Origin of the sequence: Nocardioides imazamoxiresistens, from assembly GCF_032378595.1 — a bacterium.
In the GTDB taxonomy this organism is placed as follows: Bacteria; Actinomycetota; Actinomycetes; order Propionibacteriales; family Nocardioidaceae; genus Nocardioides; species Nocardioides imazamoxiresistens.
Window position 1 is genome coordinate 259,677 of the sequence record NZ_JAVYII010000004.1, and the last position, 111,578, is coordinate 371,254.

The 111,578-nt window shown below is 72.5% G+C and carries 120 protein-coding genes and 1 tRNA gene (2 of these 121 cut by a window edge); 76 read left to right on the forward strand and 45 right to left on the reverse strand.

Features of this window, described 5'->3' with window-relative positions; all coding sequences use genetic code 11:
- Both RDV89_RS10435 and RDV89_RS10440 read right to left on the reverse strand, forming a co-directional pair.
- Positions 1–155, reverse strand: partial view of a YflT domain-containing protein gene (locus tag RDV89_RS10435; protein WP_315732979.1) — the 5' end (the start) only. The gene continues 349 nt to the left of window position 1, outside the view; only the first 155 of its 504 coding nucleotides appear in the window; it begins with the start codon at positions 153–155; its stop codon lies beyond the left edge, outside the window.
- Between the two features lie 56 nt (positions 156–211).
- Positions 212–2,203: an acyltransferase family protein gene (locus RDV89_RS10440; RefSeq protein WP_315732980.1), complete on the reverse strand. Its 1,992-nt coding sequence runs from the start codon at positions 2,201–2,203 to the stop codon at positions 212–214.
- Positions 2,204–2,366: 163 nt separating this feature from the next.
- On the opposite strand from RDV89_RS10440, the gene RDV89_RS10445 reads away from it, so the two are divergent.
- The 7 genes from RDV89_RS10445 to RDV89_RS10475 all read left to right on the forward strand — a co-directional run bounded on the left by RDV89_RS10445 (position 2,367) and on the right by RDV89_RS10475 (position 6,155).
- A complete protein-coding gene (locus RDV89_RS10445) occupies positions 2,367–3,029 on the forward strand; it encodes a hypothetical protein (RefSeq protein ID WP_315732981.1) in 663 nt (220 codons plus the stop codon).
- The gene (locus RDV89_RS10450; protein ID WP_315732982.1) at positions 3,026–3,703 is read left to right on the forward strand and encodes a hypothetical protein; all 678 of its coding nucleotides are present in this window, start codon (positions 3,026–3,028) and stop codon (positions 3,701–3,703) included. Before RDV89_RS10445 ends, RDV89_RS10450 begins: the two co-directional genes overlap by 4 nt.
- A 38-nt stretch (positions 3,704–3,741) precedes the next feature.
- The gene (gene purS, locus RDV89_RS10455; protein WP_315732983.1) at positions 3,742–3,999 is read left to right on the forward strand and encodes a phosphoribosylformylglycinamidine synthase subunit PurS; all 258 of its coding nucleotides are present in this window, start codon (positions 3,742–3,744) and stop codon (positions 3,997–3,999) included.
- Positions 3,996–4,664: a phosphoribosylformylglycinamidine synthase subunit PurQ gene (purQ, locus tag RDV89_RS10460; RefSeq protein WP_315732984.1), complete on the forward strand. Its 669-nt coding sequence runs from the start codon at positions 3,996–3,998 to the stop codon at positions 4,662–4,664. Before purS ends, purQ begins: the two co-directional genes overlap by 4 nt.
- 145 nt (positions 4,665–4,809) lie before the next feature.
- The gene (locus tag RDV89_RS10465) at positions 4,810–5,259 is read left to right on the forward strand and encodes a DUF3817 domain-containing protein (RefSeq protein ID WP_315732985.1); all 450 of its coding nucleotides are present in this window, start codon (positions 4,810–4,812) and stop codon (positions 5,257–5,259) included.
- Positions 5,260–5,340: 81 nt separating this feature from the next.
- Positions 5,341–5,547, forward strand: a complete 207-nt coding sequence (locus tag RDV89_RS10470; RefSeq protein WP_315732986.1) for a hypothetical protein — start codon at positions 5,341–5,343, stop codon at positions 5,545–5,547.
- A 29-nt stretch (positions 5,548–5,576) separates the two neighbouring features.
- Entirely contained in the window at positions 5,577–6,155 is a 579-nt protein-coding gene (locus tag RDV89_RS10475) for a DinB family protein (protein WP_315732987.1), read from the forward strand.
- Positions 6,156–6,160: 5 nt separating this feature from the next.
- On the opposite strand, the gene RDV89_RS10480 is transcribed toward RDV89_RS10475, so the two are convergent.
- Positions 6,161–7,114 carry a helix-turn-helix transcriptional regulator gene (locus tag RDV89_RS10480; protein WP_315732988.1) on the reverse strand — a complete coding sequence of 318 codons (954 nt, stop codon included), beginning with the start codon at positions 7,112–7,114 and terminating at the stop codon, positions 6,161–6,163.
- Positions 7,115–7,212: 98 nt separating this feature from the next.
- Between RDV89_RS10480 and RDV89_RS10485 the strand changes: the two genes are divergently transcribed.
- A complete protein-coding gene (locus RDV89_RS10485) occupies positions 7,213–7,650 on the forward strand; it encodes a VOC family protein (protein WP_315732989.1) in 438 nt (145 codons plus the stop codon).
- 3 nt (positions 7,651–7,653) lie between these two features.
- Here the strand turns inward: RDV89_RS10485 and RDV89_RS10490 are convergent, their stop codons facing one another.
- Together RDV89_RS10490 and RDV89_RS10495 are read right to left on the reverse strand one after the other, a co-directional pair.
- Positions 7,654–8,940, reverse strand: a complete 1,287-nt coding sequence (locus RDV89_RS10490) for a lyase family protein (protein WP_315732990.1) — start codon at positions 8,938–8,940, stop codon at positions 7,654–7,656.
- 135 nt (positions 8,941–9,075) lie between these two features.
- Positions 9,076–10,974: a DUF7937 domain-containing protein gene (locus tag RDV89_RS10495; protein ID WP_315732991.1), complete on the reverse strand. Its 1,899-nt coding sequence runs from the start codon at positions 10,972–10,974 to the stop codon at positions 9,076–9,078.
- A gap of 261 nt (positions 10,975–11,235) precedes the next feature.
- Between RDV89_RS10495 and purL the strand changes: the two genes are divergently transcribed.
- Positions 11,236–13,527, forward strand: a complete 2,292-nt coding sequence (gene purL, locus RDV89_RS10500) for a phosphoribosylformylglycinamidine synthase subunit PurL (protein WP_315732992.1) — start codon at positions 11,236–11,238, stop codon at positions 13,525–13,527.
- A 165-nt stretch (positions 13,528–13,692) separates the two neighbouring features.
- Here the strand turns inward: purL and pcaDC are convergent, their stop codons facing one another.
- From pcaDC to RDV89_RS10545, 9 genes are all read right to left on the reverse strand, one after another.
- Positions 13,693–14,949 carry a bifunctional 3-oxoadipate enol-lactonase/4-carboxymuconolactone decarboxylase PcaDC gene (gene pcaDC / locus RDV89_RS10505; protein ID WP_315732993.1) on the reverse strand — a complete coding sequence of 419 codons (1,257 nt, stop codon included), beginning with the start codon at positions 14,947–14,949 and terminating at the stop codon, positions 13,693–13,695.
- 124 nt (positions 14,950–15,073) lie between these two features.
- Entirely contained in the window at positions 15,074–16,069 is a 996-nt protein-coding gene (locus tag RDV89_RS10510; protein WP_315732994.1) for a YihY/virulence factor BrkB family protein, read from the reverse strand.
- Between the two features lie 17 nt (positions 16,070–16,086).
- On the reverse strand, positions 16,087–16,671 hold the full coding sequence (locus RDV89_RS10515; RefSeq protein ID WP_315732995.1) for a hypothetical protein: 585 nt from the start codon (positions 16,669–16,671) through the stop codon (positions 16,087–16,089).
- Positions 16,668–17,252: a DUF6286 domain-containing protein gene (locus RDV89_RS10520; protein WP_315732996.1), complete on the reverse strand. Its 585-nt coding sequence runs from the start codon at positions 17,250–17,252 to the stop codon at positions 16,668–16,670. The genes RDV89_RS10515 and RDV89_RS10520 overlap by 4 nt, the downstream gene beginning before the upstream one ends.
- Positions 17,249–17,725, reverse strand: coding sequence for an Asp23/Gls24 family envelope stress response protein (locus RDV89_RS10525; protein ID WP_315732997.1), 477 nt, complete (start codon positions 17,723–17,725; stop codon positions 17,249–17,251). The genes RDV89_RS10520 and RDV89_RS10525 overlap by 4 nt, the downstream gene beginning before the upstream one ends.
- Positions 17,718–17,894 carry a DUF2273 domain-containing protein gene (locus tag RDV89_RS10530; protein ID WP_315732998.1) on the reverse strand — a complete coding sequence of 59 codons (177 nt, stop codon included), beginning with the start codon at positions 17,892–17,894 and terminating at the stop codon, positions 17,718–17,720. Before RDV89_RS10530 ends, RDV89_RS10525 begins: the two co-directional genes overlap by 8 nt.
- Before the next feature lie 53 nt (positions 17,895–17,947).
- Positions 17,948–18,268: a hypothetical protein gene (locus RDV89_RS10535; protein ID WP_315732999.1), complete on the reverse strand. Its 321-nt coding sequence runs from the start codon at positions 18,266–18,268 to the stop codon at positions 17,948–17,950.
- A complete protein-coding gene (locus RDV89_RS10540) occupies positions 18,265–18,540 on the reverse strand; it encodes an Asp23/Gls24 family envelope stress response protein (protein ID WP_315733000.1) in 276 nt (91 codons plus the stop codon). The genes RDV89_RS10535 and RDV89_RS10540 overlap by 4 nt, the downstream gene beginning before the upstream one ends.
- A gap of 5 nt (positions 18,541–18,545) precedes the next feature.
- Positions 18,546–19,001, reverse strand: coding sequence for an Asp23/Gls24 family envelope stress response protein (locus tag RDV89_RS10545; protein WP_315733001.1), 456 nt, complete (start codon positions 18,999–19,001; stop codon positions 18,546–18,548).
- A 180-nt stretch (positions 19,002–19,181) separates the two neighbouring features.
- Between RDV89_RS10545 and RDV89_RS10550 the strand changes: the two genes are divergently transcribed.
- Positions 19,182–19,751 carry an RNA polymerase sigma factor gene (locus RDV89_RS10550; protein WP_315733002.1) on the forward strand — a complete coding sequence of 190 codons (570 nt, stop codon included), beginning with the start codon at positions 19,182–19,184 and terminating at the stop codon, positions 19,749–19,751.
- Positions 19,742–20,227: a hypothetical protein gene (locus RDV89_RS10555; RefSeq protein ID WP_315733003.1), complete on the forward strand. Its 486-nt coding sequence runs from the start codon at positions 19,742–19,744 to the stop codon at positions 20,225–20,227. The genes RDV89_RS10550 and RDV89_RS10555 overlap by 10 nt, the downstream gene beginning before the upstream one ends.
- On the opposite strand, the gene RDV89_RS10560 is transcribed toward RDV89_RS10555, so the two are convergent.
- Entirely contained in the window at positions 20,220–21,527 is a 1,308-nt protein-coding gene (locus RDV89_RS10560; protein WP_315733004.1) for an MFS transporter, read from the reverse strand. The genes RDV89_RS10555 and RDV89_RS10560 overlap by 8 nt on opposite strands.
- Positions 21,528–21,609: 82 nt before the next feature.
- Here RDV89_RS10560 and RDV89_RS10565 point away from each other — a divergent pair, with 82 nt between their 5' ends.
- The 5 genes from RDV89_RS10565 (at position 21,610) to RDV89_RS10585 (ending at position 25,207) form a co-directional block, all read left to right on the forward strand.
- Entirely contained in the window at positions 21,610–22,224 is a 615-nt protein-coding gene (locus tag RDV89_RS10565; RefSeq protein ID WP_315733005.1) for a helix-turn-helix domain-containing protein, read from the forward strand.
- Entirely contained in the window at positions 22,224–22,577 is a 354-nt protein-coding gene (locus RDV89_RS10570) for a sterol carrier family protein (RefSeq protein WP_315733006.1), read from the forward strand. Before RDV89_RS10565 ends, RDV89_RS10570 begins: the two co-directional genes overlap by 1 nt.
- A gap of 7 nt (positions 22,578–22,584) precedes the next feature.
- Positions 22,585–23,016, forward strand: coding sequence for an alternative ribosome rescue aminoacyl-tRNA hydrolase ArfB (arfB, locus tag RDV89_RS10575; RefSeq protein ID WP_315733007.1), 432 nt, complete (start codon positions 22,585–22,587; stop codon positions 23,014–23,016).
- 155 nt (positions 23,017–23,171) lie between these two features.
- Positions 23,172–24,092 (forward strand): alpha/beta hydrolase family protein, encoded by a 921-nt coding sequence (locus RDV89_RS10580; protein WP_315733008.1) that lies wholly within the window; start codon positions 23,172–23,174, stop codon positions 24,090–24,092.
- 173 nt (positions 24,093–24,265) lie between these two features.
- Complete coding sequence (locus tag RDV89_RS10585; RefSeq protein ID WP_315733009.1) at positions 24,266–25,207, forward strand: TauD/TfdA dioxygenase family protein; 942 nt, start codon at positions 24,266–24,268, stop codon at positions 25,205–25,207.
- A 120-nt stretch (positions 25,208–25,327) separates the two neighbouring features.
- Here the strand turns inward: RDV89_RS10585 and RDV89_RS10590 are convergent, their stop codons facing one another.
- The 5 genes from RDV89_RS10590 to RDV89_RS10610 form a co-directional block, all read right to left on the reverse strand.
- Entirely contained in the window at positions 25,328–26,149 is an 822-nt protein-coding gene (locus RDV89_RS10590; RefSeq protein WP_315733010.1) for an ABC transporter permease, read from the reverse strand.
- A 32-nt stretch (positions 26,150–26,181) separates the two neighbouring features.
- Positions 26,182–27,198 carry an ATP-binding cassette domain-containing protein gene (locus tag RDV89_RS10595; RefSeq protein WP_315733011.1) on the reverse strand — a complete coding sequence of 339 codons (1,017 nt, stop codon included), beginning with the start codon at positions 27,196–27,198 and terminating at the stop codon, positions 26,182–26,184.
- 163 nt (positions 27,199–27,361) lie between these two features.
- Positions 27,362–28,009 (reverse strand): response regulator, encoded by a 648-nt coding sequence (locus RDV89_RS10600; protein ID WP_438823268.1) that lies wholly within the window; start codon positions 28,007–28,009, stop codon positions 27,362–27,364.
- Positions 28,006–29,361: a sensor histidine kinase gene (locus RDV89_RS10605; protein WP_315733012.1), complete on the reverse strand. Its 1,356-nt coding sequence runs from the start codon at positions 29,359–29,361 to the stop codon at positions 28,006–28,008. The genes RDV89_RS10600 and RDV89_RS10605 overlap by 4 nt, the downstream gene beginning before the upstream one ends.
- A gap of 174 nt (positions 29,362–29,535) precedes the next feature.
- Positions 29,536–30,207, reverse strand: a complete 672-nt coding sequence (locus RDV89_RS10610) for a methyltransferase domain-containing protein (RefSeq protein ID WP_315733013.1) — start codon at positions 30,205–30,207, stop codon at positions 29,536–29,538.
- Between the two features lie 67 nt (positions 30,208–30,274).
- Here RDV89_RS10610 and RDV89_RS10615 point away from each other — a divergent pair, with 67 nt between their 5' ends.
- The 9 genes from RDV89_RS10615 (at position 30,275) to RDV89_RS10655 (ending at position 41,495) form a co-directional block, all read left to right on the forward strand.
- Positions 30,275–30,853 carry a helix-turn-helix domain-containing protein gene (locus RDV89_RS10615; RefSeq protein ID WP_315733014.1) on the forward strand — a complete coding sequence of 193 codons (579 nt, stop codon included), beginning with the start codon at positions 30,275–30,277 and terminating at the stop codon, positions 30,851–30,853.
- Between the two features lie 25 nt (positions 30,854–30,878).
- Entirely contained in the window at positions 30,879–31,871 is a 993-nt protein-coding gene (locus RDV89_RS10620; RefSeq protein ID WP_315733015.1) for a helix-turn-helix transcriptional regulator, read from the forward strand.
- A 9-nt stretch (positions 31,872–31,880) separates the two neighbouring features.
- Entirely contained in the window at positions 31,881–33,236 is a 1,356-nt protein-coding gene (locus RDV89_RS10625) for a dipeptidase (RefSeq protein ID WP_315733016.1), read from the forward strand.
- Between the two features lie 44 nt (positions 33,237–33,280).
- Positions 33,281–34,498, forward strand: coding sequence for a PucR family transcriptional regulator (locus RDV89_RS10630; protein WP_315733017.1), 1,218 nt, complete (start codon positions 33,281–33,283; stop codon positions 34,496–34,498).
- Between the two features lie 154 nt (positions 34,499–34,652).
- A complete protein-coding gene (locus RDV89_RS10635; protein WP_315733018.1) occupies positions 34,653–37,013 on the forward strand; it encodes a molybdopterin cofactor-binding domain-containing protein in 2,361 nt (786 codons plus the stop codon).
- Positions 37,014–37,040: 27 nt separating this feature from the next.
- Positions 37,041–37,526 (forward strand): (2Fe-2S)-binding protein, encoded by a 486-nt coding sequence (locus RDV89_RS10640; RefSeq protein WP_315733019.1) that lies wholly within the window; start codon positions 37,041–37,043, stop codon positions 37,524–37,526.
- Positions 37,527–37,585: 59 nt separating this feature from the next.
- Complete coding sequence (purF, locus tag RDV89_RS10645) at positions 37,586–39,172, forward strand: amidophosphoribosyltransferase (protein ID WP_438823269.1); 1,587 nt, start codon at positions 37,586–37,588, stop codon at positions 39,170–39,172.
- A 44-nt stretch (positions 39,173–39,216) separates the two neighbouring features.
- The gene (gene purM / locus RDV89_RS10650) at positions 39,217–40,299 is read left to right on the forward strand and encodes a phosphoribosylformylglycinamidine cyclo-ligase (protein WP_315733021.1); all 1,083 of its coding nucleotides are present in this window, start codon (positions 39,217–39,219) and stop codon (positions 40,297–40,299) included.
- Between the two features lie 212 nt (positions 40,300–40,511).
- Positions 40,512–41,495: a hypothetical protein gene (locus RDV89_RS10655; protein ID WP_315733022.1), complete on the forward strand. Its 984-nt coding sequence runs from the start codon at positions 40,512–40,514 to the stop codon at positions 41,493–41,495.
- 87 nt (positions 41,496–41,582) lie between these two features.
- Here RDV89_RS10655 and disA read toward each other — a convergent pair whose 3' ends face one another.
- On the reverse strand, positions 41,583–42,659 hold the full coding sequence (gene disA, locus RDV89_RS10660; protein WP_315733023.1) for a DNA integrity scanning diadenylate cyclase DisA: 1,077 nt from the start codon (positions 42,657–42,659) through the stop codon (positions 41,583–41,585).
- Positions 42,660–42,901: 242 nt separating this feature from the next.
- On the opposite strand from disA, the gene RDV89_RS10665 reads away from it, so the two are divergent.
- The 6 genes from RDV89_RS10665 to RDV89_RS10690 all read left to right on the forward strand — a co-directional run bounded on the left by RDV89_RS10665 (position 42,902) and on the right by RDV89_RS10690 (position 46,479).
- A complete protein-coding gene (locus RDV89_RS10665; RefSeq protein WP_315733024.1) occupies positions 42,902–43,564 on the forward strand; it encodes an FHA domain-containing protein in 663 nt (220 codons plus the stop codon).
- Positions 43,565–43,816: 252 nt separating this feature from the next.
- A complete protein-coding gene (locus RDV89_RS10670) occupies positions 43,817–44,275 on the forward strand; it encodes a DUF4395 domain-containing protein (protein WP_315733025.1) in 459 nt (152 codons plus the stop codon).
- Between the two features lie 72 nt (positions 44,276–44,347).
- Positions 44,348–45,196: a sulfurtransferase gene (locus tag RDV89_RS10675; protein ID WP_315733026.1), complete on the forward strand. Its 849-nt coding sequence runs from the start codon at positions 44,348–44,350 to the stop codon at positions 45,194–45,196.
- A 1-nt stretch (position 45,197) separates the two neighbouring features.
- On the forward strand, positions 45,198–45,494 hold the full coding sequence (locus RDV89_RS10680) for a DUF1416 domain-containing protein (RefSeq protein ID WP_315733027.1): 297 nt from the start codon (positions 45,198–45,200) through the stop codon (positions 45,492–45,494).
- 233 nt (positions 45,495–45,727) lie between these two features.
- The gene (locus RDV89_RS10685; RefSeq protein ID WP_315733028.1) at positions 45,728–46,006 is read left to right on the forward strand and encodes a hypothetical protein; all 279 of its coding nucleotides are present in this window, start codon (positions 45,728–45,730) and stop codon (positions 46,004–46,006) included.
- A gap of 242 nt (positions 46,007–46,248) precedes the next feature.
- Positions 46,249–46,479 (forward strand): hypothetical protein, encoded by a 231-nt coding sequence (locus RDV89_RS10690; protein WP_315733029.1) that lies wholly within the window; start codon positions 46,249–46,251, stop codon positions 46,477–46,479.
- Between the two features lie 68 nt (positions 46,480–46,547).
- On the opposite strand, the gene RDV89_RS10695 is transcribed toward RDV89_RS10690, so the two are convergent.
- Positions 46,548–48,752: an acyltransferase family protein gene (locus RDV89_RS10695; protein ID WP_315733030.1), complete on the reverse strand. Its 2,205-nt coding sequence runs from the start codon at positions 48,750–48,752 to the stop codon at positions 46,548–46,550.
- Between the two features lie 146 nt (positions 48,753–48,898).
- Positions 48,899–49,105: a hypothetical protein gene (locus RDV89_RS10700; RefSeq protein ID WP_315733031.1), complete on the reverse strand. Its 207-nt coding sequence runs from the start codon at positions 49,103–49,105 to the stop codon at positions 48,899–48,901.
- Between RDV89_RS10700 and RDV89_RS10705 the strand changes: the two genes are divergently transcribed.
- The 6 genes from RDV89_RS10705 (at position 49,104) to RDV89_RS10730 (ending at position 54,068) form a co-directional block, all read left to right on the forward strand.
- Positions 49,104–49,541, forward strand: coding sequence for a hypothetical protein (locus tag RDV89_RS10705; RefSeq protein ID WP_315733032.1), 438 nt, complete (start codon positions 49,104–49,106; stop codon positions 49,539–49,541). The genes RDV89_RS10700 and RDV89_RS10705 overlap by 2 nt on opposite strands.
- 86 nt (positions 49,542–49,627) lie before the next feature.
- Positions 49,628–50,224 carry a hypothetical protein gene (locus RDV89_RS10710; protein WP_315733033.1) on the forward strand — a complete coding sequence of 199 codons (597 nt, stop codon included), beginning with the start codon at positions 49,628–49,630 and terminating at the stop codon, positions 50,222–50,224.
- Between the two features lie 112 nt (positions 50,225–50,336).
- On the forward strand, positions 50,337–50,840 hold the full coding sequence (locus RDV89_RS10715) for a heme-binding beta-barrel domain-containing protein (protein WP_315733034.1): 504 nt from the start codon (positions 50,337–50,339) through the stop codon (positions 50,838–50,840).
- A gap of 7 nt (positions 50,841–50,847) precedes the next feature.
- Positions 50,848–51,282 (forward strand): Fur family transcriptional regulator, encoded by a 435-nt coding sequence (locus RDV89_RS10720; protein WP_315733035.1) that lies wholly within the window; start codon positions 50,848–50,850, stop codon positions 51,280–51,282.
- Positions 51,283–51,323: 41 nt separating this feature from the next.
- Complete coding sequence (gene ygfZ / locus RDV89_RS10725) at positions 51,324–52,295, forward strand: CAF17-like 4Fe-4S cluster assembly/insertion protein YgfZ (RefSeq protein ID WP_315733036.1); 972 nt, start codon at positions 51,324–51,326, stop codon at positions 52,293–52,295.
- 21 nt (positions 52,296–52,316) lie between these two features.
- A complete protein-coding gene (locus RDV89_RS10730) occupies positions 52,317–54,068 on the forward strand; it encodes a DUF4012 domain-containing protein (protein WP_315733037.1) in 1,752 nt (583 codons plus the stop codon).
- 79 nt (positions 54,069–54,147) lie between these two features.
- On the opposite strand, the gene RDV89_RS10735 is transcribed toward RDV89_RS10730, so the two are convergent.
- On the reverse strand, positions 54,148–55,611 hold the full coding sequence (locus RDV89_RS10735; protein ID WP_315733038.1) for a tyrosine-protein kinase domain-containing protein: 1,464 nt from the start codon (positions 55,609–55,611) through the stop codon (positions 54,148–54,150).
- An 84-nt stretch (positions 55,612–55,695) separates the two neighbouring features.
- Positions 55,696–56,388, reverse strand: a complete 693-nt coding sequence (locus RDV89_RS10740; protein ID WP_315733039.1) for a TetR/AcrR family transcriptional regulator — start codon at positions 56,386–56,388, stop codon at positions 55,696–55,698.
- 59 nt (positions 56,389–56,447) lie between these two features.
- On the opposite strand from RDV89_RS10740, the gene RDV89_RS10745 reads away from it, so the two are divergent.
- Both RDV89_RS10745 and RDV89_RS10750 read left to right on the forward strand, forming a co-directional pair.
- Positions 56,448–57,854 (forward strand): glycosyltransferase, encoded by a 1,407-nt coding sequence (locus tag RDV89_RS10745; protein ID WP_315733040.1) that lies wholly within the window; start codon positions 56,448–56,450, stop codon positions 57,852–57,854.
- Entirely contained in the window at positions 57,851–59,323 is a 1,473-nt protein-coding gene (locus tag RDV89_RS10750; RefSeq protein WP_315733041.1) for a sugar transferase, read from the forward strand. Before RDV89_RS10745 ends, RDV89_RS10750 begins: the two co-directional genes overlap by 4 nt.
- Here the strand turns inward: RDV89_RS10750 and rfbA are convergent.
- The gene (gene rfbA, locus RDV89_RS10755) at positions 59,301–60,206 is read right to left on the reverse strand and encodes a glucose-1-phosphate thymidylyltransferase RfbA (RefSeq protein WP_315733042.1); all 906 of its coding nucleotides are present in this window, start codon (positions 60,204–60,206) and stop codon (positions 59,301–59,303) included. The two genes, RDV89_RS10750 and rfbA, sit on opposite strands and share 23 nt — an antisense overlap.
- 120 nt (positions 60,207–60,326) lie before the next feature.
- Between rfbA and rfbB the strand changes: the two genes are divergently transcribed.
- On the forward strand, positions 60,327–61,325 hold the full coding sequence (rfbB, locus tag RDV89_RS10760; protein WP_315733043.1) for a dTDP-glucose 4,6-dehydratase: 999 nt from the start codon (positions 60,327–60,329) through the stop codon (positions 61,323–61,325).
- Between the two features lie 5 nt (positions 61,326–61,330).
- Entirely contained in the window at positions 61,331–62,770 is a 1,440-nt protein-coding gene (locus RDV89_RS10765; RefSeq protein WP_315733044.1) for a sugar nucleotide-binding protein, read from the forward strand.
- Here the strand turns inward: RDV89_RS10765 and RDV89_RS10770 are convergent.
- The 4 genes from RDV89_RS10770 to RDV89_RS10785 all read right to left on the reverse strand — a co-directional run bounded on the left by RDV89_RS10770 (position 62,745) and on the right by RDV89_RS10785 (position 65,626).
- Positions 62,745–63,047, reverse strand: a complete 303-nt coding sequence (locus RDV89_RS10770; protein WP_315733045.1) for a DUF2516 family protein — start codon at positions 63,045–63,047, stop codon at positions 62,745–62,747. The two genes, RDV89_RS10765 and RDV89_RS10770, sit on opposite strands and share 26 nt — an antisense overlap.
- A 68-nt stretch (positions 63,048–63,115) precedes the next feature.
- Positions 63,116–63,901, reverse strand: coding sequence for a hypothetical protein (locus RDV89_RS10775; protein WP_315733046.1), 786 nt, complete (start codon positions 63,899–63,901; stop codon positions 63,116–63,118).
- Between the two features lie 43 nt (positions 63,902–63,944).
- A complete protein-coding gene (locus RDV89_RS10780) occupies positions 63,945–64,313 on the reverse strand; it encodes a helix-turn-helix domain-containing protein (protein ID WP_315733047.1) in 369 nt (122 codons plus the stop codon).
- A 320-nt stretch (positions 64,314–64,633) separates the two neighbouring features.
- Positions 64,634–65,626, reverse strand: coding sequence for an asparaginase (locus RDV89_RS10785; protein WP_315733048.1), 993 nt, complete (start codon positions 65,624–65,626; stop codon positions 64,634–64,636).
- Between the two features lie 42 nt (positions 65,627–65,668).
- Here RDV89_RS10785 and cysC point away from each other — a divergent pair, with 42 nt between their 5' ends.
- The 8 genes from cysC (at position 65,669) to RDV89_RS10825 (ending at position 75,899) form a co-directional block, all read left to right on the forward strand.
- The gene (gene cysC, locus RDV89_RS10790) at positions 65,669–67,414 is read left to right on the forward strand and encodes an adenylyl-sulfate kinase (protein ID WP_315733049.1); all 1,746 of its coding nucleotides are present in this window, start codon (positions 65,669–65,671) and stop codon (positions 67,412–67,414) included.
- A 555-nt stretch (positions 67,415–67,969) separates the two neighbouring features.
- On the forward strand, positions 67,970–69,106 hold the full coding sequence (locus tag RDV89_RS10795; protein ID WP_315733050.1) for an acyltransferase family protein: 1,137 nt from the start codon (positions 67,970–67,972) through the stop codon (positions 69,104–69,106).
- A gap of 207 nt (positions 69,107–69,313) precedes the next feature.
- On the forward strand, positions 69,314–70,480 hold the full coding sequence (locus RDV89_RS10800; RefSeq protein WP_315733051.1) for a nucleotide sugar dehydrogenase: 1,167 nt from the start codon (positions 69,314–69,316) through the stop codon (positions 70,478–70,480).
- Between the two features lie 73 nt (positions 70,481–70,553).
- The gene (gene cysD, locus RDV89_RS10805; RefSeq protein ID WP_315733052.1) at positions 70,554–71,468 is read left to right on the forward strand and encodes a sulfate adenylyltransferase subunit CysD; all 915 of its coding nucleotides are present in this window, start codon (positions 70,554–70,556) and stop codon (positions 71,466–71,468) included.
- Positions 71,468–72,712, forward strand: a complete 1,245-nt coding sequence (locus RDV89_RS10810; protein WP_315733053.1) for a sulfate adenylyltransferase subunit 1 — start codon at positions 71,468–71,470, stop codon at positions 72,710–72,712. The genes cysD and RDV89_RS10810 overlap by 1 nt, the downstream gene beginning before the upstream one ends.
- A gap of 144 nt (positions 72,713–72,856) precedes the next feature.
- A complete protein-coding gene (locus RDV89_RS10815) occupies positions 72,857–73,795 on the forward strand; it encodes a glycosyltransferase (RefSeq protein ID WP_315733054.1) in 939 nt (312 codons plus the stop codon).
- Positions 73,792–74,850: a polysaccharide pyruvyl transferase family protein gene (locus tag RDV89_RS10820; RefSeq protein WP_315733055.1), complete on the forward strand. Its 1,059-nt coding sequence runs from the start codon at positions 73,792–73,794 to the stop codon at positions 74,848–74,850. Before RDV89_RS10815 ends, RDV89_RS10820 begins: the two co-directional genes overlap by 4 nt.
- 65 nt (positions 74,851–74,915) lie before the next feature.
- Complete coding sequence (locus RDV89_RS10825; RefSeq protein WP_315733056.1) at positions 74,916–75,899, forward strand: glycosyltransferase family 4 protein; 984 nt, start codon at positions 74,916–74,918, stop codon at positions 75,897–75,899.
- A 15-nt stretch (positions 75,900–75,914) separates the two neighbouring features.
- Here RDV89_RS10825 and RDV89_RS10830 read toward each other — a convergent pair whose 3' ends face one another.
- The 11 genes from RDV89_RS10830 to RDV89_RS10880 form a co-directional block, all read right to left on the reverse strand.
- The gene (locus RDV89_RS10830) at positions 75,915–76,901 is read right to left on the reverse strand and encodes a glycosyltransferase family 2 protein (protein ID WP_315733057.1); all 987 of its coding nucleotides are present in this window, start codon (positions 76,899–76,901) and stop codon (positions 75,915–75,917) included.
- Complete coding sequence (locus RDV89_RS10835) at positions 76,894–77,928, reverse strand: polysaccharide pyruvyl transferase family protein (RefSeq protein ID WP_315733058.1); 1,035 nt, start codon at positions 77,926–77,928, stop codon at positions 76,894–76,896. Before RDV89_RS10835 ends, RDV89_RS10830 begins: the two co-directional genes overlap by 8 nt.
- Before the next feature lie 41 nt (positions 77,929–77,969).
- Positions 77,970–79,523, reverse strand: a complete 1,554-nt coding sequence (locus tag RDV89_RS10840; RefSeq protein ID WP_315733059.1) for a lipopolysaccharide biosynthesis protein — start codon at positions 79,521–79,523, stop codon at positions 77,970–77,972.
- Positions 79,420–80,508 carry a glycosyltransferase gene (locus RDV89_RS10845; protein WP_315733060.1) on the reverse strand — a complete coding sequence of 363 codons (1,089 nt, stop codon included), beginning with the start codon at positions 80,506–80,508 and terminating at the stop codon, positions 79,420–79,422. Before RDV89_RS10845 ends, RDV89_RS10840 begins: the two co-directional genes overlap by 104 nt.
- The gene (locus RDV89_RS10850) at positions 80,505–81,704 is read right to left on the reverse strand and encodes an O-antigen ligase family protein (protein WP_315733061.1); all 1,200 of its coding nucleotides are present in this window, start codon (positions 81,702–81,704) and stop codon (positions 80,505–80,507) included. Before RDV89_RS10850 ends, RDV89_RS10845 begins: the two co-directional genes overlap by 4 nt.
- Positions 81,705–82,056: 352 nt before the next feature.
- Entirely contained in the window at positions 82,057–83,031 is a 975-nt protein-coding gene (locus tag RDV89_RS10855) for a GDP-mannose 4,6-dehydratase (protein ID WP_315733062.1), read from the reverse strand.
- A 43-nt stretch (positions 83,032–83,074) separates the two neighbouring features.
- A complete protein-coding gene (locus RDV89_RS10860) occupies positions 83,075–83,431 on the reverse strand; it encodes an MscL family protein (RefSeq protein WP_315733063.1) in 357 nt (118 codons plus the stop codon).
- Positions 83,432–83,482: 51 nt separating this feature from the next.
- On the reverse strand, positions 83,483–84,115 hold the full coding sequence (locus tag RDV89_RS10865) for an SAF domain-containing protein (RefSeq protein ID WP_315733064.1): 633 nt from the start codon (positions 84,113–84,115) through the stop codon (positions 83,483–83,485).
- A gap of 73 nt (positions 84,116–84,188) precedes the next feature.
- Positions 84,189–84,443: a hypothetical protein gene (locus RDV89_RS10870; RefSeq protein WP_315733065.1), complete on the reverse strand. Its 255-nt coding sequence runs from the start codon at positions 84,441–84,443 to the stop codon at positions 84,189–84,191.
- 140 nt (positions 84,444–84,583) lie between these two features.
- Positions 84,584–84,898: an FmdB family zinc ribbon protein gene (locus tag RDV89_RS10875; RefSeq protein WP_315733066.1), complete on the reverse strand. Its 315-nt coding sequence runs from the start codon at positions 84,896–84,898 to the stop codon at positions 84,584–84,586.
- Positions 84,899–85,001: 103 nt separating this feature from the next.
- On the reverse strand, positions 85,002–85,526 hold the full coding sequence (locus RDV89_RS10880) for an acyltransferase (RefSeq protein ID WP_315733067.1): 525 nt from the start codon (positions 85,524–85,526) through the stop codon (positions 85,002–85,004).
- Between the two features lie 150 nt (positions 85,527–85,676).
- Here RDV89_RS10880 and RDV89_RS10885 point away from each other — a divergent pair, with 150 nt between their 5' ends.
- From RDV89_RS10885 to RDV89_RS10905, 5 genes are all read left to right on the forward strand, one after another.
- On the forward strand, positions 85,677–86,780 hold the full coding sequence (locus tag RDV89_RS10885) for a mannose-1-phosphate guanylyltransferase (protein ID WP_315733068.1): 1,104 nt from the start codon (positions 85,677–85,679) through the stop codon (positions 86,778–86,780).
- 420 nt (positions 86,781–87,200) lie between these two features.
- Positions 87,201–87,470, forward strand: a complete 270-nt coding sequence (locus tag RDV89_RS10890; protein WP_315733069.1) for a hypothetical protein — start codon at positions 87,201–87,203, stop codon at positions 87,468–87,470.
- 52 nt (positions 87,471–87,522) lie between these two features.
- On the forward strand, positions 87,523–87,723 hold the full coding sequence (locus RDV89_RS10895; RefSeq protein ID WP_315733070.1) for a hypothetical protein: 201 nt from the start codon (positions 87,523–87,525) through the stop codon (positions 87,721–87,723).
- Entirely contained in the window at positions 87,720–88,193 is a 474-nt protein-coding gene (locus RDV89_RS10900) for a DUF192 domain-containing protein (protein WP_315733071.1), read from the forward strand. The genes RDV89_RS10895 and RDV89_RS10900 overlap by 4 nt, the downstream gene beginning before the upstream one ends.
- Positions 88,194–88,286: 93 nt before the next feature.
- The gene (locus RDV89_RS10905) at positions 88,287–88,919 is read left to right on the forward strand and encodes a hypothetical protein (protein ID WP_315733072.1); all 633 of its coding nucleotides are present in this window, start codon (positions 88,287–88,289) and stop codon (positions 88,917–88,919) included.
- A 31-nt stretch (positions 88,920–88,950) separates the two neighbouring features.
- On the opposite strand, the gene RDV89_RS10910 is transcribed toward RDV89_RS10905, so the two are convergent.
- The 4 genes from RDV89_RS10910 to RDV89_RS10925 all read right to left on the reverse strand — a co-directional run bounded on the left by RDV89_RS10910 (position 88,951) and on the right by RDV89_RS10925 (position 90,428).
- A complete protein-coding gene (locus RDV89_RS10910) occupies positions 88,951–89,100 on the reverse strand; it encodes a hypothetical protein (RefSeq protein ID WP_315733073.1) in 150 nt (49 codons plus the stop codon).
- 74 nt (positions 89,101–89,174) lie between these two features.
- Positions 89,175–89,417 (reverse strand): superinfection immunity protein, encoded by a 243-nt coding sequence (locus tag RDV89_RS10915; protein WP_315733074.1) that lies wholly within the window; start codon positions 89,415–89,417, stop codon positions 89,175–89,177.
- Between the two features lie 46 nt (positions 89,418–89,463).
- Positions 89,464–89,697, reverse strand: coding sequence for a hypothetical protein (locus tag RDV89_RS10920; protein WP_315733075.1), 234 nt, complete (start codon positions 89,695–89,697; stop codon positions 89,464–89,466).
- 107 nt (positions 89,698–89,804) lie between these two features.
- Positions 89,805–90,428 (reverse strand): 5-formyltetrahydrofolate cyclo-ligase, encoded by a 624-nt coding sequence (locus RDV89_RS10925; protein WP_315733076.1) that lies wholly within the window; start codon positions 90,426–90,428, stop codon positions 89,805–89,807.
- A 23-nt stretch (positions 90,429–90,451) separates the two neighbouring features.
- Between RDV89_RS10925 and RDV89_RS10930 the strand changes: the two genes are divergently transcribed.
- The 22 genes from RDV89_RS10930 to RDV89_RS11035 all read left to right on the forward strand — a co-directional run.
- Positions 90,452–91,831, forward strand: coding sequence for a UTP--glucose-1-phosphate uridylyltransferase (locus tag RDV89_RS10930; RefSeq protein WP_315733077.1), 1,380 nt, complete (start codon positions 90,452–90,454; stop codon positions 91,829–91,831).
- 55 nt (positions 91,832–91,886) lie between these two features.
- On the forward strand, positions 91,887–93,143 hold the full coding sequence (gene glp, locus RDV89_RS10935) for a molybdotransferase-like divisome protein Glp (RefSeq protein WP_315733078.1): 1,257 nt from the start codon (positions 91,887–91,889) through the stop codon (positions 93,141–93,143).
- The gene (gene moaC / locus RDV89_RS10940; RefSeq protein WP_315733079.1) at positions 93,143–93,631 is read left to right on the forward strand and encodes a cyclic pyranopterin monophosphate synthase MoaC; all 489 of its coding nucleotides are present in this window, start codon (positions 93,143–93,145) and stop codon (positions 93,629–93,631) included. Before glp ends, moaC begins: the two co-directional genes overlap by 1 nt.
- Entirely contained in the window at positions 93,628–94,140 is a 513-nt protein-coding gene (locus tag RDV89_RS10945) for a MogA/MoaB family molybdenum cofactor biosynthesis protein (protein ID WP_315733080.1), read from the forward strand. The genes moaC and RDV89_RS10945 overlap by 4 nt, the downstream gene beginning before the upstream one ends.
- Positions 94,141–94,150: 10 nt before the next feature.
- A complete protein-coding gene (locus RDV89_RS10950; RefSeq protein ID WP_315733081.1) occupies positions 94,151–94,780 on the forward strand; it encodes a GNAT family N-acetyltransferase in 630 nt (209 codons plus the stop codon).
- Between the two features lie 354 nt (positions 94,781–95,134).
- Positions 95,135–96,025 (forward strand): divisome protein SepX/GlpR, encoded by an 891-nt coding sequence (gene sepX, locus RDV89_RS10955; RefSeq protein ID WP_315733082.1) that lies wholly within the window; start codon positions 95,135–95,137, stop codon positions 96,023–96,025.
- Between the two features lie 82 nt (positions 96,026–96,107).
- Positions 96,108–96,183 (forward strand) — tRNA-Ala (locus tag RDV89_RS10960).
- A gap of 522 nt (positions 96,184–96,705) precedes the next feature.
- Positions 96,706–98,724, forward strand: coding sequence for an oxidoreductase (locus RDV89_RS10965; protein ID WP_315733083.1), 2,019 nt, complete (start codon positions 96,706–96,708; stop codon positions 98,722–98,724).
- Positions 98,725–98,782: 58 nt separating this feature from the next.
- Positions 98,783–99,853: a class I SAM-dependent methyltransferase gene (locus RDV89_RS10970; RefSeq protein WP_315733084.1), complete on the forward strand. Its 1,071-nt coding sequence runs from the start codon at positions 98,783–98,785 to the stop codon at positions 99,851–99,853.
- Positions 99,853–100,167, forward strand: coding sequence for a hypothetical protein (locus tag RDV89_RS10975; protein WP_315733085.1), 315 nt, complete (start codon positions 99,853–99,855; stop codon positions 100,165–100,167). The genes RDV89_RS10970 and RDV89_RS10975 overlap by 1 nt, the downstream gene beginning before the upstream one ends.
- The gene (locus RDV89_RS10980) at positions 100,164–100,550 is read left to right on the forward strand and encodes a nuclear transport factor 2 family protein (protein WP_315733086.1); all 387 of its coding nucleotides are present in this window, start codon (positions 100,164–100,166) and stop codon (positions 100,548–100,550) included. Before RDV89_RS10975 ends, RDV89_RS10980 begins: the two co-directional genes overlap by 4 nt.
- Positions 100,551–100,608: 58 nt before the next feature.
- Positions 100,609–101,706: an ABC transporter substrate-binding protein gene (locus RDV89_RS10985; protein ID WP_315733087.1), complete on the forward strand. Its 1,098-nt coding sequence runs from the start codon at positions 100,609–100,611 to the stop codon at positions 101,704–101,706.
- Positions 101,707–101,752: 46 nt separating this feature from the next.
- Complete coding sequence (locus tag RDV89_RS10990; protein ID WP_315733088.1) at positions 101,753–102,592, forward strand: ABC transporter ATP-binding protein; 840 nt, start codon at positions 101,753–101,755, stop codon at positions 102,590–102,592.
- Between the two features lie 7 nt (positions 102,593–102,599).
- Entirely contained in the window at positions 102,600–103,475 is an 876-nt protein-coding gene (locus tag RDV89_RS10995; RefSeq protein WP_315733089.1) for an ABC transporter permease, read from the forward strand.
- Positions 103,472–104,224: an SDR family NAD(P)-dependent oxidoreductase gene (locus tag RDV89_RS11000; protein WP_315733090.1), complete on the forward strand. Its 753-nt coding sequence runs from the start codon at positions 103,472–103,474 to the stop codon at positions 104,222–104,224. Before RDV89_RS10995 ends, RDV89_RS11000 begins: the two co-directional genes overlap by 4 nt.
- A gap of 41 nt (positions 104,225–104,265) precedes the next feature.
- Positions 104,266–105,630: a M20/M25/M40 family metallo-hydrolase gene (locus tag RDV89_RS11005; protein ID WP_315733091.1), complete on the forward strand. Its 1,365-nt coding sequence runs from the start codon at positions 104,266–104,268 to the stop codon at positions 105,628–105,630.
- Positions 105,627–106,892 carry an Ohr family peroxiredoxin gene (locus RDV89_RS11010; protein WP_315733092.1) on the forward strand — a complete coding sequence of 422 codons (1,266 nt, stop codon included), beginning with the start codon at positions 105,627–105,629 and terminating at the stop codon, positions 106,890–106,892. The genes RDV89_RS11005 and RDV89_RS11010 overlap by 4 nt, the downstream gene beginning before the upstream one ends.
- Positions 106,893–106,957: 65 nt before the next feature.
- Positions 106,958–107,752, forward strand: a complete 795-nt coding sequence (locus RDV89_RS11015; RefSeq protein WP_315733093.1) for an IclR family transcriptional regulator — start codon at positions 106,958–106,960, stop codon at positions 107,750–107,752.
- Complete coding sequence (locus RDV89_RS11020) at positions 107,749–108,972, forward strand: CaiB/BaiF CoA transferase family protein (RefSeq protein WP_315733094.1); 1,224 nt, start codon at positions 107,749–107,751, stop codon at positions 108,970–108,972. The genes RDV89_RS11015 and RDV89_RS11020 overlap by 4 nt, the downstream gene beginning before the upstream one ends.
- A 67-nt stretch (positions 108,973–109,039) precedes the next feature.
- Positions 109,040–109,885, forward strand: coding sequence for a cyclase family protein (locus tag RDV89_RS11025; protein ID WP_315733095.1), 846 nt, complete (start codon positions 109,040–109,042; stop codon positions 109,883–109,885).
- Entirely contained in the window at positions 109,878–111,314 is a 1,437-nt protein-coding gene (locus RDV89_RS11030) for an MmgE/PrpD family protein (RefSeq protein WP_315733096.1), read from the forward strand. Before RDV89_RS11025 ends, RDV89_RS11030 begins: the two co-directional genes overlap by 8 nt.
- A gap of 32 nt (positions 111,315–111,346) precedes the next feature.
- A protein-coding gene (locus RDV89_RS11035) for a dihydroorotase (RefSeq protein ID WP_315733097.1) crosses the window boundary here: on the forward strand, positions 111,347–111,578 show its start. The gene runs 1,232 nt beyond the window's last position; 232 of the gene's 1,464 nt are visible here — the first part of the coding sequence; it begins with the start codon at positions 111,347–111,349; the stop codon falls past the right edge of the window.

The window sequence follows — 111,578 nt, forward strand, 5'->3', positions numbered from 1 at the left end:
GTGCCGACGATCATGCAGTTCTCGACCGGGAACTCGCGGTCGGAGAGGTGGTCGACCGTGCGCTGCGCGGCCGCGTAGTCGTCGTAGGTCGCCAGGGACTGCGGGAACTCGAGCTGCAGGAGGCCCGCGCCGGCGGGAGGCACGCGTGAGGACATGGCGCCAGTGTGCGCCCGCCGGTGAAACGCGAGCAGGTCAGCGCAGGTCAGCGAGGTCAGCGCAGGGTGCGCAGGGCGTCGACGACGGTACGCGCGAACACGCCGCCGCCCTGCTCGCCCGGGTGGATGCCGTCGGCGGCGAAGTCGGTCACCTCGGCGGACGCCTGGTCCCAGCGGGCCAGCCCCACCTCGGGGTGGGCCTCGACGAAGGCCAGCAGCTTCTCGTTCACCGCCGGCATCCACTCGCGGTCGCCGTGGGCGGTGACGAGCACGAGCCGGCGCTTCTCGCCGATCACGTCGAGCAGCGCCGCGAGGTCACGGGTGCTGATGTCGCCGTTGGTGCCGAGGGCGACGACCACGTAGGTGCGCAGCCGCCCGGAGTCGCGCAGCGCGGTCAGCAGGTCCGCCGCCTCGCTGAGCTGGCGGCCCACCACGGCGTCGACGCCGACGCCGGGCAGCTCCGCGATCAGGGCGGGGGCCGCGGCCAGGGCGACCGAGTCGCCGACCACGACCGTCTGGGCGCCGATCTCGTCGGCGGTCGCGTCCGCGAGCAGCGGCGGCGGGGGCTCGGCGGGGGTCTCGTCGGCGGAGGGCGCCTCGCCGTCCTCGCCGGCCCCGGAGGTCAGGCTGGCGCCGGCGGCCGCGATCGCGTCCTGACCGGCGTGGACCATCCCCTCGACCTCGCCCTGGCTGGGGGCGGCGCGCAGGCTCCACGTCGCGCCGACGGCGAGCACGGACAGGGTCGCGACCAGCACGGGACCGCGCACGGGCACGTCGCGTCGCACGGCACGCAGCACGCGGCGGGTCGCGCCGCGGTAGCCGTGGCGCAGGACGGGCTGCTCGACGCAGCGCCAGCTGGCGGCGGCGAGCAGGAGGGTGAGGTACGCCGTCAGCGCGGCCACCACGCCCGTCGACGCGGTCGGGAACGCGGCGCCCAGCAGCAGCATCACCGGCCAGTGCCACAGGTAGATGCCGTAGCTGCGCTCGCCCAGCCAGACCAGCGGCCCGGTGGCCAGCACGGCCCGCACCGGACCGCCGGGGCGCACGGCGAGGCCGAGCAGCAGCAGCGCCGTGAGCGCGGCGACCAGCGCGATGCCGCCGCGGTAGGCCGCCGCGGAGCCGCCGGACAGCTGCGCGAACGCGAGGAGGACGACGAGGGCCGCGCCCACCACGACGAGCGGGTCGGTGGCGACGCGGCGCACGAGGCGTACGCCCCGCCCGCTGCCCGGCGCGCAGCCCTCGGCCTGCAGCAGCGGCAGGGCCAGCGCGGCGGCGGCGCCGAGCAGGAGGCCGAAGCCGTGGGTGTCGGTGCCGAAGTAGAGCCGGCTGGGGTCCTCGCCGGGGGTGTACGCCCAGGCCATCGCGCCCGCGCTCGCCGCCGCGGCGGCCAGCACCACCAGCACGCGGGTGCGGGCCCGCCGCACCACGGCGAGCAGACCGAGCAGCAGCAGCGGCCAGGCGAGGTAGAACTGCTCCTCGACCGCCAGCGACCACAGGTGCTGCAGCAGCGGGGGCTCGGCGGCGTCGAAGTAGGGCACGCCGACGCTCGCCTGGTACCAGTTCCCCGTGAACGTCAGCGCGGCCAGCAGCTGCTCGCGCAGGCGCCCCGCGACCGGCGCGCCGACCAGCGCGACGCACGCCGTGACGACGAGCAGCATGGCGGCCAGGGCCGGCAGGAGGCGCTGCGCGCGGCGTACCCAGAAGCGCAGCAGGCGCGGACGGCCGTGGGTGCGGCGCTGGTGCACGAGGCTGAGGGTGATCACGAACCCCGAGATGACGAAGAAGACGTCGACGCCGAGGTAGCCGCCGGGCACGACCGTCGGGAACAGGTGGTACGCCACCACCGCGGTCACCGCGACGCCCCGCAGGCCGTCGATCGCGCGCACCCGGCGGGGGGCCGGGGCGTGCGGCGGCAGGGGCCCGGTGTGGGGGTCGGTCGTGGGTTCCGGGGTCGCGTCCGGGGTCGCAGGTCCCTCCGGCGGCGCGGCGGCCGCGGAGGGCGCCGGCGTCGCGGAGGAAGCGGGGGAGGAGACGGTCCGAGGTGTCATGGGGAGGGGGGTCGGAGGTGCGTGAACCGGCCCGAGTGTTCCACAGGACCTCCCTCGCGGACACGTCGTCGAGCGTGTCGGGAGGCACCGGGCGGGGTACGCCCTGGCGCGGCCCCGCGTCCGTGCGGGAGGCTGGAGGTGGGAGCCGGACGAAGGAGCGCACGTGCACGGGAATCGACGTCGTCGGCTGCGGCTGGCGTGCCTGGCGCTGGCCCTCGTGCCGCTCGCGGCCGTGGCCCTGCCGCTCGTCGTGGGCGGGCCGACGCAGGGCTCCAGCAGCCCCGAGGTGCTCGTCGACGACCTCGCCGTCGCGGTCAACGAGCGCGACGTCGCCGGGCTCGCCGCGCTCCTCGACCGCGAGTCGGCCCGCGACCTCGACAACGCCGCGTCGTCGCTGTCCGCCAGCCTCGAGCAGCTCTTCTGGCGCAGCGACGTCGAGTTCGCCGTCGAGACCGCCCGGCTGGTCGCGTCGCTGCCCGACGCCGACACCGACGAGACCCTGGCGGTGCTCAACGCCACCGACCTGCGCCTGCGGTTCGCCGACGGCGACACCGACGTGGTCGAGGAGGGCGGCCGGGCCGAGATCCGCATCCTGGGCGGCGAGGCGGCGGTCGACATCGACGCCGGGCGCATCTCCGAGGAGCGTCGCAGCGCCCTGCGCGGCGCCTCGGGCGCGTCCACCGACCTCGACCTGGGCGACGTCCGGCTGGGCGACCTGACCGGGCGGCAGGTCGTGCTCACCCTCGTCGCCCTGGAGCGCGACGGTCGGTGGTACCTCTCCCTGCCCCAGACCGCGGAGCTGCTGGCGCAGGAGCTGTCGTCGTGAGCCGCGACCCGGGTGCCGGCGACCCGCGCCCGCGGGACGTGCGGGCCCGCGACCTCGTCGCCGTCGGCCTGTGGCTGCTGGTCGCGCTGGGCTGGGTGCTGGCGACGGTGCTGCCCTGGTACACCCAGGGCATCCTGCGGGCCACGTCACTGCTCGAGGTGGGCCAGGTCGTGCGCTCCGGCGCGCTGCCGGTGCCGACGATCGCCGGCTACGGCGTGCTCGTGCTGCCGCTGCTCGCGGCCGTGCTGGTCGCCGTGGCCGCCGGGCGGGGCGTGACGGCGCTGCTGGTGCGGATGGTCGCGCTGCTGGCCGGCAGCGCCGCGGTGATCACGCTGCTGGTGCTGCTCGCCGACGTCGGCGCCGGGTCGTGGGGCGTCGGCCTGTGGGCCGGCGTGCTGGCCTGCGGCGTCGGCGTCGTCGCGCTGTGCCTGTCGACCGTGCGCACCGGCACCGAGGTGAGGGCCTCGCCGCAGGGCGTCCTCGCCGGGCCGCTGGTCGGCGCGACCGGGCCCTACCGGCCGCCCGCGCCACGGGCGTACCCGCCGTCGGGGCCGTCGTGGGGGTCGTCGGCGCCGCCGAGCGGGCCACCCGTGCCGCTGCCGCCGCCCCCGGCGTACCGGCCCTCCGGTCCACCCCCGCCGCCCCCGGCCCCACCACTGCCGCCGCGGGCCTAGAATCTCCCCGGTCCCACCCCTGAACCGAGGAGCACCCAGTGGCCCGTGTGGTCGTCGACGTCATGCCCAAGCCCGAGATCCTCGACCCCCAGGGCAAGGCGGTCGCCGGAGCGCTGCCGCGTCTCGGGTTCGCCGGCATCGGGGACGTGCGTCAGGGCAAGCGCTTCGAGCTCGAGGTCGCCGAGGTGACCGAGGCGGTCCTCGCCGACGTCCACCGCGCCGCCGAGACGCTGCTGTCCAACCCCGTCATCGAGAACTACACGGTGCGGGTCGAGGACGCGGGGGCCGACGCGTGAAGGTCGGCGTCGTCACCTTCCCCGGCTCGCTGGACGACGTCGACGCGCAGCGTGCGGTGCGGATCGGCGGCAACGAGGCGGTGCCGCTGTGGCACGGCGACGCGACGCTCGCCGGCGTCGACGCGGTCGTGCTGCCGGGCGGCTTCTCGTACGGCGACTACCTGCGCTGCGGCGCCATCTCGCGCTTCGCGCCCGTGATGACCCCGATCGTCGAGGCCGCCGCCAAGGGCATGCCCGTGCTCGGCATCTGCAACGGCTTCCAGATCCTGTGCGAGTCCCACCTGCTGCCCGGCGCCCTGATCCGCAACGAGCGGATGAAGTTCGTCTGCCGCGACCAGCGCCTGCGCATCGAGAACGCCTCGACCGCCTGGACCTCCGCGTTCACCGACGGCCAGGAGATCACCGTCGTGCTGAAGAACGGCGAGGGCTCGTTCGTCGCCGACGAGGCCACCCTCGACCGGCTCGAGGGCGAGGGCCGCGTCGTGGCGCGCTACCTCGGCCCCAACCCGAACGGCTCGCAGCGCGACATCGCCGGCATCACCAACGAGGCCGGCAACGTCGTCGGCCTCATGCCGCACCCCGAGCACGCCGTCGAGGACCTCACCGGCCCCGGCACCGACGGGCTCGGGTTCTTCACCTCGCTCGCCGAGCGCGTCTTCGCCTGACGGCTCTGGATTACCCGGTGAACCGGGTAACGCTCGACCTGGGCCCTGTTTGAACGGGTCCCAGGTCGAGCGTTCCGGCACGAGGTCGCCGCGACCTCCGACTCCCGACGGGCGATCTACGACGCGCTGTCGTAGACTCCGGCGCATGTCGCCGCGCCGCCTGTTCCGCATCGTCGCCGTCGCCGAGGCCATCACCTGGGCCCTGCTGCTCGGAGGCATGTTCCTCAAGTACGTCACCGAGACCACCGAGGTCGGTGTCAGCATCGGCGGGATGCTCCACGGCGTCGTGTTCATCGCGTACGTGCTGACGGTGCTCGTCGTCGCCGTCGACGCGCGGTGGTCGAAGGGCCGCACGGTGCTCGGCGTCCTCTCGGCGATCCCGCCGTTCTTCACCATCTGGTTCGACCTCGCGGTCGAGAAGCGCGGCGGCCTCGGCGAGCGCTGGCGCCTGCGCGAGGAGCAGCCGACCGGCGGTGTCGACAAGGCCGTCGGCTGGCTGGTCCGCAAGCCGCTCCAGGGCGCCGCCACCGGCGTCGTCGCGGTCGCCGTGCTGACCGGCGTCGCGCTCCTGGTGGGCCCGCCCGTCGGCAGCTGATCCTCAGCGGCAGGCGACCCACACCGTCCGCCCGCCCGGGTCTCACGCCCCTCTCAGCCTCCCGCGGCACCATCGGGAGGCATGAGCCAGCCCGCCGGTCCCCGTCGTCGTCGCACGGTCCTCGTCAGCTCCCGCTGGGCGGCCTCGGCCGCCGTCGTCGCGGCCATGACGATCGGCGCCGGCGCCCTGGCGGCCGACCCCAGCGACCCGGCGGACCCGGCGGACCGCGCGACGGCCGCTGCCAGGCCGGGCGAGACCCTCGACGCGGGGCCCGACAGCGGACCGTAGTGGTCCGCATCGCGTGCCACGCTGGGCCCATGGACCTCTCCTGGAACGAGCAGCTGCGCGACCAGTTCGACTTCCACTGGGGGATCGTGCGCCCGCGGCTGGGGCGGATGAGCGACGAGGCGTACTTCTTCGAGCCCGTCGGTGGCTGCTGGAGCGTGCGGCCCCGCGGCACCAGCACGGCCCCCGTGGCGGTCGGTCAGGGGGCCATGACCATCGACTACGCCTTCCCCGAGCCGAGCCCGCCGCCGGTCACCACGATCGCCTGGCGCCTCGCCCACATCACGATCGGCGTGCTCGCCGAGCGCAACGCCTCGCACTTCGGTCGGGCGGCGGTGAGCTACGAGACGTGGGAGTACGCGCCGACCGCGGCCGGGGCGATCGCCCAGCTGGACGCCGAGGTCGCGACCTGGAGCGCCGGCGTCGCGGCGCTCGGCGAGGAGGGTCTGGCGCGGCCCTGCGGCCCGGCGGAGGGGCCGTACGCCGACCACCCCCTGGCCACGCTCGTGCTCCACATCAACCGCGAGCTGCTCCACCACCTCTCCGAGGTCGCGCTGATGCTCGACCTGCACACCCACGCCCCCGAGGGGCTGCGCCCGACCGGCGCCTGAGGGCCTCACGCCATCCGCTGCAGCCGTCCGGCGAGCCGGGCGGTGACCTCGCGCATCGCCGCGACGGGCTCGAGGATCTCCACCGGCGCGTCGATCGTGGCCAGCCGGACGGCGACCCAGTCGAGGTGGTCGGCGCCGGCGGTGAGCACCGACCACCCGGGCTCGGCGTCGTCGAGCACGGTCGCCGTCTGCGGCGAGACCAGCGCCCGCAGCTCGTCGGCCGGCATCCGGACCCGGGCGCGGACGGTGTGCCGGTAGGGCGCGACGGTGACGGCCTCCTGCGCGTACGCCCCCGGGTCGGGGTGCGCGGGCCGCGTGCAGCGCCAGGTGGTGACGACCAGGTCGCGCACCCGGTCGACGCGGAACGTGCGCCAGTCGTCGCGGTCGGTGTCCCAGGCGACGAGGTACCACCGCCGCCCCGTCGCCACCAGCCCCGACGGCTCGACGTCGCGCTCGCTCGCGGTGCCGTCGGCACGGGCGTACGCGAACCGCACCCGCACCCGGTCCCGCGTGGCGCCCGCGAGGGCCATCAGCGCCGCGCCGTCGACCTGCAGCCCGCCGCGCTCCAGCGTCGCGGTGGTCTCGACCATGGCCCGCACCTGCGGGCGCAGGCGCGGGGGGAGCACCTGGTCGAGCTTCGCGAGCGTACGCAGGGTCGCGTCGCCCGCCCCGGCGACCGTCCCGTCGGCGGCCAGCAGGAGCGAGGCCGTCGTCGCGATCGCCTCGTCGGCGTCGAGCAGCAGGGGTGGCAGGGCGGTGCCGGCGCCCAGGCGGTAGCCGCCGCCGAGACCCTGGGACGCCTCGACCGGGTAGCCGAGGCCGCGCAGCCGCGTGACGTCACGGCGTACGCACCGGGTGGTCACCCCGAGGCGGTCGGCGAGCTCGGGGCCCGTCCACGTGCGGCGCTCCTGCAGGAGCCCGAGCAGGCGGAGGACGCGTTCCGTGGTGCCGTCGGCCATGGGCCCATGCTGGCAGAGATAGCGGACCGGAACGGTCCGCTCGAGGTGGCAGCCTGGGCGGGCCGGCAACAACCGACCGCACCCACCAGGAGACGACCGTGGCCAGCACCATCCAGCTCACCTTCGACGCCGCCGACCCGGGAGCGCTCAGCGCGTTCTGGATCGAGGTCCTCGGCTACCGCCTCGACGCCCCGCCGCCCGGGTTCGACACGTGGGAGGAGGCGCTCGACGCGTTCGGCGTGCCCCCGGAGCGGCGCAACGACGCGTCCGCCTGCGTCGACCCCGACGGCGTCGGTCCGCGGCTGTTCTTCCAGAAGGTGCCGGAACCCAAGACGGCGAAGAACCGGCTGCACATCGACGTGCGCACGGCCGTCGACCTGCGCGGCGACGAGCGGATGGCCGCGCTCGAGACGGAGTGCGAGCGCCTCGTCGCCCTCGGCGCCACCCGCCTGCAGCGCCACGAGCCCTCCCCGCCGACCAGCCACGGCTTCATCGTGATGGCCGACCCGGAGGGCAACGAGTTCTGCCTCGACTGAGGCTCAGCCGCGGCGGGCGCCGCTCGGCGTGACGTTGGCGGCGACGTGCGAGGCCACGCCCAGGAACTCGGACGCCTCGCCCGGCGCCGGCGGGGCGGGCTCGGGGGCGGCGGCGTCCTCGACCCCGTCGAGACCGTCCGCCACCAGCGCCCGCGCCGCGTCCCGCTCGGCGAGCAGCTCGCCGTCGCCCTCGAGGTGGCTGCGCATCGCGACGACGTCGACCCGCAGGCCCTCCAGCAGCCGCGTCGCGTGCGCCGCGGCCACCACCGTGCGGCAGGCCAGGTCCCGCAACGTGGCGCCCTCGGCGTGCCAGGCGCCCGAGAGGAGGTCGGTGTCCGCCGTGCCGGCGAGCGTGTGCAGGGTCGCCGCCGTGCCGGGGGTCGTCAGTGCCGCACGTCGCACCAGCGTCGCGAGGGCCCGCTGGGCCCCGGGGGTGGGGGCTGCCGTGCGCGGCGCCGCGGGCTCGCCGAGGCTGCCGACCGCCGGTCGGGTCAGGTCGAGCACGTCCCCGGCGATCCGGCCCATCGCGCCCGCCGCGGCCGCGAAGGCGTCGCCCGCCCGGGTCAGCGGGTGACGCGTCGTGTGCCACGCGGGCGCGGGCGCCAGCCCCAGGCCGGTCGCCACGTCGCGGGCCACCGCGGTGGCCACCTGCTCGGGGTTGCGCAGGCCGCGCAGGCGCGCGACCTCGACGGTGTGCGCGAGCGTCCCGGCCTCGCCGCCGACCTGGGCGGGCAGGGCGCCGTGCGCGAAGACGACCGACGCGCGGGCGTCCTCGATCGCCGTGTGCCACTCCCGCGCCCGCAGGCCGAAGGTGGTCGGCGCGGCGGGCCCGGCGTGCACCCGGTCGCGCATGGCCGTGCCCCGGTGCGCGTGCGCAAGGGCGTCGAGGGCGGTGGCCTGGGCGTCCAGCTCGAGCTCGAGGCGTCGCAGCGCGGTCGCCGTGCACAGCATCAGCGCCGTGTCCACGACGTCGCGCGACGACAGGCCCTGGTGCAGCCACGCGGCGGCGTCGGTGCGACCGTCGGCCTGCAGGTGGTTGCGCAGCGTCGAGACCAGCGGCGTCACCACGTCGCCGGTCGTCTCGGCGTCCAGCCCGATCCGACCGAGGTCCGCGCCGCTGAGCATGCCGAGCAGGCGGTCGCCCTCGACGACGGCGGTCGCCGGCGCCAGCCCGTGCGCGACGAGGGCGTCGGACCACCCGGCCTCCAGGTCGAGCATCCCCTCGAGGATCGCGCTGTCGGTGAAGAGGGCGCCAGCCCGCTCCGCTCCCGGCCACAGAAGGTCGCCCATGCCCTCAGCCTGCCCGGCGGCCCCAAGGTCGCGACCTGGCGGCCCGCACCCGCCCGGGACGCCGACGGCCCCCGTCTCCGGCGAGGAGACGGGGGCCGCGGGTGCTGGTCGCAGCGCCTCACCGAGGCGCGGGACTCACTGCTGGGGCGGGTCCTGCGGACGCTGGTACTGCGACGGGTCCTGCGACGCGGGGCGCACGATCGTCTGCTCCGACGCGTCGTCGCCCTGCGGCGGCTGCGGCTGGCCGTACGCCTGGCCCTGCGGCTGGTCGTAGCCACCGGGCTGGCCGGGCTGGCCGTACTGCTGGGGCTGGCCGTACTGCTGACCGCCCTGCGGCTGGCCGTACTGCTGCTGGCCGGGCTGGCCGTACTGCTGGCCCGGCTGCCCGTACTGCTGCGGCTGGCCGTACTGCTGACCACCCTGCTGGCCCGGCTGGCCGTACTGCTGCGGCTGGCCGTGCTGGCCGTGCTGGCCGTACGCCGGCTGCTGCTGCGACTGCGGCAGCACCGAGCCGAGGATGTTCCGGATCGAGGCCGGCGCCGTGAGCGCCGCGATCGCGAGACCGGTCAGGCCCAGCCAGGCGCCGGTCTGGTAGAGACCGAGCGCGCCCAGCGGGTTGTAGAACCCGAGGTCGTCCGCGCCGTTGAGGACCGCGACGAACACGATGCCGAGCACGAATGCGCCGGCCACGAGACCCAGCACCACGAGGCGGCCGGTGCGCGGGTCGGCGAGCATCGTCGTCGGCACGACGACCAGCGCCACGGCGACGACACCGAGGATGAGCGAGACGATCGTCGCGCCGCCGAACGCGTCGGCCTCGATGATGACGAACAGCGCGGCCAGGACCGTGACCGCGATGACCGCGGCGGCGGTGTAGAGCGCGAGCTTGGCGGTGTTGACCCACGCCCAGAAGGGCTCCTGCGGCGCGGTCGTGCGGATCACCGGGCGGGACACGAGCAGGCCGGCGAGGACGCCGACCAGCAGCAGCGTCGAGCCGGGGACGTTCCAGCCCTCGACCTGGAGGCGGAAGATCGAGTCACCCGAGTCGCCCGCGAACATCGTGGTCACCAGGCCGACGAGCAGCACGGTGGCGAGCACCAGCCGCGACTCCTCCGAGCGCTTCTGCAGGCCCAGCAGGCCCCACACCAGCACCACGAGCGGGATGACGACGAACGTCAGCAGGAGGAACAGGAAGAGCAGGAACGGGTCGAAGAGGTCGACGTCCTCGACGAGGCCGTAGACGATCCACAGCAGGGTGGTGAGCACGGCGAGACCCGCGGTGGCGTAGCCGACGTAGAGGGTGACCTTCCACCACAGGGCGTCGTTCGTGGGGCCGTTGGCCTCCTCGGCGTGACGGGGGGTCAGCGCCAGGGTGGCGCCGGCCAGCGCGAGCGCGACACCCGCGCCGATCCCGCCGTCGACGGCGCTGCCGCCGGAGATCAGCTCGCCGATCAGCGCGGTGAGCACGCTGCCGGCGTACGGCACGAGGAGCGCGGCCTTGGCGAGGAACGCCTGCTGCGGCGGCAGGGGGAGCACGTTCGAGCGCACCAGGTAGGGCACCGTCACGGCGAAGATGCCGATGAGCGCGGAGACCCACACCCACCAGCGGTCGGAGCCGAAGCCGTTGGCGTCCCACGCCGTCCACAGCGGGGCGAGCAGGAACAGCAGCGCGGCGCCGTCACGGACGTAGTCGCTGATAGGCACGCCCTGGAACGGGTTCACCTTGGGCACGACGGGGCGCTGCGGCTGGCCGTACTGCTGGCCCGGCTGCCCGTACTGCTGCGGGTAGCCCTGCTGACCGGGCTGGCCCTGCGGCTGGCCGTACTGCTGGGGCTGCTGCGGGTAGCCGGGCTGGCCCTGCGGGGCGCCGTAGCCGGGCTGCGGCTGCTGCTGCGGGTAGCCGCCCTGCTGGGGGTAGCCGCCCTGCTGGCCGGGCTGACCGGGCTGGCCCTGGGGAGCGCCGTACCCGGGCTGACCCGGAGGCTGCTGGGGGTACCCGCCCTGCTGGGGGTGCGGGTCGGACGGGTTCGACATGCGAGGGCTCCTCGTAGTGGACTGCGCGGCAACGTAGCACTCGGCCGGGGCCCGACGACCCTCCCACGAGCGGCGGACGTGCACGTCCGCCAGGGACGTCGCGGCCCTGACCGGCGGACGGTCCTTCCCCGGTGCGGCGCGGGTTATGCGTGGCGAGCGCCACGACTTGCCGGACCCGCGGGCGTACGCCGGTGGTCGTCGCCGTCTCCCACCACCGGCCGGAGGGCGGGAGCACCCGTCGGCGGCGATACGATGCCGCCCGTGACGGACGCCCCCGACCCCGAGCAGACCCCCGCTCCCGCGAGCCTCGACACCGTCGAGCGCGCCGCCGGGGACCCCGACCGCGAGCAGCCGTGGGCCGACCTCGGTCTCAAGGCGGACGAGTACGACCGCATCCGCTCGATCCTCGGGCGGCGCCCGACGTCCAGCGAGCTGGCGATGTACTCGGTGATGTGGAGCGAGCACTGCTCCTACAAGAGCTCCAAGGTGCACCTGCGCCAGTTCTCCGAGATCCCCCAGGAGACCCGCGCCGGGCGGATGCTCGCGGGCATCGGCGAGAACGCCGGCGTCATCGACATCGGCCAGGGCTACGCCGTCACGTTCAAGGTGGAGAGCCACAACCACCCCAGCTACGTCGAGCCCCACCAGGGCGCCGCGACCGGCATCGGCGGCATCGTGCGCGACATCCTCGCCATGGGCGCGCGTCCCGTCGCGGTGATGGACCCGCTGCGGTTCGGCCCCCTCGACGCCGAGGACACCTCCCGCGTGCTGCCCGGGATCGTCGAGGGCGTCGGCCACTACGGCAACTGCCTGGGCCTGCCCAACATCGGTGGCGAGGCGGTCTTCGACCCCACGTACCTCGGCAACCCCCTCGTCAACGCCCTGTGCGTCGGCGTCCTGCGCCACGAGGACCTGCACCTGGCCAAGGCGAGCGGCGCGGGCAACCAGGTGATCCTGTACGGCGCGCGCACCGGCGGCGACGGCATCGGCGGCGTCTCCGTGCTGGCCTCCGAGACCTTCGACGCCGACGGCCCCGCGAAGCGGCCGAGCGTGCAGGTCGGCGACCCGTTCATGGAGAAGCTGCTCATCGAGTGCACGCTCGAGCTCTTCGCCGCCGGCGTGGTCGCCGGCATCCAGGACCTCGGCGGCGCCGGGCTGTCCTGCGCCACCTCCGAGCTGGCCAGCGCCGGCGACGGCGGCATGCGGGTCGACCTCGACAAGGTGCTGCTGCGCGACTCGACGCTCGCTCCCGAGGAGATCCTCATGAGCGAGAGCCAGGAGCGGATGATGGCCGTCGTCGAGCCCGACGACGTCGCCGGGTTCCTCGCGATCTGCGAGAAGTGGGACGTCGAGGCCGTCGTGATCGGTGAGGTCACCGAGACCGGTCGCCTCGAGATCGACTGGCACGGCGCCCGCGTCGTCGACGTCCCGCCGCGCACCGTCGCGCACGACGGCCCCGTCTACGAGCGCCCGTACGCCCGCCCCGACTGGCAGGACGGCCTGCAGGCCGACGCCGCCGAGGCCCTGCCCCGCCCGGGCAGCGACGAGGAGCTGAAGGAGACGCTGCTGCGCCTCGTCGCCTCGCCGAACCTGGCCGACAAGTCGTGGATCACGGACCAGTACGACCGGTACGTGCGCGGCAACACCGTGCTCGCGCAGCCCTCCGACTCGGGCATGGTGCGCGTCGACGAGTCCTCGAACCTCGGCGTCGCGGTCTCCACGGACTGCAACGGGCGCTACGCGAAGCTGGACCCGTACGCCGGCGCGCAGCTCGCGCTCGCCGAGGCGTACCGCAACGTCGCCACCGGCGGCGCCACCCCGCTGGCCGTCTCCGACTGCCTCAACTTCGGCTCCCCGGAGGACCCGGCGGTGATGTGGCAGTTCGCCGAGGCCTGCCGCGGACTCAAGGACGCCTGCCTCGCGCTGGGCGTGCCGGTCACCGGCGGCAACGTCAGCCTCTACAACCAGACCGGCGAGACCGCCATCCTGCCGACGCCCGTCGTCGCGGTGCTCGGCGTGATCGACGACGTCACGCGGCGTACGCCCAGCGGGTTCCGCGCCGCGGACGAGGCCGTCGTGCTGCTCGGCGAGACGCGCGAGGAGCTGTCGGGCTCGGAGTGGGCGCACGTCGTGCACGGCCACCTCGGCGGCCGCCCGCCGGCCGTCGACCTCGCCGGCGAGCAGGCCCTGGCCGGGCTCCTCGGCGACCTCGTCGGCGTCGTCACCTCGGCGCACGACCTCTCCGACGGCGGCCTGGCGCAGACGCTGGCCGAGTCGTCGTTCCGCCACGGCATGGGCGTCGAGGTGCGCCTCGAGGAGGTGCACGCCGACCCCTTCGTCGCGCTCTTCGCCGAGTCGACCGGCCGCGTGCTGGTGACCGTGCCCGAGGAGGGCATGAACGAGCTGCTGGCGCGGGCGACCGCGGCGGGCGTACCGGCGGCCCGCATCGGCCGCACCGGCGGCGACCAGATCGTGGTCGACGGACGCTTCGCCGTCGGCGTGGCCGAGGCGCGCGACGCCTGGTCGGCGACGCTGCCCGCCGTGCTGGGCTGAGGCACGCCGCGGGAAGAGCTCCTCGGAAGAAAACGCGGACCGAGCACGGGAAAACGCGGACGGAGGTTGCCCCGGAGGCGGGCGGCGTCCGCGTTCTCTGCGGCATGGTCCGCGTTTTCTCGCCCCGGGTGGACGACGGTCGACGGGCTGTCGGGCGGGTCCGGCTCAGGCCAGGTCGACGCCCAGATCGACCCCCAGATCGACGCCCAGATCGACCCCCAGGTCCGCCAGCGCCGTGCGGGCGACGCGGATCGCGGCGCCGGCGGCGGGCACGCCGCAGTAGACCGCCGCGTGCAGGAACAGCTCCTCGAGCTCGGCGACGGTGAGCCCGTCGACGACGGCGGCACGCACGTGCTCGGCCAGGTCCTCGTGGTGCCCGCCTGCGACCAGCGCCGTGAGGGTGATCAGGGTGCGGGAGCGGCGGTCGAGGCCGGGGCGGGTCCAGGCGCCGCCCCAGGCGTACTGGGTGACGAGGTCCTCGAAGCCACGACCGAACCCGGTGGTGGCGGCGGCGCGGTCGGCGTGCTCGTCGCCGAGGACGGCGCGGCGCACCGCCGCGCCGGCCGCCCGCTGCTCCTCGACGGTCGCCGAGGACGGCACGCCCTGCGGGTCGACGACCGGCCCGGCGGCGTCGCGGTGCGCGCCGAGGAACGGCGCGAGGAGGGCGACGACCCGGTCGGGCGCCTCGGCCGGGGCGAGGTGGGCGACCGCGGCGAGCACCTCGCCGCGCCCGGCGCGGACACCGTCGGCGATCGCCGCGAGCTCGGCGGGCGGGGTGGGCTGGTCGACGGCGCCGGCGACGGTGAGCACCGGCGTCTCGATCTCGGCGAGCCGACCGCGCACGTCGAAGGCACCGAGCGCGGAGCACGTGTGGGCGTAGCCGGCGGGGTCGGTGCCGGCGAGCGCGTCCAGGAGCAGCCGTACGCGCTGCGGGTCGCGGTCGACGAACCCGGGCGCGAACCAGCGCTGCCGCGCGCCCTCGACCATGGTGGAGGTGCCGAACGCCTTGACGGTGGCGGCGCGCTCCTGCCAGCCGGCGGGGTCGCCGAACCAGGCGGCGGTGCACAACAGGGCGGCGGCGCCGACGCGCTCGGGCGCGTCGAGCAGGAGCTGCAGGCCCACGGCGCCGCCGACGGACACGCCGGCGTACAGGACCCGCTCGCCGACGCGGCCCTCTGCGGCGAGCGCCGCGTCCAGCGCCTCCAGCACGCCGGCGGCCAGCTCGTCCATGCGGAACGGGGCGGTCGGGGCCGGGCTGGCGCCGTGCCCCGGGAGGTCCCAGCCGAGCACGCGGTGGTCGGCCGTCAGCTCGGTGGCCGCGAGCTCCCACAGCGTGGCCGCCGAGGTGCCGAGCGCGGGGCCGAGCAGCAGGACGGGTCCGTCGCCGCCGAGGTCGACGGTCCGGATCTCGGGGACGCTCACGTGGCATCGCTCCTGGTCTGACGCTGCGACGTGCGGCCCGCTCGGCCGCCCGGCGGAATGATCGCGCCTGCCGGCCCCCGGACGGGCGCCGGGGCACGTGTGTCGCGCTGTGGCGACCGTCTCGTCAGGGGACCGGCTGGTCCCGGTGGCGCTCCGGCTCGTGCTCCGGCTCGGTCTCGTTCTCCGGCTCGAAGCTGACCTCGATCTGCTGGAAGCCCTTGAGCTTCTGCGCCTTGGCGATCTCCTCGTACGAGTGCTCGTCGGCCTCGGTCAGCACGACGTCGTCGGTGAACGGGGTCAGCAGCGAGCGGGGGTAGAGGTTCTCGGCGAGCACCACGTTGAGCTCGATGCTGAGCACGATCGCGACGCTGGTGAGGTAGAGGAACGCCAGCAGGCCGAGCACGACGGCGAAGACGCCGTTGGTCGACGGGCTGGAGGCGACGTAGCGCCCGACGAAGGCGACGCCGCCGTACTGCAGCGCGATCCACGCGACCGACGCCAGCACCGCGCCGGGCAGCACCCGGCGCCACGGCGGCCCGCTCGCGGCGGAGAGCCGCAGCACCACGGCGAAGGTCGCCAGGTGCACGCCGAAGGTGACGGCGAACGCGAGGACGCTGGTCGCCGGGCCCAGGAAGTCCGCGCGGCCGACGACGCCCGCCGCGGCGGTCGTGGCGATCACGTTGCTGCCGATGACGGCGGCGAGGCCGGCGCTGCGCAGGCGACCGGTGAACGGGTTGGGGCGCAGGTGCCGCGGCACGTTCCAGGCGGTGTTCGACGCGTTCTGCACGGCCTGCCCGACGCCGAGCGCGCCGTAGATCGCGCCCGCGCCACCGATCAGGATGCCCAGGACGCCGCCGCCGAGCTGCTCGGGCCGGGCGAGGTCGGCCCCCACGACGGGGATCTGCGACATCGCGCTGTCGAGGATGCGCTGCTGCAGCTCGGGATCACCCTCGAGCACGATGCCCAGCACGGTCGAGCCGAGCAGCAGCAGGGGGAACAGCGAGACGAAGCCGTAGTAGGTGACCAGGGCGGCCAGGTGGCCGCCGCCGTCGTCGCCGTACTTGTAGACGACGGCGACGGGGAGCCCGATGGCCGGGTGGTCACGCTGGTACGCATCCACCCGGCCGACCGGCCGGCTCACCGCACGCGGACCCGGTCGGTGCGCCGACCCAGGCGGCGCCGGCGGGGCGCGTCGAGGAGCACGCGCAGGCGTACGTCATCGTCCGGGAAGGCGCCCGCGACCTCGGCGGCGCAGGTCTCCGCGGCCTCGACGAGGGTGGAGGGGGCGGCGGCCGGGTCGACGTGGCCGTGCACGACGAGAACGGAGTGGCGGCCGCGGCGCTCGGTGGTGCCGCGGGCCCCGGTGACCGGGGCGAGGGTCGCGAACCGCGACGCGGTGGCGGACGCGACGGAGCCGAGGTCGGCGGTGAGCCGACCGGTCGGGTCGCTCGCGTCGAGGCGCTGGTCGGACGGACCGGGGCGGCGCAGGTGCGCGAGCAGCCAGACCAGGCCGAGCAGGCCGAGGACGACGGTGCCGGCGGCCAGGGCCCACGGCCACCAGGTGGTGCCGAGCACGCTGTCGGCCGACGACGTCGTCAGCGAGTCGGCGTAGGAGCCGACGACGCCGAAGCGCCAGTCGAGGACGAGGAGGGCGAGGGCGACCAGGGCCGCGCCGAGCAGCGCGGTGAGCAGACGGTCGACGACGCGCACGCGGGGGGTCATCGGGGCAGCTCCTTCGTGGAGATCTGGACGCGGGTGCGGGTCAGCCGGCCGACGGTCTCGGCGACACCGGTCTCGACGGCCCCGCGCACGGCGGCGGCGTCGCGGTTGGTGGTCACGGCGACCCGGACGCGGCGGCGCGAGACGCGGGTGGTCTCGGCGGCGATCACGCCGGACGTACGGTCGGCGACGGTCTGCGCCAGGGCGGCGACGGCCTCGGGGGCCAGCCACAGGTCCGCCTCGGTGCCGTTCGCGCGCAGGTGCGAGGAACGGGCCGGCGCGAGGGCGACGACGATCATCCACACGCCGAGGATCCCCAGCAGGACGCCCACGCCGACGAGCCACGGCTCGGGGCCGAGGCCGTCGAGCGCGTCGACGACCGGGGGCACCCACGGGGAGTCCTGCGACCAACCGCGGTCCGCGGCCAGGTCGTGGACGCCGACGACGGCGGCGCCGATCGCCAGCAGCGCGAGCAGCAGGGCGACGCCGGCGGCGGGCGGGAAGGCCCGCGGCGCGGCACGCAGGGGGCGGGGCAGGGGCGCCCGCGGGGTGTCGCGGGGGCTGGTCGGGGTCGTGGCGCTCATTCCACCCTCCTCGAGGAGTCGTCGACGTCGTCGGGCGAGACGACGCGCACGGTCACGTCGACGGAGCTGATGTGCACGCCGGAGAGCCGCGCCGCCGTGGCGCGGACGTGACGGCGGACCTCCTCGGCCAGGGCGGCGACCTCGCACGGCCAGACGCAGGCGACCTGCGCGCTGACCCGGGCGCTGCGCCCGTGCATCTCGACGCCGGCCTTCGACGAGGACAGCCCGGGCAGCTTGGACAGGCCGCTGTCGTGGGAGACGGTGCCCGGCACCTCGAGCACGGCCCGCTCGACCAGCGTGCGCAGGACGCGGGTGCGGACCTCGAGCGAGCCGCGGTTGCCGGCCTCGTCATCTGGGTCGTCGCCGCGGTGACGCGGCTCGACCTGGGCGTCGGGCCGGTCGGTCGAGCCGTCGACCGGGTCGGTCGCCACGGCTCCCTCCGGCGGGTCGTGGGGGGAGCGGAGGTCAGCCACGACGACCCCGGCTCAGGGAGCGCAGGTCGAACTCACCGTCGACGTGGCCGCCGACGAGGTAGCCGACACCGCCGAGCAGCAGCGCCAGCACCAGGCCGACGAAGCCGCCGGTGGTGATCGCGAGGGTGAGCAGGAGCCCGGCCAGCAGGCCGAGGGTGGAGGTGGTCATGTCGTCACTCCTGGGACGGGGCGCCGGCGGTGGGCCGGCGCGGGGGCGGGGGGTCAGAGGTCGTAGTAGCGGCGCGACCCGGGCGCCGAGCGCGGGAGGCGCCGTCGCACGAGGGCGACGGCGTCGCGTCCGCGGCGCCGGGTGCGGGTCAGCACGCGCCGCCACCGTGGGGTGGCGGTCGCGTCGACCCGCACCGCGGCGGGCGGCTCCGCCGGGTCCGGGGTGCCCGGCGGGGCGTGCGGGTCGAGCGCCGCCATGACGCGCACGAACGCGTCGACGTCGCCGCCCCGGTCGGGGTGGTGCAGCATGGCCGCCGCGCGTCGCGCACGCCGCAGCTCGCGCTGACGATCGGGGTCCGTGCCGCCGGGGGTCATGACGGCGGTGCCACGTCCTCGACCGTGACGTCCACGGCGCCGCCCACGAGGGGACGGACCGCGGCCCGCACGGCGTCGGTCGTGTCGCGGACGTGGGCCTGCCAGGTCAGCACGACGTGGACGTCGCACCGCTCGTCGCGCAGGCGTACGCCCGTGACGCGGCGGCCGGGGAGGTACGTGGCGACCTCGCCGTACGCCCCGGGGTGCAGGTCGTGCACCCCGGGGACGGCGCGGACGGCGGCCGCCACCAGGTCGGCGTCGTCGTGGTCCACGAGGGTCACTCCACGCGGGGGGCGGAGGGCTCCTCGTCGGCGTCGCCCTCGAGGTAGATGTCGTGGACGGTGATGTTGACCTCGGTCACCTCGAGGCCGCTCATCCGCTCGACGGACGCGATCACGTTGCGCCGGATGGCCGCGGCGAGGTCGGCGATGGAGACGCCGTACTCCGCGACGATGTCGAGGTCGATCGCCGCCTGGCGCTCGCCCACCTCGACCGCGACGCCCTGGGAGAGGTTGGTGCGCGAGCCGGGGATCCGCTCGCGGAGCGAACCGACGACGCGGGCGGCGCCGCCACCCAGGTCGTGGACGCCGTTGATCTCGCGGGCGGCGATGCCGGCGATCTTCGAGACGACGGTGTCCGCGATGGAGGTGCGGCCGTTCTCGGAGACGAGGGTGCCGGTGGTGCGGGTCTCGACAGCGGTGCTGGGGGCCTTGGGGGCCTGCTTCTCGGTCATCGGAACTCCTTCGTGAGTAGGTGGGACGGTGATTGGTCGTGCGGTGTTCGGAGTTCGTCACGCAACGGCGGGGTGGCGTGCGTCACATCATGGTGACGCGGGGGTCCTGAGGTGGTCCGCGGGTACCCGGAGCGGGCGGGCCCGGGAGCGGGCTTGGAGGCGGGGAGCACCATCCACCTCGTGAGCACCGAGGGCCCGCAGCGAGGCGGGGCGTCCGACGACGCGCTGCTGCGCGCCGCGCGCCTGGGTGACGAGGAGGCCTTCGCCGTGATCGTCGACCGCTACGGCCCGGGGATGTACCACTACGCCCTGCGGCTCGTGGGCGGCAGCGCCGCGGACGCGGGCGAGGTCACCCAGGAGGCGCTGATCTCCGCGTGGCGCAGCCTCGACTCCTTCGCGGGTCGCTCGAGCCTGCGGACCTGGCTGTTCCGGCTCGTGCACCGCCGGGCGGCCGACCTGCACCGGCACCGCCGTCCGACGCCGATCGACGACGAGCTCCTGTCGACCGTGGTGCGCCCGGCGACCGAGAACCCGCTGCAGCGCGTCATGGAGGCGGAGCTGGTCGCCGCCTTGCAGCAGGCGCTGGACGAACTACCGTGGCACCAGCGTGCGGCCTGGCTCCTCCGCGAGATCGAGGGCATGTCCTACGAGGAGATCGCCGCCGCGCTCGACACCACCCCCGGCAGCGTGCGAGGACACCTGCACCGGGGCCGGAGGACCCTGGCGGAGAGGATGGCGCGATGGCGGTAGAGCCGTACGACCCGTTCGACCGAGCCACCGACGTCGCCCGCCGGGAGGCCCGGACCACGCCCGACGGCTGGATCGAGATCGTGGAGGCGGTGCGGGCCGGGGTTCGCGCCAGCGTGGCTCCGTCACCCCCGCTCGTCACGTTCGGCCCCGACGGGACGCCGAGCCGCGACGACTCGGGATCGCGGACCCTCGTGTCCGAGCGGGTGGTGCGCACCGTCCTGCGTCGCGCGCTCGACAAGGCCGAGACCCATGCGCCCGAGGACATCCGGCTGGTCGTCGAGGACGGCCGGCTCGCGGCGGTCGAGGTCGACCTGGTCGCCGCCTACGGTGCTCCGCTGGCGCAGGTCGGCGAAGCCGTGCGGGTGCTGCTGCTCGAGGTGCTGCGCGACCTGCTGGGGCCCGACCCCGACTTCGACGCGCCCCACCTGGGCGTCACCTTCACCGACGTCGTCGTCGGCGACCCGCGCGTCAGCTGACCGGCGCCACGGGGCCCGTCGCTACAGCGCGCTCCGCCCGGCGCGCCCGGTCCAGCTGCGCGGTCCACACGTCCGGGCGCGGCACGCTGCGCACGGTCGGCGCGAGGGTGACGACCAGGGCCACGACCACGCACCCGCCGAGGAGGGCCGCGGTGGCCACGGTGCCGCCGTACGCCGCCAGCAGCCCGCCGCCGACCACCGGCGCGAAGGGCATCACGGACCAGGACAGGAACGCGCTCGTCGCGCCCACCCGGCCCTGCAGGTGGTCGGGGGTCAGGGCGATGCGGTACGCCCCGATCCCGGCGTTGCCGATCGGGTTCAGCAGCACGAGGGTCGACAGGCACGCGGCGACGACACCGGGGTGGGCCCACCACACCAGGGGCACGAGGGGCAGCGCGCAGGTCCAGGCCACGGCGACGGTCAGCGCGCCGGTCGGGGTGCGCGCGATGACGCGCGGCGCCAGCGCCGCCCCGACGAGACCGGCGATCCCCGCGGCCGTCATCACCAGGCCGATCGCGGCCGCGCTGTGCCCCGCGTCGACCATGCGCAGCAGCACCACGAACAGCAGCCCGTTGACGACGAGGTTGCTGAGCGCCGACCAGCACGAGATCACCCGCAGGGTGCGGTGCCCGAGCACGAACCGGCCGCCCTGCACGACCTCGTGCACCGCGGAGCGCACCGGGCCGCGGCCGTCGTCGGTCGCGGGCCGGGGCGGCGCCGACAGGTCGGTGCGGATCCGGCCCAGGGTCGTGAAGGAGACGAGGTAGGTAGCGGCGTCGACCGCGAAGGGCAGCCAGCGGCTCACGCCCAGCAGCACGCCGCCGAGCGGGGCGCCGAGCAGGCTGGCGACCTGGCCGCGCGCCTGGTTCTGGGCGAGCGCCGTGGACAGCTGGTCGGTGCGCACGACCGAGCGGACCGCGGAGAGCTGGGCGGGCTCGTAGATCCCGGTGAGCACGCCGGCGGCCAGCGCGCCCGCCGCGAGCCCGGCGACGCCCAGCACGTCGAGCGCGAGCGTCGCGGCCAGCACGGCGTACAGCGTCAGGCCGGCGAGCGAGACCCCGCGCAGCAGGCGCCGGCGGTGCAGGCGGTCGGCCAGCACCCCGGCGGGCAGCAGGGCGGCGACGATCCCGGCGAAGTACGCGAACTGCACCAGGGCCGCCGCGCCGGGCGAGCCCGAGATCGCGAGCGCGACGAGCGGGTAGACGAACGCGCTCATCCGCGCGCCGAGCTCCGAGACCGTCTCGCCGATCCACAGCACGGTGAAGTCGCGGTTGCGAGCGAGGTCGCGGTAGCCGGTCATGGGGGCAGCGTAGGTACGCAACGACAATTGCGCAAGTAGTGTTGCGCAACAGATGGCGGGCGTCCTCGCTAGGGTGGCGGACGTGTCCGACCGACCAGCCGCGGCGAGCTACCGGCCGATCAGCGACGCCCGCACCCTGCGGGCGTTCGCCCACCCCGTGCGCTCGCGGATCCTCGACGAGCTCAACGCCCGCGGACCCCAGCGCTCGGCCGACCTCGCGGAGGTCCTCGGCCTGCCGGCCAACCAGGTGAGCTTCCACGTGCGCAACCTGGCGACGTACGGACTGGTGGTCGAGGCCCCCGAGCACGCCCGCGACCGGCGCGACCGGGTGTGGAAGCTGGCCGACGACGGCCACGGCTTCACGCTCGAGCTCGCCCGGATCGAGGACGAGCCCGGCGGCGCCTCCATCGCCTCGGCGTGGCGCGGGCTGGCCGTGGGGCGCGCCCACCGCGAGGTCGAGGCCGCGTACTCCGCCGAGCGCGACCCCGCCACCGTGCGCAACATCATGCAGGCGACGTTCCTGCTCACCAAGGAGGAGGCCGAGGAGCTCGCCGCCGACCTCAACGAGGTGATGGGGCGCTGGACCGGGCGCAGCCGGGAGAGCGGGGGCGAGGGGCGGCAGGTGTACGCGCTGCTCCAGCTGCTGCAGCCGCGCCCGGACGACCTGGCGCCCGGTTCCGAGGGGGAGGACGCCTGATGCCGCGCCGGCTCGTGCCCGCCGACCCGCTGCAGGTCGCCGAGGCCCTCCGTCGCTGGCGTGCGGGCGACGCCTCGCGCGCCGACCTCAAGCTGCTGGTCAAGCACCACCTCGCGCTGCTGCAGGAGAAGGCGCCCGGGGCGAGCGTCGAGGTGCGGGTGCCGCCCTACGCCGCCGTGCAGGTGGTGCCCGGGGTGCGGCACACCCGTGGGACGCCCCCGGCGGTCGTCGAGACCGACGCCGACACGTTCCTGCGCCTCGCCACCGGCGAGGCGCGGTGGGGCGACCCCGACGCGCAGGTGAGCGCGAGCGGCGAGCGTACGGACCTGTCCCCCTACCTGCCGCTGCGCTGAGGGCGACGTGGAGCCGGGCGACGACCTCGAGGTGACGCGGCGCTGGCGCGTGCCGGCCCGTGAGCTGGTCGAGCGCTTCTCCCGCTCCTCGGGACCCGGCGGGCAGGGCGTCAACACGACCGACAGCCGCGTGGAGCTGACCTTCGACGTCACCGCGTCGTCGTCGCTGCCCGAGCACCTGCGCGAGCGGGTGCTGGAGCGGCTGGCGGGCCGCCTCGTCGGCGGCGCCGTGGTGGTCGCCGCGTCCGAGCACCGGGCGCAGCGCGACAACCGGCGCGCCGCCCGCGAGCGGTTGCTCGTCCTGCTGCGTGAGGCCGCGGCACCGCCGGCCGCCCGGCGTCGGGCGACGCGCCCCACCCGCGGCTCGCAGCGGCGCCGCCTCGACACCAAGACGCGGCGCGGCGAGGTCAAGCGCGGGCGGCAGGGACGCTGGGACTGATGGGATGCGAGGCCCGTCCGCGGCAGGGTGGGTGACGAAGTCCCTGGAGGGCCGCCGACCGGGCGGCCCGGAGACGGAGGTCGTGTGTGGGTGCGGGTGCGGGTGCGGGTTCGGGTTCGCGTGGCAGTGGCCGGTCGAGGGTCGGTCGACGGGCGGTGCTGGGCGGGATCGGGGGACTGGTCGGCGGGACGTTCCTGGCCGGCTGCTCCGACGACGGCCTGCCCGGCGGCGCGGACGACCCGCCGCCGGACGAACCGTCCGAGCTGCCCGGGAGCGACGTGGTGACGCCGGAGCGGGTGGCCTACGGCGACGACCCGTCGCAGTACGCCGACCTCTACCGCCCCGCCCCCGGCACGGACGTGGACGGCCAGCCGTCGAAGGGCGTCGTCGTGGTGGTCCACGGCGGGTTCTGGGCGTCGGCGTACGACGCGACCCTCGGCGCCCCGCTCGCGCTCAGCCTCGCGGAGCAGGGGTGGACGGCGTGGAACCTGGAGTACCGGCGCGTGGGCGACGGGTGGGGCGGCGGCGGTGGCTACCCGACCACGTTCGACGACGTCGCGGCCGGGATCGACGCGCTCGCGGACGTCGACCTCACCGACGCCGAGCGGGCCTGCGTACTGACGCTCGGCCACTCCGCCGGCGGGCACCTGGCGACGTGGGCGGCCGCCCGCGGCCGGTACGCCCCGTGGTCGCCCGTGCGCGTGCCCGTCACGGGCGTCGTCAGCCAGGCGGGCGTGCTCGACCTCCGCGCCGGCCTCGCCGACCCCACCGCCCGCCCGAACGTGCTCGCCCTCATGGGCGGCGACGACGCTGCGGTGGACTACGCCCCGGCCGACCCGGCCCAGCAGGTCCCGCTCGACGTGCCCGTGCGCTGCGTCCACGGCCGCGACGACCGGATCGTGCCGATCGGCCAGTCGCAGGCGTACGTCGAGGCCGCCCTCGCCGCCGGCGCCGACGCCGAGCTGGTGGAGGTCGAGGGCGACCACTTCGTCGTCATCGACGAGACCTCCGACGCCTGGGTCGCCACGCTCGCCCTGCTGGACGGGCTGCGGGTGGCCTCTGGATTACCCGGTTGACCGGGTAACGCTCGACCTGGACCCCGTCTGAACGGGTCCCAAGTCGAGCGAAAGGGTCCCAGGTCAGGCGACGCTGTCCACACCTCGGGCGGATCGGCACCTCCTCCGGATCATGTCTATCGTGTTAGACGACTTACAGGGTGGTGGTCGAGACGCCGCCGGAGGAGGACGTCATGACCATCGCGCCGCACCGTCCGACCGTGGGGGCAGCTCCCGGCGTCGTCGTCCGCCAGGTCGGCGGCCGCCTGGGTGCGGTCGTCGAGGGCGTACGCCTCGGCGGCGACCTCACCGCGGGCGAGGTCGCCACCGTGCGGGCCGCCCTCCTGCGCCACGAGGTCCTCTTCTTCCGCGGCCAGGACCACCTCGACGACGGCGCCCACATCGGCTTCGCCGAGCGGTTCGGGCCGCTGACCACGGCGCACCCGACCGTCAACACCGGCAGCGCCCGGGTGCTGCGGGTGACCGCGAACAAGGGGATGGCCGCCAACAGCTGGCACACCGACGTCACGTTCGTCGACCGGGTGCCGGCGATCAGCGTGCTGCGCGCGGTGACCCTGCCGCCCTACGGCGGCAACACGGCCTGGGCGAGCACGACGGCGGCGTACGCCTCGCTGCCCGCGCCGCTGAAGGCCTTCGTCGACGGTCTGTGGGCGGTGCACACGAACTCCTACGACTACGCCCAGCTCGACGACGAGCACGAGCAGCCGGACGCGAACTACTCGCGCGACGACTTCGCCTCGACGATCTTCGAGACCCGCCACCCCGTCGTGCGGGTGCACCCCGAGACGGGGGAGCGCGCGCTCGTGCTCGGCAACTTCGTCAAGCGCTTCGAGGGGTTCAACTCCTCGGAGTCGCACCAGATCTTCCACCTGCTGCAGAACCGGGTGACCCGCCTCGAGAACACCTTGCGCTGGACCTGGCAGCCGGGCGACGTCGCGATGTGGGACAACCGGGCGACGCAGCACTACGCGGTGGCCGACTTCGACGAGCACCCCCGCGAGATGCGCCGGATCACCGTCGCCGGCGACGTCCCGGTCTCGGTCGCGGGCGAGCGGTCGGTGGTCCTCAAGGGCGACGCGCGGGCGTACTCGCGCCTCGACGAGCTGATCTCCTGAGCGACCCGCGTCCCCTGGGTGACCCCGCGGCCGGACCTCGTGCCGGAACGCTCGACCTGGGACCTGTTCAAACGGGTCCCAGGTCGAGCGTTACCCGGTGAACCGGGTAGTCCAGAGGGGTCAGCCCGCCCGCCGCATCGCACGGATGCCGGCGACGAGCCCGACCACGGCGACGCCGGCGGCGGCTCCGGCCCCGGCCAGCACGGTCGAGGCGTCCCACTGCCCGGCGAACAGGGCGCGCTCGGCGTCGACGACGTAGGTCAGCGGGTTCAGCGCCGACAGCGTGCGCAGCCAGGCCGGGCCGTCGTCGACGGGCAGCAGCATCCCGGCGAGCAGCAGTACCGGGAACAGGAACGTCTGCTGCACCGCCCAGAACATCCAGTCGCGGCCCGCGGCGGCCATGGCGAGCACGTACGACAGCGACGCCATCCCGACCGCGAACACCGCCATGATCGCCACGCCGACGAGCACGCCGCCCAGGTGCAGGTCGAAGCCGAACGGCGTCACGACGGCGACGATGATCGCCGACTGCGCGAGCATCGGAACGATCTCCTTCAGCGCCCGGCCGAGCAGCAGCGCGGAGCGCCGCACGGGCGCGACGAGGAGCCGCTCGTGCGAGCCGGTCTGCATCTCCAGCAGCAGGTTCGAGCCCACCATCGAGGCACCCATCAGGCACGACATGGCGACGATGCCCGGCACGAACCACTGCAGGGCCGAGCCGCCGGCGTACCCCACGTCGGGCAGCAGCGGCGCGAACAGCGCGAGGAAGAACAGCGGCTGGATCATCGAGAACACGACCTGGAACGGGTCGCGGCTCAGCGGCCGGATCTCGCGGACGAACACGGTGGCGACGTCGGCCAGGAAGCCGGTGGGGCGGGTGTACGCCTTCCGCTCGCGGCCGGCGGCCGCCTCGCGGTGGACGGGGACGGTGGTGGTGGTCATCGGGTGCTCCTTCGAGGCGACGGTGGGGAGGATCAGGCGGCGGGCTGGTCGGCGGGCTGCTCGGTCGGCTGGTCGGCCGGCTGGCCGTCCGCCTCGCGCAGGCTGCGGCCGGTCAGGGACAGGAAGACGTCGTCGAGGGTCGGGCGCACGACCTCGATCCCGGCGACCCCGACGCCCGCGTCGCCGAGGCGGCGCACGAGGTCGGCGGCGTACGCCGTGCCGTCGCGGTGCCGCAGCGCCACCCCGGGCCGGCCGTCCACCTCGACGGCGTGCGCCTCGGGGTCGGCGTCGCCGACGAGCGCCAGGGTGCGCGCGACCTCGTCGGTGCCGGTGAGGGCGACGGTGACGCGTACGCCCAGCCCGTCCTTGAGGTGCTGCGGGGTGTCGTCCGCGATGACCCGCCCGTGGTCGACGACGACGACGCGCTGCGCCATCGCGTCGGCCTCGTCGAGGTAGTGGGTGGTGAGCACGACGGTCGTGCCGGCGCGGTGGAGGTCGAGCACCTGCTCCTGGAGGTGGGCGCGGTTCTGCGGGTCCAGGCCGGTGGACGGCTCGTCGAGGAAGAGCAGCGCGGGCGCGTGGATCATGCCGAGCGCGATGTCGAGGCGGCGGCGCTGCCCGCCGGACATGGTCTGCACGGTGCGGTCGACGACGCCGCCGAGGTCGAGCGCGTCGACGAGGTGGGCGGCCCGCTCGCGGGTGTCGGCGGCGCTCATCCCGTAGGAGCGTCCGGCGTTGAGCAGCTCGTCGCGGCCGCGCTGGATGCTGCCGGCGCCGTTGCCCTGCCCGACGTACCCGATGTGACGGCGCACGTCCCCCTGCTCGCGCACCACGTCGAAGCCCGCGACGCGGGCGGCCCCGCTCGTCGGCGGCAGCAGCGTGGTGAGCATCCGCAGGGTGGTGGACTTGCCCGCCCCGTTCGGCCCGAGCAGCGCGACGAGCTCGCCGGGCTCCACGCGGAGGTCGAGGGATCGGACGGCCTCGACGGTGCCGCGCCGCCCGGGGAACGTCTTGGTCAGTGCGGTGGTCTCGATGATCGGTGCGTTCATGGGACCTACGCTCGCAGCGCGTGCGGTCAGGTTCTGTCCGTTGAGGTACGCCGTCTGCCGCGGCCGCGTCGGCGGCCGACTCTGTGCCGGAACGCTCGACCTGGACCCTGTTCAGACGGGGTCCAGGTCGAGCGTTACCCGGTGAACCGGGTAATCCAGAGGGTCAGCGCAGGAACGCCAGCACCGCCTTCACCCGCCGGTGCTGCTCGTCGTCGGCGTGCAGGTCGAGCTTCGCGAAGATGCGCTGCGTGTGCTTCTCCACGCCGCCGTCGGTGACGTGCAGGCGCCGGGCGATCGCCGCGTTGGACAGGCCCTCCGCCATCGCGGCGAGCACCTCGCGCTCGCGCGGCGTCAGGGCCTCGAGGGGGTCGCGGCGCCGGCGCATCAGCTGGGCGACGACCTGCGGGTCGAGCACGGTGCCGCCGGAGGCGACGGCCGTCACGGCGTCGAGGAACCCGGAGAGCTCGCTGACCCGGTCCTTGAGCAGGTAGCCCACCCCGCCGTCGCCGGTGGCGAGCAGCTCGTCGGCGTAGGACACCTCGACGTACTGGCTCAGCACGAGGATCCGCGTGCGCGGCGCGCGCCGGCGTACCTCCACGGCGGCCCGCAGGCCCTCGTCGGTGTGGGAGGGCGGCATCCGCACGTCGACCAGCGAGAGGTCGGGGAGGTGCTCGGCGACCGCGGCGACGAGCCCGGGCCCGTCGCCCGCGGTCGCCACGACCTCGTGGCCGGCGTCCGCGAGGATCAGCTGCAGGCCCTCGCGCAGCAGCACGGAGTCGTCGGCGACGACCACCCTCAACACGTCGCTCATGCCTCGCGCGGCACCTCCGCCCGCACGACGGTCGGCCCGCCGGGCGGGGACGTGACCGCGAGGTGGCCGTCGAGACCGGCGACGCGCCGCTCAAGCCCGGCCAGGCCGGTGCCCTTGCCGGGGTGCGCGCCCCCGACGCCGTCGTCGCCCACCTGCACCACGATCCGGTCCTCCTCCTGCGTCACGACGACCTCGACGGCCTCGGCGCGGCTGTGCTTGGCGACGTTGGTCATCGCCTCGGCCACGACGAAGTACACACACGTCTCGACGTGCGGCGCCAGCCCGTGCGCCGCGGCCGGGTCGACCCGCAGGTCCACGCGCTGCTCGCTGCGGGCCACGAGCTCCTCCAGCGCCGGGCCGAGGCCGCGGTCGACCAGCAGGGGCGGCGCGATGCCGCGCGAGAGGGCCCGCAGCTCGTCGATCGCGTCGCGGGCCTGCGCGTACGCCGCGTCCAGGGCCTCGCGGGCGCGCTCGGGGTCCTGGTCGAGCTGGTGGCGGGCGCGGCCGAGGTCCATCGCGAGGCGGACCATCCGCTGCTGCGGTCCGTCGTGGATGTCGCGCTCGAGGCGGCGCAGCGAGGAGGCCTCGGCCTCGCGGGCGGCGTCGCGGCCGCCGGCGGCGCGGCGTACCTCGGCCTGCAGGGTGCCGCGGCTGCACAGCATCACCTCGGCGAGGCTGGCGTGGGCCACGGCCGCGAGCCGGGTCAGCGGCACCAGGAGCAGCAGCGCGACGACGCCGAAGCCGGTCTGCAGCCAGACCTCCGTCGACCGCGCGTCCCCGAGGCCCATCAGCTCGGCGAGGCCCTGCTGCTCGGGGCCGTCGGGCAGCCACTGCTGCCAGAACCAGTACGTCGCGCCGTTCAGCACCGCCGCCCACACCACGACGACGAGCGACCAGGCGAACAGCCCGGTGACGAGCGCGAGCATGCTCCAGACGATGTCGAGCCAGGTCTGCGGGTCGCGCAGCGGCGTGACGACGCGGCGCAGCCAGCCGTCGCCGCGCCTCGAGGTCAGGTAGACCGGCGCCGGGGCGGGGCGCCCCAGCTGGCCGCGCAGCCGCGCCCGCTCGAAGTGCGCGAAGCCGCGGGCCACGAACGCCGTGGCCGCCAGCACGGGCAGTCCCAGCACCATCCACGCCAGCGAGCCGCCGAGCGTCGTGCCGACGACGACGACGACGAACGAGAGCAGGCCGGCGGGGAAGGCGACGAGTGCGTACCCCGTGTCGTCGAGGGTGCGGCGCAGCGTCGACCGGTGTCGCGGCGGTGGTGCGGCGGCGCCGGGAGCGCCGGGTACGCCGCCGGAGCCGGCCGTCGCGTACGCGTCGTGCGGGGGCATGGTCAGAGTCTCGGTCACCTGCTCGACGCTAGGCACCACCGGCGCCGCCCGGCAGCCTGCGAGCCGGACGGTGCGGTGTCGGGCTGGCCCGACAGCGCAGGAGTTCCCGGTTAACCGGGAACTCCTGCACTCTGTGGCCGTCGAAACGGGTACAAAGTGTCAAAGTTCCCGGTTAAGCGGGAACTCCGGCAGTCAGGCCCGACGCCGCGCGAGCAGGGTCGAGTCGTCGATTTCGAACGTCCGGTCGTTGCGGGTGACGGTGCGGGGGCGCTGCTCGACGACGAGCACGTCGAACGACTCCGGCAGGGCGGGCAGGAGGTCCTCGGCGAGCCACATCGCGCGCTGCTTGGCGCCGTCGAGCTGGGTGTGGTGCGCCGCGGGGGAGTGGCCGACGACGAGCAGGTGGCCGCCGGGGGCGACGGCGTCGGCGAGGCGGCGGGTCACGTCGACCATGCCGCCGTCCGGCGGGTGCAGGAAGTGGGTCGTGACGAGGTCGAAGGTGCGTCCGTCGGCGGCGAAGGTACGCGCGTCGACCTGCCACCACGACGTCCGCTCGGCGACGCCCGCCTCCTCGGCGTGGCGGGCGGCGCGGGCGAGGCCGTTGGCTGAGAAGTCGGCGCCGGTGACCTGCCAGCCCTGCTGGGCCAGCCAGACGACGTCGCCGCCCTCGCCGCAGCCGAGGTCCAGGGCGGTGCCGGGCTGCAGGCCGGACACCTCGGTCACGAGCTGCGGGTTGGGCCGTCCGCTCCACATCGACGTCGCGGCGTCGGCGTACCGCTCCTCCCAGCCCGCCGGCTCGAAGTAGTCCTCGTCCTGCCGGTGGTCCTGCTGGTGCGACCCGTGGTCGCCGTGCTCGTCGCTCATGCCCACCAGCGTGCGGCCCTCGGTCAGCACTGGCAAGTTCTGTTGCCGAGATGGCAAACTCGACCGCGTGGACGACGTCGGCGAGGTGCTGGAGGGCATCGGTCCGCGGCTGCGCGCGCTGCGGCTGGCGGGCGGCTCGACCCTCGCCGAGCTGGCCGCGACGACGGGGATCTCGGTCAGCACGCTGTCGCGGCTGGAGTCGGGGCAGCGACGCCCCACCCTCGAGCTGCTGCTGCCGCTGGCCCGCGCGCACCAGGTCGCGCTCGACGAGCTCGTGGACGCCCCCGAGACCGGCGACCCGCGGGTGCGGATGAAGCCGATCCGTCGCCACGGTCGCACCTTCGTCCCCCTCACCCGGCGCCCCGGCGGCGTCCAGTCGTTCAAGGTGGTCGTGCCGCCGCACGACCCGCGGCCGCCCTACCAACCCCAGGTGCACGAGGGGTACGAGTGGATCTACGTCCTCTCCGGTCGCCTCTACCTGCGCCTCGGCAGCCGTGAGCTGGACCTCGGTCCGGGCGAGGTCGTCGAGTTCGACACGCGCGTGCCGCACGTCGTGGCCAACCGCACCGACGAGCCGACCGAGTTCCTCGGGCTGTTCGGGCCGCAGGGCGAGCGGATGCACGTGCGCTCAGCGGACAGCACCTGACCGCTTGACGTCCTAGGCTCGGTCCATGGCCAGCACCAGCGCTCGCATGCTCCGGCTGCTCTCGCTGCTCCAGACCCACCGCTTCTGGACCGGGATGGAGCTCTCCGAGCGGCTCGAGGTCTCCGACCGCACGCTGCGCCGCGACGTGGAGCGGCTGCGCGAGCTCGGCTACCCGGTCGAGGCGATGCGGGGGCACGCGGGCGGCTACCAGCTGCAGGCCGGTGCGGCGCTGCCGCCGCTGCTGGTCGAGGACGACGAGGCGGTGGCGATCGCGCTGGCGCTGCGGGCGGCGGCGAGCGGGGCGGTCGCCGGGCTCGAGGAGAGTGCGCTGCGGGCCCTGACCAAGGTCGTCCCGGTGATGCCGCCGAAGCTGCGCCGCCGGATGGACGCGATCGCCACCCAGACCACCCAGGCGCCGCGCCGCGGTCCGGCGCTCGACGCGACCGTGCTGACCCGCCTGGCGCAGTGCTGCCGCGACGACGAGCGGCTGCGGTTCGCCTACGCCGCACGCCGCAGCACCGTCGAGGGCGCGCCCCTGCCGCGCCGCCACGTCGAGCCGCACTCGCTGGTCACGATCGGGCAGCGGTGGTACCTCGTGGCCTGGGACCTCGACCGCCGCGACTGGCGCACCTTCCGCGTCGACCGGATCAGCGACGCCGACCCGAGCCGGGTGCGGTTCGCGCCGCGCAGCCTTCCCGACGGGCTCGACGCGCTCGCCTTCGTGCGCCGGTCCACCGAGAGCGCGCCGCGGGCGTACGACGTGCGGGTGCTGGTGCACGCCGACGCCACGACCGTCGCGCGGCACGTGATGACCTGGGGCCGCGTCGACCCCGTCGAGCCCGACCCGACGACCGGTGGCCCGCGCTGCCGGCTGACCACCAGCGCCGACTGGCTCGACGGTCCGCTGTGGCTGCTGGGCGAGATCGACGCCGACTTCGTCGTCGAGTCGCCGCCCGAGCTGGTCGAGCGGGTGCGTCGGGTGGGTGAGCGGTACGCCCGGGCGGCGGCCACTACGTAGGGTCGGGCCATGGCTGATCTCTCCGTCGACACCCTCCGTGCCCGCGTGGCGGCCGCGCTGCCGGGCGTACGCCGTGACCTCGAGGACCTGGTCCGCATCGAGTCGGTGAGCGCCGACCCCGAGCGGGCGGGGGAGGTGCGCCGCAGCGCCGAGGCCGTCGCGGCCCTGCTGGAGGCCGAGGGCCTGGAGACCCGGATCGTGTCCGCCGACGGTGGCGCCCCCGCCGTGATCGCCCGGCGCGAGGCGCCCGAGGGCGCGCCGACGGTGCTGCTCTACGCCCACCACGACGTGCAGCCCGAGGGCGACCACGGCGACTGGGACTCCGCGCCGTTCGAGCCGACCGAGCGGGGCGAGCGGCTCTACGGCCGCGGCGCCGCCGACGACAAGGCCGGGGTGGTGGCCCATCTCGGTGCCCTGCGCGCGCTCGGCGCCGACCTCGCGGTCGGCGTCACCGTCTTCGTCGAGGGCGAGGAGGAGGTCGGCTCCGAGACCCTCCCGGCGCTGCTGGCCGCCCATCGCGAGGAGCTGCGCGCCGACGTGATCGTCATCGCCGACTCCGCGAACTGGGACGTCGGCGTCCCCGCGCTGACCACCTCGCTGCGCGGGCTGGTCCGCGTCGACGTCGAGGTCCGCACGCTCACCCACGCCGTGCACTCCGGCATGTGGGGCGGCCTCGTGCCCGACTCCCTGATCGCGCTGTCGCGGCTGATCGCCTCGCTGCACGACGACGTCGGCGACGTCGCGGTCGCCGGGCTGCACGCGGGCCCGGCCGCCGACGTGGACTACCCCGAGGAGCGGCTGCGCGCCGAGTCCGGCGTCGCGCCCGGCGTCGGGTTCATCGGCACCGGCTCCGCCGTCGAGCGGCTGTGGACGAAGCCGTCGCTGTCCATCACCGGCCTCGACGCCCCGAAGGTCGACGGGGCCTCGAACACCCTCGTGCCGGCCGCCCGGGCGAAGATCTCGATGCGGATCGCGCCGGGCGACACCGCCGAGAGCGCCCTCGCCGCGCTCCGCGCCCACCTCGAGGAGCACGCGCCCTGGGGCGCGCAGGTCACCGTCACGCTGGTCGACACCGGCGAGGCCACGCAGATCGACGCGACCGGGCCGGCCTACGACGTCGCCCGCGACGCGTTCGCGGACGCCTGGGACGGCGTACGCCCCGTCGACATGGGCGTGGGCGGCTCGATCCCGTTCATCGCCGAGTTCCTCGAGGCGTACCCGCAGGCCTCCGTGCTCGTCACCGGCGTCGAGGACCCCGACACCCGCGCCCACGGCGCCAACGAGGGCCTGCACCTCGCGGAGTTCGAGCGCGTGCTGCTCGCGGAGACGCTGCTCCTGACCCGCCTGGCCGAGAGCCGGGCCTGACGGCCGGGCGCGGGGCGACGGGCCGGGACGAGGGAGGGCGCCGCGTGCGGAGCACCACCGCCGCCTTCCTCGAGCGGCACCACGCCACCCGGGTGCAACCGCTGGCCGACCGGCTGGTGGCGACCATCCGGGCCGAGAACGCCGGGTACGCCCACGTGCCGGCCGTCGCGGACGACGACCTGCGCACCTCCTGCGTCGACAACGTCGCCCGGGTGCTGGAGCTGCTGGCGCTCGAGCTCGCCGCGCCCGTGGGGGAGGCGGCCGGGGAGGCGGCGGAGGCCGGGGGCGACGACCAGGACCGGTACGACGCCGCCGAGGCCACCGGGCGGCGGCGTGCGGAGCAGGGCCTGCCGCTCGACGACGTGCTGCGCTCGTTCCGGATGGGTGGCCGGCTGATCTGGGACGACCTGCTCGACCAGGCCGGCGACGCCCTGGACGCCCGTGAGGCCCGCGAGCTCGGCACGGCGCTGTGGGCGGTGGTCGACCGCACCTCGGCGGCGGTGGCCGCGGCCTACCACCACGCCGAGGTCTCGGCGGTCCGGGTGCACGAGCAGCGGCGCACCGCGCTGTGGGAGGACCTGCTCGCGGGCCGCGGCGCGGACCCCGGGTTCGCCGCGGAGGCGGGGCGGGTGCTCGACATCGGCACGGGCCCGTGCGTCGTGGTGGTCGCCGACGCGGCGACGAGCGGCGAGGCCGCGGCGAGCGCCGAGGTCAACCTGCGCTCGGCCGGTCACGGCTCGAGCTGGGTGCGGCGGGCGGTCGGGCTGGTCGGGGTGGTGGAGACCCACGGACCGGTCCCGGTGCTGGCGCCGGCCCTGCGCGTGCTCACGGCGGGAGCCACCGGGGTGTCCGGCGTCGTGCCGGGCCTGGCCCGGGTCGAGGAGGCGTTCCGCCAGGCGGTCGACGCGCAGCGGGTCGCGGCGAGCCGGGGGCTGGCGTGCCTGACCTACGACGACGCCCTGCCCGACGCGCTGCTGCTGGCCGCGCCCGCGGTCGCGGCCCGGCTGGTCGAGCACTGGCTGGGGCCGGTGCTCGACCTCCCCGTCGAGGAGCGACGGGCGCTGGTCGAGACGCTCGAGGCGTGGGTCGCGGTGGGCGGTTCGACCACCGCGACGGCGTCGGCGCTGCCCTGCCACCGCAACACGGTGCTCAACCGCCTGCGTCGGGTGCAGCAGGTCAGCGGCGGTCGCGTGGGCGCGGGCGTGCCGGCGGTCGAGCTGGCGCTGGCGCTGGCGGCGTACCGCCTCGGGCTGCGCAGCTGACCGTCCGCTCCGAGGCCGCTGTGCAGACTGCCCAGTGATGCGCGTCACATGATGGGCGTCGGTGCGTTGGGCGGGCCGGTCGCGGGTGCGACCGTAGGAGCAGGGAGGGAGTGACGCCCCGGCGCTCGCGTCGGACGATGCTCTCGGAGGAAACGTGACGACCACAGGTCCGACCGGCGCTGCCGGTCTCGGGACGGACCGGCACGGCATGGACGCCGAGCCCGCGACGGCAGTGAGCCGCCGCGGCTTCCTCGGCTTCGTGATCGGCGGCGCGACGCTCGTCGCGGCCGCGCCGTTCGTCGACGCCCCGCGCGCCGAGGCGCTGCCGACCCTGCCGCAGCCGGCGGAGATCTACGACCTCAACGACTTCCTCACCCACGCCGGGCTCGCGACGAGCCAGCTCATCTACATCACCATCGACGACGACGGCGGCGCGTCCTTCGAGCTGCCGCGCGCCGAGGTCGGCCAGGGGATCACCACCTCGACCGCGATGATCATCGCCGAGGAGCTCGACCTGCCGCTGGACAAGGTGCGCGTCTCGCTCGCCCCGGCGCGTCCCGAGCTGCTGTTCAACCAGCTGACGGGCGGCTCGAACACCACCATCTCGACCTACACGCCCGTGCGCGTGGCCGCCGCGATCGCCCGCGGGGCGCTGCTCGAGGCCGCCGCGACGCTGCTCGGCGACTCGGTCGACCAGCTGACCACGAAGGTCGGCGGACTGGTCGAGGCGCCCGACGGGCGCCAGGTCGCGTACGCCGAGCTGGCCGCGTCCGCCGCGTCGTCCCGGGATCGTGCCGTGGAGGTGCAGCTGCCCGACCGTCCCGCCGGCCGGGTCGTCGGCACGCCGCAGAACCGGGTCGACGCCCGCGCCGCGGTGACCGGGCAGAAGGAGTTCGCCACCGACCTGCAGGTGGAGGACGCGTGGCCGACGATGATCTGCCGCGCCCCCACGCTGAACGGCACACTGCGCACGCTGGCCAACCGGGCCGCGATCGAGCAGATGCCGGGCGTCAGCCACGTCGCCGAGCTCGACCTCGGTGTCGCCGTGCGGGCCCGCACCTTCGGCCAGTGCATCGACGCGGTGCGGGCCGTGGAGGCGCAGTGGGAGGACGGCCCGGTCGCGGGCGAGGACGACGCGTCGGTGCTGCGCGGGCTGAAGGCCTCCCAGCTGCCGCTGCCCGCGCTGCCGAGCCTGCCGCTGCTGGTGCGCACCATCAACCACGACGTCACGTTCTACTTCCGCAGCAACTCCCCGATGGACACGAACTCCGCGGTCGCCGACGTGCGCGAGGACCGCGCCGAGGTGTGGTCGGCGCTGAAGTCCCCCGTGGTCGCCCAGGCCGCGATCGCCGAGGCGGTGGGCCTGCCGGTCAGCGCCGTGACCGTCAACGTCGTGCAGGGCGGCGGGTCGTTCGGCCGGCGGCTCTTCTTCGACGGGGCGCTCGAGGCGGCGCGGGTCAGCAAGGCGATGGGGGTGCCGGTCAAGCTCATGTGGCACCGCGCCGACGACGCGCGCGCCGGGCGTACCCACCCCATGTGCACCTCCCGGATCCGCACCGTCCTCGCGGGCGACGAGGTCGTCGCGTTCCAGCAGTCGATCACCAGCGTGGAGACCGACTTCCGCCACGGCCTCGGCGACGCGCTCACCGCGTTCGCCGCGGACCTGCCGACCGGCCTGGGCAACCTGGGCTTCAGCGAGACGGTCTTCCTGCTCACCCAGGAGGTGCCCTACAACTTCGGCGCCGTGGTGCAGGTGCTGACCGAGGTCGACCAGCGGTTCAACACCGGCAGCATGCGCAACATCTACTCGCCCGACGTGCGCGCGGCCTCCGAGCTGGTGGTCGACCAGATCGCCGCGGCGGTGGCCAAGGACCCGTACGAGTTCCGCCGCTCCCACCTGCGCAACGCGCGCACGGCCGCGGTGCTCGACAAGGTCGCCACCGAGGGTGGCTGGGGCCGCGAGATGGAGCCGGGCACGGCGCAGGGCATCGCGATCCACAAGGAGTACAAGGGCGCGACCGCCTGCCTCGTCGAGCTCGACTGCCGCCCGGAGACGGTGGGCAGGGAGGTGCGCGACGCGGTCACCGGCCCCCGGGTCACCAAGGTGGTCTTCGCCGTGGACGCCGGGCTGGTGATCAACCCCCGCGGGCTCGAGGCCCAGATGCAGGGCGGCATCAACGACGGCATCGCGCTGGCGCTGACCTCCAGCCTGCACCTGCGCGACGGCCACTTCCTCGAGGCCAGCTGGGACAACTACTTCTACACGCGGCAGTGGAACACCCCGCCCGAGGTGGAGGTGCACGTGATGCCCTCCGACAGCCCCCAGCCGGGCGGTGCGGGGGAGGCGGGCGTCGCGGCGACCTTCGCGGCCGTGGCGTGCGCATACGCCCGGGCGACCGGCACCACGCCCACCCACTTCCCGATCAACCACCTCGAGCCGCTGGCCTTCGAGCCGAAGTCGTTCGTGCCGCCGGTGCCGCCCTCGCCGACCAACGGGCTGCGCCTCACCTACTGAACCCACCCCGAACGAAAGGGGCCCCTCGTGCCCGCTCAGACCTTCCGGCTCAACGGCGAGGACGTCACCGTGGACGTCGAGGACGACGTGCGCGTGCTGTGGGTGCTGCGCGACCTGCTCGGGGTCGTGGGCCCCAAGTACGGCTGCGGCATCAACGTCTGCAAGGCCTGCACCTCGCACGTCAACGGCCGGGCGTTCAACCCGTGCGCGGTGCGGGTCGGCGACCTCGGCCCCGACGACGAGGTCACCACGATCGAGGGTCTGCCGGCCACGGTCGGCGCGGCCGACGGCGAGCTGCACCCGATGCAGGAGGCGTGGCTGGAGCGCGACGTCGCGCAGTGCGGCTACTGCCAGCCCGGCCAGATCATGGCGGCCGTGGCGCTGGTGCGGAAGGTGCGGCGCGAGGGCCGCACGATCACCGACGCCGACCTCGACGGCATCCGCAACATCTGCCGCTGCGGCACCTACACGCGCATCCGCGAGGCGATCGTGGAGGGCGAGAGCCGGATGTGACCCGTCCGCCGGTGACGCGGCGTCGTCGTGGGGCGCCCGGCGGTCGTACGATGCTGCGCGTGGCCACCACCCGCAGCACGCGCAAGGGCGACGGTCGGCTGACCGCCGCACTCGACCCGCAGGACCAGGGCCCGCAGGACGCCTGTGGCGTCTTCGGCGTCTGGGCGCCAGGCGAGGACGTCGCGAAGCTGACCTACTACGGGCTGTACGCGCTGCAGCACCGCGGCCAGGAGTCCGCGGGCATCGCGGTCAGCAACGGTCGGCAGATCCTCGTCTACAAGGACATGGGGCTCGTCTCCCAGGTCTTCGACGAGTCGACGCTCGACGCCCTGCAGGGCCACGTCGCGATCGGCCACTCGCGCTACTCCACGACCGGCGCGAGCACCTGGCACAACGCGCAACCGACGTTCCACCCGACGCCGCACGGCTCGATCGCGCTGGCCCACAACGGCAACCTCATCAACACCGCCGAGCTGGCCGCGATGGTGCGCGACCGCAGCGTCCTCGACGGCGAGCTCGACCTCAAGGTCACGCGCGTGGAGCCGGTCTCGACCAACGACACCAGCGTCGTCACCGCCCTGCTGGCCGACCACCCCGACACCACCGTCGAGGAGCGCGCCAAGGAGCTGCTGCCGCTGGTCAAGGGCGCGTTCAGCTTCGTGTGGATGACCGAGGACACGCTGTACGCCGCCCGCGACCCCCAGGGCATCCGCCCCCTCGTGCTGGGCCGGCTCGAACGCGGCTGGGTCGTCGCCTCGGAGACCGCGGCCCTCGACATCGTCGGCGCCTCCTTCATCCGCGAGATCGAGCCGGGCGAGATGGTCGCGATCGACGCCGACGGCCTGCGCAGCCAGACCTTCGCGGAGGCCGCGCCGAAGCACTGCCTCTTCGAGTTCGTCTACCTCGCGCGCCCCGACACGGTGATGACCGGCAAGCGGATGCACAGCGTGCGCGTCGAGATCGGCCGGCGCCTGGCGAAGACGTTCCCCGTCGACGCCGACCTGGTCATCCCGGTGCCCGAGTCGGGCACCCCGGCGGCGATCGGGTACGCGGAGGCCTCCGGCATCCCGTACGGCACCGGTCTGGTCAAGAACTCCTACGTCGGGCGCACCTTCATCCAGCCCTCGCAGACGATCCGCCAGCTGGGCATCCGGCTGAAGCTCAACCCGCTGCGCGACGTCATCGAGGGCAAGCGGCTCGTGGTCGTCGACGACTCGATCGTGCGCGGCAACACCCAGCGTGCGCTCGTGCGGATGCTGCGCGAGGCCGGGGCCCGCGAGGTGCACGTGCGGATCTCCTCGCCGCCGGTGAAGTGGCCCTGCTTCTACGGCATCGACTTCGCGACCCGCGCCGAGCTGATCGGCAACGGGCTCTCGGTCGACGAGATCTGCCGCTCGATCGACGCCGACTCGCTGGGCTACATCGACCTCGACGACCTGGTCGACGCCACCGACGTGCCGAAGCCGAACCTGTGCCGCGCCTGCTTCGACGGCGTCTACCCGATCGAGCTGCCCGACCCGGTGCTGCTCGGCAAGGACGTCCTCGAGTCGTCGCAGTCGGTGCCGGTCAGCACGACCACCGACGTCGACGGCCTGGCCGCCTCGCTGTCGGGCAGCGGGGCGAGCGACGCCCTGCGGCGGCCGTAGCCCCCGCGCGTACCCCCCCGGCCCCACCCCGAGCAGGAGACCACGTGACCCAGACCCCGCAGAACGCCTACGCCGCCGCCGGCGTCGACATCGACGCCGCCGACCGGGCGATCGACCTGATGAAGGGGTGGGTCGAGAAGTCGCGCCGCCCCGAGGTGATCGGCGGGCTGGGCGGCTTCGCGGGGCTGTTCGACGCGTCGGCGCTGAAGGCGTACGACCGGCCGGTGCTGGCGACCTCGACCGACGGCGTGGGCACCAAGGTCGCGATCGCGCAGGCGATGGACAAGCACGACACGATCGGGTTCGACCTCGTCGGCATGGTCGTCGACGACCTCGTGGTCTGCGGCGCGGAGCCGCTGTTCATGACCGACTACATCGCGACCGGGCGCGTCGTGCCGGAGCGGATCGCGGCGATCGTCAAGGGCATCGCGGAGGCGTGCGTCGAGGCCGGCTGCTCGCTGGTCGGCGGCGAGATCGCCGAGCACCCGGGGCTCCTGGGTCCGGACGAGTACGACGTCGCGGGCGCGACCACCGGCGTCGTCGAGGGCGAGCAGATGCTCGGCCCCGGTCGTGTGCGCCCCGGCGACGTGGTGATCGCGATGGCCTCCAGCGGCGTGCACGCGAACGGGTACTCCCTCGTGCGCCACGTGCTGCTCTCCGAGGCCGGCGCCGGCTGGTCGCTGGACCGCCACGTCGACGAGCTCGGCCGCACGCTGGGCGAGGAGCTGCTGACGCCGACCAAGATCTACACGAAGCCGTCGCTGCGCCTGGCCCGCGAGACCGCCACCCACGCGATGGCGCACGTCACCGGCGGCGGCCTGGCCGCGAACCTCGAGCGCGTCGTGCCCGAGGAGCTCACGGTCACGATCGACCGCTCCACCTGGACCCCGCTGCCCGTCTTCTCGCTCGTCCGCGACGCCGGCGCCGTCTCGCAGCCCGACCTCGAGGCGACGCTCAACTGCGGCGTCGGCATGGTCGCCCTGACCGACCCGTCGTCGGTCGACGCCGCCCTCCTCGCCCTCGAGGAGTCGGGCGTGCAGGCGTGGGTCGCCGGCGAGGTCCGCGCCGCCACCGGCGACGACCGCCCCGGCTCCGTCTCCCTCACCGGGCAGTACGCCGGGTGGTGAGGGGCTCCCGCCTCCTCTGGATTACCCGGTTCACCGGGTAACGCTCGACCTAGACCCTGTCTGAACAGGGTCTAGGTCGAGCGTTCCGGCACACAGTCCGGGCGCTGGTCGGCCGAGCCACTTCTCGTCCCCAGCAGGCTCCGTCGACGTGGTCGTCCCCAGCGAGTCGTCGCGCACGCCCCGGCGGCCCTCGCAGCAACGACGCTGCCGGCATGAACGAGCTGCTCCCGGACCTCGCCCTCGTCGTCGCACGCCGCACCGTGTTCTTGCGCAAGGAGGCGCTCGCAGCGGGCTACGACGAGTCCACCATCCAGCGGTTCACCCGCACCGGTCAGTGGCGTCGGGTACGCCCGGGAGCCTTCGTGACCCAGGACGTCTGGAGCGGCCTCGACGACCGGCGGATGCACGTCCTGCGGGCCAAGGCGGTGGCCGCGCGGTCACGGGCCGCGTCGGTGTGCTCGCACACGACGAGCGTCGTGCTGCTCGGCGGCTCGACCTACAACCTGGTGATGGACGACGTCCACGTCTCGCGGGACAAGGGCAAGGCGGGCCGGTTCGAGGCCGGCGTGCGGCGGCACCGGGTACAGCTCGACCCCGTCGACGTGACCGTCACCGACGGGCTCTCGCACACGGTCGCGGCGCGAGCCGTGCTGGAGGTGCTGTCGATCAGCAACGTCGACACAGCGTTGTGCGTGGCCAACGACTTCCTCCATCGCGGGCTGGTCACCATCGACGAGCTGGCCGCCCACGCCGAGGTGACCCGGCACTGGCCCGGCACGCTGGCATCCGACCTGCTGCTGCTGCGCGCCGACCGTCGGATGGAGTCCGTGGCCGAGACGCTCCTGGACAACCTCTGCTACCGCCACGGCGTGCACGGAGGCCAACCGCAGTACGAGATCCGCCACGAGGGACAGTTCCTCGGGCGGGTCGATCGCGCGTTCCCCGAGCTGGGCGTGTGGGTCGAGGTCGACGGGCGGGCGAAGTACACCGACTTCCGCCGCGAAGGCCAGACCCTCGAGGACGTCCTGATCGCGGAGAAGAACCGTCAGAACCTGATCGCGGCCTACACCGGGTGGGAGTGCGTCCGACTGACCTGGGCGGACCTGATGCGACCCGCGAGGACGGCCGAGCTGCTCAAGGCCGCGCTCGAACGCGGTCGGCGCCGGATGAAGGCCGGCCCGCCCGTGCTGACCTGACGCTGTGTGCCGGAACGCTCGACCTCGGCCCCGTTCAAACAGGGTCTAGGTCGAGCGTTACCCGGTGAACCGGGTAATCCAGAGCCCTCAGACGTACCGCTCGAGGATGCTCGACTCGGCGAGGCGGGACAGGCCCTCGCGGACGTTGCGGGCGCGGAGCTCGCCGACGCCCTCGACGGCCTGGAGGTCGTCGACGCCGGCGGAGAGGAGCTTCTGCAGCGTGCCGAAGTGCTCGATGAGGCGGTCGACGACGGCGGCGGGGAGACGGGGGACCTTGGCCAGGAGGCGGTAGCCGCGGGGGGCGACGGCGCCGTCGAGGTGCTCGCTCGTGCCGAGCCCGAGGGCGCGGGCGACGGAGGCGGGGTCGACGAGCTCGGTGGCGGAGAGGCCCTCGAGCCGCTCGAGCAGCTTCTCGGGGGAGGGGGCGCGGCGCCCGGAGGGCAGGTAGTCACGGACGACGAGCTCGCGCTCGGTGTCGACGCCGGTGACGAGCTCCTCCAGCTGCAGCGACAGCAGGCGCCCGTCGGTGCCGAGCTCGAGCACGTAGTCCTCGATCTCGCGCGCGATCCGGCTGACCATCTCGAGGCGCTGGGCGACGACGGCGACGTCGCGCACGGTCACGAGGTCCTCGATCTCGAGCGCGGAGAGCGTGGTGGCGACCTCGTCGAGGCGCAGCTTGTAGCGCTCGAGGGTGGCGATCGCCTGGTTGGCCCGGGACAGGATCTGCCCGGAGCCCTCGAGGACGTGGCGGGTCTCGCCGACGTACGCCGCGATGATCTGCATCGACTGCGACACCGAGATCACGGGGAAGCCGGTCTGGCGGGCGACGCGGTCGGCGGTGCGGTGGCGCGTGCCGGTCTCCGACGACGGGATGGTGTGGTCCGGCATCAGGTGCACGGCGGCGCGGTGGATCTTCGTCAGGCCGGTGTCGACGATGATCGCGCCGTCCATCTTGGCCAGCTCGCGCATGCCGGTCGCGCTGAACTCCACGTCGAGGTCGAACCCGCCGGTCGAGATCGAGTCCACGACCGCGTCGAGGCCGAGCACGATCAGGGCGCCGGTGCGGCCGCGGAGGATCCGCTCCAGCCCGTCGCGCAGGGCGGTGCCGGGCGCCGTCAGCGCGAGCACCTCCCGCATGCGCAGCATGTCGTCGCTGCGGTCCATCGCCACCACGTCGCTCCAAGGTCGTCGGTCGTGCTCCCGGACCCTGCAGCACCGGACAGCGCGCCCGAGTCTAGGAGATCGACCTGCCCAGGTCGCCTGACTTTGGTAGCGCGTCCCCCGACGCGGGTCGCGCGCTTCTTGCAGCAAAGAATCGCCTGAAGGCGGTGACAGCGACGTGTACGCCGTGGCTCACTGGGCAGAGCACCACGTCGGGGACGGCGTGCGTCGAGGAGGGAGTGGTCATGGGCTGGGCTGTCGTGGTGGTCGCGGTGATGTCGCTGGTCGGGGCCGGTGTCGGCGCCGCGCTGGCCTACCTGTGGGGCAGCCGCCGCGAGCGGGAGGGCGTACGCACGCCCCTGGCCGCCGCACCCACGCCCACGCCCACCGGCACCGCGGTCCGCGCGGTCCCCCTGCCGCCCACCGAGCGCACCCTCGTCCTGGCCGCCCCGATCCCCGCAGCCCCGACCCCCGCAGCCCCGGTCGCCACGCCGGCCGAGCGCACCGTGCCGCTCGCGGTCCTGCCCCCGCCGGGTGCGGTACGCCCGGCGGTGCGCGGCCGCGGCGCCGTCATCCGGGGCGTCGACGAGGTCGCGGTGATGCTGCCGGGCGGCGGCTACGTGCGCGTCGCCTCGGGCTCCCTGGTCGGCCGCGCGGACGGCTGCCGCGTGATGTTCCGGCTGGCGAAGGTCTCGCGGCGGCACGCGGTGATGTACGCCGCGCGGGGCTCGTGGTGGATCGGCGACCTGGGCAGCACCAACGGCACGATCGTCGACGGCGTGGCCGTGCAGGGCGCGGCCGAGCTGCGGGAGGGCTCGTACGTCCGCGTCGGCGGCCGCGAGGGCATCGGTTTCACCGTGCGCAGCGCCGTGGTCTCCGCGGACGTCGACTCCCCGTCCGCCGCCTGACGTCCATCATCCGAACACGCGTCCCAGCATCCGGACGAGCAGTTCGGGGCGGCCGGACCCGCCCCCTACATTGGACTCCGTGTTCACGACCCTGCTGACGAAGCGACGCGCAGTCGACCACTGCCGCGTGCGCTCCGCGCTGTGTCGACGCCCCTGACCGACGCCGCCCGCAGGCCTGCGCGCCTGCCCTGAGGTCGAACGCCCGACCGGCCGCGTCACGTGCTCCCACCCACCACCGACGTCAGGCATGCCATGTCCACCGAGCTCCACGACCGGGTCCGCATCGACCCGCGGGGTCCGCAGCTCTCCGCCGCGCTGACCTCCGTCGTCCTCGCGCTGGTGCTGCTGCTCGGCGACTCGACCGGCGCCCTCGTGCTGCTGGCCGCGCAGACGGCGGTGTTCGCGACGGGGGCGGCCTGGGGCCCGCAGTTCACGCCGTACGCCTGGGTCTTCCGCACCCTGGTGCGCCCGCGGCTCGCGCCACCCGCCGAGCTGGAGGACGCGGCGCCGCCGCGCTTCGCGCAGGCGGTCGGCCTCGGCTTCGCGCTCGTCGGCCTGGTCGCGCTGGCGCTCGGCGCCACGCTCGCCGCCCAGGTCGCGGTCGGGTTCGCCCTGGTGGCGGCCCTGCTGAACGCGGTGTTCGCGTTCTGCCTCGGCTGCGAGGCGTACCTCCTGATCAAGCGGGCCACCACCCGGCCGGCCCGCGCCTGAGACCACCAGCCCCGAGACACCAGCTCCATCCCCTGACCACCGACGTTCAGCACGCAACCGAAAGGCACACACATGAGCCGCGAGTCCGCACTCGTCAGCACCGAGTGGGTCGAGGAGAACCTCGACACCGACGGGATCGTCATCGTCGAGGTCGACGAGGACACCACCGCCTACGACAAGGGCCACATCCGCAACGCCGTCAAGCTCGACTGGACGACGGAGCTGCAGGACCAGGTCCGCCGCGACTTCGTGAACAAGCAGCAGTTCGAGGAGCTCCTGTCGTCCAAGGGCATCTCGAACGACGACACCGTGGTGCTCTACGGCGGCAACAACAACTGGTTCGCGGCGTACGCGTACTGGTACTTCACGCTCTACGGCCACAACGACGTCAAGCTCGTCGACGGCGGCCGCAAGAAGTGGGAGCTCGAGTCGCGCGAGCTGACGAACGAGGTGCCCAGCCGCGCCACGACGTCGTACTCCGCGCAGGAGCAGGACCACTCGATCCGCGCCTTCCGTGACGACGCGGTCGCCGCGATCGGCGTGCAGAACCTGGTCGACGTGCGCAGCCCCGACGAGTACGCGGGTCGCCTCCTCGCCCCCGCCCACCTCCCGCAGGAGCAGGCGCAGCGCGCCGGCCACGTGCCGACGTCGATCAACGTGCCGTGGAGCAAGAACGTCAACGACGACGGCACCTTCAAGTCGGAGGAGGACCTCAAGGCCCTCTACGCCGACGCCGGCATCGACGACTCCAAGGACACCATCGCCCTGTGCCGCATCGGCGAGCGCTCCTCGCTGACGTGGTTCGTGCTCAAGGAGCTGCTGGGCCACCAGAACGTGAAGAACTACGACGGCTCGTGGACCGAGTACGGCTCCCTCGTCGGCGTCCCCGTCGCCCTGGGCGACGAGCCGGGCGAGGCCTGACATGTGCGGCGCTACCGAGGGTGGCCTGTCGCTCGACGGCGTCAACGTCGCGAAGGAGGCCGTGATCCAGGGCCAGGTCCTGCGCGCCGGTGAGCCGGTGGGCAACGCGTACGTCCGCCTGCTCGACCGCACGGGCGAGTTCACCGCCGAGGTCCCGACGTCCGCGACGGGTCACTTCCGCTTCTTCGCCGGTGACGGCGAGTGGACGCTGCGCACGCTCGCGCCGAAGGCCGACACCGTGGACCGCTCGGTCGTGGCCCGCACCGGCGTCGTCGCCGAGGTCGAGATCGCGATCTGAGTCGCTGGTCGCAGCAGACCGAGGAGGGGCCGTCACCGCGAGGTGGCGGCCCCTTCGTCGTACCCGGGAGATGGGCCGCCCCACGATTTTGCTGTGAAGGACCTGAATCTCCCGCGACGTGAGGGTCGGGGGACCTACCGTGGAAGGGCCCGTCGGGGGACGGGCGAGACGTGAAGCCAGCGCGTCGTCCCTGGCACCTGCTTGTCCGGCCCGAACCTCCCGTGGCGGTGCCCATGCGTACGACCTCGCCCGACCCCTACCAGCCCGTCGCTCCCGCGGCGCCCGTCACCGCGACCCTCGACGGCCTCGACCTCGTCGTCACCGCGGCCGATGCCCTGCCCCTGCTCGTGCTGGGCGTCGACGTCGCGACGGGGGAGGGCGGCTACCTCCAGGTCGACGTGCGCCCCGGCGTCACCCGCCTCGCCGCCCCGCTCCACCGCAGCGGCGTGCACGTCGAGGTGGTCGACGGGCGCTCCGGCGCCGTGTACGCGCAGCTGGTCACCGCCGCCTGAGCTCTCGCAGAGCTGGCACCAACGGCACGGGTGGGCCCGCCGTCTCGCACGAAAGTCGGAAAATCGGCGCCCAGCACGCCTTTCCAGGGCTCTTCGGCCCGGTTCTCCGACCTTCGTGCTGACAGGCGGCGCGCGAGCGGTCCGTGCGGGTGCGTTGCGGGCTCGCACAGAACGGACAGGTTGTCCGATCTGTCCAGGGCATCCGTTGCGCGTACGCGACGCGCTGCCGCTAGGTTGCCGAGGTGCGCACCTTCGAGCGGGTCTACTTCTGGAGCCTGGTCGCGTTCAGCGTCGTCGTCGTCGCCTTCGCGGCCGGGGTCGTCGCTCTCCAGGTGGCCGGTGTGGGCTTTCACACCGTGATGGTCATCAGCGCCGTGGTGCTCAACCCGTTGGTGGTGGCGCTCCAGTGGTGGTCGTTGGCCATCCGCCGCCGCGATCGCCTCGCGAAGCACGCAGCCGCGATAACGGCCTGAGCCGAACGAGACGACCGGCGAACCCGAGTCCGCGACTGCCGCCGAAGGGCCGGCGGTTCAGCGACCCATCACGACTCGGCCGCGGCCGCGTCGATCGCCGGCGCGAGCGCCTCGCCGACGACGGGCCCCATCTTGCGCGACATCGCGTCGGTGAGGTGGGCGACGTCGGCGCGCACGGGCGTACCGTCCACGAACGACGGGCAGCCGACCTCCGGGATGCAGAACCACGGCAGCACGTCGACGAACGTGGCGCCGTTCTGCTGGGCGGCCTGCTGCATGGAGCGGTACCAGGGCGTCGGGTTGAGCCCGATCTCCTGGACGCAGCTCGCCGGCGTCGAGGTGGGGGTGCGGCAGTCCACGAGCGCGCGGGCGGTCGGCGGGGGCGGCAGGTAGACCACGTGCTCCGACATCTCGGCGTAGGTCGGCGCGACGCGGAGCAGGCTCTGGCCGAGCTCGAGCGTCGCGGTCCGCTCGTCCGGCACGTCGGGCACCTGGCGGGCGTCACCCTGGCCGGAGACGACGAGCACGTCGGGCTGCTCCTCGGCGATCTGCGCCAGGGCGTCCTCGCGGAACTCCGAGCACTCCGGGTAGGGGCTGCCGTCGGTGTTGGTGATGGTCAGGTCGCCGGGGATGCACTGGCGCGCGGCGTACACCTCGATGCGCCAGTCGTCGCCCACGGACTCCTCGATCGCCGGCAGCCACGAGATGCCGATCGAGTCGCCGTAGAGCACGAGGGTCCGCTCGCCCTCGGGGTTGCCGTAGACGCAGTCGGCGGCGTTGGCCATGGGGTCGTCCTGCGCGCCCTCCTCGAAGGCGAGGCAGCCGTCCTCGATCCAGGGGTCGACGAGCTCGCTGCGGTCGAGGTCGTCGACCGACGGGCTGAGCTCGGGCCAGTCCGGCTCGAGCAGCGCCTCGGCGAGCTGGACGCGCCACGCGCCGGCCTCCGTGCCGTCGGTGGGCCCGGCGATGACCTCCTCGAGGAAGGCCTGGCCTGGCACGGTCGGCTCGGGGATCCGGGCGATCGCCGCGGCCGTGACGGCGGTGCAGGCGAGCGCCGCGGCGGTGGCCACGGCGACGTGCCGCAGGAGGCCGCGCGACGGCGTACCCGAAGCCCCGGCCGCTGCGCGCCGCTCGCGTCCCGCGCGCCCCTCGAGCCAGCGCGAGTGGTGGATCGGCTTCTCGAAGGCGTGGTAGGCGGCCGACGAGGCCAGCGCCATCACCACGAGCGCGCACACGTAGTAGGTCGTCGTGCCCGGCGGCAGCAGCGCGGCGAGCAGCACGATGACCGGGAAGTGCCACAGGTAGAGCGAGAACGAGATGTCGCCGACGTAGGTCATGGCGCGGTTGGTCAGCGGCCAGAGGTACGGCGCGGGGCCGGCCGTGCCGCCCGCGATCACGAGCGCGCTGCCCAGCACCGGGAGCAGCGCGGCGGGCGCGGGGAAGCCCTGGTCGGCGGTGATCGTGAGGGCGCCGACGACGATGAGGCCGAGGCCCAGCCACGACACCGCGGAGCCGACGCGGCGGCCCATCGAGAGCAGCAGCGGCGCGCAGATGGCGAGCAGGGCGCCGAGGCCGAGCTCCCAGACGCGGGCGAGGGTGGAGAAGTACGCCCACGTCGGCCGCTCGGTGGTCTCGTAGAGGCCGAAGAGGAACGACGCGACCACGATGGCGGCCATCGTGACGCCGACGGCCAGCCGCGAGTGGTGGCCGCGCCCGGCCTTGGCGAGCACCGCGAGGAGCAGCAGCATCAGCCAGGGCCACACGAAGTAGAACTGCTCCTCGACCGACAGCGACCAGTAGTGTTGCAGCGGCGAGGCGCCGGTGGTGGCCGCGAAGTAGTCGGTGTCGTTGGAGGCGAAGCGGTAGTTCCCGACGAAGAAGAACGACCAGAGCGCGTCGGTCCACACGCCCTTGGCCCGCGTCTCGACGTAGACCAGCCAGGCGGCGACCGAGGTCACCGCCAGCACGAGGGTCGCGGCGGGCAGGATCCGGCGGGCGCGCCGCCGGTAGAAGTTCGCGAACGAGATGTGGCCGGTGCGCTCGTGCTCGCGCAGCAGCAGCCCGGTGATGAGGAAGCCGGAGATCACGAAGAAGACGTCGACGCCGATGAAGCCGCCGTGGGGCCAGCCGGTGAGGTGCTCGGCGACGACCAGGAGCACGGCGACGGCGCGCAGGCCCTGGATGTCGAGCCGCGGACCCTTCGCCGCGGTCGCGGGTGCCCGCCGCTTCCCGCCCCTGGCGGTGGTCGCCGGGGCGGCGTCGGTCTCGGGCACGGGTCGGTCTCGCTCTGCGTCGGGGGCGGGTGGGCCGCACGCCAGGATAGGGATCCGGTGGCGCGAGCGGGGAAATGACGCAATCGCGCGCGCCGTAGTGTCGCGGCGTGAGACGGGTGGACGGTGGTCCAGACCAGGGACGCATCTCACCCTTTCGGGTTGCTGCGCAGGAAATCCGGCGCAACGGCGCGGGATTTCACCCCGACCTCATTGTTTCCGTTGTATGAACCTTCAGCGGCATCGCGTGATTTACCGTCCACCGGCGCGTCGCGGCTGAAATCTCCCCTAGAGTTCTCGTCAACACGCGGGTGAGGGGTTCGCTCGCGGCAGCAGACATCGTCAGGGGTTCTCATGAAGAAGCTTCTCGTCGCCGCGCTCAGCGCGGTGCTCATGACGGTCGGTCTGGCTGCGACGGGGGCTTCTGTTGCCACTGCCGCGCCGGCTGGTCCGTCGTCCGCCCAGTACCCGGGCACGATCGGCACCTACGCCGCCGTCTCCGCTGCGTACCCGTACCGCTACGGCGGCGTGGCCAAGCCCAAGCGCCTCGCGGTGTGGTACGGCGGTCGCGACGGCGAGCGCATCACCGGCCGTGTCTACGTGACCACCCGCAAGAACGGCACGACCACCACGACGACCGTGTCGTACTGGTACAACGGCTTCGGTCGCAACGTGTGGACGAACCTGTTCTCGCAGCCGGGCTCGCACCAGATCACGGTGGCGTTCCAGCCGAGCGACTCGACCTACCGCAACACCCAGACCTCGTACTGGATCTGGATCTCGCCCCGCTGATCCAGCCCCACGTCTGACGCGACGCCCCCGGCTCCGGCCGGGGGCGTCGTCGCATTTCCGGGCCGCTCACCGCTAGCGTCCCACTCATGACCGGTTCCGCCCGGCCGCTCCTGGCCCGCGTGCTCCCGGCACTGGTGCTCCTGGCGCTGGCGGGCTGCGTGCGCGTCGACGGCCCGGACGAGGCCGCGCCGACGTCGTCGTTGCGCTCCGAGGTCGACGGCGTCGAGACGTGGGACCTCACCGCGGCGCCGAGCCCTGAGGCCGCCGGTATTGAGGACGGCAGCACGGCGGCGATCTTCGAGACCGACGAGCCCCGCGATGTCGTGCTGCTGCTGCCCGAGGGGCGCGAGCTGCGGGTGCCCACGGAGGTGCTCACCTTCCAGCGGTTCTCGGGGGAGCGCGACGGCGAGGTCTCGCTCGGCGTCCGCGGCCCCACCGTCCCGCCCGACGATCTCGTCGGCCAGCTGGAGGACCTGGCCGACCAGCTGCAGGTCGACGCCACTGGCGTCGGCGACTTCGCCGACGAGGTCGCGGCCGCCCCGGTCGAGCAGACCGAGCGCGTGCGCAACGCGAGCCCCACGACGACGATCGGCGACCTCGAGGTCGGCTTCTCGGCGAACCTCGCCCCGATCGCGGAGGCGGGGCGCCTCGTGCTCGGCGGGGTGTGGGAGAGCGAGCGTTAGACTCGCCGACCATGGAAGCCGTGCTCGTGGCCGCCCTCGTCGGTGCCCCTGTCGCCCTCGCGCTCGTGGCGCTCCGCGCCGTCGTCCGTCTGCTCGGTCCGGCGGCCCGCTGATGCCCTTCGAGCTGCCCGACAACCTCCACCCGGCCTGCGGCCCGATCGCCTGGATGCTCGGCACGTGGCGCGGCAACGGTCACGGGAACTACCCGTCGATCGAGCCGTTCCAGTTCGGCCAGGAGCTGATCTTCACCCACGACGGCCGCCCGTTCTTCCACTACATGGCCCGCTCGTGGGTCGTCGACGAGCAGGGCGAGAAGGTGCGCGAGGGCGCGATCGAGACGGGGTTCCTGCGCGCGAAGACCGACGGCGAGCCCGGCGAGGTCGAGCTGCTGCTCGCCCACAACACCGGCATCGTCGAGATCTGGGCGGGCAACGCCGCCGACGGCAAGGTCGAGATCGTCACCGACGCGATCGGCCGCGTCGAGGGGGCCCAGGAGGTCACCGGCGGCAAGCGCCTCTACGGCAACGTCGAGGGCGAGCTGCTGTACGCCTACGACATGGCCGCCGAGGGCCACGAGCTGCAGTCGCACACCTGGGCCCGCCTGCAGCGGGCATGAGGCCGGCGTGAGCGAGGACGGCGCGGGAACGGACTGGCGCGAGCGCCTGCGGGCCCAGGGCTACCGCCTCACTCCGCAGCGCGAGCTGATCCTCGGCGCGGTGACCACGCTGCGCCACGCGACCGCCGACGAGGTGTTGGCCGAGGTGCGCCGGTCCTCGAGCGCGGTCAACCTCTCCACCGTCTACCGCACCCTCGAGGTGCTCGAGGGGCTCGGCCTGGTGCGGCACGCGCACCTGAGCGACCGCGCCCCGACGTACCACGCCGTGGACGGTCACGAGCACTTCCACACCGTGTGCCGGAAGTGTGGGCGGGTCACCTCCGTTGATGCCGACGAGGTCTCGGCGTTCGTGACGCTCCTGCGGGAGCGGCACGGCTTCGAGGCCGACACGGGTCACCTCGCGGTCTTCGGGACGTGCGTGACCTGCCCGACCCAGACATGACAGACGCAGACACGCGAGACCCCGACATCCGGAGGACCTGCATGACCAGCCCCCTGCTCTCCCTTCCCGGCGCCGTCGCCGGCGAGGGGCTCGACGCCCCGGTCGCCGCGCACTACGGCTCCTTCAACGCCGAGCAGCGCGCGCTCGTCGCCGGTGAGGGCTTCGTGGACCTCTCGCACCGTGACGTGCTGCGCGTCTCGGGCGACGACCGCCTGACCTGGCTGCACTCCCTGACCACCCAGCACCTCACGGAGCTGGGCCCGAACGAGTGGACCGGCGTGCTCGTGCTCAGCCCGCAGGGCCACGTGGAGCACGCGTTCTACGGCTACGACGACGGCGAGGCGTTCCTCGCCCACACCGAGCCCGGCGCCGGCGCCGCCCTCGTGGACTTCCTCTCGAAGATGCGGTTCTGGTCGGCCGTCGAGGTCGAGGACGTCACGGACCGGTACGCCGTGACCTGGCGCCCTGCCTCCGCGACGCCGTCCGCGTCGGGCGAGGTGGGGATGTACGCGGCCTACGAGCTCGTGCCCCGCGAGAAGCTGGAGGCGTACGCCCAGGCCGCCGGCCCCGCGGCCGGGCTGTGGGCATTCGAGGCGCTCCGGATCGAGCGGGGCGAGCCGCGTCTCGGCCTCGACACCGACCACCGCACGATCCCGAACGAGGCCGGGTGGATTGGCCCGGCGGTGCACCTCGACAAGGGGTGCTACCGCGGCCAGGAGACCGTCGCGCGCGTGCACACGCTGGGCCGTCCGCCGCGGCGCCTGACGCTCCTGCACCTCGACGGGTCGCTCAACCAGCTGCCCGCCCGCGGCGGTGAGCTGAAGCTGGGCGACAAGGTCGTCGGTTTCGTCGGCACCTCGGCGCGCCACCACGAGCTGGGCCCGATCGCGCTGGCGCTGGTCAAGCGCAACGTGCCTGTCGACGCGCAGCTGGACGCCGACGGTGTGCCCGCCGCCCAGGAGGTCGTGGTCGATCCCGAGGTGGGTCTGCACGTACGTCCCCGCCTGAAGTGACGGGCCGATAAAGTTCGGTCCATGCGTGCTCTTCGCGGCTGGAAGCTGCCGGTGCTCCTCGTCGCGATCCTGCTGGTGGCCTTCGCGGCGTACGCCCTGTGGCAGGTGATGCGCACCAGCACCGACCTGGCCTCGGCCGCCGACGACGCCCGCTCGCTGCAGCAGGCGGTCGAGTCGGGCGACGACGCCGCGGCCGAGCGGGCCCTGGACTCCCTGCGCGCCAACGCGGGCGCCGCGGCCGACCGCACCGACGGGCCGCTGTGGTCAGTGCTGACCTGGACGCCCGTGCTGGGCGACGACCTCGACGGCGTCCGCACGGTGAGCGCCGTGCTCGACGACCTCGCTACCTCGGGCATCGAGCCGCTCGTGGAGACGTCGCGGCAGCTCAACAGCCTGCGGCCGGTCGACGGGCGGGTCGACCTCGACGTCGTCGCCGGTCTGCAGGAGCCGGTCGCCACCGGCCGTGACGCGTTCGCCACCGCCTCGAGCGACCTCGACGAGCACGATCCCGGCGGCTTCGTGGGAGTGCTGGGTGACAAGTACCGCGAGGTCGCGACCGAGGTCGACCGCGCCGCGCGCCTTCTCGACTCCGCCGACCGGGCCGTGCAGGTGATGCCCACGATGCTCGGCGCCGACGGGCCCCGCAACTATCTCCTGGTCTTCCAGAACAACGCCGAGGTGCGCGCCGGCGGCGGCCTGCCGGGTCTCGCCGCGCTGGTGACGACGAACGACGGGGCCATCGACCTGAGCCGTCAGGTGCCAGGCAACTCGTTCGGCGAGCTCGACGAGCCGGTCCTGCCGCTGACCGAGGCGGAGGACGACATCTGGGACGAGCAGCTCGGCACGTTCTTCCTCGACGCCAACTTCACGCCCGACTTCCCGCGCTCCGCCGAGCTGTGGCAGGCGCGCTGGGAGCAGGAGTACGAGTCGGTGGACGGCGTCATCGCGGTCGACCCCGTGACGCTGTCGTACGTCCTCGGCGCCATCGGTCCGGTGGAGGTCGAGGGCGATCCGACCCTGACCGAGGAGAACGCGGTCGACGAGCTGCTCCACCAGGTCTACCTGCGCTACGAGGACCCGGCCGACCAGGACGCCTACTTCCAGGCGGCGGCCAGCACGATCTTCGACCGGGTCGCGAGCGGCGGCGGCGATGCCCGCCAGGTCATCACCGCGCTGTCGCGAGGCACGAACGAGGGCCGGCTCAAGGTGCACTCCTTCGACGAGTCCGAGCAGGCCGTGCTCACCGGCACACGGATCGCGGGCGAGCTGAAGGACGACCCGGGCGGCGCCGACCCCCAGCTCGGCGTCTACCTCAACGACACCACCGGCGCGAAGATGTCCTACTTCCTGCGCCACGAGGTGCACGTCACCGCGAACAGCTGCACCTCCGACGGGGTGCAGCGGCTCTCAGGGCGGGCATACCTGCTGTCGGACGCCCCCGCAGACGCGGCGTCGCTGCCGACCTACATCACCGGCGGCGGCAACTTTGGCGTCGAACCAGGTGGCCAGCTCGTGACCATCAACATCGTCGGTCCCGTCGGTGGCGAGTTCGACAACATGACCTACAACGACGAGCCGCTGCTGACCTCGCCGATCATCGACCTCGACGGTCGCCCGGTGCTGACCGCCGTGACGCTCCTCGAGCCGGGCCAGACCTACGACCTGAAGTGGACCGTCACCACCGGCGAGGGCCAGACCGGCGACGTCGCCGTCGACAGCACTGCGGGCGTCGAGCCGGGCACGGCGTCGAGCACGGCGCGCAGCGCCTGCTGACCCGGCGGCGCCGCAGCACCGGCAGGGACACGAAGGGCGCGGCGCCGGGGTCCCCAGGGCCGCGCCCTTCGTCGTCGGCTCAGTCCTTCGCGCGCTTCCCGCGCCCGCCGCTCCTGGCCGCCGCCTTCTCGGCCTGGCGTGCCGCCTTGGCCTCGGCCTTGCCCCGCGCCGACGACGGCGTCGACCCGTCCGGGCTGTAGCCGTAGCCATACCCGTAGCCATATCCGTAGCCATACCCACCGGTGGTCTTCGGCGTCATGTTGAAGACGACTCCGAGCGGAGCCGCGTCGACCTGCTGCAGGCGGTGCACCGCACCGGCGAGCTGGTCGCGGCTGGTCTTGCCGTGCCGCACGATGACGATGGCGCCGTCGGCCTGGGCGGCCAGCAGGGCGGCATCGGTGACCGGCAGCAGCGGGGGAGCGTCGATGAGCACCACGTCGTAGCGCTGTCGCGCCTCGGCGATGAGGTCCTTCATCGCGCCCGACTGGATGAGCTCGGCCGGATTGGGGGGCACGGCGCCGCTAGCCAGGACGTCGAGGCCGGCGACGTGCTGCACCGCGTCGTCGAACGACGCCTTGCCGACCAGGACGGTCGTGACGCCGATGCTGGAGTCGAGGTCGAGCGAGCGAGCGGCCCGAGGTCGGCGGAGGTCGCACTCCATCAGCAGCACCCGCTCCCCACCCTGCGCCAGCGCCAGCGCCAGGTTCACGGTCGTCGTGGTCTTGCCCTCGGCGGGCAGCGCCGAGGTGCCGACGATGACCTTGGAAGACTTGTCCACGTCGACGAACTGCAGGTTCGTCCGCATCACGCGGAACGCCTCGACGCGCGGCGCGTGCGGTTCGAGAGAGGTGATCAGCGGCGAGGACTTCACCGAGGGGTCATAGCCGATCGCGCCAAGCAGCGGAGCGTCGGTGGCGTCGGCGATGTCGTCGGTGGACTTGACCGTCGTGTCGAGCAGGTCGCGCAGAACAGCCACGCCCACGCCGAGGAGAAGTCCAAGGACGAATGCCAGCACAAGGTTCCTCGTCGGCTGCGGGGCGACGGGAGCATCGTTGAAGTCGGCGGGGTCGACGATGGTCACCTTGATCGGCGCCGTCGTCTGGCCGGTCGGCGTCTCGAGCTCGCGGACGAGGTTCACCATGGCCTCGGCGTATCCCTGGGCGATCCGCTGCGCCTCGTTGGGGTCGGCGTCGGTGACGGTGATCTCGAGGTTCACGGTGTCGGGCACGACGGCCGCCTCGACCGACCGCACGAGCGCCCCGGGCTCCGCGTCGAGTCCGAGGTCGTCGATGACGGTCGAGGCGAGCTCGCGGCTGCCGACGAGGTCGGCGTAGGACGTCACGCGCTGCGCCGAGTAGAGGCTGCCGGTGTACGCCTCGGACGTGTCGCTCTGCTGCGTGCTCACGAAGAGCTGGGCGGTGGACTGGTACTGCGGGGTCGCCGTGTACGTGTACGCCGCCGCCGCTGCCACGGTGGCGAGGGTGACGAGCGTGACGACGAGCCAGGAGGCCCGAAGAATCCGCAAGTAGTCACGGAGGGTCATGAGGCTCCCGGGATCGGTGCGTGACGGATGCGCTGATCCTAGTGTTCGCGGCTGGCCTCCGGTGCAGAACGGGGGAGGGCGACGTCACCCTGCATGGTCGGGCCGAAGCCTCTGGGGCGCCATCTGGTCGAGCAGCGCGCGCCGCAGCCACCGTCGGTACGCCTCGCCGTCGAGGCCGGCGTCCCGGGTCAGGCGACGGTGCGTCTCCGTCGAGACGAGCACCCAGAGCGTGGCGGCGAGCTCCTCGTCGTCGACGTCGGGGCGCAGCCAGCCGCGGGAGCGGGCGTAGCGCACGCCCGTGCGGAATGCGTCGTGCGCCGAGGCCATCTCGTCGCGCCAGGCCTCGGCGACGGCCGGGTCCTGCAGCGCGGCGCCCTGCCACGCCTCCCAGAACGCCGAGGCGCGGGCGTTGGAGACGGCGTAGAAGTCGACGAGCACGCCGACGGCCTCGGGGAACGACGCCGCGCGGGCGACGTCCTGCATGAAGTCCGCCGCGAGGATGCCGTCGAGCTGGTCGGTGTCGAAGACGCCGACCAGGCGGGCCCCGTCCAGCAGGTCGCGCTTCGACCCGATCTTGCGCACCGTCTCGAGGGGCACGTCCGCGTGCTCCGCGATCGCGCCGAGGGTGGTGCGGGCGTACCCGTGCTCGCCGAAGAGCGCAAAGGCGGCCCGGAACACCCGGTCGCGGGTGCGGCCCGCCTGCGCCGCGCGGCGGGAGTTGTCGTAGCGGCGCCGCCCGGGCGGGTCGAATTCCGTCGTTCCGACCTCGGTTGTCACGGCGGCATCGTACGCTGCAGATCGGATCCCCGCCCGGGTATCGAAAAGCGAGGAGCGCCATGCCGAACGCCATCATCTGCAGCATGCCCGGCGAGGGGCACGTGCGCCCTCTGCTCGTCGTCGCGCGCGAGCTGCTCGCCCGCGGGTGGCAGGTGCGGATGTTGACGGGGGCCCGCTACCGCACCCTGGTCGAGGAGTCCGGCGCGCACTTCGTGGCGCTGCCCGCGGAGGCGGACACGCTGGACGCGATCGGTGCGGATGGCGCGCGGGAGCGCGGACGGGCCGCGATCAACCGGGGCGTCGAGACGGCCTTCATCGCACCGGCGCCGTCGGCGGGCCGCCGCCTGCTCGCCATGCTGGACGAGGCGCCCGCCGACGTCGTGCTGCACGAGCCGACGTTCCTCGGCGTGCAGGCGCTCCACCGGCTGTCCGCCGAGCGACGGCCCGCCGTCGTGATGTGCGGCATCATCCCGCTGGGGTTGTCGAGCGTGGACACGCCACCCTTCGGGCTGGGGCTCGCCCCGCTGCCGCGGCCGTGGGCCAACCGCGCCCGCAACCGCGTGCTCGGAGCCGCCGCGACCCGCGTCGTGCTGCGACCCGCGCACCGGGCCGCCGACCGCTTCCTCGCGGAGGTGGGCGCTCCGCCGCTGCGGGGGCGGTTCTTCATGGACCTGCTCGACTCGGCCGACCTCATCGCCCAGTTCACCGTGCCCGAGTTCGAGTTCCCCCGCAGCGACGCGCCGGAGCGGCTCCGGTTCTACGGGCCGATGGCCCAGCCGGACCGACGTGACGTCGACCTGCCCCCGTGGTGGGACCGGCTCGACCGCCGGCGCCCTCTGGTGCACGTGACGCAGGGGACCGTGGCGAACGTCGACCTCGACGAGCTCGTGCGGCCGACGTTGGAGGCGCTGGCGGACGAGGACGTCACCGTCGTCGTGACCACCGGCGGCCGTCCGGTGGAGGACCTCGGCGAGGTGCCCGCCAACGCGCTCGTCGGGCAGTTCCTGCCCTACGACCGGCTGCTGCCGCGGGTCGACGTGCTGGTCACCAACGGCGGGTACGGCGGCCTGCACCACGCCCTGCGTCACGGTGTGCCGATCGTTGTGGCCGGGGACTCCGAGGACAAGGTGGAGACGTCCGCGCGCGTGGCCTGGTCGGGCGCCGGCATCAGCCTGCGGACCGGCCGTCCGCGGCCCGCGCAGGTCGGCGACGCCGTCCGCCGGGTCCTCGGCGACCCCCGGTTCGCGGAGCGCGCGCGGCGGATCGGTGCTTCGATCGCCGCGGCGTCGGGACCAGGAGGGTTCGTCCGCGACGTCGAGGCGCTCGTCGCCGGGCGCCACGCTGCCGGCGACCGGGCGTCCACATCGTGGTTGTTCACCGGAGATTTACAGGATCCGGCCCCTCCGACGGCTTTCGTGACCGAGGATGGACCGACATCCCCAACATCCCCCAGGAACCGCCCGTGACCGTCGTCCTCGGGGCCGACCAGGATCAGCACCGCGCGACCCTGTCGGCCGGCATGCGTCACCGTGCTCTCGTCTACCTCCCCCTCAGTGCGCTGCTCGTCGACGTGATGCTCATCGGCGTCACCGCCGTGCTCGCCGTCGCCGGACGCAACAGCCTCGCCCTGTTCGACCGTGGCGCTGACGTCACCGACACCCTGGGTGTCGTCGGACCTGCTCTGTTTGTGGTCTGGATCGTGACGATCGGTGCGGTCGGCGGTTACAGCCGCTCGGTCTTCGGCGCGGGCCCGGACGAGTACAAGCGCGTCTTCAACGCCTCGCTGTTCACCGCCGGGATCATCGGCATCGGCTGCTACCTGGCGAAGTTCCAGCTGTCCCGTGGCTTCTTCCTGCTGGCGATCGGCATCGGCATCCCGCTGCTGCTGCTCGGTCGCTTCGGCCTGCGCCGCCTGCTGCACCAGGCGTACCGGGCCGGGCTGCTGCGCCACCGCGTGATCATCGCCGGCCGTCCGTCCCACGTGGACGAGATCGCCGCCGTGCTGAAGCGGGAGACGTCGCTCGGCTACCAGGTCGTCGGTGCCGTCACGCCCGCCGGCCACGTCAGCGGCACGACGGCCAGCGGCATCGAGGTGCTCGGCGACTCCGACGAGCTCGCCGCCAGCGTCAAGCGCGCCGAGGCCGACATCGTCTTCTTCGCCTCGGGTGCGTTCCGTACGTCCGACGAGATGCGCCGCGCCGCCTGGGACCTCGAGCAGCACAAGACGCAGGTCGTCGTCGCGCCGAGCGTCACCGACGTCGCCCGCGAGCGCGTCACGGTCCGCCCGGTGGGCGGCCTGCCGCTGATGCACCTCGACACCGCGCGCTCGGCCAAGGCGTCGCGGTGGGCCAAGCGGACGTTCGACCTGCTCGGCGCCTCGACGCTCATCGTGCTCTTCAGCCCGCTGCTCCTGCTCGCCGCGCTGCGGGTGAAGGCGTTCGACCGCGGGCCGGTCCTGTTCCGCCAGACCCGCACGGGCCGCGACGGCCACGAGTTCGCCTGCTTCAAGTTCCGCACCATGGTGGTCGACGCCGAGGCGCGGCTCGCGGCCCTGCACGCCGAGGCCGGCTTCGACGGCGGGCTGTTCAAGATGAGGGACGACCCGCGCATCACGAAGCCCGGCCGCTGGCTGCGGCGGTTCTCGATCGACGAGCTGCCGCAGCTGTTCAACGTCGTGCGCGGCGAGATGAGCCTGGTCGGCCCGCGCCCGCCGCTGCCGAGCGAGGTCGCGACCTACGACGACGCCATGCGTCGGCGCCTGCGCGTCCTGCCCGGCATGACGGGCCTGTGGCAGATCTCGGGCCGCTCCGACCTGTCGTGGGAAGAGGCGATCCGCCTCGACATCTACTACGTCGACAACTGGTCGATGGTCCAGGACCTCAGCATCCTGGCCCGCACGCTCGGCGCGGTCGTCAGCTCGCGCGGAGCGTACTGACGAGCGGCTCCGTCGCCGTGAGCTCGCGCAGCAGCCGCTCCAGGTAGGCACCGTAGCCGCTCTTGCCGAGGGCGGCGGCGCGCTCGCGCAGGCCGTCGTCGTCGATCCACCCGAGGCGCCACGCCACCTCCTCGGGGCACCCGATCTTCAGGCCTTGCCGGCTCTCGAGCGTGCGCACGAAGTTCGACGCGTCGTTGAGGGAGTCGAACGTGCCGGTGTCGAGCCAGGCCGTTCCCCGCGGCAGCACGTCGACCTGCAGCCGGCCCTCGTCGAGGTAGGTGCGGTTGAGGTCGGTGATCTCCAGCTCGCCGCGGGCCGAGGGCCGCAGCGACCGGGCCCGCTCGACCACGTCGTCGCCGTAGAAGTACAGGCCGGGGACCGCGAAGCTGCTGCGCGGCCGAGCCGGCTTCTCCTCCAGCGAGGTGGCGCGGCCTCGGGCGTCAAAGGCCACGACGCCGTACGCGCTGGGGTCGGCGACCTGGTAGCCGAAGACCGCCGCGCCGTCGACGCTGGCGAAGCGGCGCAGCCGGGTGCCGAGCCCGGGGCCGTAGAAGATGTTGTCGCCGAGCACGAGCGCGACCGGCTCGCCGCCGACGTGCTCCTCCCCGATCACGAACGCCTGCGCCAGCCCCTCGGGCCGCGGCTGCACGGCGTACGTGATCCGCACCCCCAGCCGGGTCCCGTCGCCGAGGAGGCGCCGGAACGGCTCCGCGTCGTGCGGCGCGGTGATGACCAGGACGTCACGGACGCCCGCGAGCATCAGCGTCGTGAGCGGGTAGTAGACCATCGGCTTGTCGTAGACGGGCACGAGCTGCTTGCTCACCCCGAGCGTGATCGGGTGCAGCCGCGAGCCGGTGCCGCCGGCCAGGATGATTCCGCGCATGCGGCGCACCCTGCTCGGCCCCGCTCGTCCCGGGGCGGCGGCGAGCGGTGGATACGCCACATCGGGTACGCGTCCGCGCCGGCGCCGCGGGCGACCGCGGCGCTGCGCACCCTGACGCCCATGCACCGCATCCTCGTGACCGGTGGCGCCGGCTTCATCGGCTCCAACTTCGTCCACCACCTGGTCGCCCGCACGGACGTCTCCGTGACCGTCCTCGACAAGCTGACCTACGCCGCGAGCCACGCCGCGCTGGCCGATCTGCCGGCCGATCGCGTGCGCCTCGTGGTCGGCGACATCGCCGACGCCGCCGTCGTCGAGCCGCTCGTGACCGAGCACGACGCGGTCGTGCACTACGCGGCGGAGTCGCACAACGACAACTCGCTGGCCGACCCGAGCCCGTTCGTCCGGACCAACCTCGTGGGCACGTTCGTGCTGCTCGAGGCGGTGCGCAAGGCGGGCGTGCGGTTCCACCACGTCTCGACCGACGAGGTCTACGGTGACCTGGACCTCGACGACCCGCAGCGGTTCACCGAGGCGACGCCCTACGCACCGTCGTCGCCCTACTCCGCCTCGAAGGCCGGCTCCGACCACCTGGTCCGCGCGTGGGTGCGCAGCTTCGGAGTGCAGGCGACCGTGTCGAACTGCTCGAACAACTACGGGCCCTGGCAGCACGTCGAGAAGTTCATCCCGCGCCAGATCACGAACGTGATCGACGGCGGCCGGCCCAAGCTCTACGGCGCCGGGCAGAACGTGCGCGACTGGATCCACGCCGACGACCACTCCTCGGCCGTGTGGACCATCCTGCAGCGTGGCCGGATCGGCGAGACGTACCTGATCGGGGCCGACGGGGAGCGGGACAACCTCCAGGTCGTCCAGATGATCCTCAAGGCGTTCGGTCGGCCGGCCGACGACTACGACCACGTCACCGACCGCGCCGGTCACGACCTGCGTTACGCGATCGATTCGACCAAGCTGCGCACCGAGCTCGGCTGGCAGCCGGCGTACGGCGACTTCGCCGAGGGACTGGCCCGGACCGTGCAGTGGTACCGCGACCACCAGGACTGGTGGCGACCCCACAAGCAGGCCGTCGAGGCCACCTACGCCGCGAAGGGCCAGTGAAGCCAGTGAGCCCGACCGACCTCGCCCTCGAGACCACGACCATCCCCGGCCTGCTGGTCGTCCGGCTCCCGGTGCACGGCGACGCCCGCGGCTGGTTCAAGGAGAACTGGCAGCGGCAGAAGATGACCGCGCTGGGGCTGCCCGACTTCGGGCCGGTGCAGAACAACGTCTCCTACAACGCCACCCGGGGCGCGACGCGCGGCATCCACGCGGAGCCGTGGGACAAGTACGTCGCGGTCGCGACCGGACGCGTCTTCGCCGCCTGGGTCGACCTGCGCGAGGGTGACTCCTTCGGCGCTACCTTCTGGATCGAGATCGACGAGTCCGTGGCGGTCTTCGTGCCCCGCGGCGTCGGCAACTCCTACCAGGCGCTCGAGGACGGCACGACGTACTCCTACCTGGTCAACGACCACTTCGTCGCCGGGCGGACCTATCCCGCGCTGCACCTCGGCGACGAGACCGCGGCCGTGCCGTGGCCGATCCCGCTGGCAGACGCCGAGATCTCCGCCAAGGACCGGGCCAACCCGCGCCTGGCCGACGTCACGCCGATGAAGCCGCGGCGCACGCTGATCCTCGGGGCGCGGGGCCAGCTCGGCCGCGCGCTGCGGGCGTACTTCCCCGACGCCGACCTCGCCGACCTCGCCGCCGGTGACACGGGGAACACCGAGGCCGGGGACGTGGCGGCCCTCGACCTCACCGACCCCGAGGCCGTCGCGGCCTGGCCCTGGCAGGAGTACGCGGTCGTGCTCAACGCCGCCGCCTACACCGCGGTCGACGTCGCCGAGACCCCCGAGGGCCGCGCCACGTGCTGGGCCGCCAACGCGGTGGCCCCCGCCACGCTCGCCCGGATCGCGACCGAGCACCGCCTCACGCTGGTGCACGTCTCCAGCGACTACGTCTTCGACGGCACGGTCGCGCTGCACGGCGAGACGGAGGCGTACGCGCCGCTCGGCGTCTACGGGCAGTCGAAGGCGGCCGGCGACATCGCCGTCGCCATCACGCCGCGCCACTACCTCCTGCGCACCTCGTGGGTGATCGGCGAGGGCGCCAACTTCGTGCGCACGATGCAGCGGCTGGCCGCGAGCGGGGTCTCGCCGACGGTGGTGGACGACCAGCTCGGCCGGCTGACCTTCACCTCCGAGCTGGCCCGGGCGGTGCGGCACCTGCTGGACGTCGATGCCCCGTTCGGGACCTACAACGTCACGGGGGGCGGCGAGGTGCTGTCGTGGGCGGCGTACGCCGCGCGGGTCTTCGAGCTCAGCGGCCGCGACGGCGGGGACGTCGCGCCGATCTCGACGGCGGAGTACGCGGCCGGGCGCGAGGTCGCGCCGCGACCGCGGCACAGCGCGCTCGACCTGGCCAAGATCGAGGCGACGGGGTTCGTGGTCCGCGACGCGGTGGAGCAGCTGGGGGAGTACCTCAGCCCCGGCCGAGCACCTGCCTGAGGGCGGGGCGCACGTCGGCGAAGTAGACGCACGCCGCGATGGTGAAGCCCAGGTTGAGGATCGAGGTCAGGAACCCCAGGGCCACGAACAGCGAGACCAGCTGGAGCGCAAGGCCGATACCCAGGATCGCCGACCAGGTCGACTTCGTCTGCTTGCTGGCCGCGTCGTAGGCGGCCGGCGGGTAGAGCAGGGCGTTGACCAGCGCCGAGCCCTTGAGCACGAGCAGGGCGAGGAGCAGGACCAGCATCAGGATGCTCTGGGCTTCGAAGACGAACACGGCGCCACCCTATGCGGCGAAGACCCCCGGCGCCGGGGGCGTCGGGGGCCTTCGGGGACGAGCGGAGGTCAGTCGCCGACCTTCTTGGCGGCCTCGGTGACCGCCTCGGTGGTCTTCGCGGCCGTCTTCTTCGCGGTCGTGGAGGTCGCCTTGGCAGTGCTCTTCGTCGTCGCGGCCCGCTTGCGGGTCGTGGTCGCCGCGGCCTTGGTCGGGGCCGTCGAGGAGGACGCCTTCTTCGCGGCCGCCTTGGTGGTCTCCTGGGCGGCGGTCTTCGCGTTGGTCCGAGCGGTCTTCGCCGTCGTCTTCGCGGCGTCGGCGGTCTTCGACGCGGTGGTCGAGGTGGCCTTGGCGCGCGAGGTCGTCGTGCGGGCCGACTTGACGGCCTCCCGCGTCGACTCCTGCTTGCGGATCCGCGAGACGAGCGTCTCGCCGCGCTTGGCCAGGCCCTCGTAGGTGCCGGTGAAGGTGGCGACGTACTCGTCGCCGGCCTTGCGGGCCTTCTCCGGCAGCGCCTTCGCCTCGGCCTGCAGCTCTGCAATGCGCGCCTCGACGGCGGCGCGGCGCTCCTTGGCCTCCTTGGTCACGGTCTCCACCTGGGTGTTGACGCGGGCGACGGCGGTCTCGCGCAGCGCCTCGGGCGTGAGGTCGATCGAGGTGGCCTTCTTCTGCACCTCGGTCGCCTTGCCCTGCACGTCCTTGACGCGGGTCTGCACGTCGCTCTGCACCTCGGCGACCTTCGCCTGGGTCGTCGCGACGTAGTCGCGGACGATCTCGACGGCGAGGTCGACGACGCCGGCGCCGGCGTAGAGGGTCTTGGTGGCTCCGGTCTTGAGGTCGAACTTGGTGTCGGCCATGATCACTCCTTCGGGTCGTGGTGCGGCCTCCCGCACCGAGGGTTCAGCCTTCGTTGCCGGCGTTGAGCGCCAGGAACGACGCGTACACCTCGAGAAGGGACTGCTTCTGCCGCTCCGTGAGGTTCGGGTCGGCCAGCACCGCGAACTCCACCGAGCTGCCGTTGTTGTCCGCGGGGCTGACGATGCCCGCCCGGACGTACAGCTGCTCCGCGGAGATCCGCAGCGCCTTCGCGATCTGCTGCAGCACCTCGGCCGAGGGCTTGCGCAGGCCGCGCTCGATCTGGCTCAGGTAGGGGTTCGACACGCCCGCCTGGTCGGCGAGCTGCCGCAACGAGAGCTGCGCGGAGGTGCGCTGCTCCTTGAGGTACTCGCCCAACGTCTCGACGGTCTTGCCGACTTTTCCCTTGGCCACGCGTTCCATGGTGCTAACTCTAGCTAGCGCTTGCAAGAGCTAGCGGCGTGAGCCCGAGCACACTCGTCGGTAACATCGAGCATCTGCGCGGGAGATCGCGGACCGGGACTGCTAGCAACGGGCAGCGCGTGCCCTTGAGGAAACGTTGCCTTGCGCGGGGTGGGGCCACGTGCCACTCTGACGACCAAGAGCGGCACCGGCGCCGGGATCCTGACGACTCGTCGTGCGGGGCCGCTCCTCAGGAGCCGTCCCGCCCAACCCCAGATGGCGGGACGGCTCCGTTGCGTCCGAGCCCCGCACGCTCCCGCACGGCCGCCGCCTCAGAACGCGGCGCGCACCTCGCCGACCACGGCGTCACCACCGGTCAGCTCGAGCCGCCCCGTGCGGCGCACCGCGTCCGCGTCCACGCCCTCGCGCTCCAGCACGCCGGAGCGCTCCAGCGCTGCGGCCATCACGACCGCCCGGGCCCGGGTGCCGCCGTCGTGGATCTTCAGCGCGACGGCCGACCCGTCGGGCAGGCCGACGGCGTAGCACGCCTCCGCGCCCGCCTTGCCGACCGCGCCCGGCACGGCCCGCAGCAGGTCGCGCTCGTCGCGCCGGGTGCCGGAGACGTACGCCGGGTGCGCGCGCACCGCGTCCGCCACCCGCGCCTCGGCGCCGTCGCCCGCGGACGCGATGCGCCCGAACGCCCGGGCCAGTCCGGTCAGGGACGTCCCGTGCAGCGGTGCCCCGCAGCCGTCAACGGCCAGGGCGGCGACGGGCTCGCCGGTCAGCTCGGCGAACGTCGCGGTGACGGCCTGCTGCAACGGGTGCCCGGGGTCGAGGTAGTCGGTCGTCGACCAGCCGTTGACCACGCAGGTCAGCAGCATGGCGGCGTGCTTGCCGGAGCAGTTCATCAGCAGCGAGGAGCGCTCGCCGCCGGCGCGGACGACGTCGTCGCGGGCCTCGACGTCGATCGGCCAGTCGGGCGGGGTGCGCAGGGACGACGCGTCGAGCCCGGCGATCGCGAGGATGCGGCGCACGCCCTCGACGTGGAACGGCTCGCCGGAGTGGGAGGCCGACGCCAGCGCCAGCAGGTCGGGCGGCAGGTCGAGGCCGAGCCGGACCATGGCGGTCGCCTGCAGCGGCTTGTTGCACGAACGCGGCAGCACGGGGGAGACGGCGTCCCCGACCGCCCAGTCCGGCTCGCCGCCGGGGCCGAGCGCGACGAGCGAGCCGTGGTGGCGGCCCTCGACGAAGCCGGAGCGCACGACCTCGGCGACCACGACCCCCGGCGAGGGCACGGCGGGCTGTGGCGGCGTCTCAGTGCTCATGGCTCCGAGCCTAGGCACGCGGCGACTTGGCAGGATGCAGGCGTGTCCTCCCTGCCGCAGCACTGCCCCCCGCCCGGCGTCCTCGACGACCTCGAGCTGATCGCGCTCGGGGCCGCCGCCCTTCGGCCGTTCGACGCGCCGGGCTCGCCGTTCTCCCTCGCGCTGCCGCCGGCGGTCGCCGAGGCGGCGCGGGAGGCCGGTGGCGTGCAGCTCGTCGACCCGGAGGGCCTGGTCGTCGCGTACGCCCGCCCCGACGGGTCCGCCTGGACCGTCGAGCTGGGCGCGGCCCCCGACTACGGCCCGTTCCGCCGGCTGCGGCGACCGGCCGGGGACGTGCGCGCCGCGCAGGAGGACAGCGGCGATGCCGTCGTCGTGCCGGTCGAGGCGCCGTTGAGCGCGGCGCAGCACGCCGATCTCGCCGGCGCCACAGGGCCGGTGGTGCTGCTGGTCCTCGCCGGTCACGGCTGGGCGGACGTGCCGGCCACCGACCTCGTGCGGGGTGCCTTGGCCGCGACGCGGGACCTGGCCCACGTCGACGTGGTCGTGGCGCCGCTCGCCCGCCGCGGCGACCCCGCGGCCGACGCGGCGCTGCGGGCCGAGGTGGTCGGGGCGTACGGCACCGTCGTCGAGCTGCCGCGCGGCGACGGGTCGCTGGCCGCCGGGGCGACGCCGCCGGCGCGCGAGCAGGGCCTCGTCGTGCTGTTCACGGGTCTGTCGGGCAGCGGGAAGTCGACGCTGGCCCGGGCGCTGGTCGACGAGCTGCTGGAGACCACCGACCGGTCGGTGACCAGCCTCGACGGTGACGTCGTGCGCCGGAACCTCTCCGCGGGGCTGTCGTTCTCGCCCGCCGACCGGGAGACCAACATCCGCCGCATCGGCTGGGTCGCCGCCGAGGTGGCCCGGCACGGCGGCGTGGCGATCTGCAGCCCGATCGCGCCCTACGACGCGACCCGCCAGGACGTCCGTCGGATGGCCGCCGAGGCCGGCGCCCAGTTCGTGCTGGTGCACGTCGCCACGCCGGTCGAGGAGTGCGAGCGCCGCGACCGCAAGGGCCTGTACGCCAAGGCCCGCGCCGGCGAGATCCCGGACTTCACGGGCATCTCGGCGCCGTACGAGACGCCCGCCGACGCCGACGTCGTGGTCGACACGACGGGTCGGTCGGTGGCCGACGCCCTCGCCCCGGTCCTCCGCGCCCTCGGCATGGACCGCTGCCGTCCGACTGCGGAGGTCGCTCCCGCTCCGTTGGCCGTTGAGCTTGCGAGCCCGTCGGCCGCCCCCCTCAAGGTCCTGGTCGTCTGCACGGCCAACATCTGCCGCTCCCCTTATATGGAGCTCGCGCTGCGCGCCGCCGCGGGCGACGCGGTCGTCGTCTCAGGAGCCGGTACGCACGGCTTCCGCGACCATGCGATGGACGACCTGATGGCCGCCGAGGCGCGCGAACGCGGTCTCGACCCGACGGGCTTCTCCAGCCGCGCGGTGACCCGTGAGCTGATCGCCGACGCCGATCTGGTGCTGACGGCCGAGTCGCGCCACCGCACGTTCCTGCTGGAGGAGCACCCGGCCGCGTTCAAGAAGGTGTTCACGCTCGGGCAGTTCGCGCGCGGAGTGCAGCAGGTGGGGGAGGTGGCGACCCCGCGCGAGCTGATCGCCCTCATCGGCCGCAACCGGCCCAGCGCGGAGGGTGTCGACGTGGCCGACCCCTACCGCCGTGGGCCGGAGGCAGCAGCAGCCTGCGCACGTCACATCGACGAGCTCGTCGGCGTGGTCGGCCCCGCTCTTCGGGAGTGACCTGACTACGAAACGCTTGACCGATTAGGAGGCTGCACATGCCCCGATCGTCCTTTGTGGGCCCTACAGGCACTGGTCTGGCGGATGCGGAACGGCTCGTACGGCCCGATTCGCGAGACGCGAGTACAGCGGACCGCTAACCTGCCGAGATGTTGCTGCTACTCGGCGACGGCACGGGGGCCGACACGAACCGGGGAACGAAGATCTGCCCTGAGTGTGAGCACCCCGTGCGCCGCCCGTCTCCGTTTGCCCGCTGGCTTCTCGCGCGTTTCGGCCGACGGCCGACGTGCGGTCAGCCGGACGGCGGTCTCAACGAAGGCGGCTGGCCCGACGCGTGCGCTTGCAAGCACGATTCGCACGCGTAATTCTAGCTTCGAGCTCGCCCGCGGTGGCTCAGGCCTTGACGACGAGGGAACCCGATCGGTAACTGACGGGGGCCCGCGCGCTTCGGGGCATCGCTCGACGGACGCTCACTAGCTGGGTGCCCCGATGCCTGAGCAGGTGATCTTCGTCCGACCGGTCCCGCATCATTGGCGGCGGCCCTAGGCTGCGCTCGTGTCCCAGCCTGCTCTTCACATCCCGTCGCTGAACGGGGTGCGTGCGGTCGCCGTTCTAATTGTGTTCGTCGGCCACGGCTTCACCGCGCCGGGTCTGTGGCCGGGCCACGTCGGCGTAACCATCTTCTTCTTTCTTAGCGGCTACTTGATCACGACGCTGCTGCGCCGCGAGCGGGAGAAGACCGGCCGCATCGCGCTTGGAAAGTTCTACCTTCGGCGCCTCCTGCGCATCCAGCCGCCCGCCCTGGTCGCGATAGCCCTGTGCGTGCTGGTCGGCGTCGTCGCCGTCCCCGACACCACGCAGAACGCGTGGGGCATCCTGGCCGAGGTCTTCAACGTCACGAACTACTACATGGTCGCGGTGTTCGCCGACACCGGGAATGCGCACCACGGCCTGCCCCCCGAGTCGTCAATGCTGTGGTCGCTCGCCGTCGAGGAGCACTTCTACCTGCTCTTCCCCGCACTGATGATCGGCCTTGCGCTGCTGGGCGCGGACCGTCGGCGCACCGGCTGGATCCTGCTCGGCATGGCCGCCGTTGCGCCCGTGTGGCGGATCTTCCTGCACCTCGACGGCGCAACGTTCTACCGGCTCTACGTCTCCACTGACACTCGCTACGACGGCCTGCTCGTTGGCGCGGCCGTCGCGCTGCTGTGGAACCCGGCGCTCGGCGACCGGACCCCGTTCGCGGTCTCCCGCCAGCTCATTGACCGGGTACTGACCCCGGCAGCGCTGATCGTGTTCGCCGCGGCGGCGCTGGCCCCACACCCGTTCCGACTGACGGTCGTGGACACGCTGCTCTACCTGTGCCTCGTCCCGATCTTCTGGACCCTGATCGCGTCGCCGGACCACGTTCTATCGCGGTCGATGAACCACCGGTGGGTCGCACACATCGGCCTGCTGTCGTTCTCGATCTACCTGCTGCATCGGCTCGTGCTTGCCATCGTCGAGCGCGGGGGCCTTCCTGCTGTCGTGACCGACGGCGTCGCTTTCGGCGTCACGATCGCCGCCGCGCAGGTTGTTTTCGTGACAGTCGAAAGACCGCTCGGTGACGTGCGCAAGCGCCTCGAGGGCGGGGCCGGACGGAAGGCGGTAGCCACCGCGTCGGAGCCGGGACGACTGCGCAAGCGCGAGTGATCGGTGGGGTCGCATCGGCCGCACGTCGTCTAGCGGGGTCTCGCCTCAAGTCGGACGTTACGGACGTCCAGTTCGAGGCCGATTCAAACTGCCTGGTTCGCGCAGACGGCCGCGCATCGCGGCGACGACCACAGGCCCGCTGCGACTTGCGTCGCACAGTCGGTAAGGGGCCAACGCGATGCTTCGGAACGGGCTAGCCTGCGCACCATGAAGATCGCCGTCGCCGGCATGGGTTATGTCGGGCTGTCCAACGCTGTCGTGCTCGCGCAGCACCACGAGGTCGTCGCCGTCGACGTCACGCAGGAGCGCGTCGACCAGCTGAACGCCCGGGTCTCGCCGATCGAGGACGCCGAGCTGGAGCAGTACCTCGCCGAGAAGGACCTCGACCTCACCGGCACGCTCGACAAGGCGGCCGCCTACGCCGACGCCCGCTTCGTCATCGTCGCCACCCCGACGGACTACGACGAGCGCACCAACTACTTCAACACCTCGACGGTCGAGAGCGTGATCGCCGACGTGCTCGCGGTGAACACCGACGCCACCATCGTCGTGAAGTCCACCGTGCCCGTCGGGTTCACCGCGCGGGTGCGCGAGGAGAACCCCGGCGCCTCGATCGTCTTCTCGCCCGAGTTCCTGCGCGAGGGTCGCGCCCTCTACGACAACCTGCACCCGTCGCGCATCGTCGTCGGCGACACGGGCGAGCGGGCCCGCGAGTTCGCCGCGCTGCTGCTCGAGGGCGCGATCGACAAGGACGTCCCGACGCTCTTCACCGACGCCACCGAGGCGGAGGCGATCAAGCTGTTCGCCAACACCTACCTCGCGCTGCGGGTGGCGTACTTCAACGAGCTCGACACCTACGCCGCGGTGCACGGCCTCAACACCGCGCAGATCATCGAGGGCGTCGGGCTCGACCCGCGGATCGGCGCGCACTACAACAACCCCTCGTTCGGCTACGGCGGCTACTGCCTGCCGAAGGACACCCGGCAGCTGCAGGCCAACTACACCGACGTGCCGCAGAACCTCATCAGCGCGATCGTCGAGGCCAACACGACGCGCAAGGACTTCATCGCCGAGGACATCATCCGCCGCGGCCCGCGCACGGTCGGCATCTACCGCCTCATCATGAAGTCGGGCTCGGACAACTTCCGCGCCTCCTCGATCCAGGGCGTGATGAAGCGGATCAAGGCGAAGGGCATCGAGGTCGTCGTCTACGAGCCCTCGCTCGACGCCGACGAGTTCTTCCACTCCGAGGTCATGGCCGACCTGGACGAGTTCAAGAAGCGCTCCGACGTGATCATCGCGAACCGTCGCACCGACGTGCTCGCCGACGTGGAGCACAAGGTCTACACGCGCGACATCTACGGCCGCGACTGACCGGGTCCGAGGGGCGTGGCCCACTCCGTGGGACGCGACCGAGGCATGAGACGGGCGTCCGTACCCTGATCACGTGGCAGCCACCCATCCCGACTACCGCCTGAGCCAGCTGGACCAGCTGGAGGCCGAGTCGATCCACGTGTTCCGCGAGGTCGCGGCCGAGTTCGAGAAGCCGGTGCTGATGTTCTCCGGCGGCAAGGACTCGATCGTCATGCTCCGTCTGGCGGAGAAGGCGTTCTTCCCGGCCAAGATCCCGTTCCCGGTCCTGCAGGTCGACACCGGCTACGACTTCCCGGAGGTCCTGGCCTGCCGCGACGAGTGGGTCGCGCGGCTGGGACTGCGCCTCATCGTCGCCTCGGTCGAGGACGCCATCGCCTCCGGCGTGGTCGTCGACGACGGCCGCACGACGCGCAACCGGATGCAGATCGGCACGCTGCTCAACGCCATCGAGACCGAGGGCTTCACCGCGGCCTTCGGCGGCGGTCGCCGCGACGAGGAGAAGGCGCGCGCCAAGGAGCGCGTCTACTCCCACCGCGACGAGTTCGGCCAGTGGGACCCGAAGAACCAGCGCCCCGAGCTGTGGAACCTCTACAACGGGCGCATCCACGCCGGCGAGCACATGCGGATCTTTCCGCTGAGCAACTGGACCGAGCTCGACATCTGGCACTACATCGACCGGGAGCAGATCTCCATCCCGTCGATCTACTTCAGCCACCAGCGCCGCGTCTTCGAGCGCGACGGGATGCTGCTGTCCGAGAGCGAGCACAACCCGCTGCGCGACGGCGAGAGCGCCGCGGAGCGCACCGTCCGGTTCCGCACCGTCGGCGACCTGACGCTCACCGGCTGCGTGGAGTCCGAGGCCTCCACGACGGCCGAGATCATCGACGAGATCGCCGTGGCGCGCGTGACCGAGCGCGGCGCCACCCGCGGCGACGACCGGTTCTCCGAGGCCGCCATGGAGGACCGCAAGAAGGAGGGCTACTTCTGATGGACCTGCTTCGTTTCGCCACCGCCGGCTCCGTCGACGACGGCAAGTCGACCCTGATCGGGCGCCTGCTGCTCGACTCGAAGGCGATCTTCGAGGACCAGCTCGCCGCCGTCGAGGCGACCAGCCAGTCGAAGGGCTACGACTACACCGACCTCGCCCTGCTGACCGACGGTCTGCGCTCCGAGCGGGAGCAGGGCATCACGATCGACGTCGCGTACCGCTACTTCGCCACCCCGACCCGCAAGTTCATCATCGCGGACACGCCGGGGCACGTGCAGTACACGCGGAACATGGTCACCGGCGCCTCGACCGCCGACCTCGGCCTCGTGCTCGTCGACGCCCGCCACGGCCTGACCGAGCAGTCGCGCCGTCACGCCGTGCTGCTCTCGCTGCTGCGCGTGCCGCACCTCGTGCTCGCGGTCAACAAGATGGACCTCGTCGACTACTCGCAGGAGCGGTTCGACGAGATCAAGCGCGAGTTCTCGGCCTTCGCCACGAAGCTGACGATCCCGGACCTCGCGGTCATCCCGATCTCGGCGCTCAAGGGCGACAACGTCGTGACGCGCTCGGCGCAGATGGGCTGGTACGAGGGCTCCTCGCTGCTGCACCACCTCGAGAACGTGCACGTCGCCAGCGACCGCGACCTCAAGGACGCGCGCTTCCCGGTGCAGTACGTCGTGCGCCCCAAGTCCGACGAGCACCACGACTACCGCGGGTACGCCGGCCAGGTCGCCGGCGGCGTCTTCAAGCCCGGTGACGACGTCGTCGTACTGCCCTCGGGCATGCCGTCGAAGATCGCGGGCATCGACCTGTTCGACCGCGCGGTCGACGAGGCCTACCCCCCGATGTCGGTGACCATCCGGCTGACCGACGACGTGGACGTCTCCCGCGGCGACCTCATCGCCCGGCCGAACAACCAGCCGGCGGTCACCCAGGACGTCGACGCGATGGTGGCCTGGATGACGACCACCCCGCTGCGACCGCGCCAGAAGCTGCTGATCAAGCAAACGACCCGCACGGTCAAGGCGCTGGTCAAGGAGCTTGACTACCGCCTCGACGTGAACACGCTGCACCGCGACCTCGACGCCGACAGTCTCGGCGTCAACGAGATCGGGCGCGTGCGGCTGCGCACGCAGCAGCCGCTGCTCGTCGACCCGTACTCGCGCAACCGGACGACCGGGGCGTTCATCCTCATCGACGAGGCGACCGGCGTGACCGTCGGTGCGGGGATGGTCAACGACTGAGCTCGGGGCCAGTGGCACTACCGCTGGTGATGGAGGTTACGGACGACATGTCGCGTTCAACGGCGTGCAGCTCGAGATCGCCCTACGATCGTTAACGCGCACCGGTCTCGGTGCAGGAGCCGAAGGGCCCGAGGTGGAACGCAAGTGACGAAAGCCCTGTACGTGGCTTCAACTGGTGGGCATCTTGCTCAGCTCCACCGTCTGGAGCCTTCTTTCGGGACGTCGGATGACTCGCTCTGGGTGACTTTCGAGAATGAACAGAGCCGGTCGCTGTTGGACGGGCGGCGTGTCCACTTCGTGCCCTATGTCGGGCCGCGGGACGTGAGGGGCGCTTTGAGAGCAGCCCGGCAGGTGAACCGCATTCTCTCAAGCGAGCAATTCGACCTCGCCGTCAGCACGGGCGCGGCGCCGGCTGCCACCATCCTACCGTTGGCCAAACGGCGGGGTGTCCGCACGGTCTACATCGAGAGCGTGTCGCGCGTGCAGGGCCCATCCCTCGCTGGGCGGATCGTTGCCAAGATGCGCTCCGCGGAGACTTTCACGCAGCACCACTCCTGGGCTGGCGACCGCTGGACCTACACCCCGGGCGTGCTGGGCAACTATCGGCGGGTGCCGCGACCCGCTGCAACGCGACCTTCTCTCTTTGTCACGCTGGGCACCATTGAAGGCTTCTCGTTCGAGCGCCTCGTCCGACGGATCGTCGAAATCGGGGCAGCCGACGAGAGGACTGTGTGGCAGCTCGGACATACCCGTGTCGACTTCAAACTGCCGGGCACGGTCTATGACCACATGTCGGCCACGCAGTTCGCCGAAGTGGCACAGCGCAGCGATGTAGTTGTCTCGCACTCTGGGGTCGGGAGCCTCCTCGGGTTCCTCGACTCGGGCATCTACCCGGTGCTGGTGACCCGTCGTCGATCTCACCGCGAGCATGTCGACGACCATCAGACGCAGATCGCAGCGCTTGCACAGACCCGCAAGATCGCCGTCGGCTGCGAGGTCGACGCCTTGTCTTACGAGACCATCCGACACGCTTCTGGATTCCGTATCGCCCCCACGGCAGTCGAGCCGGCGGCCCTGGTGTGAAGATCTTCGTGCCCGCCGTGGGGCAGGAGGAGAACATCGGCGACATTATTCTTCGGCGACCCCTTCTGGACTGGCTGCGGGAGAGCGGCGACCTGCACGTCTACCTAGGTCATTGCGACACCGCGTACGAAACGGCTCTCGGGTTGTCGCCATCGGACCGTGTGTATCGGTCGTTCGCGAGGTGGTACATCGCACTGCTCGCGAGCGCCGTGCGCCGCCGTCGCATGGCGTATGCGTTCAAGCCGGGCGAGATCCAGATGACTCTCAGCGGGATGAAAGAGCACATCGCAGTCCTCCCCGTCACGGCGGTCATGCGAATGAGGCGTCACCCGATCGTTCGCGTGGGGGCGGGAACCCGGGACTTCAACCGGTTCTTCGCTGCAATTCTGAGACTGGGGTCGCGCCTGACGCCCGGCGCGCGTTGGCGTGACACGGGGACGGCAGCGGCGCTAAAAGGCGCAACGATGCCGGACTTGGCCTTCGCAGAGGGCGCAACCGAGGAAGAGATGCAGGACGAAGGTCCGCGTGATCTGGTTGTCGTCTCTATGCGCGGCGACCGCCCCGCAGACCACGGTCCCCTGGTCGCTGCCACCAAGCGATTCGCGGCGACGCAAGGCTACGACGTCGTCGTTGTCTCGCAGGTGCTGCGAGACAACGCGCTTGCCGAGTCGCTGGCGCATCTCCTCGATGCCGAGGTGCAGACGTTTGGCGAGAACGAGCACTCCTCGCAGGAACAGCGTGTGCGGGGGACCTACAGGAGGGCCGCGGTCGTCGTCTCGGACCGCCTTCACGTGCTCATCGCCGCGGTCACTGAGGGCGCGTCCCTGGTCGGCATTCAGTCCGACGGGAGCAAGAAACTGGAGCGGCACTTCCAAGCCGCCGGTGTGCAAGCTGAGTGTCTGGCGCTCGATTCAGCTGAGGAAGCTGAGAACGTGCTCCTCGAACAGCTCGAGATTCAGCGCGACCGCCGTCGCATCTTCGTCGATGGCGTCGTCCGCGCCAGATCGAATCTTGCGGACGTTCGGCAAGGAGTGCTTACAACTTGTCGAGGCTAGGTGTCCCACGCGGACGTGGGCGGGTCTGTATTCAGGTGGGGCGGGCCGGCGAGGTCGCGGGAGGCATGACACAGGTCATCAACGCCGTGCTGAGCTGGGAGTTCGAACGCTTCCATACCCAGTTCCTCGCGACTCGTACTGGAGGCTCGCGGGCCGGCGAAGTGCTGACGTTGCTACGAGCGTTGGTAGCACTCACTCGCGTACCTCGAGCCACGTCAGTAGTTGCTGTCGTTCACCTGTCGCAAGGCGGCTCGTTCGTGCGGGAGGGTATGGCCGTTCTGCTGTGCCGCGCACGAGGGATGACGGTCGTCGCGCATCTTCACGGGAGTTCCTTCGACGCCTTTGCCGCGCGACACCCGAAGTTGGTCGGAAGCATTTTGCGGCGATGCCATGCGATCCAGGCACTCTCGGAGTCGAGCGCCGCGACGGCTGCAGGACTAGCGCAAGAGGCCTTGGTGGCGGTTATCCCGAACGCCGTACCCAGTCGAGAGAGTGATGCAAAACGGAAGCCTCTCGTGGTTTTCGGCGGCGCGGTGGTGAAGCGCAAGGGCGTTGATGTGCTGCTAGAGGCATGGAGTCGTCTTCCCGCTGACCACGGTTGGCGGCTAGCAATTGCTGGACCCATTCCCGATCGCGAGATTGTCCGTGGGTGGTCTCTGCCGTCGGTCGAGTACCTCGGGAGCCTCGGACACGATGACCTGATGGACTTGCTCGGCGCGTCCTCCGTCGCGGTCCTCCCGTCGCGGGACGAAGCAATGCCAATGTTCTTGCTCGAAGCCATGTCACTCGGGAATGCCATTGTGGCAACGAGGGTCGGGGGGGTGGCGTCACTGTTCTCACCGAAGACGGTGAATTACCTCATCGAGCCGGGTGACGCGTCAGCGCTCAGCCAGAAGCTGGAGCAACTGCTGACGAACGAAGCAGAACTCATGGCGATGCAACGCGCGTGCTCCGAGTTCTTTCAGGCCACGTACAGCGCAGCCGTGGTCAACCCCAAGGTCGAAGCGCTGTGGAGCGACGCCATGCGCGGCAATCCGCGTAGCTGCTGACCGGCGGCCGACGGGTCAACGAGCCGCGCGAATCAGGATCCTCGCTGCAAGGTTGGCGGTTGTCGAAGACAATTTCGCTACCGCGAGCAGTGCGGCTTGTTTGCTACCACCCGACCGTGCCAAGCGAGCAATCGCTAGCCACTCAATCTCCTGTCGAACCCGACGCACCAAGTCTCGCCTCTCGATCGGTGTGTAGCCCTCGTTCAGCGAATCTGTGAGCAGCGACAACAGGATGAACCTGTGACGGAAGCTAGCGTGCTCCTCGGGCGTCGCGGTTGTCGGATCCGCGGCGAGTACGGCGCTCAGCCTCTGGTCTATCGCGATCAGCGACTCCGCTCGCGGCCGTCCTGATCGGATGATGGAACCCGGTCGAAGCATGTACTCATACACGCGGGCAGGTGTCACGGCGTAAACCTCCGCCCGTGCCATCGCTGAGACTGTCATCGCGAGATCGGAGTGAACGGTCGTCCCGAGGATGTCTGACCCCACGAGCAGTTCTCGGCGAAATAGCTTGCTCCACAGATGCCCACGGACATTGCCCGACAGCAGTGACGCGAATGCACTTCGCCGGTCCGACCCGCCGATGCGCGCGCCGATGATCCGGGTTTCCCCATTCAGATGGATGACCCGCGCTTGTCCGAAGATGACGTCAGCAGTCGGGTTCTCGCTGATTGCCGCCTTCCAGGAGCTAAGGGCTTGATCGGGCCACGCATCGTCGGAGTCGATGAACCAGATGAACCGACCGGATGCTGCTGCCAGTCCCCTCCTACGCGCCGCTGCTACACCACCGTTCTCGGGCAACGGGAGGATGAGAGCTCGCTCGATGCCACTGCACGCGGACCGAATTACGTCGAGCGTTCCGTCGGTCGAGTGGTCGTCGACGACGACCAGTTCGCAATCGTCGAAGCCCGCAGTTTTGGCCATCCGGTCGATGGTCTCGGGAATACGCTCCTCGTCGTTGTAAGCCGTCAGGATGATCGAGATCACCACGTCCTCAGGCACGGACTGCCTCGTACGCGCGGCTGATTCGGTCAGTCAGTTCGTGGAGTCGGCGTCGTGATGTATCTACGGCTGCCGCGGTCTCCGTCTGTCGAGCGGCGAGGGACGCCAAAGAAAGATTGCCGGGGGGCGTTCCCAAGCGCCGTAGTGGGATGGCAAACCCCTCAAACCCCGCTGCGGTCATAGTCCTTTCCGCTTTCATCGATGGCGCATCGCTGAGCGCCACTGGCACCGCCCCTTCTGTTGCTGCGATGACCAGCGCATGCAGACGCTCACTCACGACGACCGCGGCGTCGCGGTAGAGGGCGCGCAGCCGGGTCTCTTGAGCAAGGAGGTCGCTCGACTCCCAGACAAGCGCACGAGCCCCAACCAGTTCGGCGTAGCGCGCACAAACCGGCCCGTCCCGCTCGATCTGAGCCGCGAATACCAGTTCGAGGTTGCTCTGTTCGGCGTGGTGAGCCAGCCCACGGAGGGTCCGCTCGTCTAGTTCCTGTCCGTCGCGCCTTGGCGCCACCACCAAGAACCTACGGTTGTCTGTTCCGACAGGCACAGCCTCGGGCCCCTCGCAGAAGGCCCAGTCCGGGACGGTGTCGCCGATCCGGAGGGCCTCCGCAGAGAAGGCGTCCCGCCACGAGACCACGTCGCAGGCTCTCATCGCACCCCGGAAGATGGGCAACCACGGCGACGGGGCTCGAACCCCGAACCCCGTGTGGACGCTGGAACCTCCGCGGGCACGATTGGCAAGGAGAAGGGGAAGGACGCGCGCGTACTTCGCGGCGTAGGTGCGGGTCGTCTCGATCTCACCGGCGTTGAAGGCGTAGAAGAGTGGCCCCGATTTGAGGGAGCTTGTCATGAGCGACCGCCACGCCTTGCTCGAACGCACGAGGAAGTCTTCATCGCTCAGACCGAAAGCACGAAGGTAGTTGTCGTCTCGGGTTCCGACAAAGATGTGCAACGGACCCAGGCGGCGCAGACGATCGATCAGAGGGCGCCTCAGCACGGCATCGCCGACGTTGTCGTATTGGCCCATAGCCGATACGAAGATTGGGGGGCCTGCGACCGGAGCTTTTGTCACTTCTTCATCTTCCTCGTCATGCTGAGTAGCTTCGCGCAGTCCGCTCGGAACGAGCGAGAGACGACAAAAGCCAGGAGCCAGTAGGAGCCAGCCAGGAAAGTGCCGACCGCGATGGCCAGTAAGGAATGGTCGACAAGCGAGCTCGTCGTGAGTGCGATGGCGACTGCTGGGACACCATGCCGGGCAGTGCGCCAGAGCGCTGCGCCGGCCAGCGAACGCATCGGCAGCCCAGTTGCTCGCTCGCACCACGCCATGGACGCCAGCCAGTTCAGGCCATATCCGACGGACAGGGCCGTAGCCACACCCACGGGTCCCCACGGCAGTCCGGCCAGGCATCCGACAACGATGAGCGGCTGCGAGACGAGGTAGAAACGGAACTGCGCGCCCGTGTTGCCAGTAGCAACGTAAGCCCAGTACGCAATCTGACCCAAGGATCTGAAGGCGGCAGCGATCGCAAGGCACTGGACGATCGGGACCATGCCGAGCCAGGCGGGCCCAAAAACGATCTCAACGGCTGGTTGCGCAAAGCCGATGAGGAGGGCGTAGAGCGTTCCTACGATGTAGATGCCGACGAGCTGCCCGCCTCGCAGGTAGTTCACAAAGCGCGTGCGATCGTCCTGGACGCGAGACAGGACTGGCAGGGCTACCCTGGTAAACGGCGCAAGCAACTGGTTCACCGGGAGCATGACCAGTTGGTATGCGCGCGAGTAGAGACCGAGACTGGTAGCACCCCACGCAGCACCGATCATGATGTTGTCCGCGTTCCGCGTGCTGAAGGCGACGGCATTGGTGCCTAGCATGCCGCCACCCACTTTTACTATGGGCCGGATGTCCCCTTGACGGTTCGGGCCCCGCGGGCGCCAACGGGAGACGGCCACTAGGGACACGGTCGAGAGCGCGCTGGTGATGAGCTGCTGCGCAACAAGCGCCCACACCGACCCCGTTGCGATTGCGATGATGACGGCGCCGATCAGCCCTCCGGCCGCCGGTACGACTTCCGTGGCGTTGAGAGCGACGAAGCGCATCTCCCGGTTCACTTCGGCTCTGAACTGCGCCCCGAGAGCGTTGATGAAGACGACGCCTGCGAGCACCTCCGTCAGATATCGAAGATCGGGTTCTCCGTAGAAGTCCGCAACCAACGGCGCAGCGAGGTAAATCGCCAACGTCAGCACGACGCCGATCACCACGTTCAGCCAGAACAGGTTCGAGCGCTGATGGTCGCTCAGGGTCTTCGCTTGGATGGACGCATTGGTCAGCCCGAAGTCACGCAGCAGATCTGCGATACCAACGATGACCGCGATCATGGCTATGAGACCGAACGCGTTCGGGTCAAGAAGGCGGGCCAGCACGATGAGTCCGCCGAATTGGATGACAATCCTGGCGGCCTGCCAGACGAGCGTCTGAGCCGCTCCTCTACTGGCCTGGCGGCCGAGAGACGGGGAAGTGCTAGTCAATGGGGCCGACCATTCGTTCGAGCAGGCGCTCAAGGCGCTCGCCGCACACCGCAGCGGAGAAGTTGGCAATCCATCCGGCGGGCGGGGCCGATTCAATCGTGTGAGCGGCGAGAACAGCCTCGACCAGATCGTCGGGATGAGCGCTCAATGCCAGTTCTCCGGTGACCCCTGGAACGATTGCGTCCGCAACCCCCAGCGCGGTGGATGGCGCTACTACAGGCACGCCCGAGGCGCCGGCCTCGACCAGAACGTTGCCCAAGCCTTCCCGTTGCGAAGGCAGCAGCAGCACCGACTCGGTGGCGGGCACCTCTGAGGTCCAGTCGTCGACCCACCCCTTCATGTCGAGCGTGACGCCGGCTGCGGAGGCGGCGTCGATGAGTTGCTCCCGGAGGGGGCCGTCGCCGAAACAGGTGAGTTTCGTATCGACTCCCCTCGTCTTCAGGCGGCGGGCGGTCTCGACGGCTAGAAGGGGCTGCTTCTGTTGGACCAGGCGGCACGTGAGGACGAGATTGAGCTGCTGGTCGTTCGACCGCGGGCCGTTCGCGATTCCCGCGTGCCGCCGGTCGGATACCGGGTTCGGCAGCACGGCCAGACGGTCTTGGTGGACGCCGAATGCTGCGACGAGTTCGGCCGCCACGGGGTGGGAGATCGCTAGCACCAGGTCCGCGCGGGAATACAACCGCTTGGTCAGCGCTGTCTTGGCTCGGTGCTGCAGCGACGACCCCGCGAGACCGAGCGTGACGAGGTTGCGCTCGCTCACCGCGTGTTTGGGCCGCGAGCTGCGCAGCATGGCCAATGCGCCGAAAGCGATGAGGTTGCTGATGCTCTGCAGGCTGACGACGGCGTCCGGTCGCACTTCGCGCAGCAGGTCCCGAAGGGCGCGCGACTTCACCGCGTTGCCGCGGTGGTGATGGAGGGTGTGTCCGGTTACCCCAGGGGGGAGCAGCCCCAAATTGACCGGCTTGCCCGTGAGGACACCGTGAACCTCATGACCCCTCAGAGCCAGTTGAGCCATCCAGGTCCGCCCGACATATTCGGCGCCTCCACCGGCAAGGGAGGTCTGGACGACGACGATCTTCACAGGAGTTGCCTGCCTTTCGGAGTTGCCAGCGCGGCTGATTTCTCGGCCGGCGCCTCTGCAGCGCCGCCGAGGCACATCAGTGCAGCCCAGCCGATGAGTAGGTGGGACGAGTGGACGGCGTCGAGTGCGTTGTAGCCCGCGAGGGCGACGGCCAGTGTCACGGCGCCGGCTGCCGCTGCCGCATCTCCCGAGCCGTGTGCTCGCTTGACCAGGAGGAGGAAAAGGAGCACCAGGCACGCGGTGCCGATCAAACCGAGGCTGATGAGCGCTTGGAAGAAAGAATTCTCGACGATGAGGGGACTGTAAAGACGCGCCGTCTCGCCTGAGGTTGCGGGCCCGGAGCCGATGTAGTTGGTGTGCGCCGCCGCAGCGTTGGCTACCGACAGTCCGTCGAGGCGAGCCCCGGTCGAGCGCGCGGCCTCGTTCGAGGCGAGACGGTCACCCACTCCCGAGAAGTTGAAGATAAACAGAGCCCCGCCGGCCGCGAGAACCACTAGGCCCACGGATCGCCCAAAGCGCGCCCCCGTTCCCCGTTTCGCGTACAACATCATTCCGACGGCGATACCGATGGCGCAGGCGGCAAGCGACGCGCGGGAGCCGGTGCTTGCGAGCCCTGCTAGCGCCGGGATCGCCATTGCCAGGTACCAGCCGTCTCGGCGCACCAGCCACGACACCAGCGCTAGGGTTGCCGCCACGCCGAGAAACATGGCCGCCGTGAGCGGATGGGGGAACGACGCCGCCGCGCGATACACAGACCAATCGTTCGGTTGCGGCTGGCCCAATGCGCGAAAGAGTGGTCCGTACACGGGGTTGAGGCGCAGGGCGAACTCCAGCACGGCGTAAGCGCCGAGGAGAGCCCCGCTGATCATCCACGCGTGGCGAACGGACTCCGATTCCGGTCTTCCTACGCGGCCAGTGACGCATGTGAGCACCGACGCCGCGAAGGTCAGTATCCAGGAGAATCCGTAGCCGCTGCCGCCGTAGAAGAACCACAGCAAAAGCGCCCACGCGACCAGGAGCCAGACGATCACTCGAACGGCGCGGTCCCGCGTGCTCTGGACGTCACTGGCCCGTGGTTCCTTTGTGTCGGCAATGGACCGCCGTACTAGCCAAACAATCAGGATGACCGCCGGCGCGGGTATCAAGTCGAGCAGCGGGATCCGAGAGGTGAGGGCCCCCGGAACGAAGGCGTACATGCAGAGCGACAGGGCAGGGAGGTGCCGAGTCGGAGTTGCCGAGACTGCCAAGACGGCCAGTATCGCGAAAGCAGCCACTGCGGGGGCGCCGTCTACATATCGCTCCGCCACCAAGGTGCCGACGCCCGTCGCCGCCGCAACCAGCAGACATCCACAGAGCAGGACGGCCGCCCACGCGCGGTTGTGAAGATCCACTACGGGAGCTGGGGTCGTATGACAGTGGTGGGCACCATGGTTCCCTCAATAGAGCTTGGGCTGGCAGGTGCCAGTCTGGTGCACACGCCGTCTGGTTTCTGCCGATCCCGCGAGATTGTCCGCGCGGTCACGTCACATCCCGCGATTGCGCGCCCGCTCAAGCCAACTCGACGATGGCCGATTCGACCATGAGGGGCACGAGGTCGGGAAGTAGCAACGTGGCCTTCCAGCCGAGGGCCTCACGCGCCCTCGTGGCGTCGCCCACGAGGTGGTGCACCTCCGCCGGTCGCAACAGGGCCGGATCAACCTGGACCAGCGGTTTCCAGTCCCGGACGCCTACGTGCCCGAACGCCAGGTCGAGAAACTCCCGTACCGTGTGCGTCTCGCCCGTCGCGATGACGTAGTCGTCAGCCACGTCCTGCTGGAGCATCAGCCACATGGCCTCGACGTAGTCGCCGGCGTACCCCCAGTCGCGCGCTGCGTCGAGGTTGCCCAGCGTCAACGTGTCCTGCAGGCCGAGGCTGATCCGCGCCACTGCCTGCGTGATCTTTCGCGTCACGAACTCCGGGCCGCGTCGCGGGGACTCGTGGTTGAAGAGAATCCCGGACGAGGCGTGCATGCCGTAGGCCTCGCGGTAGTTGACAGTCATGTGGTGGGCAAACGCCTTCGCGGCACCGTAGGGGGAGCGCGGGTAGAAACGGGTGGTCTCCGTTTGCGGGGTCTCCTGGACCTTGCCGAACATCTCCGAGCTGGACGCCTGGTAGAAGCGGACGCGGTTGTCGGGGTCGTGCAAGCGGATCGCCTCGAGGACGTTCAACGCCCCCTGGCCGGTGACCGCCGACGTGTGCAGAGCGCTGCGGAACGAGTGGGCCACGAACGACACGGCCCCGAGGTTGTAGACCTCGTCGGGGTCGCTCACCTTCAGGGCCCGCGCGATGCTGGCGAAGTCGGTCAGATCGCCCTCATGGAGGACGACACCGGGCGCCACGCTTTCGACGAGTGCGCGCTTGGGGTTGTTCTGACCGCGGATGAGTCCGTGGACTTCGTAGCCCTTCCCCGTCAGGAGCTCAGCGAGGTAGAGCCCGTCCTGACCGGTGATGCCGGTGATGAGGGCAGAGCGGCGCTGGGACATGGCGCGATTGTGCCAGCGTCACTGTCACGATCGCGCGCCAGGCTCAGATCTCCTTGGCCTTACCGGCCGCCAGCAGGTCGCGGATCTCCTCGAGCAGCTTCACGTCCTCGGGCGTGCCCGGCGCCGGGCTCGGGAAGTAGCGCTCCTTCGCCTTCGTGTAGGGCAGCACGATGAAGAAGTAGACGACCGCGGCGAGGATGACGAACGAGATGACCGCGTTCATGAAGGCGCCGAACGAGTTGGCCTCGTTGGTGAAGTACTCCGACGCCGTGTCGGGCAGCTGGGCCGTGAGCCAGTTGGTGAAGGTCGTGACGACCGCACCGAATGCCGTGCCGATGATGACCGCGACCGCCAGGTCGATCAGGTTGCCCCGCAGCAGGAAGTTCTTGAAGCCGGTCATGACGTCTCCTCATCGTCCCGAGACCCTCGGATCAGGGTCGCCCCGCGCACGTTAGTCCCTGAACGCGACGGTGAGGAAGGCATGCACGGCCGCGCCGGCGATGTCGGACGCGTCACGGCTCGGGGCGACCACGACGACGAGCCGACCGCCGAGGGTGGCGTCCGCATCGGAGGCTGGCAGCGCCGCCACGCGGACTGAGCGGGCCACCGTCGAGGTCTCGCCGGTCTGGGGATCGGTGGCGACCACGTCGACGGTGTCGCCGACGCTCAGGAGCGCGGCGACGCCGGCGTCGGGCAGGCGTACCGGCACGGCGGTCTCTCCGGGACCGGGCTGCCACGCCGCGGTGCCGACGACTCGTGCGCTGGTCACCTGCTCCTCGGCGGCCACCGGTGCCGCCAGCGTCTCGCCGAGCAGCTCGGACGCCCCGGGGCGATCCGCGGGCGCCTGGTGCGGCGCGACGTCGCGTGTGGTGAGGTCCTCGGCGCTCAGCGCCGTGCCGGCCGGCAGGTCACGGGCGGCCACGACGACCGGGACGGTGTCCGCCGACGGTGGCTGGGTAGCGCCCACGACGACCAGCGCGCCGAGAGCGGCGGTCGCTGCCGCAAGTAGGCGGCGTCGGCGCGTCAGCGCGTGGCGGGCCGATCGGAGGCGGGTGGCGAGCGACGCGCCGGAGGTCGAGGACATGCCGCGACCGTAGGGCGGTTCGGTCGCGGGCGTCGGCGCGTCTCCACAGGCAGGGGGGGCGAGAGCCGGACGGTCAGGCGGCGGGGGTGACCAGCTGCGCGTACACCGCGCCCGTCGCGGCGTCGACGACCTCGACGTGCACGCCGCCGCGGAGCAGGGGAGCGGACGTCCGGGTCCCACCCGGCTTCGCGTCCACGAGCAGGTAGCCGCCCTCGCCGGAGTCGGGGTCGACGGCGAGCACGAGGAGGGGGCGCGGCTCGTTCACGTGGATGAGGAGCTCGGAGCCGTCGAGCGTCACGCAGACGTCGTCGATGCACGGTGCGGTCATGCGGGGCCTGCTTCGGGTGTCGGCCGCCCGGCGGGTTCCAGGGCGTCGGCTGTCAGAACGGCCGGGACACGCGAATTGTTACGCGTCGGTAGGGTGACGCCGATCTCGACTAGACCGGTCGCCCCGACCCAGGCGGAGCCTCAGGCGGAGGCCTTCGAGCTGGACGAGGAGTCCGACTTCTTCTCGGTCTTCTTCTCCGCTGGCTTGTCGGCCTTCTTCTCCGAGGAGCCGGACGAGCCCGAGGAGTCCGACGAACCGCTGGTCGACGACGTCGTCGTGCCGCGGCTGTCGTTGCGGTAGAAGCCGGAGCCCTTGAAGACCACGCCGACGGCGTTGAACAGCTTGCGCAGCTTGCCGTTGCACTCGGGGCAGACGGTCAGCGCGTCGTCGCTGAAGCTCTGCACCTGCTCGAACGCGTGGCCGCACTCGGTGCAGGAGTACTGGTACGTGGGCACAGGAACCTCCGAGGGACGTGGCTGACCCGGAGAGGTTGGCACTCCCCGGGCTCGACTGCCAATTCTACGCCGCCATGCGTCCGACCAGATCAACCAGCGGTCGTCACAGCTCGGGCGCGAACTCCTTCTCCGCGATGGAGTCGACCTTTTCGCGGTACGAGGAGCCTCGTCTGTCCTCGTCCGCAGGCCAGCTCGCTACTCGTGCGACGAAGTCGTCCCAGGTGCCCAATCTCCTCGCGGGAACTCCCGCCACGACGGTTCCGCTCGGCACAGATCGGGACACGACTGAACCCGCGCCGACTACGACCCGATCGCCAATCTTTACCCCCGGCAAGATGGTGGCTCCGGCTCCGATGAACACATCGTCCCCGATCGAGATCGGCGCGTACCGGTAGCGGCGGCCGCGATGGTCACGAACGAGCCAGCCACTGCCGTCGTGGGTGACGAGTCGGACACCGGACGAAACGGTGACACGGTCGCCGATGCGCACGAGCCAGGGCTCGGTGGTAGCGACGGGCGAGAGGATCCGACAGCCCGTACCGATGCTCACACCAAGGGCGCGTGCGGCCTCCTCGTGCCCCTTGGTCCTCGTGATGAGTTTCCGACGCAGTCGCTTGACCCGGCTCATCGACTGGCTTGCCAAAACGGTGGCATGTTCACGCGTTGAGCCTAGCCGCGATACAGGTCTCAAAGGGATGCGTCGGAGCAATTGGTACCAGTCACTCCCGCCATCGGCATCGCGCCTAGGGATGAACGGCGGACGGTAGGTTGGCCGACCGTGACCGACATCGAGAACTTCTGGGCCGTCATCCCCGCCGGCGGTGCCGGGACGCGCCTGTGGCCCCTGTCCCGCAAGGGCGCCCCCAAGTTCCTCCACGACCTCACCCGCTCCGGTCGCTCGCTGCTGCAGGAGACGTGGGACCGCGTGCAGCCGCTCGCCGCCGACCGCGTCCTCGTCGTCACCGGCGCGGCCCACCGCCCGGCGGTGGCCGAGCAGCTGCCCGGCCTGCCCGACGACCAGCTGTTGGCCGAGCCCAGCCCGCGCGACTCGATGGCCGCGATCGGCCTGGCCGCCGCGATCCTCGAGGTCCGCGACCCCGACGCCGTCCTCGGCTCCTTCGCCGCCGACCAGGTGATCGAGGACCAGGCCGGCTTCCTCGCCTGCGTGCGCGAGGCCGCCGAGGTGGCCGCCGCGCGCGACGTCGTCGTCACCCTCGGCATCGAGCCGACCCACCCGGCCACCGGCTTCGGCTACATCCGCTCCGGCGAGCTGCTCGACCCCGCCGGGTCGGGCACGGCGCGCACCGTCGAGCAGTTCGTCGAGAAGCCCGACGCTGCGACCGCGGCGGAGTACCTCGCCAGCGGGCGCTACCGCTGGAACGGCGGCATGTTCGTCGTGCGCGCCTCGTTCCTGCTCGACCAGCTCGCGATCAGCCACCCCGACCTCGCCGCCGGCCTGCGCGCCATAGCCGCCGAGCCGACGCGCCTCGACGAGCTGTGGGGCGACCTCGAGAAGATTGCCATCGACCACGCGGTCGCCGAGCCCGCCGCCGACCGCGGCCTCGTCGCCACCGTGCCGGGCACCTTCGACTGGGACGACGTCGGCGACTTCGACGCCCTCGCCGGACTGCTCGGGAAGGGCGCCAAGGACGGTGAGGGCCACGACGTGACGGTCCTCGGCGACGCCGCGCGCGTGCGTACCCTCGACGCCTCCGGCATCGTCGTCGCCGGCACGGACCGCGAGGTCGCCGTGATCGGCCTCGACGACGTCGTCGTCGTCGACACCGGTGATGCGCTGCTCGTCACCACCCGCTCGCGAGCGCAGGACGTCAAGAAGATCGTCGAGGCGCTCAAGGCCGACGGCGTCGACGGGGTGCTCTAAGGGCTCTCAAACGAGAGCACCCGGGCCGCTCCGGACGTCGACCAGGGCCGGCGGGGGTTCACGGAGCGACCCGGGTGGGTCTCGGGGTGACGCGTCGCGGTCAGCGCTGACCGCGGGTGTCACGTCACGGGTGGTAGCCGTCAGCGTGCGGACAACGCTGTCCGTGCTTCATGCGGCACTTCAGGGCGCGACGGAACCTCTTCCACTTGCGCATCGCGGATCACCGCTTCTGTCGGTACGTCGGTGGCCCGCCTCCCAACGGCACCACCCGGCCGACGATCTCCCTCCCCAGGAAGCCGTCGAGGCCACCGTAGGACCGGGAACCTTGGTCCTTCCACAGAACCTCCTGAGGCTTTACCCACAACCCGTGATCTGCGTCGGTCCGGGCCCTCCGAGACCCCACCGGTCTAGTCTGCGCCCATGACGACACGGGGGAAGTCGGAGAGCGAGCTGCGCGACCACAGGACGGCCGGGGCGGTCCTGCTGCTCGTGTCGGGCGTGCTGGTGGTCGCGGGATACGTCACCGAGGGGTGGGAGACCGCCATCGTCGTCGGCGCGCTCCTGTCGCTGCCCGCCTGGTGGTTCCTGCTGGTCGCCGCGGTCGGTCGCGGCGTCGCGATCGGCCTCGGGCTGGCCGCCGAGTCCGCCCGGCCCGCGGCGGACGGGACCGCGGACCCGTCCACGCCATAACGCCCGACCCGTGCGTCACGCTGCCGACACGCGCGGCGCCTACCCTGGACGCGTGCCCGCCGTCCGCCGCTGCTCCGCCGCCGCCTTCATCGTCGGCGTGACCGGCTGGATGTTCTGGGCGATCACCGCCGCGCACGCGCCCGTCCAGACCCTGGTGCCCGTCGGCGGCGGTCACGGCCTCGTCGTCAGCGACCTGCCGCGGATCCTCATCTGGGGGCTGCTGGTCGGTCTCGGTCTGCGGAGCATGCGATGAGGCCGGTACGCGCTGCGGCGGCCGCCGCAGCGGGCGTACTGCTGCTGGGTGCCTGCGGTTCCGGCTCCGGCGAGCCGGCCGGGACGGCGGACTCCGACGAAGCGACCGAGCCCACCGTCACGGTCGGCGACGACCTGACCTTCACCGTGGAGGTCGCGCGCACCGACGAGGAACTGTCCGACGGCCTCAGCGGTCGTGAGGAGCTGGCGGGGGACGAGGGGATGTACTTCGACTTCGGGGAGTCCCGGGCCGGGCGCGTCTGGATGGTCGGCATGGAGTTCTCCATCGACGTCGCCTGGATCGCCGACGGCCGGGTGCTCTCCGTCGAGCGCGACCTGCCGCCCTGCGAGACCGCGGCCGAGGAGTGCGAGATCTGGAGCGCGGGCGCCGACGTCGACGGCTTCCTCGAGGTCACGGCCGGCGGGCTCGACGGCGTCGAGGGTGGCGAGAGCGTCACGCTCTCAGAATGACGGGGGTCACGACACAGCCGAATCGGCTGCGACCGCGGTGCTCGGTCGCCAGGATGGAGTCCTCGGCCACCCACCACGGAGGAGACCGCCCCGATGCACCGTCCCGCCCGCACGCTCATCGCTCTCGCAGCGACCAGCCTCGTCCTGTCCGGCTGCTTCGGCGACGATGCCGCCGCCGACTCCGCTGATGGTTCTGGCGGCTCGGGTTACTCGGATTCTTCGGAGAGCGCCGAGGAGTGGGACGACCGCTTCGACGCTCCGGGCAGCGTCATCGAGCAGGGGGAGTGGTTCACCTACCGCTCCGAGGACAACGGGGGCGACGAGGTCGTGATGCGGTTCCGCGTCACCGGGATGGAGCAGGCGACCCCGGACTACGTCGAGGACCTGGAGCGGAACGGATCCGGCTCCGGCTACGACTTCTTCCTGGTGCGCGGCGAGGAGGAGCAGGTCGACCCGGGCGGCGCCACGGGGGCGTTCAGCTGGGGCCACTGGCGCAACCCCGACCAGGAGAGCCAGCGGGCCACGATCATCGGCGACACCTCGCCGGACGGGTGCCGCTACGAGACCCAGGTGCTCCAGGGCATCGTCGACCAGTGCCTGCTCCTGCGCGTCGACCCCGGAGTCGTGCCCGAGGGTCTGTGGTTCGTGTCGGGCGAGCAGGACCCGGACGAGCTGTTCGACCCGCGCGACGGGAACCCGGTGCTGCTGAAGGCCCACCTGGGCTGAGTGGCGACGAGGGCGGGCGGCTCAGCGCGGCTCAGAGCTCGAAGAGGTCCGCCTCGGCCATCGCCGCGAACCCGCCGCAGCGGCATTCACTCTCGCCGCACGCGTGGGGCAGGGCGCTCACGTGCTGGAAGGCGAGGTGGTCGCAGGAGCAGCGCTGCTCGTGCGGGAGCTCGATGGCCATGCGCCGAACTATGGACGGTGATGCGTGCCAGGAAACGCCGTTGTCGGTAAAGGACGCGATTTCTGAGGCAATTCTCAGCGACGCGGCCGGAAACCCACGACCTGGTGCGACGAGCAGGCCATCACCAGCGCGACGATCCAGCCGATCAGGGTCCAGCCGACGAGCAGGTTGACCCAGAAGATCGTCCACGCGTTCGCCTTGCCGCGCAGCGCGGCGATCATCCACGGCAGGAAGTAGCCCAGGGTCACGATCGCCAGCACCACGCTGACGATCACGCTGATCGGGCGGCCGCGGCGGTCGGTGACGAACTCGTCCATGCCGTCCATCGTGCCGGGCGGCTGGTGAGCGGCGGGGTGGGCGACGTCAGCTGACGAGCGCGCCGCGCAGCGAGCCGTCGACGCTGTCGACGACCTCGAACGAGATCGTGGAACCGCTCAGGGGCGGCACCACGACGTTCTCGCCGGGGCGGATGTCGTGGTTGAGGTACGCCCCGTTGCCGGTCGCCTCGTCGAAGGCGAGGACGACGGCCGGGAAGGCCGTGCGCGACGAGATGGCGAGGTGGCGACCGCGCACCTCGAGCTGGACCGACTTCGGCATGGTGATGCTCCCCCTGTGGATCGGCGACGGACAGCGCTCCCGGACTCCGTCGTCCGAGGAGGAGTCTCGCCCATCGCGGCCTCGTTACCGGTCGGTTCCGAGCTTCTTTACCTGTCGGCCCCGTCACCTCGCCTCACGCCGCTCGTCGTCAGCGCCCCGTCGACCGCCTGGTCGTGCGGCTCGGCCGGCACGTCGAGACCGACCTCCTCGGGGTGCAGGACGACGAGGAGGTCGCGTCCCCCGGCCGGCAGGGCGGCGAGTGCTCGGTCGTACGCCCCGCCCCCGCGCCCCAGCCGCATCCCGTCCGGGCCCATCGCCAGGCCCGGCAGCAGCACCACGTCCGCCTCGGCCAGCGGCTCCCCGGCCTCCGTCGGCGCGAGCGCCGGCTCCCGCAGGCCCCGCAGCCCGACCACGAGCGCGTGGCGGCCGGCGTACCCGCCCCAGCGCAGCGTCCAGTCGGGGCTGAGCACCGGCAGCAGCACGCGTACGCCCGCGTCGCGCAGGCCGTCGAGCAGGGGCAGGGTGGCGGGCTCGTGGTCGACGCCGACGTACGCCGCGACGCACCCGGCCCCGGCGATCGACGGCTCGGCAAGCGCCGCGGCGGCCAGGGCGTCGGCGTACCGCTCCACCTCGGCCGGCGAGCGGCGCGCGCGTCGCTCGAGCACCTCGCGGCGCAGCCGCCGCTTCGCCGCGCGCAGGTCGTTGTCCCCAGGTCCTTGTGCGGGTGTCACTCCGGGAGCCTACGATCGCGCCCATGGGTAGCCCAGGTCTGCACAAGGCAGCCGAGAAGATGCGAGCCGCGGGGATCGACGAGACGGCCGTGCAGGTGTTCGCGCACTACTACCGCCTCCTCGAGCACGGGGAGACGGGGATGATCCGCGAGGACACCATCGACCCGCTCGACATGCCGGCGCTGGCCGACGTGGAGGTCGCCGAGGCCGACGGCGCCGCGGCCCTGCGCGCGACCGCGGTGATCAAGCTCAACGGCGGGCTCGGCACCTCGATGGGCATGGACCGCGCGAAGTCGCTGCTGTGCGTGCGCCGCGGGCTGTCCTTCCTCGACATCATCGCCCGGCAGGTGCTGGCGCTGCGCAAGGCGTACGACGCGCCCCTGCCCCTGATCCTGATGAACAGCTTCCGCACCTCGGAGGACACGCTCGCCGCGCTCGAGCGCTACGAGGACCTCCAGGTGGAGGGGCTGCCGCTGGAGTTCCTGCAGAACAAGGAGCCCAAGCTGCGCGCCTCCGACCTCGACCCGGTCGAGTTCCCCGAGGACCCCACGCTCGAGTGGTGCCCGCCGGGCCACGGCGACATCTACACGGCGCTCGTCGGCACCGGGCTGCTCGACCAGCTCGTCGACGCCGGCTACCGCTACGTGTTCGTCTCCAACTCCGACAACCTCGGCGCCGTGCCGGACCCGCGTGTCGCCGGCTGGTTCGCCGGCTCCGGGGCGCCGTTCGCCATCGAGGCCGTGCGCCGCACCCCCTCGGACCGCAAGGGCGGCCACTTCGCCCGCCGCAAGAGCGACGGCCGGATCATCCTGCGCGAGTCCGCCCAGACGGCCGACGAGGACCTCTCGGCGCTCGCCGACCTCGACCGGCACCGGTTCACCTCGACCAACAACCTGTGGATCGACCTGGCCGCGCTCAAGGCGAAGCTCACCGAGCGCGACGGCATCCTCGGCCTGCCGCTGATCCGCAACGAGAAGAACGTCGACCCCTCTGACAAGTCCACCGAGAAGGTCGTGCAGATCGAGACCGCCATGGGTGCGGCCATCGAGGTCTTCGACGGCGCGCAGACCATCGAGGTCGGCCGCGACCGGTTCATTCCGGTCAAGACGACCAACGACCTGCTCGTGCTGCGCAGCGACATCTACGCCATCACCCCCGAGTTCGGGCTCGACCAGGTCGCCGCCGAGGTGCCGTTCGTCGACCTCGACGGCGAGCACTACAAGCTGGTCGGCGACTTCGACCGCCGCTTCCCCGAGGGCGCCCCGTCGCTCAAGGAGGCGACCGCTCTCAAGGTGCGCGGCGACTGGACGTTCGGCCGCGAGGTCAAGGTCGTGGGCGAGGTCTCGCTCGACGAGGCTCCTTCGGCGCAGCGTCTCGAGCCGGGTACCGTGCTGGGAGGCTGAGGCACCGCGCCCCGGCGTACCCCACTCCCCACCTCTCGGAGGCGACCCGCAGGCGATGGCAGACCAGGACATGATCGGCGTCCCCGAGTTCTTCGAGCGCGTCATGGAGAGCGTCGAGCCGCTGGCCCCGATGTCGCACTCGCTGCAGGAGGCGAGCGGGCTGGCCTGCGCCGAGAACGTCGCCGCGGAGCTGTCGCTGCCGTCGTTCGACAACGCGTCGATGGACGGGTACGCGGTCGTCTCGGCCGACGTGGCCGGCTCGACGCCCGCGAGCCCGACGGTCCTGCCGGTGGTCGGCGAGATCGGCGCCGGCACCGCGCGGATCATGGCCCTGAGCCCCGGCACGGCGGTCAAGATCATGACCGGCGCGCCCGTGCCCGCCGGCTGCGACGCGGTCGTGCCCTACGAGTGGACCGACGCCGGCGTCGCGCAGGTGCGCATCGACAAGGCGCCCAAGCCGCTGCAGCACATCCGCCGCGCCGGTGAGGACGTCGGGCGCGGCGACGTCGTCGTCGGCGCCAACACGGTGCTCGGCCCCCGCCAGATCGGCCTGCTCGCCGCCGTCGGACGCAGCCACGTCTACAGCCGGCCCAAGCCGCGCGTCGTGGTGCTCTCCACGGGCTCCGAGCTGCGCGACCCCGGCAGCCAGGTCGGGCACGACTCGATCTACGACGGCAACTCCTACATGCTCGCCGCGGCCGCCCGCGCGGCCGGCGCCATCGCGTACCGCGTCGGGATCGTGCCCGACGACCCCGGCACCTTCCTCGAGACCGTGCACGACCAGCTCGTGCGCGCCGACCTCGTCGTCACCTCCGGCGGCGTCAGCGCCGGCGACTACGACGTCGTCAAGGCCGCGCTGTCCGGCGAGCCCGACATGTGGTTCGGCCGCGTCGCCATGCAGCCCGGCAAGCCGCAGGGCGTCGGCACCATCGGCGAGGACCGCACGCCGATCATCACGCTGCCCGGCAACCCGGTCTCGGCCTACGTCTCGTTCGAGGTCTTCGTGCTCCCGGCCATCCGCAAGCTGATGGGCCTGACCCCGTACGCCCGCCCCCTGCGCCGCGCGCTGCTCACCCACCCGGTCAGCTCGATCGAGGGCAAGCGGCAGTTCCTGCGCGGCGACTACTCCGTGCCCACCGGCGTCGGCGGCAACGCGGCTCGCGCCGCGCACGTCACGCCCGTCGGCGGCCCCGGCTCGCACATGCTCGGCGACCTCGCCGCGTCCAACGCGCTGATCGTCGTGCCCGAGTCGGTGACCCGGGTCGAGGCCGGGCAGCCCGTGCACGTGCTGGCGCTGGACGAGCAGTTCTGATGGGCGCGTCTCCGTCCCAGCCGTCCGGGCTGACCCACGTCGACGAGACCGGCGCCGCCCGGATGGTCGACGTGTCCGAGAAGGCCGTCACCTCCCGCTCGGCCACCGCGTCCGGGCGGGTGCTCGTCGTTCCCGAGGTCGTCGCGCTGCTGCGCGGCGAGGGCGTGCCGAAGGGCGACGCGCTCGCCGTCGCCCGCCTCGCCGGGATCATGGGCGCCAAGCAGACGCCCGCGCTGATCCCGCTGTGCCATCCCCTCGCGATCTCCGGCGTCACCGTCGACCTCGCCGTCGCCGACGACGCCGTCGAGATCACCGCGACCGTGCGCACCACCGACCGCACCGGCGTCGAGATGGAGGCCCTCACCGCGGTCTCCGTCGCCGCGCTCACCGTCATCGACATGGTCAAGGCCGTCGACAAGCGGGCCGTGATCACCGACGTGCGCGTGGAGGCGAAGGCCGGCGGCCGATCGGGGGACTGGACCCGATGAGCGTCACCGCCCCCACCGAGCTGACCGCCGCCGTCGTCGTGGCCTCCAACCGTGCGTCCGCCGGGGTGTACGCCGACACCACCGGCCCCCTGCTCGTCGACGCCCTGCGCTCGTGGGGCTTCGCGTGCGGCGACGCGGTCGTCGCCCCCGACGGCGACCCGGTCGGCGTCGCGATCTCCGAGGCCGTCGCCGCCGGCGCCCGCGTCGTGCTCACCACCGGCGGCACCGGGATCACCCCCGGCGACCTCACGCCCGAGGTCACCCGCCCGCTGCTCGACCGGGAGGTGCCGGGCATCGCCGAGGCGATCCGTGCGGCGGGCGTGGCGAAGGGCGTACCCACCGCCGTCCTGTCCCGCGGCCTCGCCGGCGTCGCCGGCTCCTGCCTCGTCGTCAACCTCCCCGGCTCGCGCGGCGGGGTGAAGGACGCCCTCGAGGTGCTCGCCCAGGTCGTGCCCCACGCCGTCGACCAGATCGGCGGGGGAGACCACGTGCGGTCCTCCGACGACTGATGGGCGCCTGATGGGCCGGAGGTCCTCCGGCGGCGCGTGGCCCGCGTGGCTCGTCGACCCCGACCTGTCCACCCAGCTCCTGCTGCGGCCGATCTCGACCCGCGACGCCGGCGACTGGCGGCGCGTGCGCAACGCCAACCTCGACTGGCTGCGCCGCTGGGACGCCACGCCGCCGCCCGGCGCCGAGCTCGAGGAGCCGATGACGCTGCGCCGCAGCCTGCGCCACCTCGTGCGGCTCGGCGAGGCCGGCAGCGCCATGCCGTTCGTGCTCGAGGTCGCCGGTGCCTTCGCCGGACAGGTCACCGTCAACACGATCGTGCGCGGCTCCGCGCAGTCGGCGTCCATCGGCTACTGGATCGACCAGCGCTGGGCCGGCCGCGGACTCATGCCCCGCGCCGTCGCCCTCGCCATCGACCACTGCTTCGGCCCCGCCCGCCTGCACCGCGTCGAGATCGCGATCCGGCCGGAGAACGCCAGCTCGCTGCGCGTCGTGGAGAAGCTGCGGCTGACCGAGGTGGGCTACGCCCCGCGCTACCTGCACATCGACGGCGACTGGCGCGACCACCGGCTCTTCGCCATCACGGCCGACGAGGCCTGGGGCCCGGGCGAGGGTGGCGGGGGTGTGCGGGGGCGGCTGTGACCGCCTCCCTCTGGATTACCCGGTTCACCGGGTAACGCTCGACCTAGACCCTGTCTGAACGGGGTCGAGGTCGAGCGAAACGGCACACAGTCGGGGTGTGGCGGGGCGGGGAGCCCTCCCCTCCGTCGGAGTTCCCGGTCAACCGGGAAGTCCCGCACCTGGCGCCCGTCTCGACGGGGGCCAAGTGCCGGAGTTGGTCGCGAAGACCCCGCGGGTACGCCCGGCAGTCCGGCGTACCTGCTGGCCCCCCGGCCCGCCGACCTCGGCCCACACATCACACCCGTCACACAAGTGCCAGCACGACACACCCTTGACATCCCGAGCCGCATCCGCCTCGACTCCTAGGCTCGGTCCGTGGATCTGAGTGGTGTCATCTTCGTGGCTGTCGCCATCGCGTGGGCGGCGTACCTCATCCCCCAGGCGCTCAAGCACCACGACGAGGCTGTCGAGAGTCGGTCGGTCGAGCGCTTCTCCGCCACGCTGCGCGTGCTCGTGCGCCGCGGCGAGGTCGCGACGGAGACCACGGTCGAGCCCGCGGAGCCCGAAGCTGCGCCCACCCCTGCGCAGCTCCGGGCCCGCCGGGCGGCCGCCCGTCGTGCGATGCAGCGGCGGCGCCGCGTGCTCGGCACGCTGCTGGCCCTGCTCACGCTGGGCATCGCGCTCGCGGCCTTCGGCGTCATGCCGTGGGGCTTCGTCGCCGCCCCGTCCGCGCTGCTGGTCACCTGGCTCGTCACCTGCCGCGTGATGGTCAAGGGGGAGCGGGCCGCATTCGCCCGCGACCGCGTCGCCGTCACCACCACGCCCGTCGCGCCCGAGAAGGCGCGCCCGGCGCCCAACGCCGCGTCGAGCGAGGCCGACCTGGTCGCCGCCATGGCCGAGCACGCCGACGAGGCCGAGGTGGCCGCGCTCTACAACGCCAACGCCGAGACCTCCCTCATCTCCGCGGTCTCCCTCGAGGGCGACACGGAGCTGTCCTCCGCCCACGCCGCGCCCCCGGCCGCCGTGCAGGACGACCGTGACCCCAGCACGCTGTGGGAGGCCCGCTCGGTCCCGCTGCCGACGTACGTCAGCAAGGACCACGCCGCCGCCCGCGAGCTGCCGGCCTTCGACTTCGACGACACCGGCGTGTGGTCCTCGGGCCGCGACGACGCCGACAGCGACCTCGTCCGCCGCAACGCCGCCGCGACCCCCGCGCCGGCCGAGCGCGACGAGCTCGACTCGGACCGCCGCGCCGTCGGGCACTGACCCGCGGATCCGGCCAGGGCGATTCGGCCCCGGCCGAGTGGTGGTGCTAACGTCTCTCCTCGCGTCGCGGTAGCGACGCACTGGGGCTGTGGCGCAGTTGGTAGCGCGTCTCGTTCGCATCGAGAAGGTCAGGGGTTCGAATCCCCTCAGCTCCACCAGACACCCGAACTGCCCCGCCACACGGCGGGGCAGTTCGCATTTCCGGGCAGGCCGAGGCGCGGTACGCCCGCGGCTCACCGCGGCGGCCGGCCGCCGGCGTACCCGGAGAAAACGCGGACGAGCTCCAAGAAAACGCGGACCCCGAGGCCGCCGGTTCGCTCGTCCGTCCGCGTTCTCTCGGCCGCGGTCCGCGTTTTCTCGAGGAGCCCGGGTACGCCCCCCCGCTCGCCACCCCGTGGCCGCGTGCCCGGTCGCCGCCCGCCCGCACCGCTCCCGCCGCCGAAGGGTCGTCTCGACGCGGTGCAGCGGGTCGGGGGAGCGCCTGCTCCAGCCGCACTCCGCCCGCCCTGGCGACGACCGACGAACCCTGTAACGGCGTCGCAACTCCCCGTCGCCCGTCGTTTCGCCGGCGTGAACTTTCCCGTCCCGCCCTTGACGCCTCGGCGTGAGCAACACACAGTGTTCGTGTGATGCGAATCGCATTCGCGTGAGCCGAACGAACAGGACGAAGGGGTAGCGCAGTGGTGTCAGTGTTCGACCCGACCACGGTGGGCGGGGTCCAGCTCCGCAACCGCGTGGTCGTGCCCGGACACACCACGAACTTCGCCGAGCACAACCGGCCGACCGCGCGGCACGCCGCCTACCTGGGCGAGCGGGCGCGGGGCGGCGCCGGCCTGATCATCACCGAGGCCGTCCGCGTGCACCCGACCAGTGCGGGCCGCCACCTGAGCCTCGGCAGCTTCGACGACTCGTCCATCGACGCCTTCGCCGAGGTCGCGGGGGCGGTGCAGCAGCACGGCGCCCGGATCTTCGCGCAGATCATGCACGCCGGTCGTCAGGCCAACGGTGAGGCCACCCGCACCGCTGCCTGGTCGGCGTCCGCCCTCCCGTGGTCGCCGTCGGCGGACGTGCCCCACGCCATGAGCGACGCGGACATCGCGGTCGTCGTCGACAGCTTCGGTCGCGCCGCCCGCCGGATGGCGCTCGCCGGGTTCGACGGGCTCGAGGTCCACGCCGGCCACGGCCACCTCATCCAGCAGTTCCTCTCCCCGGCCACCAACCACCGCGGGGACGCCTACGGCGGCGACGCCGAGCGGCGCCTGCGCTTCGCCCGGGAGGTCCTGCAGCAGGTGCGCACCGAGGCGCCCGGCCTCCCGATCGGTCTCCGGGTCAGCGCGGACGAGTTCCTCGACGGCGGCCTGCGGCCCGACGACGTCATCGGGATCGTCGACACGCTGGCGCGCGAGGTCGACCTCGCCTACGTCCACGTCAGCCACTCCGCGTACCACGCGAGCTACTCGCTCTCCACGCAGATGGCGGACATGAGCTTCCCGCACGCGCCCTTCCGGCACCACGCGGCGGCCTTCCGCTCGGCCCTGCCCGGCCTCCCGGTCATCGCCGTCTGCCGTCTCGACTCGCTGGCGGAGGCCGACGAGCTGATCGCCGCGGGCGAGGCGGACCTCGTCGCGCTCGCCCGCCCGCACATCGCCGACCCGCACCTCGTGCGCAAGGCGCAGGCGGGCCTGCCGGCCCGCAGCTGCCTGGCCTGCAACCAGGGCTGCATCGCCCGGGTCGAGAAGAGCCTCCCGATCACCTGCGTCGTCAATCCCGAGGTCGGCGTCGAGAAGCAGTGGGACGCGGTCTGGAGGAGCGTCGAGGGCTCGCGGGCGAACCGGGTCCTCGTCGTCGGGGGCGGCCCGGCCGGCATGCAGGCGGCCGTCTCCGCGCGCCGCGCGGGCGACAGGGTGACGCTCGTCGAGGCCGGCGACCGGCTCGGCGGCCAGGTCGCCTCCGCCGGCAGCATGCAGCACCGCGAGCGGCTGACGCGGCTCGTCGACGACCTGCGGGCCGAGCTCGCGCAGGCCGAGGTGACGGTCCTGCTCGACACCCGCCTCGGCGCCGACGAGGTCCTGGCCGGCGGCTGGGACCACGTGGTGATCGCCACCGGCTCGCGGCCCCGCCGCGCGGACTTCGGCGGCGACCTCCCGGTGTGGACGTCGCTCGAGGCGTGCGACCGCGTGGCCGCGGGCCAGGCGGGCGTACGCGCCGACGACCTCGCCGGCCGGCGCATCGTCGTGTGGGACGACGACGGCGACTGGACCTCAGCCTCCCTCGTCGAGGGCCTCGCCCTCCTCGGGGCGGAGGTGCACGTGGTCTCCCCGACCCCGAGCCTGCACGCCCGCATCACGACCTACTCCAAGCTCGCCCTCACGCCGCGCCTGCGCGACCTCGGCGTCCGGGCGCACCTGATGAGGACGCTCCGCGGCACCGACGCCGGGGAGGTCGTGCTGACCGACACCCTCAGCGGTGACGAGCACGTCCTCGTCGACGTGCACGCCGTCGTGGACCTCGGTCGGCCGAGCGCCGACGACCGGTTGCACCGCGAGCTGGCGGAACGCGGAGCCCGCAACCTCCACGTGGTCGGTGACGCCAACTCGCCCCGCACGGCCCTGGAAGCCGTCTTCGAGGGCCGGGTCGCCGGGGCGTTCCTGGGCGCGACGGACACCGCCGAGGCCAGCGCCGTGATCGGCGGCTACTGACCGCAGCCCGACTTCCCTCCGACCACACGCCCGACCCGGGCACCGAAAGGAAGACCGCATGATCGACATCGAAGACCGTCTCACGCTCGACGAGCGCGCGACCGTCGACTTCGTCCTCGGCCTGCGCAAGCGGTGGAGCGACACCGTCTACCCCGCGCTGGTGGAGGAGTTCGCGGAGACCGGCACCCCGGCGGAGTCCCCGCAGCTCGAGGAGGTCATGCACGGACTTCCCTCCTACCCGTGGTTCTCCCACCTGGAGCGCGTGCAGCAGAAGATGCTGTGGCGCGCCGCCGGCGACGCCGTCGTGGGTCGTCGCGACCAGCTGGTCGGAGAGCTGGACGCCGTGCCCGGCGAGGGAGTGGGGTCGCTGCGGCTGGTCGACGGGTTCGAGCTGCCGAGCTGGTACACCGACTACGACATCCACGTGCAGCCCGGGAGCTTCTTCTCGGACGACATGTCGGCGTACGTCTACGAGTTCGGCGCCCGCATCGTGATGCTGCGCGACAACGACGGGTACAAGTTCCACGGCCTCTTCGCCCAGACCACCCTGCCGGACAAGCCGGACGCCACGCGGGTGGTCGACATGGGGTGCGGGTTCGGCAAGAGCACCCGGCCGCTGGTCGCCAAGTACCCCACCGCCGAGGTGATCGGGGTCGACCTCGCCGCCCCGGGCCTCCGCCTCGCCCACGCCGAGGCCGAGGCGGAGGGGCTCGCGATCACCTACGCGCAGGCCGACAGCCGCGCGACGGGCCTCGACGACGCCAGCTGCGACGTCGTCACCGGCACGATGACGCTGCACGAGATGCCGTCCGACGCGATCGTCGACACCATCCGCGAGGGCGCCCGCCTCCTCAAGCCCGGCGGCGAGATGCACTTCCTCGAGTTCATGCTCACCGGCGACCCCCTGCGGGACGCGACCGTGATCGAGCACGCCGAGCGCAACAACGAGCCGTTCTTCCGAGCGCTGTTCAGCACCGACACCATCGCCGCGTGCGAGGAGGCCGGGCTCGTCGACGTGCAGTGGCGCGCGTTCGACGAGCGTCAGCTCGGCGTCCAGCCCGACGGCTGGGGCGAGCGCCGCGAGTGGCACTTCCCCTGGGCCGTCCTGTCCGCGCGGAAGGCCGTCTGATGACCGACGAGTTCCAGTACCTCGAGAACCCGCAGACCTCCAAGCTGTTCGACCTGGTCCTGCAGCTGTCGACCGAGCTGCACGTCGAGCGCCACCGTCTGCGCGCCCTGGAGGCGCTGCTGGTGCGCCAGGGTGCGCTCGCCGCGGGCGAGCTCGACGCGTTCGCGCCCACCGACGCGGAACGGCAGGTCCTCGACGACAGCCGCACCGACTACCTGGCCCGACTGTTCCGGATCATCACCGAGAACGGGCCCGCCGAGCACCCGCTGCGCGAGCAGTGGGAGGACCTGCTGGCCCGGAAGCGGGAGTCGTGACCGGCCCGGCCGCGCTGGTCGACGCGTACCTGCAGGCCTGCGAGGACCGCGACCTGGCCACCGCGTCGGGCTACCTCGCCCCCGGCGTGCGGATGCAGTTCCCGGGGGGTGTCACGTACGCCTCCCTGGAGGACATGGTGGCGGCCCCCAAGCCGTACGCCTGGGTGCGCAAGCACCGCGACCGCTACGAGGTCGGCACCGACGGCGACCGGACCACGGTCGTCTCCACGGGCCGCCTCCACGGGCGACGTCACGACGGCTCGGAGTTCGCCGACGTGCGCTACATCGACCTCTTCACCCTCCGGGCGGACCTCATCGTCGAGCAGCTCGTGTGGAACGACCTCCCCCTCGCGGGCCCCTGGCCCGCCAGCACCACCGCCTGATCTCGGACATCCCTCACGTCCTCCGGGCCCCGCCCGGTCAAACGAATCGAGAACCGACATGACGCTCCGACTCCGGGCCGGCGCACTCGCGCTCGCCACCCTCACCCCCGTCCTGGCCGCCTGCGGATCCGGCGGCGGGGGCGGCGCCGACGACGAGTTCACGATGGTCATCGCGGCCGCCGTGCTCGGCCCCAAGGAAGAGGTGGCCGTGTACGCGGTCGCCCAGGAGATGGGCTACTTCGAGGAGGAGGGCATCACCGTCGACACGGCGAACGCCGACGGCTCCGTCGCCGCGGTCCAGGCGGTCGGCACGGGCCAGGCGGACATCACCGCGGCCGACACGGGCTCGATCCTCTCGGCGGTCGACAAGAACGTCGGGGTGGTCACCGTCGGCGGCCTGGTGCAGAACTGGCCGTGGCAGTTCGCCACCCTGCCCGGCAGCGACATCCAGTCGCCCGAGGACCTCGACGGCAAGAAGGTCGGCGTCATCTCGCTGGCCTCCGGCAGCGCGCCGTACGCCCGCGCCTTCATCCGCGACGCCGGGCTCGAGCCCGAGCAGGACGTCCAGCTGCTCCCCGTCGGTGTCGGGGCCCAGGCCGCCAGCGCGCTGAGCAGCGGGGACGTCGACGCGCTCGCCCTCTACGGACAGGCGTACAGCGTCATCGAGTCGAGCGGCACGGAGCTCGCGTACCTCGAGAACCCCGACATCTTCCAGGGGATCCGGTCCCTCTCGTTCGCCGTCACCCAGGACGCGGTCGAGGAGAACCAGGAGAACGTCGAGGGCTTCCTGCGGGCCTCCTACAAGGCGATGCTCTTCTCGGCGCAGAACCCCGAGGCGGCGATGCGGATCGGCTACAAGGTCTTCCCGTCGCTGCTCGGCGGCGCCAGCGTGGAGGACCGCCTGCCCAGCGACCTCGCGAGCCTCGAGGCGTGGCTGGCCTCGGCGACCCCGACCTCGGGCGACCCGTCGAGCTGGAGCGACTGGGGCGCGATCCCGGACGAGGACTGGGACAAGACCCAGGAGTACACGGTCGGGGCCGAGCAGATCACCGAGCCGCTCCCCATCGACGACGTCTGGACCTCGGACCTCCTCGAGGCCGCCAACGACTTCGACGCCGCCGAGGTGATCGAGCAGGCCGACTCCTGGTCCGAGTGACCCCCCTCGCGCACGACCGTCGCAACGCCGAAGCGAAGGAACCCTCATGAGCCACACCGCACCCGTGACCCCCGTCGCGGAGCACGCCGCACCAGCAGCAGGATCATCCGAGGCGGACCCGTCCTGGATCCGGGTGAAGAGCCTGGAGAAGGTCTACCGGCCGGCCCGCTCGGCCCCCACCCACGCGCTCTCCGACATCGACCTGAACGTCCGGCGGGGCGAGTTCGTCTCGGTGGTCGGCCCGTCCGGCTGCGGGAAGACCACCCTGCTGAAGATCCTCGCCGGGCTGATCAAGCGCACGAGCGGCGAGGTCAGCATCGCGGGACGGCAGGTCGACCGGCCGATCCCCGAGGTGGGCATGGTGTTCCAGGCCGCCACCCTGCTGCCCTGGCGCTCCATCCTCGACAACGTCATGGTGCCGGCGGAGATCCAGAAGCTGGACAAGAAGAAGGCGCGCAAGCGTGCCGACGAGCTGCTCGAGATGGTCGGCCTGGGCGAGTTCCAGGACAAGTACCCCGCCGAGCTCAGCGGTGGCATGCAGCAGCGTGCCGGCATCTGCCGTGCGCTCGTCCACGACCCCGCGGTGATCCTGATGGACGAGCCGTTCGGTGCGCTGGACGCCATGACCCGGGAGTACATGAACCTCGAGCTGCTCCGGATCTGGAAGGAGAACGCGGCGACCATCGTCCTGGTCACCCACTCCATCCCCGAGGCCGTGTTCCTGTCCGACCGCGTGGTCGTGATGAGCCCGCGGCCCGGGCGGATCGCCGAGATCCTCGACATCGACCTCCCGCGTCCGCGCGAGCTGCGGATGATGTCGAGCGACGCCGCCGGGGTCTACGTCGAGCGCATCCGCAAGCACTTCAACGCCAGCGTCATCGATTGAGGTTGATATGAGTACCGTTCAGACGCCCCCGGAGACCGACGCGAAGACCCCCGCCGCGGCGGGAGCGACGAGCTCCCCGGCCGTCGCGAAGCTGCCGCTGTCGGCGCGGCTGCGCGCCAAGCCCGAGCTGGTCCTCGTGCCCGCCGTCTTCGTCGTCGTGGTGCTGGCCTGGGAGTTCGGGGTCCAGCTCTTCGACGTCGAGGCCTACGTCCTTCCCCCGCCGAGCGCGATCCTCGAGCAGCTCCAGGTGCAGCTCGGCGACTCGACCTTCTGGGGCCACTTCTGGGTGACCTTCCAGGAGGCGGCCGCAGGGTTCGCGATCGGCATCACCGCCGCGATCGTGCTCGGCACCGCGATCTCGCAGATCTCGATCGTCGAGAAGACGCTGATGCCCTACATCGTCGCCTTCCAGACCATCCCGAAGGTCGCGCTCGCGCCGCTGTTCGTGGTGTGGTTCGGCTTCGGTCTCACCAGCAAGATCGTGATGGCCGCGGTGATCTGCTTCTTCCCGATGCTCATCAACGTCGTCGAGGGGCTGCGCTCGGCCGACGCCGACCGCATCCAGATGCTCAAGGTGTTCGGCGCCGGCCGGTGGCAGATCTTCAAGAAGGTGCAGCTGCCGAGCGCGATGCCCTTCATCTTCGCCGGCATCGACATCGGCATCGTCTTCGCGATCCTCGGCGCGGTCGTGGGTGAGTTCATCGGTGCGCAGGAGGGCCTCGGCTACCTGCTGCTGCAGACCAACTACAACTTCGACATCCCCGGCATGTTCGCCGTCCTCATCGTCCTGTCGGTGCTCGGTCTGGTCGCCCACGCGCTGGTGCGGATCATCCAGAAGCGCGTCACCTTCTGGGCCGAGCAGAGCCACGTGGTCGGCGCGTGACCGCGACCGTCGCGGGCGACTTCGCCGGGAAGGTCGCGCTCGTCACCGGCGCGGCGCAGGGCATCGGGCGGGTCGTGGCCGACCTGCTGGCGCAGCGGGGCGCGACCGTCGCGCTCGCCGACGTCGTGCCGGTCGACGCCTGGCAGGCGGGCCCGCCCGAGGGTCCGCACAGCCACCACCACGTCGACGTCCGCGACGTCGCCTCGTGCCGGCGGCTGGTCGAGGAGGTGCTCGAGCGGCACGGCCGCCTGGACCACCTCGTCAACAACGCCGGGATCGTCCGGCGCGGCGCCGCGGCGGAGATGAGCGAGGCCGACTTCGTCGACGTCGTCGACATCAACCTGACGGGCACGTTCCGCGTCAGCCAGGCCGCCTACCCCGCCCTCAAGCAGACCAGCGGCTCGGTCGTGAACCTCGGGTCCACGAACGGGCACGTCGCGGTGCGGGGGAGCGCCGGGTACTGCGTCAGCAAGGCCGGCGTCATGCACCTCGCCCGGGTGCTCGCGCTGGAGTGGGCACCCGACGGCATCCGCGTGAACGCCGTCGGGCCGACCATCGTGCCCACCGCGATGACGACCGACGTGCGCGCCGACGACGCGTACATGGACGACAAGCTCGCGAGCATCCCGCTCGGGCGGATGGCGACGGCCGACGACGTCGCGCAAGCCATCGCCTACCTGCTGGGCCCCGGGGCCGCGATGGTGACGGGCCAGACCGTCTTCGTCGACGGCGGCGTCACCATCCACTGACCCCGGCCCGGCGGCTCGACCAATTTCCACGGAGGACAGACATGACATTCGACATCGAGGCGGCGCTCGCCGCCGTCGACGAGCACCTCGACGAGTTCGTCGCCGAGCTGCAGGAGCTGTGCCGCATCCGCAGCCGTCGGCACGAGCCCGACCAGATGGTCGCGACGGCCGACTTCATCGGGCGCTCCCTGGAGCGCTGGGGCGGCAGCTCGCAGGTCGTCGAGTGGGAGCAGTCGCACCCCTACGTGATCGGTGAGATCACCGGTGGCCCGCAGCGGCTCCTGCACTTCAACCACTACGACGTCGAGGTCGAGCCGACCGGTGACGACGACCAGTGGATCGTCCCGCCGTACGCGGCCGAGATCGTCGACGGCCGCCTGTACGCCCGCGGGGTCGGTGACGACAAGGGGGCGCTCATGTCGCGCATCCACGCGGCGGCGGCCTGGCGGCTCTCCGGCCAGGAGCCCCCCGTGACCAGCCGCTTCCTCTTCGAGGGCAAGCAGTGGCTCCACAGCCCCGGCCTCGGGTCGTTCGTCGAGGCGCACCGCGAGGAGCTCGACGCGGACGCCTCCCTGTGGGAGAACTCGTGGCTCGACGCGGACGGCCGGCTGCTGCTCAAGCTGTCCGAGAAGGGCGTGCTCTACCTGCGCCTGACGGCGACGACGATCTCGCGCGAGCTCACCAGCCAGAACACGGCGCTGCTGCCCTCGGCCACCACCCGCCTCGTCGCCGCCCTGGCCTCGCTCCAGGACGAGAACGGCGACTGCGTGGTCCCGGGGTTCGCCGACGGCGTCGAGGAGCCGACGCCCCGCGTGGCCGAGCTGCTCGCCCAGCTGCCGTTCGACGTCGACTTCCTGCTCGAGCGGGCCGGGGTGGAGCGGTTCCGCCACGACGAGGACGCGGCAGCGGCCGCCAGCGCCATCCGCGTGCGTCCGACGCTCACCATCGCCGCCGTCGAGGGCGGCAACACCGCCGACGACGTGACCCTGGGGATCCCCGCGACCGCGACCGCCAAGGTGGAGGTGCGACTGGTCGCCGGCCAGGACCCCGACGCCGTCCTGGCGGCCATCGAGAAGCACCTCGTCGCCGGCGGGTTCGGCGACGTCACCGTCGACGTGATGGCGCGCAGCCGGCCCAACCGCACCGACCCCGACCACCCCTTCGTCGACCTCGTCGCGCGCACCGCGCGGGAGACGTACGGCACGGAGCCCGTGGTCGAGCCCTACACGCAGTGGATCGGCAACCAGGGGGTGCTGGCCGGCCTCCCGATCGTCGGCGTCGGCGTCTCCCGCGCCGACTCGGGCATCGACGGTCCGAACGAGAACATCCGCCTCGACGACTACCGCAACGGCATCAGGCACGTCATCGCGGTCATGGCCGCCATGGCTGCGGAGGCGTCCGCGTGAGGAACCTCGGCGGGACCTCGCAGCGGGCGTACGTCACCCTGCCCTGGGGGCAGGTGCACCTGCGCCTCGCGGGCGACCCCGCCGACCCCGCCGTGGTGCTGCTGCACCAGTCGCCGCTGTCGTCGGCCACCTTCGAGCCGGTGCTGGGGCTGCTCGCGGCCCAGGGCCTGCGGGTGGTCGCCCCGGACACCCCCGGGTTCGGGATGTCCGACCCGACGCCGCAGCCATGGTCCATCGGCGACTACGCGGACGGTGTCGGGCACCTGCTCGACGCCCTGGGGCTCGACGAGGTCGTGCTGCTCGGGCAGCACACCGGGGCCGTGGTGGCCTGCGAGGTCGCGCGGCGTCGCCCCAGGAGCGTCCGCGGACTGGTGCTGCAGGGCCTGCCGCTCTACTCCGACGAGGAGCGGGCGGAGAAGCGAGCGGGGTACGCCCCGGGGTACGAGCCGAGCATCGACGGGTCGCACCTGACGACGATCTGGGACCGGGTCCGCGGCCTCTACCCCGACTCCGACGTCGACGAGGTCGACCGTCAGGTCCTGGAGTACCTGGCGACCGGGCCGGACTACGGCACCGCCTACCGGGCGGTCTTCGAGCACACCGTCGACGTCGAGGCGCTCCGTGGCGTGCCGACGGCGCTCGTCCACGGGGCGCAGGACCTGGTGCACCGCTTCACCGACACGGTCACCGCCGCCCTCCCGTGGGCCGGGCTCGACGTCGTCCCGGGAACCGACTTCGCCGCCGCGGAGCACCCGCACGAGTTCGCGACGGCCGTCGGTGCGCGTGCCCTCGCGTTCCACGGTGCGGCCTCCGGAGCTGCCGCAGGTGCGGGCGCCGCCGCGCCCACGGTGCTGTACACCGCCAGCGTCGAGGTCGTCGGCGGCCGTGGCGGCCGCGCCCGTTCCACGACGGGGAGCCTCGAGCTCGCCCTGGCCCGCCCCGCCGAGCGTGGGACCGAGGCGGGTACCGATCCCGAGGAGCTCTTCGCGGCCGGGTACGCAGCGTGCTTCGACAGCGCGCTGCAGGTCGTCGCCCGCCGCGAGGGCGTACGCGTGGGGCGCAGCACCACGACGGCATCCGTCAGCCTCGTCGTCGGCGCGGACCAGGCGTACTCGATCGCCGTCGAGCTGGAGGTGGCGGCGCCGGAGTGCGAGCCGGCCGAGCTCAGCCGGCTGGTCGACCTGGCGCACGCGACCTGTCCCTACTCGCGGGCGACACGCGGGAACATCCCCGTGGCGGTCCGCACCGCGCCGGGCCCGTGAGCACCCACGACACGGCACCCGGGGCAGCGCGACCGACAGACGACCACGACGCTCGAGGAGGAGCCATGGAACGGACACCCGCCGACCCGAGGTCGGGACTGCTGCGAGCGATGGCCGTGCTGAGCCTGATCGCCGAGCGCTCGCCCACCCGGCTCGGCGTCTCGACCATCGCCCGCGACCTCGACCTGCCCAAGGCCGTCGCCCACCGGATCCTCAAGGAGTTCACGGCGGCCGACTACCTCGTCTTCGACGACCGCACCAAGCGGTACCGCCTCGGCCCGTCGTCGCTGACGCTGGGGCTGGCGGCGCTGCGCGACCTCGACGTGCCCAAGATCGCCCGGCCCCACCTCGATCGGCTGGTCGCCGCGACCGGGGAGACGGCCACGCTGTCGGTCCGCAACGGATCCGCCCGGGTGTACGTCGACCAGGTGCTGTCCTCCCACGAGATCCGCATGTCGATCTCGCTGGGCACCTCGCACCCGCTGCACGCGGGCTCGTCGTCCAAGGCGATCCTGGCCCACCTCGGCGAGGCCGAGCTGGACGCGTACCTCGCGACCGCCGCGCTGGAGCGGGTCACCGCCCAGACGATCACCGACCCCGTCGCGCTGCGCGCCGACCTCGAGCGGGTCCGCGAGCTCGGCTACGCCGTCAGCGCGGGGGAGCGGCAGTCCGGCGCCGGCAGCGTCGCCGCCCCCCTCTACCGCGCCTCCGGCGAGGCCTTCGGGTCGATCTCGCTGTGCGGCCCGCGGGACCGCTTCACCCCCGAGGCGTACGAGGAGTACGCCCGCCTCGTCCTCAAGACCGCCGCCGAGATCAGCGCCGAGCTCGGCTACAAGCCCTCCCGGGAGGACCCCTCATGACCGTCGCGACCGACACCCCCACCGACACCGCCCGCGGGCCGCTGCACGGGGTCCGGGTGCTGGACGTCTCCACCATCCTGGCCGGACCGCTGGCCTGCCAGATCCTCGGCGACTACGGCGCCGACGTGATCAAGGTGGAGCACCCCCGGCTCGGCGACAGCATGCGCGGCCACGGCCCGGTCAACGGCGACGTGCCGCTGTGGTGGAAGGAGGTGTCCCGCAACAAGCGCGGGGTGGCGATCGACCTCGGCAAGCCCGAGGGCGCGGAGGTGCTGCGGACCCTGCTCCGCGATGCCGACGTCCTCGTCGAGAACTTCCGCCCGGGCACCCTCGAGCGCTGGGGTCTCGACCCGGCCTCGCTGATCGAGGAGAACCCCCGTCTCGTCGTCGCCCGGGTGACGGGGTTCGGCCAGACCGGGCCGTACTCGGCGCGGGCGGGCTTCGGCACCCTGGCCGAGGCCATGAGCGGCTTCGCCCACCTGACGGGTGACCCCGGGGGGCCGCCGACGCTGCCGGCGTTCGGGCTGGCCGACACGATCGCCGGCATGGCCGCGTCGTCGGCCATCTCGATGGCGCTGTACGCCCGGGAGCAGAGCGGCCGCGGGCAGGTGCTCGACATCAACCTGCTGGCGCCCATCATGACGGCCGTCGGGCCGGGTCCGACCGCGTACCAGCAGACCGGCGAGATCGGGATGCGGCAGGGCAACAGGTCGGTCAACAACAGCCCGCGCAACACGTACGAGACCAAGGACGGCCACTGGGTCGCCATCTCGACGAGCGCCCAGGCCATCGCCGAGCGGGTCCTGCGTCTCGTCGGCCACCCCGAGGTCATCGACGAGCCGTGGTTCGTCAGCGGCCGCCAGCGTGCGCAGCACGCGGACCTGCTCGACGACTACGTGGGCTCCTGGATCCGCGAGCGCACCCGCGCCGACGTGACGGCCGCGTTCTCCGAGGCGGGTGCCGCCGTGGCGCCGGTCTACGACGCACGCGACATCGTCGAGGACGAGCACGTCCTGGCCACCGGGATGATCACGTTCGTCGAGGACGACGAGCTCGGTGAGCTGGCGATGCACGGGCCCCTGTGGGGGATGTCCGAGACGCCGGGGAGCATCCGGTTCACCGGTCGCCCGCTCGGCGCCGACACCGACGCCGTCCTCCGCGAGGCGGGGATCGCCCCGGACCGCGTCGCCGAGCTGCGGGAGCGCGGCGTGGTCACCTGACGCGACGGTGCCGCGCGCACCCACCCACGACGACCTCCGCGATCGAAGAGAACTGGGGACCACCCGGATGACCACGACCACCCGCACGACCACCGACCCGCTGCTCGCCGCCGTGCAGCAGGGCGTCGAGGTGCACGACCTCGGCCGCCCCCTCAGCATCGGGATGCCGCAGTCGCCGAACCACCCGGCGTACTGGCACTCCCTGCCCCGCCGCCACGGCGACATGGTGCGCGGCGACGGCGGGTCGGCCGCCAACGACTTCATCTCGATGGGCACGCACGTGGGGACCCACATCGACGCGCTCGCCCACGTCTCGCAGGACGGTCTGCTGCACGGGGGCGTCGACGCCGCCCAGGCCGGCGTCGGCGGTCGCTACCTCGAGCACGGCGTGCACACGATCGCCCCGATGGTGCGGCGCGGCGTGCTGCTGGACGTCCCTGCCACGCTCGACCTCGCGGACGGCTGCGAGGCCGGCTACGAGATCACGGTCGCGGACCTCGAGGCGACCGTCGAGCGCCAGGGCACCGACGTGGGCGCCGGTGACGTGGTGCTGATCCGCAGCGGCTGGGGCCGCCACTTCCACGACCCCGACCCCTCGGTCTACCGCGGCGCGGCGTCCGGTGTGCCCGGCGTGAGCGAGGCCGGCGCGGCCTGGCTCGCCGCCCGGGACGTGCACGCCGTCGGCGCGGACACGATCGCCTTCGAACGGCTCGCCCCCGGGGCCGGGCACGCGTCCCTCCCGGCCCACCGCGTCCTGCTGGTCGAGAGCGGCATCTACATCGTCGAGGCCCTCGACCTCGACGGCGTGGCGCAGGCCGCGGTCCACGAGTTCACCTTCGTGCTCTCGCCCCTCCCGCTCGTCGGCGCGACGGGCTCGCCCGTGCGGCCCCTCGCGGTGGTGTCCCGTGGCTGAGCGGACCCTGGCGCAGCAGCTGGCGGCGTTCGCGGTCGAGACCCGCAGGGTCGGCGCGCCCGAGCAGGTCCGGGCGAGCGTCCGGCAGCGGGTGCTCGACGTGGTCGGGCTGTGCCTCGCCGCGCAGCGGCTCGAGACGAGCCGCGCGGTCGTCGACCTCGTGGCCTCCCAGGGCGGCACCCCGCAGGCGTACGCCTTCGGTGTCGCCGACCGCGTGCCCGCCGCGCAGGCCGCGCTCCTCAACGGCGTGCTGGCGCACTCCCTCGACTTCGACGACACCCACCTGCCGTCGGTGCTGCACCCGAGCGCCGCGGTGGTGCCCGCGGCGCTCGCGGTCGCGGAGATGGTCGACGCGCCCGCCGAGGCGCTGCTCGACGCCGCCGGCGTCGGCCTCGAGGTCGCGTGCCGGCTCGGCATGGCGGGCTACGACCGCCGGCTCGGCAACTCGGTCTTCTTCGAGCACGGGCAGCACGCCACCTCGATCTGCGGCGCGATGGGCGCCGCGGTCGCGGCCGCCCTGCTGTGCGGCCTCTCCGAGAGCCAGGTGGTCGACGTGCTCGGGGTGACCGCGTCGATGGCGGCCGGGATCATCGAGGCCAACCGCACGGGCGGCACCGTCAAGCGGATGCACTGCGGCTGGGCGGCCCACTCCGCCGTCATGGCCACCGAGATGGTCCGGCGCGGGATCACCGGTCCGCCGAGCGTGCTCGAGGGACGGTTCGGGTTCTTCGAGGCGTTCCTGCGCGGCGAGGCGGACCTGGGCGAGGTCACGGACGGCCTGGGTCGGACGTGGGCGGTGCCGGGGATCTTCTTCAAGCCCTACCCGGCCAACCACTTCACCCACACGAGCGCCGACGCCGGCATGCGCTTCGCGCAGCAGGGCGTACGCCCGGAGGACGTCGCCGCGATCGAGCTGCGGGTCCCCTCCGCCGTCGTCCGCACGATCGGCGAGCCGCTCGACGTCAAGCGGGCTCCGCAGACCGGCTACCAGGCCCAGTTCAGCGGCCCCTACGTCGTGGTCGCCGGGCTGCTCAACGAGGGCCGCGGCCTCGGTCTGGGGCTGGCGGACTTCACCGACGAGCTCGCCCAGGACCCCCGCCGGCGGGACCTGATGGCGAAGGTGACGGTCGTCGCCGACGAGGAGTGCGACCAGATCTTCCCGCACCAGTTCCCCGCGGTGGTGCGGTTGACGACCCACGACGGCGTCGAGCACGTCGAGCGGGTCCTCGCCAACCTGGGCGGCCCGGAGCGGCCGCTGTCCGACGACGACCTGGCCGCCAAGTTCCGCGAGAACTGCCGCGACCTCCTCGAGGCCACGGCCATCACCGACATCCAGCAGCTCGCCCGCGAGCTCGACGGCCGGCGCTCGGTCCGCGACCTCATGCAGGCCGCCGCCACCGCGGCGCTCGCCGGGACCCCGACCCGGTGACCCCACCGACCCACGACGAAAGGCACATCGAGATGAGCACCCCCGACCTCGTCATCACCAACGTCCGCGTGGTCCACCACGACCACCCCGAACCGCAGGCGTGGGACGTCGCGGTGACCGACGGCGTGATCACCGCCGTCGGGGCCGACCTCGACACGGACGGCGCCGAGGTCGTCGACGGCGCCGGCCGGCTGCTCTTCCCCGGCGTCGTCGACGCCCACCAGCACTGGGGCATCTACAACGAGCTCTCCGTCGACGCCGAGA

What these genes read in the sequence shown, in the direction of transcription:
- RDV89_RS10595 (WP_315733011.1), bottom strand. Translation starts at nt 27,198, where the DNA reads ATGAACGCACCGATCATCGAGACCACCGCACTGACCAAGACGTTCCCC.
- RDV89_RS10570 (WP_315733006.1), top strand. Translation starts at nt 22,224, where the DNA reads ATGCCGCGCCGGCTCGTGCCCGCCGACCCGCTGCAGGTCGCCGAGGCC.
- RDV89_RS10710 (WP_315733033.1), top strand. Translation starts at nt 49,628, where the DNA reads ATGACCGGTTCCGCCCGGCCGCTCCTGGCCCGCGTGCTCCCGGCACTG.
- RDV89_RS10945 (WP_315733080.1), top strand. Translation starts at nt 93,628, where the DNA reads ATGAGCGTCACCGCCCCCACCGAGCTGACCGCCGCCGTCGTCGTGGCC.
- RDV89_RS10465 (WP_315732985.1), top strand. Translation starts at nt 4,810, where the DNA reads ATGTCGCCGCGCCGCCTGTTCCGCATCGTCGCCGTCGCCGAGGCCATC.
- RDV89_RS10860 (WP_315733063.1), bottom strand. Translation starts at nt 83,431, where the DNA reads ATGACCGGCTTCAAGAACTTCCTGCTGCGGGGCAACCTGATCGACCTG.
- RDV89_RS10985 (WP_315733087.1), top strand. Translation starts at nt 100,609, where the DNA reads ATGACGCTCCGACTCCGGGCCGGCGCACTCGCGCTCGCCACCCTCACC.
- RDV89_RS10715 (WP_315733034.1), top strand. Translation starts at nt 50,337, where the DNA reads ATGCCCTTCGAGCTGCCCGACAACCTCCACCCGGCCTGCGGCCCGATC.
- RDV89_RS10870 (WP_315733065.1), bottom strand. Translation starts at nt 84,443, where the DNA reads ATGACCGCACCGTGCATCGACGACGTCTGCGTGACGCTCGACGGCTCC.
- glp (WP_315733078.1), top strand. Translation starts at nt 91,887, where the DNA reads ATGGCAGACCAGGACATGATCGGCGTCCCCGAGTTCTTCGAGCGCGTC.
- RDV89_RS10810 (WP_315733053.1), top strand. Translation starts at nt 71,468, where the DNA reads ATGGACCTGCTTCGTTTCGCCACCGCCGGCTCCGTCGACGACGGCAAG.
- RDV89_RS11020 (WP_315733094.1), top strand. Translation starts at nt 107,749, where the DNA reads ATGACCGTCGCGACCGACACCCCCACCGACACCGCCCGCGGGCCGCTG.
- RDV89_RS10610 (WP_315733013.1), bottom strand. Translation starts at nt 30,207, where the DNA reads ATGAGCGACGAGCACGGCGACCACGGGTCGCACCAGCAGGACCACCGG.
- RDV89_RS10850 (WP_315733061.1), bottom strand. Translation starts at nt 81,704, where the DNA reads ATGTACGCCTTCGTTCCGGGGGCCCTCACCTCTCGGATCCCGCTGCTC.
- RDV89_RS10775 (WP_315733046.1), bottom strand. Translation starts at nt 63,901, where the DNA reads ATGGCCGACACCAAGTTCGACCTCAAGACCGGAGCCACCAAGACCCTC.
- RDV89_RS10970 (WP_315733084.1), top strand. Translation starts at nt 98,783, where the DNA reads ATGATCGACATCGAAGACCGTCTCACGCTCGACGAGCGCGCGACCGTC.
- RDV89_RS10700 (WP_315733031.1), bottom strand. Translation starts at nt 49,105, where the DNA reads ATGAGAACCCCTGACGATGTCTGCTGCCGCGAGCGAACCCCTCACCCG.
- RDV89_RS10835 (WP_315733058.1), bottom strand. Translation starts at nt 77,928, where the DNA reads ATGGGCCAATACGACAACGTCGGCGATGCCGTGCTGAGGCGCCCTCTG.
- RDV89_RS10950 (WP_315733081.1), top strand. Translation starts at nt 94,151, where the DNA reads ATGGGCCGGAGGTCCTCCGGCGGCGCGTGGCCCGCGTGGCTCGTCGAC.
- RDV89_RS10785 (WP_315733048.1), bottom strand. Translation starts at nt 65,626, where the DNA reads ATGAGCACTGAGACGCCGCCACAGCCCGCCGTGCCCTCGCCGGGGGTC.
- RDV89_RS10585 (WP_315733009.1), top strand. Translation starts at nt 24,266, where the DNA reads ATGACCATCGCGCCGCACCGTCCGACCGTGGGGGCAGCTCCCGGCGTC.
- RDV89_RS11015 (WP_315733093.1), top strand. Translation starts at nt 106,958, where the DNA reads ATGGAACGGACACCCGCCGACCCGAGGTCGGGACTGCTGCGAGCGATG.
- RDV89_RS10680 (WP_315733027.1), top strand. Translation starts at nt 45,198, where the DNA reads ATGTGCGGCGCTACCGAGGGTGGCCTGTCGCTCGACGGCGTCAACGTC.
- RDV89_RS11025 (WP_315733095.1), top strand. Translation starts at nt 109,040, where the DNA reads ATGACCACGACCACCCGCACGACCACCGACCCGCTGCTCGCCGCCGTG.
- RDV89_RS10620 (WP_315733015.1), top strand. Translation starts at nt 30,879, where the DNA reads ATGGCCAGCACCAGCGCTCGCATGCTCCGGCTGCTCTCGCTGCTCCAG.
- rfbB (WP_315733043.1), top strand. Translation starts at nt 60,327, where the DNA reads ATGCACCGCATCCTCGTGACCGGTGGCGCCGGCTTCATCGGCTCCAAC.
- RDV89_RS10910 (WP_315733073.1), bottom strand. Translation starts at nt 89,100, where the DNA reads ATGGCCATCGAGCTCCCGCACGAGCAGCGCTGCTCCTGCGACCACCTC.
- RDV89_RS10530 (WP_315732998.1), bottom strand. Translation starts at nt 17,894, where the DNA reads ATGACCACCTCCACCCTCGGCCTGCTGGCCGGGCTCCTGCTCACCCTC.
- RDV89_RS10880 (WP_315733067.1), bottom strand. Translation starts at nt 85,526, where the DNA reads ATGAGCCGGGTCAAGCGACTGCGTCGGAAACTCATCACGAGGACCAAG.
- rfbA (WP_315733042.1), bottom strand. Translation starts at nt 60,206, where the DNA reads ATGCGCGGAATCATCCTGGCCGGCGGCACCGGCTCGCGGCTGCACCCG.
- RDV89_RS10890 (WP_315733069.1), top strand. Translation starts at nt 87,201, where the DNA reads ATGACGACACGGGGGAAGTCGGAGAGCGAGCTGCGCGACCACAGGACG.
- RDV89_RS10670 (WP_315733025.1), top strand. Translation starts at nt 43,817, where the DNA reads ATGTCCACCGAGCTCCACGACCGGGTCCGCATCGACCCGCGGGGTCCG.
- RDV89_RS10600 (WP_438823268.1), bottom strand. Translation starts at nt 28,009, where the DNA reads ATGAGCGACGTGTTGAGGGTGGTCGTCGCCGACGACTCCGTGCTGCTG.
- ygfZ (WP_315733036.1), top strand. Translation starts at nt 51,324, where the DNA reads ATGACCAGCCCCCTGCTCTCCCTTCCCGGCGCCGTCGCCGGCGAGGGG.
- RDV89_RS10855 (WP_315733062.1), bottom strand. Translation starts at nt 83,031, where the DNA reads ATGTCCCAGCGCCGCTCTGCCCTCATCACCGGCATCACCGGTCAGGAC.
- RDV89_RS10990 (WP_315733088.1), top strand. Translation starts at nt 101,753, where the DNA reads ATGAGCCACACCGCACCCGTGACCCCCGTCGCGGAGCACGCCGCACCA.
- RDV89_RS10480 (WP_315732988.1), bottom strand. Translation starts at nt 7,114, where the DNA reads ATGGCCGACGGCACCACGGAACGCGTCCTCCGCCTGCTCGGGCTCCTG.
- RDV89_RS11005 (WP_315733091.1), top strand. Translation starts at nt 104,266, where the DNA reads ATGACATTCGACATCGAGGCGGCGCTCGCCGCCGTCGACGAGCACCTC.
- RDV89_RS10975 (WP_315733085.1), top strand. Translation starts at nt 99,853, where the DNA reads ATGACCGACGAGTTCCAGTACCTCGAGAACCCGCAGACCTCCAAGCTG.
- RDV89_RS10905 (WP_315733072.1), top strand. Translation starts at nt 88,287, where the DNA reads ATGCACCGTCCCGCCCGCACGCTCATCGCTCTCGCAGCGACCAGCCTC.
- RDV89_RS10515 (WP_315732995.1), bottom strand. Translation starts at nt 16,671, where the DNA reads ATGACCCCCCGCGTGCGCGTCGTCGACCGTCTGCTCACCGCGCTGCTC.
- RDV89_RS10915 (WP_315733074.1), bottom strand. Translation starts at nt 89,417, where the DNA reads ATGGACGAGTTCGTCACCGACCGCCGCGGCCGCCCGATCAGCGTGATC.
- RDV89_RS10545 (WP_315733001.1), bottom strand. Translation starts at nt 19,001, where the DNA reads ATGACCGAGAAGCAGGCCCCCAAGGCCCCCAGCACCGCTGTCGAGACC.
- moaC (WP_315733079.1), top strand. Translation starts at nt 93,143, where the DNA reads ATGGGCGCGTCTCCGTCCCAGCCGTCCGGGCTGACCCACGTCGACGAG.
- RDV89_RS10535 (WP_315732999.1), bottom strand. Translation starts at nt 18,268, where the DNA reads ATGACCCCCGGCGGCACGGACCCCGATCGTCAGCGCGAGCTGCGGCGT.
- RDV89_RS10555 (WP_315733003.1), top strand. Translation starts at nt 19,742, where the DNA reads ATGGCGGTAGAGCCGTACGACCCGTTCGACCGAGCCACCGACGTCGCC.
- RDV89_RS10930 (WP_315733077.1), top strand. Translation starts at nt 90,452, where the DNA reads ATGGGTAGCCCAGGTCTGCACAAGGCAGCCGAGAAGATGCGAGCCGCG.
- RDV89_RS10625 (WP_315733016.1), top strand. Translation starts at nt 31,881, where the DNA reads ATGGCTGATCTCTCCGTCGACACCCTCCGTGCCCGCGTGGCGGCCGCG.
- RDV89_RS10920 (WP_315733075.1), bottom strand. Translation starts at nt 89,697, where the DNA reads ATGCCGAAGTCGGTCCAGCTCGAGGTGCGCGGTCGCCACCTCGCCATC.
- RDV89_RS10900 (WP_315733071.1), top strand. Translation starts at nt 87,720, where the DNA reads ATGAGGCCGGTACGCGCTGCGGCGGCCGCCGCAGCGGGCGTACTGCTG.
- RDV89_RS10665 (WP_315733024.1), top strand. Translation starts at nt 42,902, where the DNA reads ATGGGCTGGGCTGTCGTGGTGGTCGCGGTGATGTCGCTGGTCGGGGCC.
- RDV89_RS10490 (WP_315732990.1), bottom strand. Translation starts at nt 8,940, where the DNA reads ATGGGCGACCTTCTGTGGCCGGGAGCGGAGCGGGCTGGCGCCCTCTTC.
- RDV89_RS10685 (WP_315733028.1), top strand. Translation starts at nt 45,728, where the DNA reads ATGCGTACGACCTCGCCCGACCCCTACCAGCCCGTCGCTCCCGCGGCG.
- RDV89_RS10705 (WP_315733032.1), top strand. Translation starts at nt 49,104, where the DNA reads ATGAAGAAGCTTCTCGTCGCCGCGCTCAGCGCGGTGCTCATGACGGTC.
- RDV89_RS10675 (WP_315733026.1), top strand. Translation starts at nt 44,348, where the DNA reads ATGAGCCGCGAGTCCGCACTCGTCAGCACCGAGTGGGTCGAGGAGAAC.
- RDV89_RS10520 (WP_315732996.1), bottom strand. Translation starts at nt 17,252, where the DNA reads ATGAGCGCCACGACCCCGACCAGCCCCCGCGACACCCCGCGGGCGCCC.
- RDV89_RS10730 (WP_315733037.1), top strand. Translation starts at nt 52,317, where the DNA reads ATGCGTGCTCTTCGCGGCTGGAAGCTGCCGGTGCTCCTCGTCGCGATC.
- RDV89_RS10475 (WP_315732987.1), top strand. Translation starts at nt 5,577, where the DNA reads ATGGACCTCTCCTGGAACGAGCAGCTGCGCGACCAGTTCGACTTCCAC.
- RDV89_RS10995 (WP_315733089.1), top strand. Translation starts at nt 102,600, where the DNA reads ATGAGTACCGTTCAGACGCCCCCGGAGACCGACGCGAAGACCCCCGCC.
- RDV89_RS10560 (WP_315733004.1), bottom strand. Translation starts at nt 21,527, where the DNA reads ATGACCGGCTACCGCGACCTCGCTCGCAACCGCGACTTCACCGTGCTG.
- RDV89_RS10800 (WP_315733051.1), top strand. Translation starts at nt 69,314, where the DNA reads ATGAAGATCGCCGTCGCCGGCATGGGTTATGTCGGGCTGTCCAACGCT.
- RDV89_RS10825 (WP_315733056.1), top strand. Translation starts at nt 74,916, where the DNA reads ATGACACAGGTCATCAACGCCGTGCTGAGCTGGGAGTTCGAACGCTTC.
- RDV89_RS10745 (WP_315733040.1), top strand. Translation starts at nt 56,448, where the DNA reads ATGCCGAACGCCATCATCTGCAGCATGCCCGGCGAGGGGCACGTGCGC.
- RDV89_RS10865 (WP_315733064.1), bottom strand. Translation starts at nt 84,115, where the DNA reads ATGTCCTCGACCTCCGGCGCGTCGCTCGCCACCCGCCTCCGATCGGCC.
- RDV89_RS10655 (WP_315733022.1), top strand. Translation starts at nt 40,512, where the DNA reads ATGAACGAGCTGCTCCCGGACCTCGCCCTCGTCGTCGCACGCCGCACC.
- RDV89_RS10590 (WP_315733010.1), bottom strand. Translation starts at nt 26,149, where the DNA reads ATGACCACCACCACCGTCCCCGTCCACCGCGAGGCGGCCGCCGGCCGC.
- RDV89_RS10440 (WP_315732980.1), bottom strand. Translation starts at nt 2,203, where the DNA reads ATGACACCTCGGACCGTCTCCTCCCCCGCTTCCTCCGCGACGCCGGCG.
- RDV89_RS10735 (WP_315733038.1), bottom strand. Translation starts at nt 55,611, where the DNA reads ATGACCCTCCGTGACTACTTGCGGATTCTTCGGGCCTCCTGGCTCGTC.
- disA (WP_315733023.1), bottom strand. Translation starts at nt 42,659, where the DNA reads ATGGACCGCAGCGACGACATGCTGCGCATGCGGGAGGTGCTCGCGCTG.
- RDV89_RS10470 (WP_315732986.1), top strand. Translation starts at nt 5,341, where the DNA reads ATGAGCCAGCCCGCCGGTCCCCGTCGTCGTCGCACGGTCCTCGTCAGC.
- RDV89_RS10495 (WP_315732991.1), bottom strand. Translation starts at nt 10,974, where the DNA reads ATGTCGAACCCGTCCGACCCGCACCCCCAGCAGGGCGGGTACCCCCAG.